We start from the raw sequence: 115,343 nt of genomic DNA, 5'->3' as shown, positions 1-115,343 counted from the left end.
CGCTCGCCATGCACAGCCGCGAGTTCGACTCGATGTTGGACGTCCGGACGAACCCCTTCGCCAGCTTGTTCGCCAGATACTGGGCCTCCAGCGTCATCTGCCCGGAGACGTAGAAGGCGAGCGCGTCGGGGCCGTGCTCGTCCAGGACGCCGCGCAGCCGCTCCGCGACCTGCTCGATCGCGGCGTCCACGGCGCACGGGTCGGGCTCGCCGCCCCGGTCGGCGCGGGTCAGCGCGGTCGTGAGGCGGCCCGGCGCGGCGAGCATGTCCGCGCTGGTCGCGCCCTTGGTGCAGAGGCGGCCGAAGTTCGCGGGGTGGTCGCGGTCGCCGGTCGCCTTGATCACCGTGCGGCGGCCCGTCGCGGGGTCGACGGCGACGTCCAGCACCATGCCGCAGCCGACCCCGCAGTACGAGCAGACGGTCTTCACCGACGTGACGGCCGACACGGCGTCTCCCCCCAACGGACGAACCGGGCACGCGAACCGTTACGGACGGTAGAAAGCCGCTGTTACGCGAATGTGACCCCTGAGCCGGGTGCCCTGTTACATCCCCCCAACCGCCGACCTGGGCGGTTGTGAGATCCCGCCGTCGGGACGGCCCGCGCTGGCCGGTTGCGGCCGGACGGCGGTCAGATTCCGGTTCCGGACGGGCGAGCGGAGACCGGCGTCCAGGCCATAGAGGTTGGCCGGATTCATCACCGATCGGGGGGTTCCGGGGGAGAGTCCAGCATGACACCGCCTACCTACCGGTACAGGCGATCGGCCCTGGTGTGACTGCATTCACCCGCAGGTCCGTACACTGGTCACCTGGGGTCACGGCGGCCGACGGCCCGGGCGGGCGACGCCCCGCCGGGCGAGGGTCCCCCTCTCGTCCCGCGACCGCGGCGCGCCGCGTCCCCTGGTCTTTCACGTACGCGGTGGGACGTACGTCACACTATGTATGCAGGTGTTGGAGGAGGAGAAGCGTGACCGACCGCGACGTGGACGTCCTGAGCCGAGCCCCGCTGTTCGAGGCGCTCGACGAGCAGGGCGCCAAGGCGCTGCGCGCGAACGTGACCGAGGTCAGGCTCGCCCGCGGTCAGACCCTCTTCAACGAGGGCGAAACCGGCGACCGGCTCTATGTGGTGCTCGAAGGCAAGATCAAGCTCACCCGCACGGCGCCGGACGGCCGGGAGAACCTGCTGAGCGTCCTCGGCCCGAGCGAGATGTTCGGCGAGCTGTCCCTGTTCGATCCCCGGCCGCGCACGGCCAGCGCGATCGCCGTCACCGAGTGCCGCCTCGCCGGCCTCGGCCACGACGACCTGCGCCCCTGGCTGACCGGCCACCCCGAGGTCGCGGTGCAGTTGCTGCGCGCCCTCGCCCAGCGGCTCCGCAAGACCAACGACGTCATGGCCGACCTCGTCTTCACCGACGTGCCCGGCCGGGTCGCCAAGGCCCTGCTGGACCTCGCCGAGCGGTTCGGCCAGCCGTCGGAGGCGGGGCTGCACGTCCACCACGACCTCACCCAGGAGGAACTGGCGCAGCTCGTCGGCGCGTCCCGGGAGACCGTGAACAAGGCCCTCGCCGACTTCGCGCAGCGCAACTGGCTGCGGATCGAGGCGCGCGCCGTCGTCATCCTCGACATCGAGCGGCTCCGCAAGCGGTCCCGCTGACGGGCCGGGAGCCGCGCGGGGCGGCTCCCGGGAACGGTCAATCGCGTTCGGCCAGGTAGTCGAGCTGCGCTTGGACCGTCCATTCGGCGACCGGCCACAGCTTGCGGTCGATGTCGCCGTAGACGTGCGCGACGACCTCTTGCGCGGTCGTCGCGCCCGCCGCGACCGCCTTCTCCACCTGCGCCAGGCGTTCCTTGCGGTGCCGGATGTAGTAGTCGAGCGTCTTCACCGGGTCGCCGAGCAGCGGCCCGTGGCCGGGCAGGAGCGTTCCGATCTCCTCGGTCCCGACGAGGTCCCGCAGCCGGTCCAGCGTGCGCAGGTAGTCGCCGAGGCTGCCGTCCAGCACCGGCGTGCCCCGGCCGAGGACGGTGTCGCCGGTCAGCAGCGCGCGGTCGGCGGGCAGCCAGAACGCGACCGAGTCGTCGGTGTGGCCGGGGACGGCCACCACCCGCAGCTCCAGCCCGCCCGTGGTGATCACGTCGCCGTCCGCCAGGCCCTCGCCGCCGTGCCGGTGCGCGGGGTCGACGGCCCGGACGGCCGCCCCGGTCAGCTTCGCGAACTCCCCGGCGCCCTCGGAGTGGTCCGGGTGGCGGTGCGTGATCAGGATCGCGCCGACGCGTTTGCCCTGTTCTTTCACGGTGTCGGCGATCCGGCGCAGGTGGACGCCGTCGTTCGGGCCGGGGTCCACGACGACGACCTCGGCGGCGCCGGGCTCGGCGATGATCCAGGTGTTGGTGCCGTCCAGCGTCATCATGGAGGGGTTGGGGGCGAGGAGGCAGGTCGCCCGCTCGGTGCCCGTCCCGTCGATCTCCCTCATTTCACCCATCCTGCCCGACGCGGCGTCCGGCGCGCGGAAGGGGTTCCAGCCGATCCGCTCCAGGTGCCGGAACGCCGATGTGCCCGCGAGCAGCAGCGCCGCCTCGTGGAGCAGGGGGCGGCGGCGTCTCACGCGTCCGGCGCGCCGGGCAGGACGAGATACGGATCACCGTCGATGATCTCGGCGCGCGGCTCGTACGGGACGACCGTGCGGGACGCGGCGAGCACGTCCGCGACCGTCCGGAACTCCGCCAGCTCGGCCAGCGTCGCGAGGGTCGGCGGCAGCATCGGCCACTCGCCGGCCATGGCGCGCTCGGCGGCCTCGTCCGGCCGCGCCCACACCGCGTGGTCGGACTCGGTGGACACGTCCCGCGCCCGCTGCCCGGCCGGCATCGCCGCGACGAAGAACCGCGTGTCGTAGCGCTTCGGCTCGACGGCCGGGGTGATCCAGTGGCCCCACGGGCGCAGCAGGTCCGACCGCAGGACGAGCCCGCGCCGCGCGAGCAGGCCCGCCAGCGACAGGGACCGGTCCAGCAACGCCTGCCGGTCCTGCTCCCAGTCCGCGCCGTGGGTGTCGTCCACGACCGTGTCGGGGGCCGGGCCGGCGAGCAGGACGAGCGATTCCTCGAACGTCTCGCGCACCGCCGCGCAGACCAGCTCCCGCGCCAGGCCGTCGTCCGCGCGGAACGCCGCGCCCCAGTGCGCCGGGGGCGGCCCGGCCCAGGCGAGGTCGGCGTCGCCGTCGCGCGGGTCCACCGAGCCGCCGGGGAACACGTACGCGCCGGGCGCGAACGCCATCGATGACACGCGGCGCAGCAGGAACACCTGCAACCCGTGCCGGTCGTGGTCGCGCAGGACGGCGACCGTCGCGGCGTCCCGGGGCACGGCGGGCGGCACGCGCCCGGACAGGACGTCCTCGACGCGTCCGCGCATCTCCGCCGGCAGCCGCACCCCGCGCACCGCTCCACCCCCTCGTTCGGATCGGCTCATTCGGGCATACCGAACGCGGTTCTGTCAAGCGTCCGGCAGCAGCTCCGCGATCACCTCGACCTCGACCGGCGCGTCCTTCGGCAGCACGCCCACGCCCACCGCGCTGCGCGCGTGGACGCCCCGCTCGCCGAGCACCGCGCCGAACAGCTCGCTCGCGCCGTTGACGACCTGCGGCTGCCCGGTGAAGCCCGGCGCGCTCGCCACGAACCCGACGACCTTGACGATCCGGATCCGGTCCAGCCCGCCCGCCTCCGCGCGCAGCGCCGCGAGCGCGTTCAGCGCGCACACCCTGGCCTGCTCGTAGGCGTCCTCGGGCGTCACCTCGGCGCCGACCTTGCCCGTGACCGGCAGCTCGCCCTTGACCACCGGCAACTGCCCGGACGTGTAGAGCAGCGAGCCCGTCCTGACCGCCGGGACATAGGCCGCAAGCGGCGCCGCGACCTCGGGCAGCGCCAGCCCCAGCTCCGCCAGCCGCTCCTCGGCCGTGCTCACGACGCCAGCTCGCGCTTGAGGTAGGCGACGAGGTTCTCCGGGTTCGGCCCGGGCACGACGGTCACCAGCTCCCAGCCGTCCTGGCCCCAGTTGTCGAGGATCTGCTTCGTCGCGTGCACCAGCAGCGGCACGGTCGCGTACTCCCACTTCTTCATGCGGGCAAGCCTAGAGGCCGCCCGTCACGCGAGTGCCCGCCCCCGGGCGGGCCGGGTCGCGCGCTTTCAGTCGCCGTCCGCGGGCTTGGGCTCGTCCAGGCCGATGACGGGCGGGACGTCCTCGGGCGATCCGAGGCCGGCCGTGGACTCGGCGGCCTTCGCCAGCTCCCGCTCCGCCTTCGCCAGCCGCGCGGCGAGGTCGGGACGGTTCTCGGCCTCGCTCTTGGCGACCCCGTCGGGCGCGAACCGGTCGAAGAAGCGCAGGATCTCCACCGGCAGCGGCATGACCAGCGTGCTGTTCTTCTCCGCCGCCACGTCCACGACGGTCTGGAGCAGGCGCAGCTGGAGCGACGCCGGGTCCTGCGACATGATCTCGGCCGCCGCCGCGAGGCGCTTGGACGCCTGGAACTCGCCGTCCGCCGCGATGATCCGCGCCCGCCGTTCCCGCTCGGCCTCGGCCTGCCGCGCCATCGACCGCTTCATGCCCTCGGGCAGCGACACGTCCTTGATCTCGACGCGCTCGATGAGGACGCCCCACGGGTCGCGGGTGATCTCGTCCATGATCCGCCGCAGCCGGGCGTTGATCTTCTCGCGCTCGCCGAGCAGCTCCTGCATGTCCGTCTGCCCGATGACCGACCGCAGCGACGTCTGGCCGATCTGCGCGACCGCGAACCCGTAGTTCTGGACGTTCACGATCGCCTTGATCGGATCGACCACCCGGAAGTACACGACCGCGTCGACCCGGACGCTCACGTTGTCCTGCGTGATCCCCTCCTGGCCGGGGACGTTCATCGTCACGGTCTGCTGGTTGACCTTCTGCATCCGCTCGACGACGGGCACGATCGCCGTCAGCCCGGGCGTCCGCACCGCGCCGGGCCGCAACCCGCCCGCGCGTTGCACCTGACCGAAACGGAACACGATTCCGTGTTCGTACTGCTGCACGACGCGGATCGACGAGCCCGCGACGAACAACCCCACAATGACCACCGCGATCAATACGACCAAGATCACCGTCATGGCGTCCACATCCCTTCTCCGGACGCCGGACGCCCGGTCCGCAGGGTTATGTACCCACGATCGGGGGCACGTGCGCCTTGACCCGGGACGGCGGTTTCGGCCACCGTGTCAGGAATCACTTGCTTGGTCGGTGCTTGGTCGGAAGGCCGTCCGGAGTCATCGGAGAACAGGCGATATGGTCGATCGAGTGAGCGCGAGAGACACCGACTGGGACGGCGTGCGCCTCCACGTCGTCACCGGCAAGGGCGGCACGGGCAAGACGACGGTCGCCGCCGCGCTGGCGCTGGCGCTGGCCGCCGGGGGCAAGAAGGTCCTCCTGGTCGAGGTCGAGGGCCGCCAGGGCATCGCCCAGCTCTTCGACTGCCCGCCGCTCCCCTACGAGGAGCGCCGCGTCGCGTCCGGCCGGGACGGCGGGGACGTCCACGCGCTCGCCATCGACACCGAAGAGGCGCTGCTCGAATACCTGGAGATGTTCTACAGCCTCAAGCGGGCCGGGAAGGCGATGACCCGGCTCGGCATCGTGGACTTCGTGACCACGATCGCGCCCGGGCTGCGGGACGTCATCCTGACCGGCAAGACCAGCGAGTCCGTCCGCCGTCGCACCAAGAGCGGCGCGTTCCTGTACGACGCCGTCGTGATGGACGCGCCCCCGACCGGACGCATCACCAAGTTCCTCAACGTCAACGACGAGGTGTCGGGGCTGGCGAAGGTCGGGCCGATCCGCAACCACGCCGACACCGTGATGAAGGTCGTGCGGAGCCCGGAGACGGCCGTCCACTTCGTCACGCTGCTGGAGGAGATGCCCGTCCAGGAGACGATGGACGGCATCGCCGAGCTGACCGCCGTCGGCCTGCCCGTCGGCGGCGTGTTCGTGAACATGGAGCACGAGCCGCTGCTGCCGCCCGAGGTCCGCGCGGACGCGGCGGCCGGCCGGCTGGACCTGGAGGACGTCGAGCGCGGGCTCAAGGCCGCCGGGATCGAGGACGACGCCGACCGCATCGCCGCCGTCCTCGCCGCCGAGGCCGCCGAGCACGCCCGCCGCACCGCGCTGCAGGCCCGCGAGAAGGAACGGCTGGAGACCCTCGACCGTCCGCGCTACACGCTGCCGCTGCTCGGCGACGGCATGGACCTCGCCGGGCTGCACGTGCTGGCGACCGCGCTGCGCGACCAGGGCGCGGCCTGACCGGAGGAGACAGCCCCGTGACGACTCGGCCGCTCGACGTGGACGCGCTGCTGGACGACCCGCGCACCAAGATCATCGTGTGCTGCGGCTCCGGCGGCGTCGGCAAGACCACGACCGCCGCCGCGCTCGGCGTGCGCGCCGCCGAACGGGGCCGCGACGTCGTCGTCCTCACCGTCGACCCCGCGCGCCGCCTCGCCCAGTCGATGGGGCTGTCGGAGCTGGACAACAGCCCGCGCCGCATCGACGTCGAGGGCGACGGCGAGCTGCACGCGATGATGCTCGACATGAAGCGCACCTTCGACGAGATCGTCGAGGCGCACGCCGACCCCGACCGGGCCCGCCAGATCCTCGCCAATCCCTTCTACCAGTCGCTGTCGTCCAGCCTGTCGGGGACGCAGGAGTACATGGCGATGGAGAAGCTCGGCCAGCTCCACCGCTCCGGCGCCTGGGACCTCATCGTCGTGGACACGCCGCCGTCGCGGAACGCCCTGGACTTCCTCGACGCCCCCGAGCGCATGGGCCGCTTCCTGGACGGCCGGTTCATGAAGATCCTCGCCGCGCCCGCCAAGACCGGCGGACGGTTCGGCGTGAAGGTCATCAGCGCCGGGTTCGGCATGTTCACCGGCGCGATCAACAAGGTGCTCGGCGTGCAGCTCCTGCGGGACGTCCAGACGTTCGTCGCCGCGTTCGACACGATGTTCGGCGGGTTCCGCGAGCGCGCGGAGAAGACGTTCCGGCTGCTCCAGACGCCGGGGACCGCGTTCCTCGTCGTCGCGGCGCCCGAGCCGGACGCGCTGCGCGAGGCGTCCTACTTCGTGGACCGGCTGGCACGGGAGCGGATGCCGCTGGCCGGGGTCGTGGTCAACCGGGTGCACGAGGCGGAGGACGTCCTGTCGGCCGCGCGCGCCCAGGCCGCCGCCGAGACGCTGGAGCACCGGGGCGAGCACGCGGTGACGGCGGCGCTGCTGCGGCTGCACACCGGGCGGATGCAGCTCGCGGCCCGGGAGGCGCGGCTGCGGGACGGGTTCGCGACGACGCATCCGGCCGTTCCGGTGACGGCGGTGGCGGCGCAGGCCGAGGACGTCCACGATCTGGCGGGATTGCGCCGGGTGGGCGCCGACTTGGCCGGGCCTTCGCCGGCCGCGTGACCGTCCGGCCATTTACCAATCGGTAACAACACATTTCACGCGATGTTCGTTTCGTTCCACCGCGATGATCTTGTGAATGGCCGGAGAACCCGGTAACACGCCCGTTACGCGTCCGGGAACGGATTCGGCCGCGGCACCGTCGTCCGGGACGACGACACCGCGGCCGTATCAACACTGCACACGACGGCCCCGCCGACCGGGCGTCACCGCCCGAGGACCGCCGCGACCGCCGCTAACTCGCGACCAGCTCCGCCTCCTCGGCGTCCACCGATCGCTCGTACTCCTCCTTGGCGGTCTCCAGCAGCTCGCGCCACGAACGCACATCCGGACGCCGCCGCAGCAGAGCTCGACGCTCACGCTCGGTCATCCCACCCCAGACACCGAATTCGATCCGGTTGTCGAGAGCGTCGGCGAGGCACTCCGTCCGCACGGGGCAGCCGCGGCAGATGAGCTTGGCTCGGTTCTGCGCGGCGCCCTGCACGAACAGGGCGTCCGGGTCCGCGTTACGGCAGGCGGCGCGTGCGGTCCAATCCGTGATCCACATCTTGGCCCCACTCCCCTAGGGTCTCAGTCGATTTGCGCTCCCTGGCCGGACGGGCGCGGACGTCAGGCCGCCAAACGAAAGCCGTGGGGAAGAACTTACGGAAGCGGGGGGCGATTCAACAGTCCCCGATGGACCCATTCTCGATATAGCCCACCAGGGCCATACCGCCGGAACGGACTAGTCACCCGCCGCGGACAGGGCGCCCGGAGTCGCCCTTGACCCTCTACTGGAATGATCTTCAATAAAGGTCTTCGCAGGCCGAATCCCGTGCGCCCCCGCCGGGCCGCCCGGTATGCACTGGTCGTCCCGCGTACCCTAGGGTCCGTGAACGAGGCGAACCACGATCGGGCGAACCCCTTCTCCACGCTGTTCAGGCTGCTCGGCGCGGCGGTGGTCGCGGGCGTCCTGGTCGCGTTCGTCGCGCTGCCCGGCGTCGGCGGCGCGGGTCTCACGGCCCGCAACGCCGCCACCGACTTCCAGGGCATGGACAGCCGGCTGCGCTCCAAGCCGCCGTCGGAGAAGACGGTCGTGTACGACGCCAACGGCAAGCAGATCGCCACGTTCTTCGACCGCTACCGCGAATCGGTCAAACTGGACAAGGTCGCGCCCATCATGCGGACGGCCATCGTCGACATCGAGGACTCCCGCTTCTACACGCACGGCGCCCTCGACATCAAGGGCACGATCCGCGCGCTCGCGTCCAACGTCGAGACCGAGCAGACGCAGGGCGGCTCCACCCTCACCCAGCAGTACGTGAAGAACATCCTCGTGGACGGCGCCAAGACCAAGGAGGAGTACCAGGAGGTCACCGCGCCGACCGTCGGGCGCAAGATCCGCGAGCTGCGGTTCGCGCTCGACCTCGAGGAGCACATGACGAAGGACGAGATCCTTCAGGGCTACCTCAACATCGCGTACTTCGGGTCCGGCGCGTACGGCGTGCAGGCCGCGGCGAAGCGCTACTTCAGCAAGCCCGCGTCCAAGCTGAGCCTGGAGGAGGCCGCGCTCCTCGCCGGCATCACCCAGAACCCGACCGCCTACGACCCGATCCTGCATCCGGCCGAGGCGCGCAAGCGGCGCGACATCGTCCTGTACCGGATGGCGCAGCTCGGGCACATCAGCCAGGAGCAGGCGCGGACGTCGGCCGCCAGGCCGATCGAGCTGAACCGCACCGACCCGGTCGGCGGGTGCGAGAGCAGCGATGTGCCGTACTTCTGCGAGTACGTGAAGTACGACATGCTCAACATCCTGTCGGACGGCAAGTACTGGTCCCTGACGCCCAAGCAGCAGCAGAACGTCGTGAACAAACTGAACCGGGGCGGCTACCGCATCCGGACGACGCTGGACCCGAAGGCGCAGAAGGCCGCCGACCAGGCCCTGCGCAACACCGTGTCGCCGACGAGCCAGAAGGTCGGCGCGGAGGCGATGGTCGAGCCGGGCACCGGGAAGCTGCGCGCGATCGGCCTCAGCAAGCGCTTCGGCTCGGGCACCGGCCGGACGTCCATCAACCTCGCCGCCGACCGTCAGCACGGCGGCGGCGTGGGGATCTCGGCCGGATCGACGTTCAAGGTGTTCACGCTGGCCACCGCGCTGGAGGAGGGCCTGCCCGTCACGACGTCCTTCACCTCCGGCAGTTCCACCACGGTTTCGGGCATGACCAACTGCAAGGGCGGCCCCACGCAGAGCTGGAGCCCCAGTAACTCCGACCCCGCCGAAGCCGGGTCCTACAACCTCAAGACCGGCACCTGGCACTCGGTGAACACCTTCTACGCCCAGTTGGAGAAGAAGGTCGGGCTCTGCGACGCCATCAAGATGGCCAAGAAGTTCGGTATGAAGAAGGCGACCGGTGCGCCGCTGGACGAGTTCCCGTCCCAGGTGCTCGGCACCAACGAGATCGACATGGTGCACCTCGCCGCCGCCTACGCAGGCTTCGCCGCGCGCGGACGGTACTGCGCGCCGATCTCGATCACGTCGGTCACCGACCCGAACGGCAAGAAGATCTCCGTCCCCGGCTCCAACTGCAGCCAGGTCATCGACGAGCCGCTGGCCGACGAGGTCAACTCCATCCTCCAGGGCGTCCTGACCAAGGGCACCGCGCGCGGGCGCAGCATCGGCCGTCCCGCCGCCGGCAAGACCGGCACCTGTGAAGAGCACATGTGCGCCGTGTTCGCCGGTTTCACCCCGAACCTCGCCGCCGCGACCGCCTACTGGGACCCGCGCGGCCCGAACCGCTACAAGGTCTACGGCGTCTTCGGCGCCGACCAGCCCGCCGCGATCTGGCAGCAGAGCATGGAGCGCGCGCTCTCTGGCCGCCCGGCCCCCGGCTTCTCCCGCCCGGTCGGCGACTTCGGCGACACCGCGACCGTCCCGGACGTCCGCGGCATGACCGTCGCCGACGCCATCGCGCGGCTGAAGGCGGAGCAGTTCTCGGTGAGCGTCGCGTCCGGCGCCGTCGAGTCCGACGAGGAGAAGGGCCGCGTCGCGTCCACCTCACCCGACGGCGGCAGCGAGGCCCCGATCGGCAGCTCGGTCATCATCTACGTGAGCAAGGGCAAGCCGGACCAGCCCGGGAACGGCGACAGCCCCCCGCCGTCCCCGAACCTCACGCCCGACTTCCCGCTCCCGGGCCGCCACGGCCACTGACCGGCTAGGCGGTGAGCTGGCGCTTCACCTCGGCGGCGACGCGTCCGCCCTCGGCGCGGCCGGCGACCTTCGGGTTGACGACCTTCATGACCTGGCCGATGCCGCGCGGGCCGGACGCGCCCGTCTCGGCGATCGCGTCGGCGACCAGCGCGGTCAGCTCGGTGTCGTCGAGCTGCGCCGGGAGGTAGGCGTCCAGGACGCCGCCCTCGTCGCGCTCGGCCTGCGCCTGCTCGGCGCGGCCCGCGTCCGCGAACGCCGTCGCGGCCTCGCGCCGCTTCTTCGCCTCGCGCGCCAGCACCTTGACGACGTCGTCGTCGGACAGCTCGCGCGCCCGCTTCCCCGCGACCTCCTCGTTCTTCACCGCGGTCAGGGCCATGCGCAGCGTGCGGGTGCGCAGTTCGTCCCGGGCCTTCATCGCGGCGGACAGGTCGGTCTCCAGCCTCGCCTTCAGGTCGCTCATGACCACATCATGCCCTTCCGGCGCGTCCCACTCATCACGATTACCGTGGGTCCCTCGCGTCTGGAACGATGGGACGATCGGGAAGGAGAACCGTGCGAAAGCTGTACGCCGTGCCCCTGGGACTCGCCGCCGCCGGCGCCGCCACCTTCGGGTACGCCTCGGTCATCGAGCGCAACTGGTTCCGGCTGCGCCGGGTCGAGGTGCCGGTGCTGCCGCCCGGTCGTCCGGCGATCAAGGTGCTGCACCTCTCCGACGCGCACCTCACGCCCGGCCGGACGCGCCTGATCCACTGGGTGCGCTCCCTGGACGCCCTCGAACCCGACCTCGTCGTCAACACCGGCGACTCGCTCGCCCACCGCGACGCGATCGGCCCGTTCCTGGACGCCCTCGGCCCCCTCCTGGACCGTCCGGGCGTCTTCGTCTACGGCTCCAACGACCTGTACGCGCCGGTGTTCAAGAACCCGCTGCGCTACGTGTGGCGGACGAGCCGCTCCGACTACGCCAAGCGCTCCCGCGAACCGTCGCTGCCCTACCGCGAGCTGGGCTCGTCGCTGCAGGCCGCGGGCTGGCTGGACCTCAACAACCGGATCGGCCGCCTGAAGGTGGGCGGCCTGGACGTCGAGTTCGGCGGCGTGGACGACACCCACATCGGCCGGGGCCGCTACGACCGCATCGCCGGCCCGGTCGACCCGCAGGCCGACGTCCACTTCGGCGTGATGCACTCGCCCGAACCGTCCGTCATGGACCGTTTCGTCGCCGACGGCTACGACCTGCTCCTCGCGGGCCACACCCACGGCGGCCAGGTCTGCGTCCCCTTCTACGGCGCCCTGGCGACGAACTGCGGCCTGGACCGCCCGCGCGTGAAGGGCCTGCACAAACATCGCGGCGCCTGGCTCCACGTCTCCGCCGGCCTCGGCACGTCCCCCAAGGCCCCCATGCGCTTCTGCTGCCCGCCCGAGGCCACGCTGCTGACCCTCGTCCCCCGCTGACGGAAGAATCAGGGACGCATCACCCCTGCGGATCCGCTAGAGTAGGCGAGGCGCCGGGAGAACGTACGACTCCCGGGCAGCCACCAACCGGGGTGTAGCGCAGCTTGGCAGCGCGCTTCGTTCGGGACGAAGAGGCCGTGGGTTCAAATCCCGCCACCCCGACCCAAAGAAGCAGATCAGAGGCCGGTTCTCCACGCAGGAGACCGGCCTTAAGATCGTTTTACCCTCATTCGACCCCCGTCCTGGACGTGACGACGCGGCATCCAGGGTCACAGACCGTCACCAATCGGCAACAACTCTGCTACCTTCGACACGCCGTGACTGTGTGTGACAACGCTGGCGGTGATGTGGAAAGTGGGGAACCGCCTGCGGGCAGCGCGGGGCAGGCTTCATTGCCGCTCGGCGACGCCGGCCACCGGCCGCAATTCGTTGCGGGCCAAGGGCTGTCGTGATCGGCCCGGCCGTTGTAGAGCGGTGGTGACTTCTCACCACTGAGCGAAACGCTCACGATCTGTACGTTGCGATGCTCGGTCCACATACCGCTGCTTATTACCCCGTATGTGGTGCTGGACCGGGCTTAATAGCGCGGAAATGCTTGTTATCGGCACCTTCTTGGTCGGGTGCTCACGTGTCGAGCAATTCGGGGGCGACGATCTCCTCGACCGTCCAGCGGCGTGCCGACAGGCCCTGCTCGTGGTGGTAGCGCAGGAAGGTCTCCAGCGCCGTCCGGTTCGCGGACGTCCCGTAGGGCCACCAGTCCTCGCCGAACAGCCGGTCGTTCTTCTCGATCAGGGCGTTGACCCAGGGCAGCATGACGGGTGTCTGGTAGAGGCGGCGGAACTTCCGGTAGCGCTCGGCGCCGGATTCCTTGGCGGCGCAGAAGGCGGTGTAGATCGCGCGTGCGAGTCCGGGGCGGCTCTCCAGCAGTTCCCTTCTGGCGATGACGGTGTGCATGATCGGGAAGTTCCCGGTCCGGCGGTAGTAGTCCCGCTCGACGGGTTCGTAGTCGGTGAACAGCCTGGTGATGTTGGGGGAGCCGTTCAGGAAGGGTTGCGGGACGTTGGCGGTGAACAGCGCGTCGATCTCGCCGTCGTCGAGCATCGCGGACAGCGTCCTGCCCTCGGGTGCGGTGGTGATGTCGAGGTCGTCGGGGTGGGGGTGGCCGGTGAAGGTGAACGGCGGTGCGGGGTGCTCCAGCCCGCCGATCACCCAACGGTTGCGTTCGGGACGGAAACCGTATTCGTCGGCGAGGATGCCCTTGGCCCAGACACCGGAATCCTGGCCGTAGATCCCGAATTCGCCGATCGTCTTGCCGACGAGATCGGCGGGCTCGGTGATTCCGCTGCCGGTGTTGACGAACACGCACGAGTGGCGGAAGACCCGGGCCGGGAAGACGGGAATGGCGACGAACGGCATGCCCTGGTCGAGTGCGCGGAGCAGGAAGGTCATGCCGAACTCGGACACGTCCACGTCGTCGCCGCACGTCATCCGCTCGAAGATCTCGGGCAGGGTCGCGGCGGTCGACATCGTGGTGCCGCCGACGCCGTCCACCGTCACCGATCCGTCGAACAGGGCTTCGGTCGTGTCGTACCGGAAGGTTCCGATACGCAGGTTCAGATCTTTCATGCGTCGCCTCCATTGCTCGGTGGCTCGATTCTCGGAACCGAGGGGTCTGGGCGGCCAACGCTCTTTCAGTTCGATCGATACCGGCTCGGTATGGTGACGTGGTGGACTTGCGTAAACTGCGGTATTTCGTCGCGGTCGCCGAGGAGCGGCACATCGGCAGGGCCGCCGCCCGGCTGCACATCACGCAGCCGCCGCTGAGCCGGGCCATCCACCGGCTGGAGGCCGACCTCGGCGCAGCCCTGTTCCACCGAATCCCCAGCGGGGTCGAGCTGACCGAGGCCGGCGCGATCCTCTACGCCGACGCCCGGTCGCTGCTGGAGCAGGCCGACCGGACCGAGGCACGCGTCCGCGCCGCCGTCGGCCCCGCCACGCTGACCGTCGGGTCGCTGGCCGACACCGCCGAACTGGTGGCCGGCCGGATCGCCGCGGCCTTCCGGCGGCTCCGGCCGGACGTGTCCGTACACGTCCATGAAAGTGATCTGACCGATCCGAGCGCCGGGCTGCGCGCGGGGCTGGTCGACGTCGCGCTGACCCGGTTGCCGTTCCAGGACGCCGGCCTGCGCAACCACGTCCTGCATGCCGAACCGGTCGGGCTCGTCGTCCGCGACGACGACCCGCTCGCCGCCCGGCCCGCGGTGCAGCTCGCCGATCTGCCCGATCGGCGATGGGTGCAATTGCCGACCGGTACCGACCCGGTGTGGCGCGCGTACTGGACCGGCGCACCGGACGGCGACGGCCACGGCGCTCCGATGCGCACCGTCCAGGAGTGCCTGCAGGCCGTGCTGTGGAGCGGCATGTCCGCCCTCGCCCCGCTCGACCAGGTGGTACCCGCCGGACTGGTCATCGTCCCCGTCACCGACCGGCCCCCGAGCAGGCTGGTCGTGGCCTGGCCGGCGGCCGGCTCCTCCCCGCTGGTCCGCTCGTTCGTGCGCATCGCGGCCGAGACCTACCGCCGTGCGGGCACGCGAGGGGACTGAGCGCCGGGAGGCGGTCAGCGCACGCGGCGGTCGGGCAGGACGAGCCCTTGAGAAGTGCGACGCCCGCGCCGCTGGTGACCGTCCCGGTGGCGGCCTCGATGGCGTTGATCAGGTTGGCGAGGAGTTTGCCGTACTTCCAGCGCATGACATCAGGCACGACGGGTGCGAGCAGCTTGGTCTTTCCATGTCTGCCGCGATGTTCCGGGCCGTCTCGTCGACGCCCGCCGGGTAGCGGCCGATGTGCAGGATGCCCGTGTAGGGGGCGCCGGCCGCGGATACGACGCCGGGCTCCACTTACGTCGAAGGGAGCCAGACGCACATCCCGTAGGCGTGGCGGACGCGGCGCAGGGCCATGCGTTCGCTCTCGACGCCGTTCTGCGCACAGATCAGCGGGAGTCGTTCGGCCGCTGTGCCGCCGCCGCCACCGGGCGCGGGCTCCAGGCATCGAGCGCCGCCTCGCCGTCGTGCGTCTTGACGGAGAGGAACAGCACGTCGTCCGTCCGCAACTCACCCAGTTCGCCGGGGTGCTGGATGACGGGGAGCCGGTGGGTGCGGGTCCCATCGGGTGTTGTCACGCGCAGGCCGTGCTCGCGCAGCGCCTCGTAGTGGGCGCCGCGCGCGACGAGCACCACGTCGTGCTCCACCTCGGCGAGCCGCCCGCCCACGGTGCCGCCGATCGCGCCTGCTCCGATGATGATGTGGCGCATGGGATCGAGCCTTTCAGCCGCAGCCGCGCGAGGTCGCCCCGGACCGCCGTCCTGTCCGCCCTCGGCCCGGCGCACTGAGGATGGACGATGCGCTCCCGCAGCCCGGGTGCACGCACGGACCGCTGTGCTGTCAAAAGCGGATGGTCAGCTCCAGTGTGTCGGCACTCGCTCCTCCTCCACAGTTCGGCGAACCGGCGACGAAGTAGGCGCGGCCGTCCACCTCCGCCGCACCGAATCCGTGACGACTGCCCGGCAGCGCTTCGGCGGTACTCCACCGCTCAGTACCAGGGTCATAAACAGTGACGTCGTCGAACGTCTCGGTGCTGCTGCCCGGCCTGCATTCGCCACCCGCGTAGACGATGCGTCCGTCCAGGACGACCGCTGCGCCGGCGGACCGGGCGGCCGGCAGCGGGGCGGCCTGGGTCCAGCGCCGGCTGCGGACGTCGTACACGTCATGGCGGTCGAGGTTGTCGTCAACGTCCTCAACCCGGCCGCCGACGACGTGGACACGGTCACCCAGAACCGCGACGCCCGCATGGTCCCTGCTCTCAACCGGCAGGGGCTCGGCCGTGAGGTAGCCGTTGTGCCGGGGGTCGAAGACGTGATGCGTGCGTACGGTGCCGAACCCGAGCGAGACGGGCGATCCTTCCGGAGTGACGACACGGTGAGAATCCCGCCCTCCGAGCAGATGCAGCCGCCCGCGGACGGCGGCCACCCCGATCGACCCGAGAGCCACCGGCATGTCCGGGAGGCGCTCCCACGCGTCGCCGTACGGGTCGTAGACGTAGGCATCCGGTTGCGGGTCGAGGTGGACGGCGTTGGTGAACCCGCCGAAGGCGTACAGCCGTTCGCCCAGCGCGGCCACGCCGACGTGGGTGAGCGGCCTGGGCAGAGGGGCACAGCTCGACCACCGGTCCTGGCGGCGGTCGTAACTCTGCACTACCGTCGACGCCCAGGTGGGAGCTTCGTCGCCCTGCTGCACCGTGCCGCCCACGACGTAGAGCCGCCCCCCGATCGCGGCCACCCCGACCTCGGCGCGCTTGACCGGCAGCGGACTCCGCGCGCGCCACAGTGCCCGGACGGTGTGCCGCGCCGAGGGCGACGGGACCTCCGCCGAAGCCGACCGGGGCAGGACGGATGCGCCCGCCGCCGCCAGCCCACCCGAGACCAGGCCTTTCACGACGTTGCGCCGTTGCCGGTCGAACTCCATGGCCACATACCTTTCCTTCGTGTGCCGAACGCGGCGTCCACAGTTCTGGGTCGCCTGCTCGGCCGCCAACGCTGGAGACAGCGGACTTGCCGTCCAGGTCACATGCCGGGCGAACGGCCGGTGGACGATGCCCTCGATCTCATTGCACTGGCCGCCGCTCGTCCAAGACCTCTTGGGCCGTCCCGATACCCGTCAGGTATCCACCCACCGCACGACCGGCCAGACCGAAGTTCCCGAGTTCGTCACCGTGAGCGCGAACACCGGGCCACGGATCGAAGACGCTGCTGGAGGGGATCGAGACTGCCGTCAGGAAGGCCGTGGAGGACGGAAGAGGCGATCGGCACCGGACTGTGACAGGGACGCCGAACCGGCCGAGACGGACCGACGACCGTGGGGTACCGGCCTCGGTGTTTTGCCTGGTCAGGCTGTGCGGAGGATACGAGACTCGACCTCGTGAGGGGTTGCCCCAACACGCTTTCCAATTCTGAGGGTCGTGGTTCGCCGACGTCCGCCCTAGCCCCTGACGTGGGGAAGCGTGATCCGCTGGACGTTCGCGAACGGCTCCGGACGACCACGAATGAGACGGGGAACCTCGGATGATCCGGCTTCGACCCGCCGGACGCACGATCTCTGTGCCCGCTCCTGTGGCCGGGGCGGCAGTCACTGTGAGTAGCAGGTCCGCGGTGGACACGGGGGCCAACTATCTCGACTATGGGAACCGGAAGGCCCTGGGTGCGGCGCACGACCCCGGTGCTGTTGTCGTGCCTGCCGTTAAGATCACCGACGCGCTCGGCCGGTATGCGGTGGTGACGTTCACCTACGGCACGAACATCGGCCCGCACCAGACGGCCCGGCACCTGCGCGGCGCGCTGTCGGCGCACGAGATCTCCGCACCGGGCCGCAAGCACATCACCGCCACCTCCCTGGTGAAGGTGTCCGGCGAGATCGTCGACAAGTACATGTGCCTGGACGTCGCCCACATTTGGGGCGACGGCTTCAAGGTCCGCGCTGACGGCTCCCAGATCGACACCTCCTCGCGGAGACCTCGGTGCGGTACGGCGGCTACGGCGGCATCGTGTACCGGCACGTCGCCGACTCCTACATCGCCCTGTTCACCAGGTTCATCCCGCGCGAGGTGTGGGAGGCGGTCCACCTGTTCGAAGGGCTGCTGGACCACAAGGCCACCACGATCACCGGCGAGGTCGTCCACACCGACACCCAGGCCGAGTCGCTGCCGGCCTTCGGCCTGGCCGCCATGCCGAAGAACCGACCGACGGTGTGGCCTGAGCGCCGTCATCGACAGCGTCAGCGCATCGGCAGCGGCGAGAGCCCGCGCTCTTTCGTGATGGGGACCCAATGTGTGTTATCGATGGAAACCGAATCACGTTGACAGTGGAAATATCGTTGATAACATAGTGTTAGTTCCATTGGAAACAAGATGGGGGGCGTCATGTCCGATCGCTTGCGGATCATCGGGGTTGAGGAAACGGTCGTCGTGCCGGCGGTGTACGAGGCATATCAGCGAGCGGGGTCGCCGCAGGTCCCGGCGCGCGGTTTCGGGGACGGGCCGGTCGCCGAGAACCTGCGCGAGGTGGGTGAGCAGCGGCTGGCCCACATGGACGACCAGGGCATCGACGTCGCCGTCCTGTCCTTGTCCTCCCCGGGGGTGCAGGACCTGCCCGAGGCTGATGCCATCGCGGTGGCCCGGGACGCCAACGACCAGCTCGCGGCGATCGTCGCCGGCCGTCCCGACCGGTTCCAGGCCTTCGCCGCGATCCCGACCCAGTCGCCGGCCGCGGCCGCGGCCGAGCTGGAGCGCGCCGTGTGCGAGCTGGGCTTCCCGGGGGCGATGCTGTACGGGCGGACGGGTGCGAAGCCGGCCGACCACCCGGACAACGACGAGCTGTACGCGACCGCCGAACGGCTGGCCGTGCCGCTGCACTTCCACCCGCAGACGCCGGTCCAGCCGGTCATCGACGCCTACTATTCCGACCTTCCCGAGCCCATGGGGCCCGTGCTGGCCGGAGCCGGGCTCGGCTGGTACTACGACCTCGGCGTCCAGTACCTGCGCATGATCTTCTCCGGTGTCTTCGATCGGTTCCCCGACCTGCAGGTCATCGCCGGGCACTGGGGGGAGGTGGTGTTGTTCTACCTCGACCACACCGGCTTCTTCGGCGAGGCGGGCGGGCTCCGGCAACCGTTGGCGGACTACTTCACGCAGAACTTCTGGGTCGCGGGCAGCGGCACCAACAGCCCTCGCTACCTGCGCTGGACCGCGGAGGTGATGAGCACCGACCGGATGCTGTACTCCACCGACTACCCCTTCACCTACGGGTTCCGCCCCGGCGGCTTCCCCTACGTCGACACCAGCAACGGCGAAGCCCGCTCCTTCCTGGAGAACTCACCGTTCACCGAGGAGCAGAAAGCCGACATCGGACACCGCAACTGGGAGCGCCTCACCGCTCGCGCCAAGCGCCCGACCGGCTGAACACGCGCCGCACGACCCCCCGCCCGGGCGATTCTCCCGCCCGGGCGGTTCTGCTCCATCTGGGGCCGCTGCCGCTGCGCGGCTACGCCTTGATGGTGACGCTCGGGGTCGTGGCGGGGGTGCGGCTGACCGGCCGCCGGTGGGCGGCGCACGGAGGCGCCCCGAAGGCCGTCGTCGATATCGCGTTCTGGGTCGTCCCCTTCGGGATCGCGGGCGCCCGGATCTGTCACGTCGCCACCAGCAGCGGCCTCTGCTTCGGTCCCGGACGCGACAGCCTGCACGCCCTGCCTGTGCGGGATGGCGGGATCGGCATCTGGGGAGCCGTCGTCGGCGGCGCGCTCGGCGCCTGGATCGGCTGCCGCCGCCACGGCATCGCCTTTCCTCCTTCGCCGACGCGGCGGCGCCCGGGATCGCGCTCGGCCAGGCCATCGGCCGGTAGGGAAACTGGTTCAACCAGGAGCTCTTCGGCGCCCCGACCACGCTCCCGTGGGCACTCCAGATCGATCCCAGCCGCCCCGGCACGATCCCCGGACAGTCGACCTACCACCCGGTGTTCCTTTATGAGTCACTGTGATGCCTGATCGTGGCCGGCGTGGTCCTGTGGGCCGACCGCCGCTACCACCTCGACCGAGGTCGCGCCTCGCCCTATACGCCGCCGCCTACACCGCGGGCCGCTTCTGTACCGAATACATCCGCGTCGACGAGGCCCCCCATGTCCTCGGCCTGCGGCTGAACGACTCGACCTCGCTCGTGGTCTTCCTCATCGCGGGAGGGAACACGCCCCCAGTCCTCTCGCCGTCGCGACCGCCGCCCGTGAGCCCTCGGCCGAGCCCCCCGCCCGCGAACACTCGCGTCCGGAGCCGCGCACCGGAGGGGCCTGAAACCGCCCGGGTCCCGTTCCGCGTTTCGGCCCTGACCCCCTGCCATAGTCGGCGACAACCGGCCCTGTGAAAGCATTAACCATTCTTTGTTATCATCGTTAACATGGAGAATGATCGCTCCGCTGGTGAGCGGAACCGGGATCGGATCATCGCCGCGGCGGCACGGCTGCTTCAGCAGGGCGGCCGCGAGGCGGTGTCCACCCGGGCGGTCAGCGCCGCGGCCGGCGTTCAGGCCCCGGCCATCTACCGGATCTTCGGCGACAAGCAGGGGCTTCTCGACGCGGTGGCCGCCCACGGCTTCGCCCGGCATCTGGAGAGCAAGGAAGGGCTGCGTCCCAGCGGCGATCCGGTCGAGGACCTGCGGGCCGGATGGTCGCTGAACATCGCGTTCGCCCTGGACAACCCGGCACTGTACAGCCTCATGTACGGCGAGCCCCGGCCCGGCGCCACGCCTCCGGCGGCCGCGGCCGCCCTCGCTTTCCTCACGTCCTTCATCCACCGCATCGCCGAGGCGGGCCGGTTGCATGTGAGTGAGGAACACGCCGCACGGCTTGTCCACGCCGTCGGCACCGGCGCGGCGTTCTCGTTGATGTCCATGCCCGAACACCAGCGCGACCTCACCGTGTCGGACATGGCCCGCGACGCCGTCATCGCAGCGATCACCACCGACGCACCGGCTCCCGCGACGCCGGGACCGCAGGGAGCCGCGATCGCGCTCAGCGCGGCCCTTCCGAAGGCCACCGTGCTGACCGCAGGTGAACGCGCCCTCCTGGACGAATGGCTCGACCGCATCGTCCGGGCCGGATAAGGGCTGTTGTGACCCGGCGCCTGCTCGTCAGTCCGGCGGCTGGAGGCCGGAGGGCTTCTTGGTGTGCCTGAGCTGTACTTCCTGGTCGTCGAAGTAGGACTGGATGTAGCTCAGGGACGAGTCGTCGATCTTGTTGGCGTCGCGCAGATCGATGACGGTACAGCGCCTGCTGCATCAAGACGCGGGACGGACTCGACGTGGACTCGATAACGTTCGGCGAGTGAATGACTACCGTATGCGTTCGGAGGTCGGCGTGTGAGCGATGCGGTCGAGCAGGCGGCGAACAGGCTGTTGAAGGGCATCGTGTCGGACGAGTTGCTCGGCCCGTATGTCCGTTTGTTGCAGCACGGCGGCTGTTCCCCGGAGGAGGCGGCTGATCTGCTCGGCGGCGTTGGGCAGGTGGAGGCTTTGAGAGGTGCCGGCATGGCCCACGTGCAGCCGCCCTCGTCCGGTCTCGCGGAAGCCGGGCCGCTCGGTCGTCTGGTCCGCGTCCTCAGCGACCGGTGGAGATCGGGGATATTTCGTGTGCGTTGATCGGCGCGGCCAGCCGGCACTGGCTGACCCTTGAGAACTTCGTCATGGAGCGGCCGTTGGATGAGTTGGCGGCGATGCCGCCGCCTCCCTCGTTTCGCGGCCAGGTCCGCTCAAGGTCGATCTACCAAGCGTCGTGCATGGAAGTTCCGGTCGGCGCGAAGATCATGGAGATCCACGCGCAGGCGGGGGATGAGGCTCGCATCCTCCCCAAGATCGGCATGAAGATGAAGCTGGCCGATGAGGCGATCGCCTTGCTCCCCCTCACTCCGACTGGGCTGTCGGGTGCTCTGCTGATCCGGTCGTCGGTCGTGGTCGGTGCGCTGCGCGAGTATTTCGAGTTGCTGTGGGAGCGCGCGATTCCCGTGTGGGCCGCGTCGAAGCAGGTGCCGCTGACCCCCGTCCAAACCCAGATCCTCGGCCTGCTCGCGCAAGGGGCGAGTGACGAGAACATCGCACGCCGGGTCGGTTTGGGAGTGACGACCGTCAGGCGGCATATCGGCGCCATACGCGACGAGCTGGGTGCAGAGACGCGCTTCGCCGCAGGGGTTGCGGCTGTTCGGCGCGGCTGGCTCGACTGATTCTGGAAGGCCGGACTGTGACCGAGTATGTGGATTTCGTCCCTCGGGAGAGCTTCCAACCGGTCCTGGCGCTGTCGCCGGACGGGGAGACGGTGGCCTATTCCAGCAACGCCGACGGCTCCTTCGATCTGTGGGTCGTGCCGGTCGACGGCGGGCCTCCGCGCCGTCTGACGGATCTCGGCGATCGGGCGGTACGGGAGATCGCATGGGCACCGGACGGCAAGTCCCTGGCCTTCAGCGCCGACCGTGAGGGCGACGAGCAGTACCGCATTTACCGCATCGGCCTCGATGACGAAGTCCCGACAGAGATCAGTTCTGGTCCGGACTGCCAGCGGGTGCTGGCCGCCGCGCCGTTCGACGCGCTCGGCCGGTACCTGGTCTATGCGGCCAACGATCGCGACAAGACCGCACAGGACGTCCTGGTCCGTGACCTCGTGGACGGCAGTGAACGCCGTATCGTCCCGCCTGCCGGGGTGGTGTTCGAGCCGGCGAGTATCTCGCCCGATGGCCGGTGGCTGCTCGTCAGCGGACGCCGATCCAACAGCGATGTCGCCGCTCATCTGGTCGATCTCACCGACTCCGGCTCCACGCCCGGCTCGGCGCCCGTTTGCGTGACCGCCCAGTACGGGCAGCGATTCTTCGGTCCCGGTCCCTGGCTGCCGGACTCCTCTGGCTTCTATCTGATCACCGATCTGTGGAGCGATTTCAAGGCCGCCGGCCTGTACTCGTTGCGTGACCGCACGGTGGCGCCGGTGGCCGTGCACGATCGGGACGTCGAATTCGTCACGACCGCAGGAGACGTGCTGTTGTGGTCGGTCAACGAGGACGGATGCTCGGTGCTCCATGCGCGGCGGAACGGAACGGATTCGAACCTTCCGCCACTTCCTGCCGGTGTCGTGACCGCGGCCGAATTGACGCCCGATGGCCGGCGGGCCGTCGTCCAGGTCGACGCCGCGACCCGTCCGGCCGAGATCGCCGTGCCGGAGTTGGATGGGGCGTTGCGGTATCTCACCGACTCCCGTCCCGCGGCGCTGCATGTCGTCGAACCCGTCGCGCCCGCCTCGGTCTTCTATCCCAGTGCGGACGGGCGCCAGGTGCACGCATGGTTCTACCGGCCGCTATCCCCGGGTCCGTGGCCGGTGCTGTTGTCGATCCACGGCGGACCCGAAGCGCAGGAACGGCCTTGCTACTCCTACGCGGGGCTCTACCAATACCTCCTTCACCAGGGCATCGCCGTCTTCGCGCCCAACATCGCCGGGTCCACCGGGTACGGGCTCACTCATCAAAAGCTGATCTACCGGGACTGGGGCGGCGTCGACCTGGCCGACCTCGACCACGCGGTCCGTCATCTACGGTCCACCACGGACGTGGATGCCGAGCGGATCGCTGTGATGGGCGGCTCGTACGGGGGGTTCGCGGCGCTCTCGTGCCTTTCCCGGTTGCCGCATGAGTTCGCGGCCGGGGTCTCGATCTGCGGACCGACCAACCTGGTGACCCTCGCGCGAGCCTGTCCGCCGACCTGGAGAACGTTCGTCGACAACGTCCTCGGAAACCCGGAGGCCGACGCTGAAAAACTCGCCCAACGCTCACCCCTGAATTACGCAGAAGCGATCACTGCTCCTTTGTACGTCATCCAGGGCGCTCTCGATCCCCGTGTGCCGCAGGACGAGGCCGAGCAGCTCGTCACGCGTCTTCGTGACAGCGGCGTCGACGTTCGCTATGACCTCTACCCGGACGAAGGTCACGGCTTCAGCGACCGCGCCAACAAGATACGAGCCTATGGCGAAATAGCCGACTTCATCAGTTCGCATGTTCGTTGCTAGGTGCGCCGCCCGCTGATCGAATGATTGTTGGGGCCATTTTCTATGTCTCTTCCGTGGCTGGGTCTCACGTGGCCGGGGTTTGCCCCTTTGCTCGCCTCTCGCGTTATCTCCAGTGCGAGCACTGGGTTCGGTCAACTGGCCCTCACCTGGGACGTCATGGGTTTGGGGTATGGCCCCCGCAAGCTGGCACTCGTCCTTGCGTGCAATACCTGCCCCGCCTTGCTAATTCTTCTCGGTGGTGTGGTCGGCGATCGATTCCCAAGGCATCGCGTTCTCCTGGCGGCTGAAACGCTCGCGGCTCTGGTCTGGACGTGTATTGGTGCTGTGACCCTCTCCGCGTCGGGTCACTTTGCTTACTGTGTGCCCTGGCTGCATGCGGCGGCCGTTGCTGGAACGGCGGCCACCGAACTCGGCCCTGCCTGGGCGGCCGCTGACCGAGGAATCTTGTGCGGAGCGAGCGCTTCGTTGCTCAGCCGACTCGCCACATCACGACCGAGGCGCGCCGACTCCAATCCGTTGCAAGACATGCGCGAGGGATGGCATGAGTTCAGGACACACCCCTGACTCTGAGGCATGACCTCGCAGCGCACGGCCGTGACAGGCGCCCTGGTCTGTTACACGAAGATCGCGGGAGCTCTCTACACGGCGTATGGTCATGGAGATCATCAGCGGTGCGACCCCCTCGGTGCCATCGTGGGCTCGCCGATCGGAGCGCGATGGCGACCATCTCGAACTCTGCTGACGGCAGCGCTGCTGCCGGCGTTCGTCGCAGCTCCTATGTTGCTGATGGGAAGCGGGGCTCCGTGGCTTGCGATCGCCGCTGCGGCGCTTCTCCCAGGGGTTCTGCAGGCGGTGTATTACGTGCTCTGGACGACGATTCTGCAGAAGAACCTTGCGCCGGAAGTCCTCGTGCGCGTCAATAGCTGGAACATGGTGGCTGGATATGCGCTGAACCACGCGCTGAGTTGGCGGGCGCAAGTACGGAGCGCTGAGGCTGGTGCCGGATGTGACGATGTTGCCATCGAAGTTTAAGTGTCTCGTCCTCGATGAGCTGGTGACATCTCGCGTTATAACTTTTTGGGCATGGGGTCGGTCAACACAGAACGATGCGTTCCGATAGGCCGTTGATCACGCCTTCATCCTGAAGCTTCCGGAGGTCTCCGTTGAATGCGCGCGCGATGTCGGGACCGCGGCGGGTCCAGCCGAAAAAGCGGGCAGTGTGTGCGGTCAATTCATTTTCAGCCATGCCCGGGGATTCGCGGATGAACTCAAGAAGTGCGAGCTGCCGTTCCACTGCCGGTACCTCGGCAATTTTGCGATGAACGTTATCGCCGGGCTCCCGGGGAACGACCCGACGTCCTCGCAATGTGACGGTCTCACCGTTCTGCTCGACCTTGGTGTCTTTTTTCAGCAGGCTGCCGAGTGCTGCATCAAGATTGGAGCGAATCCGCGAGCCGAGCCGGTCGACGCCCCAGACCGTTGCCGTCCTCCGATACAGAACGTCGCGTTGAATTGGTGCCTCGACTTCGAGGACCTCGCGGAAGATTTGCTGGAGCAGGGCGCGTGATTCAGGCACGTGTATCTCGTAGTAACAGAAGTGCCCGTCGAGACGCGCCCGCCGGTAGCGCGCCGCCCAATCACGCCCCTGCTGAGCGTCGATGGATTCCATGGTGAACCGGGGCGGTGCCGACTGCGGCGGTTCGGCAACGACCACGATCGAATCTTGCTCGCCGCCAGGTTCGGCTTCCTCCGGCGTCAGCGCGATGGCCTCCTCGACGGCTTCGCGTAGCCGAATCTCCGCTTCAGGACGGTTGCGGTACCAGTCGGTGCCCCAGATGCGATGAAGCCTCCAGCCAAGACCGTGAAGCACCTCCTCGCGCAGGCGGTCGCGATCCCTAGCGGCCTTGGACGAGTGATACATGGCGCCGTCGCACTCGATGCCCAAGGCGAACCGGCCCGGCATGGCCGGGTGGCGCACCGCCATGTCAATCCTGTAGCCGCCTACGCCGACCTGCGGCTGAACGTCATACCCCCAGTCCGTCAGGACATCGAGCACGGACTCCTCGAACGGACTCTCAGGGGCCGCATCATCGGCGAGCGGCCTGTGCTCAAGAACGGCGGGGCCGTGTTCGGCGTAGTCGAGGTACTTCTTGAAGTGGTCGCGACTTTTGTTGGTGCTCTCGCGGATATCGGCGCCGGAGATGGACGAGATCACTTCGACGCGGTGACGGGCGCGCGTCACGGCGACGTTGAGTCGCCGCCAGCCGTTTTCCCGGTTCAGCGGACCGAATGCCATGGTGAGCCGTCCGTCGGGCCCGGGCCCATACCCGACGGAGATGATGACGACGTCGCGCTCATCGCCTTGGACGGTCTCCAAGTTCTTGACGAAAAATCCATTGAGCCGGTCTTCGGCGAAGAACCGTTCGACTTCGGGATGATCGGCACGGACCCGTTCCACGGCGTCCTCGATGGCGTGCGCCTGCGCGTCCGACATCGCCACCACACCGAGGCTCAGGTTGGGGCGCGTCCGGTAGTGGTGCAGGACGCGTTCGGCGACGGCGTCCGCCTCGATCGGGTTCTTGCGGCTGCGGCCGCGTTCGTAGACACCCTGCACCTTGGTGAAGGTGACCCCCACGTCGTTGCCGGACTCGAACGCACCGGGGAAGGTCACCAGGCCGTTGCCGTAGAATCGGCGGTTGCTGAAGGCGATGAGTGTTTCGTGGCGGCTGCGGTAGTGCCAGGTCAGCGGCAGGCTGCGAATGAGACCGCTTCCCTTGCACATGTCGAGGAGCGAATCGAAAGAGTCGGGGATGTCCTCGTCGTACTCATCATCGTCCGAGTCGTCGGTCTGGGCGAAGAAGTCGGTCGGCGGCAGCTGCTTCTGGTCACCCGCCACGATGAGCGACGCACCGCGGTAGACGCAATTGATGGCATCCTGCGGAAGCACCTGTGACGCCTCGTCGAAGATGACGACGTCAAAGCGATACCCGGGCGGCAGGAACTGGCTGACCGTCAACGGGCTCATCATAAAGCAGGGCTTCACCAGCGGAACGATGGCCGAGGTCTTGTCGAGCAGTGTCCGCACGGGCATGTGCCGGCTCTTCTTCTCAGCCTCTCGCTGGATGACTGCTGCCTGCCCGAGGTTCGGCCGGGGCCGGCGCGCGTTGCACGCGTCGATCACCTGAGCGTGAGCGTTGTCGACGAGAATCCGGTCCAGATCGCGGAACAGCTCGACGAGTTTGTCGCGCTCGATCGCCCGGACGGGGGTGAGTCGCGTGTCGGTGGCCATTACCTGTTCGGTCCAGGCTTCGAGGACGGCCCGCTCGGCGGCCTGTGGAAACAGTGTCCCGTCCAGCTCTTTCTCGGCGGCGCGGCTGATCAGCCCCTCGAGCCCGTACCCGCGCAAGGTCTCTTCGGCGTCGCGGAAGGAACGCCACTCGTCCGGGCCGGATCGATCCGCGGTGAGTCGTCCGGTGAGCTCATCGAAAGCGGCGGTGGCGCCGGTGAGGTGTGTGTGCAGGTCTGCGTGCCGGGCGATATCGAAAAGTTGGATGAAGTCGGTGACGGCGGCCCGGAAGCCGGTCCACGCCGTGCGCAGTTCCTCGTCGGGACGGGCCGCGAGAAGTGCGCGGGCGGCCCGCTCGGGCATGGGCTCATCCGACGACCGGACGCCGGCGACCCATTCGAGCGCGCTGGTGAGGGCGGACGTGTCCGTTTCCAGCCCGGAGTAGATCGTGCCGATCAGCTGCTTGTCGTCCATCTCCTGGGTGAGAAAGGCTTTCCGGCCGGCGCGAACTTCCTCGATGTGTTCGATTACGCGGCGCGCCTCCTCAAGGGTGAGCGGCGCCGTGGCCGCAAGCACGGGTTGCACGGCGGCGACGAGATCCGCGGCGTCGGCCAGCGGGCGAAGATGAGTCTCGTACCATGCGGCGGCGTCGGTCAGGGTTCCGTGCGCCAGCCGCGGCCGTCCACCCGGCCGGGGGCTGGGAACGAGCGTCCGCCGCCACTGGTCGAGCCGCTCGCGGATCTGGTCGGCGGCGGCGCAGATCTCGGTGTCGGGCCGACCGTCCGCCCCGACCTGGTCGGCGAGGGCGGTCGGCACGCGCAGCATGCCGGTGAGGCGGCAGATCTCATCTGCGTTGTCCAGCAGCCCGCGGACGAGCTGGAAGTCGGTGCGTTCGCCCTGCCAGTAACGTCCGAGCAGCCGACTGCTCCGGGCGGACGCGTCACGCAGCGCTATCGAGGCCTCGTACCAGGCCATTGCCTGCGGCAATCGTGCGGAAACCTCCTTGCTCCACACACCGGCGACGGTCATTCCAGCAAGGAGACGCCTGTCGCTGCGGTGGGAGCCGGACAATCTGGCGATTCCATGGGTCTCGCCGAACCGGCGGACGATGGCCGGGAACTCCGCAAAGCTGAGGATTCTCTCGGTGAACACCTGGTCGGCTGCGGCCCTGGCCTGTTTGAGGGCCATGACGTGGTGTTCGAGTTCGGCGGCGGCGCGCGCCGCGGCGATCCTGCCGTCATGGGTCAGCCACGCCGCCTCGGGGCGGGCCTGCTCCCGTGCGAAATCGGCCAGCCTGCACAGACCGAGTGCCTGCTCGACGGTTTCGGGTACGGACATGCCGTAGATGGCGGCGATGTCCGCCAGGGGAGCCTGGACGCCACGCAGCAGCAGCGCCATCTCATGGAAGTGAACGGCGAGGCCGCGAAGCTGCTGCTCTGTGAGGGCGGGCAGGTCGAGTCCCTCGACCGGCAGTTCAGCGAGCGAGTTCTCGGCGGCGGTCGGCGTGGCCGAGAGCCCGGCGGGCAGATCGTCCCACCCGGCACCGACCTCGTCGGCCGCGGCGCCGATCGCGGCCCGGAGGTCGCCGACGCACTCGATGAACTCGATGACCTCAGCCCGCAGCACCGTGAAATCGGGCACGGTGAGCCAGGCCACCGGGACTTCGGGACGGTCGGCCGTGGAGTCGAGCAGGGCCAGTAGTCGCTCGGTGGCATCGAAATCCGTCAGGCCAAGCGGCATGGCGAGGTCGGCGTGCGCACCAAGGCGGCGCTGGAGTGAGTCGGCGCGTTCCAGCAGCAGCTGAAGGCGCTGCTGCGGCTGCCCGCTTCTTTTGAGATCCCGCCAGGCGAAGTCGTGACCCTCGACTACGGGGCGCCACGAGTCGCCCAGCCTCTCGGCGGCGTCGCGGATGTCCCGTAGCCCGTCGGCGGTCAGGTCGTCCGGCAACGCGGTCGGCAGAGGCGGGACATCGGTCAGCGCGCTCAGCCGTCCGATCACATCATGGAGGGTGAGGCCGAGTGGTGGCCGTGTCTCGTTCATCGCCGCCGCGTACGCCGATAGCTCCTGTCGCGTGCGCACGAGGCGTCGCCGGTCCTCGTCCGTCCCGGCGCGGACGGGTTTTGGACGCTGCGAGAGCGCCTCTCCCAGCGTCTTCGCGACCTCCTTGCGGCTGGCGTGGTGGCTATGCAGCGCCAGCACGAACGGCCCGAGCCCCACCTTGTCCAGGCGGTTGCGGACCACGTCCAACGCGGCGGCCTTCTCGCTGACGAACAGGATGCTGCGGCCATTGTGCATAAGAGCCGCGATCATGTTGGCGATGGTCTGACTCTTGCCGGTACCGGGTGGGCCGTCCATGATGAACGAGCGCCCATCCAGGGCGGCGGCGACGCACTGGCGCTGTGACGAGTCGGCGTCCAGGACGAGTGGCGTCAGCTCAGGGGGTCGGGCCTCGTCGATCTTGTCGATGTCGACGGGGTCGAAAAACAGGGCGTCGTCGGGCAGCTGTGCGGATTCCCCGAGCCCGATGGCCTGCACGATGGGATGGGCCAAGATCTGATCTTCGTGGTCGAGCAGATCTCGGTACATCGCTTCTTTGTAGGACCGAAACGTCGCTAGCACGACGTCTTCGTTGACCTCCCAATCTGGATGGCCGGCGACGGAGGTCCGGACGGCGGAGAGCGCACCGGAAAGATCTTTCATGCTGTCGGGGTCGGGCCAGTCGATGCCGAGCTGCTCCATCTTGACGGCCAGCGCGGGGTTGGGAAAGACGTCCTCGCTCTGCTCGGTGATCAGCCTGAACAGGTCGGGGCCGAGGCGGTCGAGTCGCACCGGGACGAGCAGGAGCGGAGCCAGGTTGAAGTTCTCCGCGCCTGCTTCGCGCCACTTGAGAAAAGCGACGCCGAGCTGGAGTGTCCACAGGCCGGTGTCGTTGAACACCTGGTTGGAGTCCCGGTAGAGCTTGCGAAGTGCCGCGTCGAGCGACGCCTTGGCGGTCTTCTGCGTGACGATGCCGCTTTCGTCCGCAGGCGTGGTCGGCCTCTCGTCGCCGTCGTTCTCGTTGTCCTCGTCGCCCTCGGGCAACTCTGCGAACCGAAGACCGGAGTCGAGATCGACGAGCAGCGGGCCGGCCTGCGGGGACCGGATGTCCAGGGTGGCCGTGCGGGTGGGCCGAAAGTTCAGCAGCCGGTTCCGGCCGGTGAGATCGATCAAGTCGTCGCGCCACTTGCCCAGTACGTTCCGTAGCAGGGCGCGCGATTGCTCGTCCATCACTGAGCCCTCCATCAACCATCCCCCTCCGGCAGGACCGCACAAAGAGGTCTCAGCCAGCAGCCGGAAGGATTCTGACACGTTGATCCGTACGCCGACGGGCCGGTTGCGGACAGCAAGGCAGGTATGCCCGATGAGGTGTCTAGTGTCCTGCGCCTGGAACCCGTTGTGTGAATCTAAGCTGGTTCGATGGCGAGGACAGGGCGGCCGACACGCCGTGTTCGATGACGTGGCTGAGCGGGTCCCCAGACTTCTGATGCGGCGGCGATCTCCGACCATGCTCGCGCTGTGACGCTGATGTCGAGCAGCTGCGAGCCGTTGCAATTCGAGGTCTTTCAACGGCGGTCTCTCAAGGCGGAAGCTTGCGACGGCCGTTGAATTCCCGATGGCCGCCAGCCCGCCGCCGTCGCTGATCGGCTGACTCTCGTTTCATCGCCGGCTCCTTGGCGCGGTGATGCGAACTTTCATTGGTGCCGCAACAGAGCCGCCACGGGACAGTCGAGTCCATGCGGTTTACGGGCGACCGGCCCTGAGAGGTTCAGAGGGGCGGCAGGGTCCGTCGCGGCACACGGTCGGTGCGCCGCCGGTTCCGGCCGGGACCACGAGGGCCGCTCGGCGGTTACTTCAGGAGCCACTCACCGGTCTGGGGGCCGAAGCCGCTGTCCAGGCTGAACTGGAACTTGCTGAGCCTGGCCTTCTTGAGGACGGAGAACACCAGGTAACCCTTGCGGCTGCTGCCGGGCGCCAGCTTGACGGAGGTGCCGATCGAGGTGCCGAGGGAGATGTCGTTCAGGTCCTCGTCGTACTGCTGGTCCTCGGTGTCGATGAGCTGGGCGCCGTTGCCGGGGGAGTCGTCGTAGGTGACGGAGCCCACGTTCTTCAGCCGGATCTGGACGGCGGCGAACCGCTTTCCGGGCTCGGGGGTGCTGAACTCGTCCTTGGGCCTGGCCGATGGGACGACCTTCACCACGGTCACCTCGAGCTTGAGGCCGCTCTCGTTGCCGGCAAGCGTGATGGTGTCGCCGACCGTGGCTCGCGCGCCCTGCGCCTTTGCCGGCTTTCCGTCCCCCTTCGAGGCGGCAGGGTTGTTGTCGGACTTGCTGGTCACATCGGTGCCTGCACATGCCGTGAGGGCGAATGACAGCAGGGCCGGCAGGACGAGCAGGGACTTCTTCATTTCGGCTCCTTGAATGAGGACTGTGCCCGGGGTGTGCCGTCGGCGAGCGGACTGGCCCACCGCGGCGACCCACAACGTAACCAGCCGCCGTAAATTAGACGGACGAAGCGACTGATAAGCCGGGTTATCGCACTGAAGCATTCTTAGCGTTGATCAGACGGCGTAGCGTCTGGGCTCGTTGCGGCTCCGAGGTCCCGCGAATCCTCCGGAGTCGCACATCCGCTTCCGAGCCACTGCCGGGTCGTCGAGAACCGCGCCGACCGTCTTCCCCGAGGTCCACCATGAACCTTCTTGTTTGTGTCGTCCTTTGTTCGTTGTCGGGCGCCCTCTTCGGCGCCCTCGGTTACGTGCTCGCACGGAGCCGGTACGCCGCGGAAAGGAGCAGGCTGTCGGCCGATCTGCAGGTCGTCCGGGTTGAACGCGACCAGGCGCGGACACAGGCCGATGAGCTGCGCTCAGAACGGGACCGGGCCCGCAGCCGAGCCGAAAAGGCGGACGCGGCCTGGGCGGACCTGTCCGCGCGGTACAACGAACGGGCAGAACAGGCGGCGCGACTCGGCCGCGACCTGGAGACGACGCGGGAAAAGCTGCAGGCGGCGGAGAAGGAGAACGCGCTCCTGAAAGAGTCGGTGCAGGAAAGCGTGCAGCAGACCCGTTCCCTTGAGGAGCGGCTGCAGCAGAGCCGGCGGGCAGAGGCAAAGCTCCAGGGGGACGTCGACCGGCAGGAGCAGATTCTGGCCGGGATCAAGCAGGACCTGGCCGTCGCCCGGAAGGAGTGCGAAGGACTGCGTGGGCAGCAGGCGGAGGTCGAGGCGGCCCGCAAGGCGCTGGACACGCTGCGCGACGACACCGCCCGGCAGCAGACCAAGCAGTTCGAGGCGTTCGTGACGAAGATGCTGGAGTCCTCGCAGGACCGGCTGATCGCCGTCGCGGACGACCGGCTGGGGTCGGTCGACCGCGCGATCACCGAGCGGCTGGCGGACATGGCCCAGCGGCTGAGCACCTTCGACTCCAAGCGGAGCGACAACGAGAGCCGACTCAGCGAGCAGCTCAGGGTGCTGGCGGACGCGAGCGTCCAGAGCAGCACGCAGGCCCGGGCGCTGGCGGACGCGCTGCGCAAGCCACAGGTTCGGGGCAACTGGGGCGAGCTACATCTCAGGCGCGCGGTCGAACTGGCGAACATGAAGGAGCACTGCGACTTCGAGCTGCAGAAGCACATCGACGGTGACGAGAGGTCGTTGCGTCCCGACATGGTGGTGCATCTGGCCGGCGGCAAGCGGGTCGTCGTGGACGGGAAGGTTTCCCTGGCCGCGTTCCTGGACGCGCTTGAGGCCACCGACGACGCCGACCGGGAGCGCCACATGGCCCGCCACGCGCGGCACGTGCGCAAGCACATCGACACGCTGGCGGCCAAGGAGTACTACCGGAACGTCGCCGGCAGCCCGGAGTTCGTGGTCATGTACCTGCCGAGCGAGGCGCTGCTGCAGGCCGCGCTCGACACCGACCCCCGCCTGGTGGAGCACGCGGCGAAGAAGCGGATCGTCATCGCGACGCCCACGGTGCTGATCGCGATGCTCCGCACGGTGGCGATCGCGTGGACGCAGGCGGCGCTGCAGGAGAACCTCCGTCAGGTGCATGATCTGGGTCGCGAACTGCACAAGCGGCTCGCGACGATGGCGACCTACTTCAAGCGGCTCGGCAGCTCTCTGGACGGCTCGATGAAGGCCTACAACGAGGCGGTCGCCTCGCTCGAAGGCCGCGTGATGGTGACGGCACGGAAGTTCAAAGAGTTGAAGGTCGTCGATGAGGACCTTCACCAGATGGCCGAGGTGAACGGTTCCGCTCGGCCTCTGAAGGCTCCGGAACTGCTGGAGGCGGCGTCGGCCGAGCCTGTCGTCCGGGCGGTGGAGTCCGCGGAACATGAATCCGATGTCAAATCAGAGAGTGCTTGATAATCCTCCTTATCGGTCAATCTAGTAGCCGGAGTTGGCCTGTTGTCCTACTGTCGATCGCACGCGGGAGAGAGGAGGTGCTGGCCGTGAAGGTGGCTCGTGACGAGGCGCTCTTGATGTCCATGACGGAGATCGCCGAGCTGGCGGACGTGAAACGGCCAGTCGTCAGCACGTGGCGCCGCCGCTACCCCGACTTCCCGCAGCCGGCGACCGAAGAACGCGGCCAGCAGCTCTTCGACGCCGCACACATCATCGACTGGCTGGTCGAGACCGGGCGGGCCCGGCGGAGCGAGATCGAAGGGGACCTGCGGGTCCACACGCTCGCCCGGCTCGGCGCCCGGTTGCCGTCCAGCACGCTGATCCCCGCGCTGACCGCGCTGATCTGCCTGCGACACCTGTCCGATGACGAGCCGCTCGACGACGAGTCGCCGGGCTTGATGGCACGCCTGCGGGAGCGGGCGGACGAGGCCGACCCGGACGACGACCTGCTGGCGTCGGAGATCCGCGGACTGCGCGTGTCCTGGCTGCCGGCCGCGGTGGACGAGCTGGTCGAGGCCGCCTGGAGCACCCGCGGCGCGTTCGAACGGATCTTGCAGGTGCGCGATCGGCTCGGCGCCACCGACATGTCATCCGGCCGGCTGGACTCGGGGCTTGAGTCCCTGGTCGCAGGCCTGGCCGATGCCCGCGCCCACGCCGACAGCGACGGCGAAGTGCGGCTCGTCGACCCGTACGCCGGAGTCGGTGACCTGGTGATCGCGGTCGCGGGCACGCTCCGCGACGACCAGGCCCTGCACGTCACCGCCTGCTGCGCCGACCCGCCGACGGCGCGGCTGACGCGGCGGCGCCTGGCCGTCCGCGACGTTCCCGAGATCGAGTTCGACGTCCGCACCGACCCGGACGGATGCCTGGACGAGGCCACGGTCGTCGTCACACAACTGCCTTACCGTCCGGCCGAGGGGCGCTCCGCCGCGCTGTCACTGAACGCGCTGAACGACTTGCTGCTGCCGCTACCTCATGGCGCGACCGCGATCGTGGTCGCGCCCGCCGACACCACGGCCGCGCTCGACCCGACCAGCGACGCCGGCGTCCTGCGCGGAGAGCTGCTGGCGTCCGGTTCGGTGAAGGCCGTCATCCGGCTGCCCGGCGGGCTCATTCCCTACCGCCCCGGATACGAGGTCGCACTGTGGGTGCTCACTGCCGACTACGCGGTCGGGGAACGCGGCAAGGTGCTGCTGGCCGACGTGTCCGACCGCACCCTCACTCCCGGACTGGTCGACGCTCTCGTCACCGATGTGCTGGCCTGGCGCGACGAGCAGTTCGATCCCGACGCCCATTCCCGCGTCCACACCGTCGCGACTCCCGTCCGCGCGCTGATCGCCTCGCCGCGTCCCCTGGTTCCCCGCTACCTGCCGTCCCAGGACGACCTGCGCTGGGACGTGCCCGAACGCGTTGCCCGCACGCTGGAGCTGGAACGCGTGGTGTGGGAGGCCCGTCCGGACGCGCCCCGCCTGAACAGCGACCTGTCAGCCGTCCCGAGGCCGCGCCCGCCGCGTACCGCGACCATCGCTGAACTGTCCGGCAGTGGCCATCCGAAGAACCTGTCGCTGCGGAAGGGCACCCGCCTGCCGGCCGGCCTGATCCTCCCCGCTTCCAGCACCGTGAACGCGACGAACTCCTATCCCGTCTTCGGCCCTGCGGAAGTTCTCGGTGAGAGCGAACCGGGCAGCCGCCGCGTGGACCGCATCGAGTTCGAGACATCCTGCCCCGGCGCGCGGCACAGTAAGCCCGGTGACGTCATCATCACCACCGCGCCGCGTCCGGCCGCCGCCGTCGACCGCGACGGCCACTCGGTGGTGGAGTTCCCGGCCCGCATCCTGCGCATCGAAGAGGAAGGCGGCAAGCACTTCACCCCGCGCGTGCTGGCCGCTCTGCTGGACCGCGCCGGACGAGCCGACGGAGCCGTCCGACCGGCACAACGCCTGGAGGAGCTGGCCCTGCCGCTGCTGTCCCCGGCCGAGCTGAATCGGCTGGACCGGCTGCTGGCCGACCTGGACGACCGCCGCGACCGCGCCCGCCGCGAGATCGCCGCCCTGGACGAGCTGCGCCGCATCGCCGCCACCGGCCTCGCCGACGGAACCCTGACCCTCGCCGACCCCATCGTCTGACGCGACAACCCGAACAGAGGAGACAGATGCCGCCCCGCAAGAAGACCCCCGCCGAACAAGGCGAACTGCCCGGCGTGTCCACGATGGCGGAGCTGAAAGCGATCCTGTGGAAGTCCGCGGACAAGCTCCGTGGCTCCATGGACGCCGCCCAGTACAAGGACTTCGTCCTCGGCCTGGTCTTCCTGAAGTACGTCTCGGACGCCTTCGCCGAACGTCGCGCCCAGATCCGGGACGAGCTCATCGCCGACGGCGTGCCGGACTCGCGGCACGAATCCTTCCTGGACGACAAGGACGAGTACGAGCGCGAAGGCGTCTTCTGGGTCCCCGAGGGCGCGCGCTGGCCCGACCTCGCGGCGCAGGCGAAGTCCGGCGCGATCGGCGAGCTGATCGATGCCGCGATGGACGCGGTCATGAAGACCAACCGGTCCCTGGCCGGCGTCCTGCCCCGCATCTACAACCAGATCAACGTCGACCAGCGCCGACTCAGCGAACTCGTCGACCTGCTCAGCGACGCCCGCTTCACCGGACATGACGGCAAGTCCGCCCGCGACGTGCTCGGCGAGGTCTACGAATACTTCCTGGAGAAGTTCGCGCGCGCCGAGGGCAAGCGCGGCGGCGAGTTCTACACGCCCGCCAGCGTCGTCAGGGTCCTGGTGGAAATCCTTGAGCCCTATAAGGGACGGGTGTACGACCCGTGCTGCGGCTCGGGCGGCATGTTCGTCCAGGCGGAGAAGTTCGTCCTTAGCCACCGGGGCCGCCGCGACGACATCGCCGTCTACGGCCAGGAGGCCAACGAGCGCACCTGGCGACTGGCCAAGATGAACCTGGCCATCCACGGCATCGGCGGTGACCTGTCCACCAAATGGGCCGACACTTTCTACGAGGACCGTCACCCCGACCTCAAGGCCGACTACGTCCTGGCCAACCCGCCGTTCAACATGTCGGACTGGTACCGCCGGACCGACGACCCCCGCTGGCGCTTCGGCACCCCACCCGCCGGCAACGCCAACTTCGCCTGGATCCAGCACATCATCTCCAAGCTCGGCACTCGCGCGAGCGCCGGCGTCGTCATGGCCAACGGCTCGATGTCCTCCAAGCAGTCCGGTGAGGGCGACATCCGCAAAGCCCTTGTTGAGAACGACCTCGTCGCCTGCATGGTCGCCCTGCCCCCGCAGCTGTTCCGCACCACGCAGATCCCGGCCTGCCTGTGGTTCTTCACCAAGGACAAGTCCGCCCGCGCCGGCCACACCGACCGCCAGGGCCAGACGCTATTCATCGACGCCCGCAACATGGGCACGCTGCTCGACCGCACCGAACGCGTCCTGACCGACGACGACCTCACGAAAATCGCCAACGCCTACCACGCCTGGCGCGGCACCCCCAGCGCCCGCGAGGCGGGCCTGACGTACGAGGACGAGCTCGGCTTCAGCTACTCGGCCACCACCGACGAGATCCGGGCCGCCGACCACATCCTGACGCCTGGCCGCTACGTCGGCGCCCCCGAGGCCGAAGAGGACGACGAGCCCATCGCCGACAAGATCGACCGCCTCACCAAGGAACTCTTTACCCACTTCGAAGAGTCCGCTCGCCTCGAACAGGCCATCCGCAAGCAACTGGAGAACCTCGATGTCTGAGTGGCGAAACGTTACACTAAAGGATGTCATAACAATTAAGCATGGCTTCGCTTTTAAGGGGGAATTTTTCTCCGAAACCATGCCTGGCCCAATTCTAGTCACCCCTGGTAATTTTGCCATCGGTGGGGGCTTCAAGGGAAATCGAAAAAAATATTTCACGGGCGACGTCCCTGGTGAATACGTGTTGTCTGCAGGTGACTTGGTTGTCACAATGACCGATTTGAGTAAGGCTGGCGATACACTCGGGTATTCGGCAATGATTCCGAGTGATGCAACATACCTGCACAATCAAAGAATAGGCCTTGTTCAAATCGATAATCCATCGATATTGGATAAAAGTTTCCTTAATTACATGCTGAGGACCCCTTCTTACCGGAGCTACATACTGGCCACATCAAGTGGGAGCACGGTGCGTCACACTAGTCCGTCGCGCATCTGCGAGTACAGTACGAGGATTCCAGAACTGTGTGTGCAAAAGGCTATTGCCAACGTTCTCGGGGCGCTCGACGACAAGATCGTCGTCAACGACCGCATTGCCGCGACTTATGAAGAAATAGTGTGCCTTCGGTTCGCCGACCTTGCGATTGATGTCGATCCTTCCCCAGGCGAGGAAATCACGGCCTCCGACTTGATCGCGTTCAATCCGCGTTACCGCACAACCAGCAGAGACGATGCCGTCTACGTGGATATGGCGGCTCTATCCACACGGACTGCGCGCGTCATCCAGTGGGCCAGGCGACCCTCTAAGTCGGGAACTCGATTCTCGAATGGCGATACCGTGATGGCGCGCATCACCCCGTGCCTGGAGAACGGTAAAACCGCATACATTGATTTTCTTGAGCCGAACGAAATCGGTATCGGCTCAACCGAATTCATCGTAATGCGCGCGCGCGACGATATCCCGTCTCACGTGTCCTACTGCCTGGCGCGCAGTCCCCGATTCCGTGAACACGCCATCCGGAACATGGTCGGTTCATCCGGACGTCAACGAGTAGCGGCGGCCTCGCTCATGGAGTTTCCACTCAGTCGACCTCGGCAGCCTGAGTTGGCGAAATTTGGAGAGTTCACCTCGAAGTCCTTCGAGCACATGAAGTCTTTGGATGCAGAAACGCAGAGACTCATGCAGTTGCGGGATGTGTTGTTGCCGAAGCTCATGTCGGGCCAGATCAGGGTCAGGGACGCGGAGAAGGTCGTGGAGGAGGCCGTATGAGCGGCTACAGCGAGGCCGACTTCGAGCATGACGTACTGGACGCGCTCGGCGAGCTCGGTTGGGAGTACCGGGACGGCAAGCAGATCGCCGTGGGTTCGGGTGAGCGGGAGTCCTGGGACGAGCTGATCATCCCGGGACGGTTGCGGGACGCGATCGTCCGGATCAACCCGGGACTGCCCGCTTCCTCCGTGGACGAGGCCGCCGCGCTGGTGCTGTCGCCGCAGTCGCAGGACGTCAAGGCGGAGAACCGCCGGATCCACGAGTATCTGACCGATGGCATCCGCGGCATCAGCTACGTCGACGAATATGGCGCGGAACAGCATCCGACCGTCCACCTGATCGACCGGAGTGACCCGTACCGCAACGACTTCGTGGCCGCCAACCAGGTGATGGTGGTCAAGGGGGAGGAGCGGCGCCGCTTCGACGTGGTGCTTTACGTGAACGGGCTCCCGGTCGCGATCTTCGAGTTGAAGAAGATGAGTGACGAGCGTGGCACGCCCGAGGCCGCGCACGCCCAGCTCATGGCCTACGTCGGCGACATGTGGGAGGCGTTCCGCTGCAATGTGGTGTGCCTGGTGTCGGACGGAGTGACGACCAAGTACGGCACCGCGTTCACCCCCTACAACCACTTCGCGCCGTGGAATGTCGACGAGGTGGGCGAGCCGGTGGAGCAGCCCGCGGCCGAGTGGGAGAACAGCGAGTTGAATCTCACGCTGCATGGGCTGTTCGACCAGCGGAAATTCGTGGAGCTGCTGACGGGCTACGTCGCGTTCGCTCAGTCGGACGACGGGTTGCAGAAGCGGATCGCCAAGCCGCATCAGTATCTCGCGGTGTCCAAGGCGGTCGGCAAGACGATTGAGGCCGTGCGCAGCAACGGCAAGGCCGGCGTCGTCTGGCACACCCAGGGGTCCGGCAAGTCTTTCGAGATGGAACTGTACTCCAACCAGGTGCTCAAGCATCCGGCGCTCGGCAACCCCACCATCGTGGTCATCACCGACCGCAACGACCTGGACGACCAGCTTTTCGATGGCTTCAATGCCAGCGAGCTGCTCCCGGAGAAGCCTGTCCGTGTCGACAGCCGGCATGACCTGCGAACGGAGTTGTTCAACCGGCGCACCGGCGGCATCTACTTCACGACCTTGCAGAAGTTCAGCAAGACGGCCGAGGAGAAGGACGCCGGGCGGCCGCATCCGCTTCTCTCGGACCGCCGCAACATCATCGTGATCGTCGACGAGGCGCACCGCAGCCACTACGACAGTCTCGACGGCTACGCCCGCCACCTGCGCGATGCGCTTCCCTACGCCACCATGATCGCCTTTACCGGCACGCCGATCTCCGAGATTGACCGCAATACCCAGGACGTGTTCGGCGACTACATCGACATCTACGACCTCACCCGTGCCGTCAAGGACGGCGCCACGGTACCCGTCTACTACGAGAACCGGCTGATCCAGCTCGAACTGCCCAAGGGCGTCGATCCTGAGGAGCTGGACGAGGAAGCCGATAAGGCCACGGAGGGCTTGGACGACACCGAGCGCAAGCGGGTCGAACGCGCCACCGCCACGCTCAACGCCGTCTACGGCGCACCCGCCCGGCTGGACAAGCTGGCCGCGAACATCGTCGAGCACTGGGAGACGCGGTCGGAAGCGATGCGGCCGTTCATCGACGCACCCGGCAAGGCGATGATCGTGTGCAGCACGCGGGAGATCTGCGCCGATCTGTACGAGCGAATTATCGCCATAAAGCCGGACTGGCACGCCGATGACGTCAACGCCGGCAAGATCAAGGTCGTCTACAGTTCGTCCACGAGCGACCCCGACAAGCTCCGCAAGCACCGGCTGCGTCCCCGCGAGCAGAAGACCGTCCAGCGGCGTATGAAGGACGCCGGCGACGAGCTCGAGCTGATCATCGTCAAGGACATGCTGCTGACCGGCTTCGACGCGCCGCCGCTGCACACCCTCTACCTAGACCGCTCGATGCGCGGTGCGCAGCTCATGCAGACGCTGGCGCGTGTGAACCGCACGTTCCGCAACAAGCAGGACGGTCTGATGGTCGGCTATGCGCCGCTCCACGAGAACCTGATCGCCGCACTGGCCGAGTACACCACCGACGACCAGCACACCAAGCCGATGGGCCGCGACCTGGACGAGGCGATCACCAAGGTCCGCGATCTGCTCGACGGCATCGGCGAACTACTCAGAGATCACCCCTGGCGCCAGAACCTCCAAGCTGGGACGCGGACCGCCTACCGCGACGCCGTCCGCGGAACCGCCGACTACATCTGGAACCCTCAGCATCCGCTCAACCGGCCCGACGCGTCCGACGCCGACAAGGAGACGCTCAAGGAAAAGTTCTTGCGCTGCGCCGGACGCCTCGCACGCCTCTACGCCCTGTGCGCGACCAGCGGCGACCTGAACGACGTCCGCGATGACATCGCGTTCTTCCGGGACGTGCGCGTGGTCGTCGTCAAGCTCGACGCCGCCCGCCGCCAGGCGGAGGGACGCCCCATCCCCGCCGAGGTCGAGCTGTATCTCAAGCAGCTCACCGCGAGCGCGATCGAGGCCGGCGACGTCATCGACCTTTTCAAGGAAGCCGGCCTGGACCAGCCGGACCTGTCCCGCCTGGACGAGAACTACATCAAGAAGATGCAGGCCGCCAAGCACCCCGCCATCGCGATCGAGGCGCTGCGTCGGCTCGTCCAGCAGGAGATGCGCAAAGTCACCAAACACAACGTTGTGCGTCGGCAGAGCTTCTCCGACCGCCTCCTGGAGCTCATGCGCAAGTACACCAACCAGAACCTCACCGCGGCCGAGATCATCGCCGAACTCGTCGCGATGGCCAAGGAGGTCGCGGCCGACGCCGACCGAGGCCGGCAGTTCAACCCGGCACTCAGCAACGACGAGCTAGCCTTCTACGACGCCGTCGCCGCCAAGGACACCGTCCGCGCCCTGATGGGCGACGATCAGCTCGCCGCCATCGCCCGCGACCTGGTCAAGGCCGTCCGCCGCAACCTGTCCACCGACTGGACCGCCCGCGACGACGTCCAAGCCAAACTCCGCTCCATCATCAAGCGCCTCCTAGCCAAGCACGGATACCCGCCCGAAGAGCAGCCCGACGCCATCCAGAAGGTCATCGAACAACTTGAAACCTTCGCCGACGAGTGGTCCCCGGCTGTTGAGCGCTGACAGATACTGGCCGTGCTACTTTGGTTGGGTCTAGTGGTATCTGTTCACAATCCCGTAGCTGCGACGTCGAACAAACGGCCAAAAGAAACACTATAGGATTCGCGGTACTATGACGACATCTCAATTGGCGGGTCGGCGGTAGCCTGCCGTTCGTGGAGATGGTCGAACGGTTGGTGCCTGAGGAGTTGTGGGAGCTGTTCCAGCAGGTGGTGCCGCCGGCGCCGAGGCGGCCGCAGGGTGGCGGCCGGCGTCGGTACGGGGACCGGGAGGTGCTGGCCGCGATCATCTTTGTGGCCACCACCGGCTGCACCTGGCAGCAGGTGCCGCCGGTGTTCGGCCCGTCCGGTCCCACCGCGCACCGCCGCTTCACCGAGTGGACCAGGGCTCGGGTGTGGGTCAAGCTGCACCGCCTGGTGCTGGACGAGGTGGGCGCGCGCGGGGGGCTGGACTGGTCGCGGTGCGCGATCGACTCGGTCAGCGTCCGGGCGAGCAAAGGGGGGCGCTGACGGGTCCGAATCCTGTCGACCGCGGCAAACACGGGTCGAAGATCCACTTGCTGGTCGATCGGGCCGGTCTGCCGCTGTCTGTCGGGATCTCGGCCGCCAACACCCACGACAAGCTCGCCCTGCAGCCGCTGGTGCGGGGCCTCGCGCCGGTCCGCTCGCGGCGCAGGCCGCGTCGGCGCCGCCCGGGCAAGCTGCACGCCGACAAGGGCTATGACTACGCTGACCTGCGCCGCTGGTTACACAGCCGGGGCATCACCCCGCGCATCGCGCACCGTGGCATCGAGCGTTCCAATCGGCTGGGCCGGCATCGCTGGGTGGTGGAGCGGACTGTGTCGTGGTTGAACGGCTTCCGCCGCCTGCACCGCCGCTACGAACGCAGACCCGAGCACTTCCTGGCCTTCGTCGGCATCGCCGCCGCCCTCATCTGCCACCGCCGACTCACCAAATGAGATGTCGTCCTAGCCTCGACATGGACCTTGCCCACCTACGGCGTAGCTGCTCCGAAAGGCGTACGCCTTACCGGCGCACACCCGCCTCGGCCGGGTGCGCGGTCCGCCGGACCCCAGCCGGGAGCTCCTTTCGAAACCGGGCCGAGCGTGACCGCGCGTCCTCTCCATGTGCGGCGTTGCCGAATCGGTGTGATGCGCTGGATGACGACAACGCCCAGGCGGCGTTCGGCGAATTCGTTCAGATGTGGGACCACCGGGACGACCGCGGGACGCCGTGCGCCGGTGCTGCGCCGCCCCGACGAGGTGGGGCTGGCCTATGAGGACGTCTTCTTTTCCTCGGTGGACGGCGTGCCGCTGGAGGGCTGGTTCATTCCGGCCGATTCGGACAAGCTCGTCGTCCACAACCACTTCCTGCCGAGCAACCGCTACGGCTACCCCGGCCATCTGCCGGAGTTCGCCGGGCTCGGCGGCTTCAAAGTCAGCTTCCTGCCCGAGTACCGGGCCCTGCACGACGCCGGCTACAACGTCCTGGCCTACGACCTGCGCAACTACGGCATGAGCGGGCAGGGCAACGGCGGGATCACCGGCATCGGGCTGCTGGAGTACCGCGATGTCATCGGCTCGCTGCGCTACGCCGCCGCGCGGCCCGACACCCGGAAGATGCGGAAGGTCCTGCTGTCGGTGTGCCTGGGCGCGGACTCCACGGCCGTGGCCTGGTCCAACACCCCGAGGAGTTCACCGAGATCCAGGCGATGGTCATGCTGCAGCCGGTCTCGGCGCGTCCGGTGATCGAGGAGTTCGTCAAAGGCATCGGTATGGCCGACGGCGGGTTCGAGAAGTTCGACAAGGCCGTGCATGAGCAGACCGGCTTCCACCTGGACGAACAGTCCCCGATCGAGCACGTCAAGGCGATCACCGTCCCGACGCTCGTCGCGCAGGTCCCCGACGACACCATGTCCCGCCCCGAGGACGTCCAGTCGATCTACGACGCCCTCACCGTCGACGACAAGGACCTGCACTGGATTCGCGGCACCGAACAGTGCGTCCGCGGCTACAACTACTTCGGCGAGCACCCCGACATCCCGACCAACTGGTTCGACAAGCACCTTAAGTGACGCAGAAACCACAGAGGGCGGCAGAGCGGCCGCGGCCGTAAGAAGACGCGGCCAAAACCAGCAGAGGGAGTCCGCCCTCCAGAGCACCATCGGGAGTACATCGCCATGCCGAACGTGCTGGTGCTGGGCGCAGGAGGACGGATCGCACGATGGGCAACCCATATGCTCGCCGACAACCACGCGATCTGTGTTCGTGCGCGATTCGGACCGCCTCACCGACGCGCCCGCCTCAGCCCGGGTCGTCGCAGGCGACGTGCTGGACCGCGACCGCTGGTCAGCGGTGGTTGTTGTACAGCCACGAAATACAGCAACCGCACCAGAGCGGGACGTACATGCAGAGACCGTGAGAGAGGCTACCGGGCACGTTGACCTGGGAGGCGGGCGTATCGGGGCGTGCGGCCTAGATTTCGGGACGAAGAGGCCGTGGGTTCAAATCCCGCCACCCCGAAACAGAGACCTTGAGCAGGTCGGAAATTCATTCCAGGCCCGTTTCCTCATTGAGGGAACGGGCCTGAATTCGTCTGTGCGGACGCCCCGGTTCTTCGTTCCGGTCGCGAACCACCGGTCGCCCTTTCCCGAAACGCGCCGCCTCCGGTCCGGTGTCGGGGCGGGGCGTGGTTGGATGCGGGGATGGGAGGCGAGGTGGTCTGCGTCCGGGAGGACGCGGCGGTGCCTGCGCGATTTCACGCGGCGGTCCAGCTGGCCTGCGCGGAGGCGGATCAAGGACGCGCCATCGACGGCTTGCGGGACGGGTGGCGGGGGCCCGGCCGGCTCGTGATCGTGACCGCCGCGCGGACCCGGTACGCCGACGCCGTGCTCGCCTGGCCCGGACCCGCCCGCGAACTCGGTCCCGGACGCGTCGGCCCGTGCGCGGCGACGCTGGCCGACACCGTCCGCGCCGTGCTGGCCGCGCTCGGCACGGGAGCGGCGCGCGGCGACGGCGAGCGCGAGGTGCCGCTCGCGATCTGGCGCACCCCCGCGTTCCGGCGGTGGCACGCCGTGCAGCGACGGGCGGGCAACCGGCTCGTCGGCGCGCGCCCCGTCTGGTCCTTCCACGCCCGGTCGGACGCGCTGTTCTTCTGGGCACTGCACGTGACGGTCCACATTGCGTCCGAGGCGCGGACGAAGGACAACGAGATCGTGCTGTCCCGTCCCGACACGTCCCACGTCCTGCTCTACCGCAGGGGCGCGTCCCTGGGGGACACCGAAGTGGTCCTGGTGCGCGAGTTCCGCTCGCCGGGGTCGGCGCCCGACGGCTTCGTCCACGAACTCCCCGGCGGCTCCGGCGAGCATCGCGGGCAGCGCGCGACCGCGCTCGCCGAGGTGCGGGAGGAGACGGGCTTCGGGCTGCGCGCCGACCGGCTGCGCGAGCACGGCCACCGGCCCGTCGCCGCGACGCTCTCGGCGCACCACGCGCATCTGCACTCGGCCGAACTGACCGACGACGAGATGGACTGGTTCCGCCGGCAGTCGCGACCGCGCGGCGTGGCCGCCGACTCGGAGCTGACCTGGCCCGAGGTGCGCACCGTGGACGAGATCGTCGCGCAGCGCCTCGTCGACTGGCCCACCCTCGGCATGATCTTCCAGGTGCTGCACGACGTCCGCTGACCGCATCCGGCGACCCGGGGTACCGGTACGTCCCACGATGGTACGTTCCGCGCACAGAGCCCTCGCCGACGAGGAGAGCCGCAGTGAGCGCCCCACCGCGCGACGCGATCTTCATCAGCTTCCGGAGCGCCGACCCGGGCTCGTACGCGGCCGTCTACCTCGACGAGGTCCTCGTCCGGATGTTCGGTCCGGACCGCGTCTTCCGGTCGAGCCGCTCCATCGAGCCGGGCGCGGACTTCCGCCGGGTGCTGGAAGAAGGGCTCGCGCGGGCGTGCGTCGTGCTCGTCGTCATCGGCAAGGGCTGGGCGCAGGCCGCGGGGTCCGCCGGGGAGCCGATGCTGTGGCGGCCGGACGACTGGGTGCGCCGCGAGATCGGCGAGTCTCTGCGCGCGGGCATCCACGTGGTGCCCGTCCTGCTGACCGACGCGAAGCTGCCCTCCGCCGCCGAGCTGCCCCCCGACCTCGCGGACCTGGCGAGCCGGCAGTCCGTCCATCTGCGCCATCGCCACATCGTCAACGACACCCGGCATCTGCTGGACCGTCTGGGGGCCGTCGCGCCCGCCCTGGCCGCCCGGCATCTGGCGCCGGACCCGGGGCCGTCCGACGTCGCCGCGTCGATGCCGAGCGCGCTCCTGCGACCGGAGAACGAGGTCGTGCCGTTCGCCGGACGCGGCGGCGAGCTCGCGGAGCTGACGCGGTGGCGCGACGGCCCCCGCGCGCTGTCGGTCGCGCTGGTCACGGGCCCCGCCGGGCAGGGCAAGTCCCGGCTGGCGCGCGAGTTCGCGGCGCGCAGCGCGCGGGACGGCTGGGTGGCCGGGTCCCTGTCGGGCCAGGTCCCGGTGGCGGAGGTCGCGCGACTCGGCGAGTCCGGGCTCAAGCTGCTGGCCGTCGTCGACTACGCCGAAGGGGAGATCGCCCGGATCCACGAGATCGTCTCGGTGCTGCTGGCCCGCCGGGGCGCGCCCGCGCCCGCGCGGCTGCTGCTGCTCGCCCGGACGGCCGGCACCTGGCTGGACGAGCTGCTGCTGTTCCCCGGCGACGAGGGCGCCGCCGTTCTGGACGCCCGGACGCACCTCTCCCTGGACGGCCTCACGCACGACACCGCCGCCGAGTTCCGCCGCGCGGCGGCCATCTTCGCCGCCCGGCTCGGCCTGCCCGCGCCGGACGAGGCCGCCGTCGGACGGCGTTTCGCGCGGCCGGACTTCGCGACGTCCGCCCGTCCGCTGGACGTCCACGCGGCGGCCCTGGCGTTCGTCCTGGAGGATCACGGCGCGGGGGGCGCCGAGCGCGACCCGGTGATCCGGCTCCTGCACCATGAACGCCTCTACTGGCGGCGCGCGGCCGGGACGTTCAGCCTCCCCGACCCCTACCCGGACCGGCTGGCCGCGACGGTGGCCGCCGCGACCCTGTTCGGCGGCGACCGGGCCGACGACCTGCGCCGGGTCGTCGCGGCGCTGCCGACCTTCCACGACGAGCCCCGGCACGTCGTGGACCGCTATCTGCGCTGGACCGCCGAGCTGTTCCCGCCCGGCCCGGACGCGGTGGAGTCCGCCCCGTCCGCGCTGCGTCCCGACCGGCTCGGCGAGGAGCACGTCGCGCGCACCCTGCGCCGGCAGCCGGACCTGCTCGCGGCCTGCCTGCCGGTGCTGTGGACGCCGCAGGTCGAGCGGGCGCTGACCGTCCTCGGGCGGGCCGCGCCCCGGCACGAGGAGATCGGCGGGCACCTGCGCGCCGTGCTGCGGGCGGACCTGACGCGGTACGGGTCGCTCGCGCTGGCGGTCGCGCTGCGGCTGGAGTCGCCGGGCCCGCTGGCCGACGCGCTGGCCGCGGAGGTCGACGCCCTGGGGGACGCCGCGCTGGCCCGGTGGCTCGCGGCCGGGGTGCCCGCCCACCTGCCCGTCTTCGCGCACCTGCACGCGACCGTCGCCCGGATGGCGCTGGACGCGCCCGGCGGCGACGCCCTGATCCGCGCCCGGCTGCGGCGCGGCAACGCGGCCCGCGAAGCCGTGCGCGGACGGTACGCCGCGGCGCTGGCCGAGGCGATCGAGGCGGTGCGGGCGCTGCGGACGCTCGCCGGGGCGGGCCCCGAGCACTGGGCCGAACTCGCGCTCGCGCTGGCGATCCTCGCGGACTGCCTCGACGGGACGGGGCATCCGGCGGAGGCGCTGCAAGCGGTCCGCGAGGCGGTCCACCTCCAGATGGCGGTGGTGGGGCCGCAGATCCTCGTCCCCGCCGACCCGCGCGACGCGCCCGCCGACCCGCCCGCCGGCGGCGCGGCGGCGGCCGTGGCGGAGGCCGGACGCGGCGTCGGCGGGCGGAGCGGCCGGCACGAGCGGACGCTCGTCGTGTACCTGCGGCTGCTGGTCCCCCGGGCGCTCGCGGCCGGGGACGCGGCCGAGGCGGACGCGGCGCGCGTGCGCATCGTCCAGCTCCTGACGATCCAGCGGCTGCGGGCCGCCGACCGGGCGCACGCGCGCGACCTCGCGGCGGGCGGGGACGCGGCCGACGAGATCCGGTCGAACGTCGAGTCGTCCTTCGCCGACTTCCCCGACGAGCCGGGACCGGAGACGACCGTGACGGAGCTGGCCGACGCGGCCCGGCACCTGGGGGTCCGCGCGTACGTGCTGGACGACGTCCCGGTGGACGGGGCCGGCGGCCGGGCGTCCGTCGTCGTGATCGAGACGGTCGTCACCGGCCCGTGGGCGGTCTACCGCGACGCGGACGGCTGGGTGGTCGGCCTCCCCCGGACCGGCGACGACGGCGAGGTCGTCGGGGTCGCCGGGGTGATCGCCGTCCTCGGCCCGGTCGACACCGCGCCGGGCGAACTGCTCCGCAAGCTCCTTTTCCCGACGTGACAGGGCCCGGCCTCCCCCGCGGAGACCGGGCCCGGACGATCTTTAGAACCACTCGCGGATCTGGTCGAGGATGTCGGGCAGGTTGTCCTTCGCCCAGCCCCACAGGTGCGGCATCGTCTCCTTGATGAAGTGCTGGAGGGCGTGCATCCCGAGGTGGGCGAGCCGCTCGCTGTCGAAGTAGTTCTGCAGGCCGCGGATCAGGTCGTCGAACACCTTTTGTCTCCCTAGTGTTTCGGTGCGTTGAGGATTTTCGCGAGCCGCTGGGTGGCCCGGAAGATCGGCTTGTTCCGGGTCTCCAGCGGGAGGAAGTCCAGATGGCTGAAGTTCTTGAGTCCGGCGTAGATCCAGCGCCGGTCCTCGGGGCAGGCGTCGAGAATCGCCTTGAAGAGGTGTTCCATCCGGTAACCGCGCCGCGACGAGTAGCCGATGACGACGGGGTCCCGGCCGAGGACGGCGGCCAGGTGCGCCGCCCGGTCCGCCTCGATCTCCTTGATGTTGTCCTCCTGCGCGCGGGACGGGACGTTGTAGGCCGGCCGCCAGTCCATCGGCTCCACGAGGTCGAGCTGGTTGACGCCGAAGACCATCCGGTCGTGGAACTCGCGCAGTTGCTCCAGGTACATCTGGTCGAGCGCGATGGCCCGGTTGCGCGCCGCGGTCACCCACAGGACGACGTCGCAGGCGGGCAGGTTCTTGCGGTACAGGTCCAGGTACGCCCCGTCGAGCGCGACGTCCTCGCCGAGGCCGGGCGCGTCCACGACGCGGAGCCGCACGTGCGGCCGGTCGTCGCCCGGGTCCGCGCCGGTGTCGCCGTCGGCGTTGAACCGGACCGACAGCGCGACGTCCTCGAACTCCTTGGTCTGCGCGACGGTGTCGCTCGTCGCCAGATCGGTCCGGAACAGCGTGTTGATCGTGGACGACTTTCCGGTGCCGGAAACGCCGATGACGCCGATTCTCGGTGGACGGTTCTCCACCTCCTCGCGCAGCGCGGCGAGGATCTCGGCGCGCGGATCCTGCTGTTCACTCACTGTTGCCACCGTTCGTTCGCCTGTCTTGCGTTACTGGGAACGGTAAGCAGAGAATGGCGTCGGCAATAGATTTCCACTGTTGCCACAACCAGCTGGCAACGCGGGACGTCCGATGGTCGTGCACACCGATTTCGGAACTGAACTCCGCCGCCGCAGGAAGGCGGCCGGGCTTTCCCTGAGCGCCCTCGCCGATCTCGTCACCTATGACAAGAGTTCCCTCAGCCGGGTCGAGTCGGGGGCGCGGCTGCCGAGCAGGCAGCTCGCGGCGGCGTGCGACGCGGAACTCGGCGCGGGGGGAGAACTGCTGCGGCTCGCCGGGGAGCGGGCGCGGCGGGACAGCGGGAGCAGTCCGGGGCCCGCGCGGGTCCACGGTTCCGTGCCGCCGCCCGACGACGTCGTGGCCACCTTCGCGTCGGTCTTCGGGCAGCTGCGCCGGATCGGCCAGCAGGTGCCGCCGCCGGTGGTGCTCGGCCAGGCCGCCGAGCAGGTCAGGGCGCTGCGGTCGCTCGTCGTCCCGGACGCGCCGGAGTCGGCGCCGGTCCTGCTGCTGGCCGCGCGCACCGCGGAGTTCACGGGCTGGATGGCGCAGGAGGCGGGGGACGTGCCGCTCGCCCGGCGGTGGACGGCCGAGGCGGTGCGGCTCGCGGCGCTGGCGGGCGACGAGAGCATGGCGGCGCACGCCCACGTCCGCCGCGCCGGGCTCGCGCTGTACCAGCGGGAAGGGCTCCAGGTGGTCGCGCTGGCCCGGCGGGCGCAAGCCACGGCGCCCGTGGGTTCCCGCGTCCACGCGCAGGCCGCGCAGCGGGAGGCGCAGGGGCACGCGCTGCTCGGCGACGCGTACGCGGTGGAGCGGCTCCTCGACGGGCCGGCCGTGACTCCGGCGGCCTCGTCCGGGCCCTTCTCCGGCGGGCTCGCGCTCGGCTCGACGACCGTGCCGGACATGGACGACGCCGTCGCGGGCTGGTGTTTTCACGACCTCGGGCAGCACGCGCGGGCGGTGGACGCGCTCACGCCGGTCGTCGCAGGTCTGCCGCCGTGGGCGGCGCGGGCGAAGGGGCGGTTCGGCGCGCGGCTGGCACGGGCGCAGCTCGGCGCGGGGGACCTCGACGCGGCCTGCGCGACCGGGCTCCTCGTCCTGTCGGCCGCCGGGCCGGTCGCGTCGGCGACGATCGCCGCCGAGCTGCGGCAGCTGCTGGCGGAGCTGGGGGCGTGGCGGCGCCGCCATCCGCCGGCGGGCGAGCTGAACGCGGCGCTGGGCGACCTCCTCGGTTGATATTTAGTCTTCGCGGAGATAATCTGTGCGAAGTCAATCTGAGGAGCGGGACATGTGGGAGTACGAGCACGCGGTGGAGACCTCGGCGGCGGCCGGCGAGGTCTGGCGGTGGTGGGCCGACGTGACGTCGTGGTCCACGTGGAACGCGGGCGTCGTGGACGCCGTGATCGACGGGGACTTCGCCGCGGGGACGGCGTTCACCATGACCGGGCCGGACGGGGACGCGATCCGGATGACGCTGGCCGAGGTCGCGCCCGGGGAACGGTTCGTGGACGTGATGGACGGCGGCGACTTCACCGTCCGGACCGAGCACCGGCTGGAACCGCTCGACGGCGGCCGGACGCGCGTCGTGTACCGGACCGAGATCTCCGGGCCCGCCGCCGGCCACGTCGGGCCCGAGCTGGGGCCCGCCATCACCGCCGACTTTCCCGATGTGCTCGACGCGTTGGTGCGGCGAGCCGAGAAGGGCTGAGCGTGGCCAGTGATCCGGAGGGCAGTCCGGGGTTCTTGTTGTGGCATGTCACGTTGCGGTGGCAGCGGGACATCGCACGGGCGCTCGCGCCGTTCGACCTGACGCATGTTCAGTTCGTTCTGCTCGCCACGGCCTGGTGGATGAATTCGCACGGGGAGGATCCCAACCAGCTTTCGCTGGCTCGCAAGGCCGGGACGGACGTCAAGATGACGTCGCAGGTCTTGCGCAAGCTTGAGGACAAGGGGTTCTTGCGGCGCGAGGTCGATCCGGCTGACACGCGCGCCAAATTGCTTCGCGTCACCGACGCGGGGGCGGAGTTGGCGCAGCGGACGATCGCGGTCGTGGACGAGGTCGACCGTGCCTTTTTCGCCGCCTCACCCGAGGCCGCCGGGCTGCTCCGGGTGCTCGCGCGACGCGACGAGTAGGGGGCGCCGGGGACCGGCGGTCAGGACGGGACGGTCCAGCGTTGGGCCGGGGACGTGTTGCAGTCGTAGATCTGGAGTTGCGTGCCGTTCGTCGTGACGCTGTTCGGGATGTCCAGGCAGCGGCCGGACAGGGGGTTCTGCAGCGCTTTCGTTGTGGCGTTGTAGGTCCATTGCTGCGCGCCGCTGTTGTTGCAGTCGTAGAGCTGGACCTTCGTCCCGTTGGCCGTGCCGCTCGAAGTGACGTCCAGGCATTTGCCGAAAGCGGTGACCGTGCCGTTCGTGTGGCGGGTCCAGGTCTGGGCCGGGGAGTTGTTGCAGTCCCAGAGCTGGACGGGTGTTCCGTTGGCCGTGTTGCTCTGGTTCACGTCGACGCATTTGCCCTGGAAGTCGGAGGCCAGAGCGCCGGTCGGGCCGCCCAGCAGGGACGAGACGGCGGCTTTCAGGTCCGGGAGCGGGCCGATGCGGTTCGGGTCGGACGCCGGTTGCGGCGTGCCCGTCGCGATCAGGAGCTGGCGGACGGACGAGGGCGTCAGATAGCTGCCGGTCGCCTGTTTCGCTATTCCCTGGAGCGACGCCACGGCGCCGGCGACGATCGGGCTCGCGGCGGACGCGCCGTTGAAATCGTCCCGGTAGAGCGCGTTCGGATTGGTCTCGTCGGGAGTGAGGTCCTGGTAGCCGGGCGTCCCGATCGTCGCGACGCACGTCCCGTAGCCCTGCACGTTCACGCGCGATCCGTGGACGGCGCCCCAGCCGGAGAAGACCTCGGCCGTCCGGGCGGCGGGGCGCGACGAGCCGTTGCAGTTCACGCCGCCGGTGCTCGGCGGTTCGCCGGCGCCGACGACGATGCCGCCCGAGTCTCCGCGCGACATCAGTGCGACGGCGTGCGGGTCGGTGCTGCTGTCCAGGTCGTTGCCGGTGTTCCCGGTGGGTTCTATGACCGTCACGCCCGCCGCGCTGGCCTGCAGAATCAGGTTGTACCAGTAGGCGTCGACCTCCAGCGGGTAGTCGTGGCCGTCCAGGTAGGCGACGGCCTCCAGGAGGATCACGTCGCCACTGTGGGCGGCGGATACGGCCGCCGCCACCCCGTCCAGGGCGACCAGGGACAGTTTCAGCGGCGCGTTCGGTGCGACGCCGGACATTCCGACGCCGTTGTCGTCCTGGGCGCCCACGATCCCGATCACCGGTGTGCCGTGCGCGCCGGGACGGCACTGGCCGCCGCCGAGCGGGGTGAGCAGCGTGACCGGACGGTTCGCCAGGTCCTCGTGGCAGGCGTTCCACACGTTGAGCAGCGTCCGGGGCGCGACGGGCGTGGTGCTGGACGTCGTCGTGCCCGTCCCGAGCTGCCCGGACGCGTTGTCGCCCCACGTCTTCGGCGACCGCACCGGGAACACGGCGGCCACGTGCTGGTAGCCCGCCGCCACGGTCGCCACGGACGTCGCCGCCTGCACGGGCGTGGCCGCGTCGGCGGTGGAGCCGGTGCCGAGCTGCCCGGACGAGTTGTCGCCCCAGGTCCACAGGGTGGCGCCGGACTTGACGGCCGTGCTGAAGAACGTCCCCGCCGACACGGCCGCCACGCCGCTCAGCCCGGAGACCGCGACGGGCGTGGCGCTGTTGCCGGACGACCCGCTGCCGAGCTGCCCGGAGGCGTTCAGCCCCCACGCTTTGACCGTCTTGTCCGCCAGCAGCGCCAGTGTGTGGAACCCGCCCGCGCTCACCTGCGTGGCGTTACCGATCCCGCCGACCACGACGGGCGTCGTACTGTCGGTGGTCGTACCGTTTCCGAGTTCGCCGTTGTCGTTGTGCCCCCAGGAACGGACGGTCCCGTCCGCCAAGAGGGCGGTCGAAAAGCCATAGCCCGCAGAGACGGCGCCCATCCCCGAGGCCACGGTGCTGATCCCGCTCACCGCGACCGGAGTCGTACTGTCGGCCGTCGTACCGTTGCCGAGCTGACCGCCGGTGCCCGCACCCCACGCCATGACGCGCCCGTCGGACAGCGCGGCGAGGACGTGGCCGTCCCGGCTCGCGCTGACGCCCGTGACGCCGCTCAGCCCCGTGACCTGCACCGGAACGCTGCTGGACGTCCTGTTCCCCGTCCCGAGCTGCCCGGACGCGTTGTCGCCCCACGCCCACACGGTGCCGTCGGTCTTGAGCGCGACCGAGTACCCGTCTCCGGCGGAGACGGCCTTGACGTCCGTCAGCCCCTTCACCGGCGCCATCACCGGACGGGACGTCGTCGTTCCATCGCCGAGCTGTCCGTGGGAGTTGTCACCCCACGCCCACACACCAGGGTGCGTTTCATAGGTGACCATCAGCGTGTGGGTATCGGACGCCGCCAGGGAGCCCAACGTGTTCTGCGGGGACGGCGCGTAATCACCGCCGCCCTCCACATCGAACACCGTGACACCATCGCCCTTGCCTCCGGGGAGCGTCTGGGCGTAGGCCGCATTGACGCCGTCCACGGCGGGCGTCCGGTACTTCTGGTAGCTCTCGCGCGGGTCGGACGGCGTCCGGGTCAGCGGGACGGCCTGCGCGATCTCCACCGCCGGCAGCCCGTTCAGCGCGTCCAGCAGCGGCTCGATGCCCTTCGGCACGGTGATGAGGAACCACGTCGTCAGGTCGGGCAGGGCGCGTCCGGTCTTCTTCTCCAGCCGCAGCCGTTCGGCGGTGACGCCGGGCGACGTCGTGCGCGGCGCGATCGCGGCGCCCGGGTAGCGGGCCAGCAGGCGCGCGAGGTCGGCGGCGTCGCGCCCGGCGGGCCGGCCGTTCCGGACGCGGACGTCCCGCCCGTCGCGGAACTTCACCGAGATCTGGGTGGTCGAGTAGCCCTTCGGGAGCGGCCCGTGGGTGCCGGGCGCGCCCTTCTCGCGGCTGAAGTCGTGGGCCGGGCGCGGCGCCGCCAGCGCGTCCGTTCCCGTCCCGAGCCCGACGACCACGGCGGCCGCGATTGCGACGAAGCGCCTTAACCCAGACATGTCACCGTCCCCACGCGTGAAGCCCGGGTCTCGACGCTACGAGCGGGACGCTTCATGATCTACGCACTCAGCGCAGGAGAACCGTCCGTCCGACGCGCACTCGGCGCGCGCCGGGCGGACGGCGAGGTGTCAGCGGCGGAAGGTGTAGATGGTCGTGTTCGCGTCGCACGGGGACGGCGGGACGACCTCGACGCGCAGCAGGCCCGTCGCGGGGTCGTAGTCGTTCCCCTCCGTCTCGAACTCGCCGCGGCAGGCGCTGACCAGCGGGAGTTGGCCGAGCGAGGTGACGCGGGCCGTGACGTCGCGTCCCCGCAGCGGGCGGCTCAGCTTGATCTGCAGGAGTTGCTTGGTGGTCGGGAACAGATCGGTGCCCGTGTCGTCGGTCGCGCACAGCAGGGTGACGGGATTGACGAAGTCGCAGCCCTGGACGTCGCGGACGGGGCGGTCCAGCGTGATCCGCCCGGCTAGCGGGAGCGTTCCACCCGTGCGCGGCGTCGAGCGGTTGAGGATCGGCGTCGGCAGCACCAGCAGCCGGTTCATCGTGCCCCACTCGCCGCTGACCAGCCACTGACCGTCCGGCGAGACGGCGGCGTAGGAGTTGTTCATCAGCTCGCCGGGCGCCAGCGGGTGGACGTACCGGTAGTGCTCGCCGCGCGGCGTCGTGACGTAGAACATCTTCGCGGCGGGGTCGGCGGCGGTCCACTGGTAGGCGTCGAAGACGTAGCCCCGGGTGGAGTCGGGGTCGCCGACGTGGCCCCAGCCGGCAGTCCGCAGCGCGTCGGGCACGGTGCCGTTCCCGGCGAAGCGCAGCTCCTTGCCCACTGTCGTGAGGCCCTGGTTGGCGAGCGAAGACGGCTGCTCCACGCTGCCGGTGAGTTTCCAGGCGCCGAGGCGGAAGGTGTCGGCGGACGCCGTCCCGGCCAGCGCCGCGACGAGCGCGACCGCGGCGGTCAGGCAGCGGGCGATACGTGAGGTGATCATGGCGCGCAACACTGGCAGCCGCGCATGGCCCGATGGTGAACCTTCTTCTGACATCGGGTGAGTTTCGATGAATGATCACCCTTCGTACGCCCTGCCGTCGTTTCCCTCGCCTACGGTCTCGCTCGCACACGATTGTCATCGAGGAGGGCACGTGGGACACCACCACGAACACGACCACGCCGAGCCGTACGCCGACGCGACGGTGCCGGACGCCGAGCTGCCACCGGGCGAGCTGGCGCGCCGCCGCTTCCTCCAGCGGCTCGGTCTGGTGGGCGCGGCGGCGGCCGGGAGCGGCCTGCTGGCGGGACCGGCCGCCGCCGCGCCGAAGCCCTCGCCGCCCGGCCCGGACCCCCGCGCGCTGCACTGGCTCGCCGGGGACCACCACGTCCACACGCAGTACAGCTACGACGCGATGCACACGGTCGCCCAGCAGGTCGCGGCCGGACGGCGGCACGGGCTGGACTGGATGGTGATCACCGACCACGGGCACGTCGCGCACGAGAAGTTCGCGGTGGAGACGACGTACGCCGACGTCCTCAAGGCCCGGGCCGCCAACCCGTCGATGCTGCTCTGGCAGGGGCTGGAGTGGAACGTGCCCTCCGGGGAGCACGCGACGGTGTTCTTCGACGCGACCAAGAACGAGATCGCCGCGCTGCACGCCTTCGAGAAGCTGTTCGACGGCAACGTCAACGGGACCAATCACACGTCCGACGCCAACGAGGCGACCGCGCTGGCCGCCCTGCGTTGGATGTCCGGGCAGATCGACCGGGGCGCCATCGACTCGGCGCTGATGATCGCCAACCACCCCGGCCGCAACGGCCGCTACACGCCGCACGAGTTCCGCAACTACCGCGACACCGCGCCGCACATCGCGGTCGGCATGGAGGGCTCCCCCGGCGCCCAGAACGACGGCGGGCACCGGGGCGGCTACGGCAACGCGCCGGGCGGCGACTCCTGGACCGGCTGGCCGTCGGAGTCGTACCGGACGTTCGGCGGTTTCGACTGGATGACCGCCAAGCTCGGCGGGCTCTGGGACGCGCTGCTGGCCGAGGGCAAGGGCTGGTGGATCACCAGCAACTCCGACATCCACCAGGCGAACGGCAGCCGGCTCGTTCGCCCCGACACTCCTGGGGACTGGTACGACACCCACGGCGGTTATCCGGACCCGGTGGATTCGGGCACGCCGCAGGAGCACGCCGACTTCTGGCCGGGCGAGTTCAGCCGGACGGTCGTTGGCACGGCCTCGCGCAGCTTCCGGGGCGTCATGGACGCGATCCGCGGCGGTCGCGTCTGGGTGGGGATGGGCGGGTTGGTCTCCGCGCTGGACGTCCGCGTCCACGGCGGCGGACGGCCCGCCACCCTCGGCGGACGGGTCCGGGTCCGGCGCGGCGACGACGTCACCGTCCAGATCACCGCGCATCTCGCCACGGCGCCCAACACGACCGGCCGGATCCCCCGGCTGGCGCGGCTCGACCTGATCCGCGGCGCCGTCACCGGACCCGCCGCCGACCGGGACGGGTTCACCAACCCGGACGTTTCGGTCGTCGAGTCCTTTACCCCTCGCGGCCGGGGCCCGGTGCTGCACGTCGAGCACCGGTTCCGCAATGTGCGCGACCCGTTCTACGTGCGGCTGCGGGGGACGGACGGCCACCGATCGAACGGGCTGGAACCGATGATGGACGTCCAGGGCGCCGCCGCCCCGTGGGACGACCTGTGGTTCTACGCCAACCCGATCTTTGTGGACGTCGTGTGACCGTCCTCGGTGTGAACGCGGGCGGGCGCGATCGGTCGGCGCTCGAACAGATGGTGCTCGACGTGGTGCCGGACCCGGTGCTGTTCTGCACGCATCCGGGACGCGGACAGCACGCGGCGTCGGTGGAACTCGGGCCGCAGGACGTCGAGCCGATCGTCGCGGCGTTCGTCGCGCGGGGCGCGGCGGTGGCGCTGGAGGACCGGATCGTCGGTCCGGACGAGCACCGTCCCGGCGCCGTGGCCGCCCGCGCCGCGCACCGGCGGGAGGGCCGAGCCGTGCGGTTCCCCGGCCAGGGCCTGCTGCGCGGCACTCTTACGGTCGAGGACGCTCTGGCGACCGGCGCCGTCGACCGCGTCGAGCCGCTCGGCGGGCCGTTGGCGCCCGGCACGCCGCTCGTCACGCACGATTTCGTCCGGCCCGTGTACCGCGCGGGAGCGCTGGTCCTGGAGGTGACGCCCGCGACGACCGGGGTGATCCCGTTCGAGCTGGAGCACCAGGACATCTGCGGCCACTGAGTTGAGCGGTCGCTCAACCATCACATTGAGCGACCGCTCAAACGGGCTGCGACGTGGCGGTTTACCGCACAGCACGTCCAAAAACCGCCACATTCAGGACGAACCACCAGCACGCCCGCCGCGTCAGACCCGGACATGACCTCCGTCACCTGGCGCACGCGCTTCGAGCAGGCCGCCCTCCACCGTCCGAGCGACCCCGACTGGACGCGCGGCGCGCGCCTGCCGAGGGCCGTCGTGCGCAGCGTCCAGCGGTTCCAGCTCGGCGAGAGCAGCGACGGCGCGGGCCTCGTCCGCAAGGCCGAGCGGACGGGCGACGCCGACTACGCCGTGGCGGTGAAGCTGTTCGTGGCCGAGGAGCGCGACCACGCCCGGCTGCTCGCGGAACTCCTGCACGCGGCCGGCGCCCCCACGATCGACGCCCACTGGACCGACACCGTGTTCGTCCGGATGCGCCGCCTCGTCGGCCTGCGCGTCGAGCTGCTGGTGCTGATGGTCGCGGAGGTCGTCGCGCTGCGCTACTACCGGGCGATGCGCGACGGGTCCACCGACCCGCTGGCCGCCGAGGTGGGCCGCCGCATCCTCGCCGACGAACAACGGCACGTCCCGTTCCACGTGGCGCAACTGCGCGGCCTGCCCGCCCCCGTCCGCTGGGCGTGGCGCGGCGCCGTGGCGGCGGCGACCGTGGTGGTGGCCCTCGACCACGGCCCGGCCCTGCGCGCCTGGGGCGTAGCGCGCCGCGCCTTCATCCGCGACACCCTCGCCGAAGCCCACCTCCCGTGAGCAGGGGTGCGGGTCAGAGGACGGAGGGGTTGGCGGTCGTGCCCTCGGTGCAGAGGAGGACGACCGTTCCGGTGTGGTGGGGAGACAGGGACGGACGGCGGGCGGGAGTCAGGGCGGCGCGGGTGCCGGCCAGGGACGCCGCGCCGCAGGGGCCCGCGGGGACGCCGTGGGCGGCCAGGTCGCGGGCGGCTTGGACGGTCTCGGGGTCGGCCACGGACACCGCGGCGTCCAGGCCGTCGCGCAGGTAGGGCCAGGCCAGGGTGGAGATCGTCGCGCAGTTGAGGCCCTGCATGATCGTCCGGCCGGGGGCGAGGGTCGTGGGGGCGCCGGCGCGCAGGCTCGCCAGGGCGCATGCCGCCGAGGTGGGTTCGACGGCGAGGATCGACGGGGCGGGGGCCGGGCGGCTTCGGTAGTGCATCACGGCGGCCTGCGCGAGCGATCCGACGCCGACCGGGACGGCCACCAGGCCCGCCGGCGCGGCGCCGAGCGCCGCCAGTTGCGCGTCGATCTCGGTGAACAGCGTCGCGTAGCCCTCCACGATCCAGGACGGGACGCGTTCGTACCCGGGCCAGGCGGTGTCCTGGACGAGCAGCGCGTCCGGGTCGGCGGCGGCCTCGGCGGCGCGCCGGACGGCCGTGTCGTAGATCCCGTCGACCAGCACGACCTCGGCGCCCTCGTCGCGGATCGCGGCGACCGAGGCGGGGTGGACGCCGTCCGGGACGAAGATCGTCGCGGCGAGCCCGCGCAGCCGCGCCATCGCCGCCACGGCGCGGCCGTGGTTGCCGTCGGTGGCCGCGACCAGCCGCTTCTCCCCGCGATGCGCCCGGTGCACGCCCCAGGACGCGCCCAGCATCTTGAACGCGGGCAGCCCGAGCCGCTCCGACTCGTCCTTCACGAACAGCCGCCGCACGCCCAGCTCGGCGGCCAGCGCGGGCAGCTCGACCAGCCGCGTCGGCGCGTAGCCGGGCAGGGTGGCGTGGAAGGACGTGACGTCGGGGGGCGGCGCGCACGTCCAGTCCCGGGCGGCGGGCCGGGCGAACCAGTCGGCGGGCACGGTCAGTGCTTCTTCTTGTGGGACTTGTGGGACGAGCCGTGCTCCCACTCATAGCCCCGGACGTGATTCTTGCAATACCGATCGGCCACCTTCGTGTCGGTCGCGTCGTGTTCGCACCAGCGGTGGCTGCTGGAGCACGCGGACAGACCGAGCCCGGCGGCCAGGACGATCAAGGGGACGAGGGCGCGCATCACGATGCCTCCGGCAGGGGACGGGAACGTCACCCGAGCGTATCCCGGCCATCACGCACGGATCGGGACGAGCCGCCCCGGAACTATGCTGACGGGCGTGACCGACGACGTGCCCGAACCCCCGTCCGAGTACCGGCTCGGCGAGCTGGCCGAGGCGGCGGGCGTGCCGGTGCGGACGCTGCGCTACTACCAGGAGCGCAAGCTGCTGCCGCCGCCGCGGCGGGTCGGCCGGATCGGCCTGTACTCGGCGGAGCACCTGGCGCGGCTGCGGATGATCGCGAGCCTGCTGGAGCGCGGCCACACGCTGGAGGGCATCCGGGAGCTGCTGGCGGCGTGGGAGGAGGGCCGCGACATCGCGACCGTCCTCGGCGTGGAGAAGGCCGTGACGGCGCCGTGGTCCACCGAGACGCCGGTGACGATGCCGCTCGCCGAGCTGGTCGCGCTGTTCCCCGGCGAGGCGGACACGGGCGCGATCGAGCGGGCCGTCGAGCTGGGCCTGCTGCGGATCGACGGCGACCGCGTCACGCACTGGAGCCGCCGCCAGCTCGACGCGACGGTGACGCTGGTGCGCGCGGGCGTGCCGCTGGCGAAGGTGCTGGAGGTCAGCCTCCACCTCCAGCGGGCGATGGACGACCTCGCCGCGCGGTTCGTCGGCCTGATCACCGGCCATGTCGTCGGGACGTTCGACGCGGACGGCCTGGACGAGACCCTGGCGCGCCTGCGGCCGGGCGCCCAGGTGTCGGTGGAGGCCGGGTTCGCCCGGGCGATGGACCGGCAGGTGCGGACGGCGATCGAGCGGGTGCTGGCGGATCTCGCCGAGTCCCGGGAATGATCTTGGCCGGGCGCTGACCCCGGGATCGTTACCGTAGGGGGATGCGCTTTTTCCGCGTTTCGGCCGCCGTGTGCGTCTTCCTCGCGTTCCTTCCGGCTCCGGCGGCGCGGGCGGACGGCCCGTGCGCGTCGGCGGCGCAGCCCCGGCTGGCGGCGTCGCTCGGCCGCCAGGTCGCGGCTGCCCTGCACGGCCGCGCCGGGACGGCGTCCGTCGCGATCCTGGACCGCGAGCACGACGTCGTGTGCAGCGTGCGCGGCGACCGGCGGTACGACTCGGCGAGCGTCGTGAAGGTGACGATCCTCGGCGCGCTGATGCGCACCGCGCTGGACCAGCATCGGGGCCTGACGACCCGGGAGAAGACCCTCGCCCGCCGGATGATCACGCGGTCCGACAACGACGCGGCGTCCGCGCTGTGGCGACAGATCGGGCGGACGCGGATGAACCGGTTCCTCGTCCGGGCCGGGATGCGGCACACGAAGCTCGGCCCCACGCACTTCTGGGGCCTCACGCAGATCACGGCGAACGACGAGCTGCGGTTGTTGCGCGTCCTCACGTCGCACGGGACGGTCCTCAGCGACAAGGCCCGCCGTTACATCCTCGACCTCATGCACCAGGTGATCCCGCAACAACGCTGGGGCGTGCCCACCGGACGTCCGGCGGGCGTCGTCTGGCATGTGAAGAACGGCTGGCTGCCCCGGCACGATCGGTACTGGCGCGTTCACAGCATCGGGTCCTTCAGCGGGCGCCACCGCGACTACCTCATCGTCGTGCTCACGCAGGACACCCCGACGATGCGATACGGCGTGGCAACGATCGAGCGCGTCGCACGCGCCGTCCACCGGACACTGAACCCCGCCGATCGGTCCGCGTTCCCGTCCGACGCACCGCAGGTGAGGGAGGAATCGGACGGATCGGTCCCGCCCTGGGCCTGACCCCATACTGGGACGCATGGTCGACGACACGCGCTGGAAGGCGCGCTTCCGGGCCGCCCGGGTGAGCCTCCCCCGCTGGGCGCGGGACGCGCCGCACCGCTGCCTGTACCGATCCAACGTGACCGGTACGTGGGAGCTGTACGCGTGGGATCGCGGCACCGACACGCGCCGCCAGGTCACCGACCGTCCGCACGGCACCGAGTACGGGCTGCTGACGCCCGAGGGCGACGCGATCTGGTGGTTCGCCGACACCGACGGCGACGAGCTCGGCGTCTGGATGCGCGAGCCGTTCGGCGGCGGGACGGCCGTCCCGGCGGTTCCCGAGCTGCCCGCGGCGTATCCGTCCGGGCTGGCGCTGGGCGCGGACGGGGTCGCGCTGGTCGGGAGCACGGGCGAAAGTTCGGGAACGGTACATCTGTGCCGTCCCGGCGCGCCGCCCGTCGCGCTGTACGAGCACGCCGAGGACTCCTACGCCGCCGCGCTGTCCCGCGACGCCCGCCTGATCGCGATCGGGCACAGCGAGCACGGCGACAGCCGCCACATGGCGCTGCGCGTGCTGCGCCCGGACGGCACAACCGTCGCCGAGCTGTGGGACGGCCCCGGCAAGGGCGTCTGGGGCCTGGCGTTCGCGCCCGACGACGCCCGCCTGCTCGTGACCCACGAGCGCCACGGCCGCGAGGAGCCGCTCGTCTGGGACCCGCTGACCGGCGCCGAGGACGAGATCGCGCTCGGCCTGCCCGGCGAGACCGACGCGAGCTGGTACCCCGACGGGTCCGCGCTGCTGATCGCCCACTCCTTCGAGGCGCGCGTCGAGTTGTACCGGTACGTCCTCGCCGACCGGTCGCTGACCAGGATCGAGACGCCGCGCGGCGTGATCGGCGCGGCGGCGGCCCGTCCGGACGGGACGGTCGAGTACTCCTGGTCGTCGGCCGCCGCGCCGCCGGTCGTCCGGTCGACGTCCGGCGCGGTGGTGCTCGTCCCGCCCGGCGATCCCGCGCCCGCGTCGGTGCCGGTGGAGGACGTGTGGGTCGAAGGGCCTGGCGGACGCGTCCACGCCCTGGTCAGCCGCCCGGTGAACGCGTCCGCGCCGCACGCGACGGTGTTCGAGGTGCACGGCGGCCCGACGGCGCAGGACGAGGACGCGTTCGCCCCGTCCGCCGCCGCCTGGGTGGACCACGGGTTCGCGGTCGTCCGCGTCAACTACCGGGGGTCGACGGGGTACGGGTCGGCGTGGCGGGACGCGATCGAGGGCCGCGTCGGGCTGACCGAGCTGGAGGACGTCCAGGCCGTGAGGGACTGGGCCGTGGAATCAGGGCTCGCCGATCCATCCAAGCTGGTCGTTACCGGCGGCTCCTGGGGCGGGTACCTGGCGCTGCTCGCGGTGGGCGTGCATCCCGGCGCGTGGTCGGTGGCCATCGCGTCCGTACCGATCGCGGACTACGTCGCCGCCTACGAGGACGAGACCGAGCCGCTGCGCGCGTTCGACCGCTCCCTGTTCGGCGGCTCGCCGGACGAGGTCCCCGAGCGGTACCGCGAGTCGTCCCCGATCACCTATGTGGACCGGGTGACGGCCCCGGTGCTGGTCATGGCCGGGGAGAACGACCCGCGCTGCCCGATCCGGCAGGTCGAGAACTACCTGGCGCGGCTCGGCGACCTCGGTCTCCCGCACGACGTGTACCGCTTCGACGCGGGCCACGGCTCGCTGGTCGTCGAGGAGCACATCAAGCAGATGGAGGCCGAGATCACCTTCGCGCGCAAGCATCTCGGGCTGGCGTGAGTCAGCGCAGCTCGGCCGGAACGGCGTCCAGCGCCTCCTGGATCGCGGCGACGAGCCGGCGCGCGGACTCGGCGCTCAGCTCGACGGCCACGCGCCGCGCCGGGTCCGCCGACTGGTCGCTCAGGTCGATGTTGAGCGTGTGCTCAAACTGCGCGTGGACCGGGTGGTCGAAGTAGACGGTCGCGTCGGCGACGTGGAACCAGGCGCCGCCCGGCCCCTTGGCGCTGCCGTCGATCGCGGCCCGCACGGTCGTGTAGGTGCACATGGTCAGGCCCCCAGACGGGTCGCGAAGAAGGCGGCGATCTTCTCCCAGCCGTCGTTGGCGGCGGCCACGTTGTAGGACGGCCGGTCCACGGCGAAGAACGCGTGCCCGGCGCCGTCGTAGCTGTGGAACTCGAAGTCCTTGCCGTGCTCGGTGAGGACGCGGGCCAGCTCGTCCACCTCGGTCTGCGCGGGGAACTTGTCCTCCTTGCCGAACAGGCCGAGCAGCGGGGCGCGCAGCGCGGGAAGCCGGTCCCCGATCCCCGACACCTTGATCGGGAAGCCGTCCGGCGGGGTCGCGAGGACGAACGCGCCGTAGCAGTCGACGGCCGCGTCCACGTCGAGTTCGCAGGCGACGAGGACGGCCTGCCGCCCGCCCGAGCAGTGGCCGATCACGCCGGCCTTCCCGTTGGACGTCGGCAGCGCGCGCAGGTGCGCCAGGGCCCCGGCGACGTCGCCGAGCAGCCGCTCGTCGGGCACGCCGCCGTTGGCCCGGCCGACCGCCGCCGCGTCGTCGGGGGCCGCGCCGGGCGCCTCGCGGAAGAAGAGATTCGGGCAGATGGCGTCATAGCCGAGCTCGGCGAAGCGCCGCACCATCTCCTTGGTGGCGCGGTCGTAGCCCGGCAGGTGGTGGATCACCACGACGCCGCCGCGCGGGCCGTCGCCGTCGGGACGGGCGAGGTAGGCCTCGATCTCGTCCCCGCCGTGGCCGGTGAGGCGCACGGTCGTCGCACTCAGGGAATCGCTCATGCCCCCAGCTATATCACAGGCAAGACTGATAAGTTTCAACTGTGAAAAGTGATCCGGAGATCCTCGCCACCGACCTGCGCGCCTGCCTCGGCCCCCTGCTCCGCCGCCTCCGCCAGACGAAGGTGGACGACGAGCTGACGCCGTCGCAGACCGCCGTCCTGGTCCGGCTCGACCGCGAGGGGCCCGCGACGTCCAGCGCGCTCGCCGCCGCCGAGGGCGTCCGGCCGCAGTCGATGGGCGCGATCGTCGCGGCGCTCACCGAACGCGGGCTCGTCGTCCGCGCGCCCGATCCGGCGGACGGACGGCGCGTCGTCCTCTCCCTGTCCGACACCGGTCGCGAGGGGCTGCGCGGCGTCCGGCGGGAGCGGTCGCGGCGGCTCACGGCCGCGCTGCGCGACGAGCTGACCGACGACGAGCGCGCGCTGCTCGCCGCCGCCGTCCCCCTGCTCGAACGCGTCAGCCGACGCGTCTAGTCGCGGACCTCGCGGATGATGTCGACGAGCTGGCGCGTGACGGACTTGAAGCCCGGCAGCCGCGACATCGACACCATGCGGTCGACCAGCGGGACCGTCCGCTCCACCAGCAGGTACGTCTTGCGGCAGCCCGGCGAGGAGTCGTGCACCCAGTACAGGACGATGCCCATCGAGTAGATCCACAGCAGCTCGGGCAGCTCCTGCCGGAACCCGTCGTCGATCTTGAGGCTGGAGCCGTCCACGACCTCGCGGTACAGCGCGACGGCCGCCGCCCGCGACGGGCCCGCCTCGGCGCTGAACGGGTTGAGCGGGCTCGTCGGCTCGGCGGCGAACTTGAAGAACTTCCCGGCGAACGCGTGGTAGGGGACCATCGTGTCGACGCGGGCGCGCAGCACGCCGAGCAGCCGGGGCGCGAAGTCGCGCTCCTTGGCCAGGACCTCCCGGCAGGCGCGCGCGTGCTCCTCCTGGAGTTCGTCGTAGTACGCCTGGATCAGTTCCTCTTTGGACGCGAAGTAGTAGTAGGCGTTGCCGACCGAGACGCCCGCCTCCTTGGCGATGACGCGCATCGTCGTCGCCTCGTAGCCGCGCTCGCGGAACAGCCGCAGGGCGGTGGCGACGATGAGCGCGCGCGTCTGCTCGGACTTGGCGGCCTTCTCGTCCACGGTGTCAGCCTAGACGGGGAGGGTCATGCGGAAGACCGTCGCGCCGGGCTCGCTGGTGAACGCGACCGCGCCGCCGTGCGCGGCGGCCACGCCGTGGACGATCGACAGGCCGAGGCCCGCGCCGCCCGCGCGCCGCGAGCGGGACGGGTCCGCCCGGACGAACCGGTCGAAGATCTCGTCGTGCAGGGCGTCCGGTATGCCCGGGCCGTCGTCGGCGACCTCCACGGTGACGTGGTCGTCCGCCGTCATCAGCCGGACGGTCACCTTCGTGCCCGGCGGCGTGTGGACGCGGGCGTTGGCCAGCAGGTTCGCGACGGCCTGGTGCAGCCGGTGCTCGTCGCCGGTGATCTCGACGGGCTCGCCGGGGAGTTCGAGCGTCCACACGTGGTCGGGGGCGGCGGCGCGGGCGTCGCTCGTCGCGTCCAGGACGAGCCGGGTGAGGTCGACGGTCTCGGCGACGAGGGGGCGGCCCGCGTCCAGCCTGGCCAGGAGCAGCAGGTCCTCGACGAGGTCGCCCATCCGGGTGGCCTCGGCCTGGATGCGGCGCAGCGCGTGCCGGACGTCGGCGTCCTCGCGCAGCGCCAGCTCGGCGTGGCCCCGGATCGCGGCGACGGGCGTGCGCAGCTCGTGGCTGGCGTCGGCGGCGAACGCGCGCAGCCGCTCCTGCGACTGCTGGCGCCGGACGAGCGACGTCTCGATGTGGCCCAGCATCCGGTTGAACGCGCTGCTCAGCCGGGCGACCTCGGTGCCCGAGCCGGTCGCCGGGACGCGGTGCCCGAGGTCCACCTCGCCGCCCGACAGCGGCAGTTCGGCGACGCTTCCGGCGAGCGCCGTCACCCTGCTCAGCGGACGCAGCGCGACCCGCACCCACGCCGCCGCCGCGCCGCCCGCCGCGAGCAACGCCAGCCCGAACACGACGCCCTCGATCACCAGCAGGCGGGTGACGGCGCTGTCCACCGGCTCCATCGGCAGGCCGGTGATGAGCAGATCGCCGTCGTCGCCCTTCACGGACAGCAGCCGGTAGTCCCCCAGGCTCGACAGATCGGCCGTTCTCGGATGGTTCGGGCGCAGGGACGTCAGCGTCCGGCGGTCCTCCGCGCTCAGCGGGAGGCCGACGGTGGCGCGGCCCCGGACGATCCACTCGCCGGTGATCGCGCCGTTCACGATGCGGGCGCAGAACGTGCCGTCCGACTGGCCCCGGCTGTCGGGACGGTTGTCGGCGTCGGCCGGCCACTCGTGCTCCAGGCTCGCCGCGAACCGTCCGCGCTGGTCGACGAGCTGCTGGTCGAGGCGGCCGACGAGGAACCGGCGCATCTCGACGGCCGTCGCCGCGCCGACCGCGACGCAGCTCAGCGCCAGCAGCAGCACCAGCCCGGCCGTCAGCCGCACCCACAGCGACCTCATCCGGCCCCCGGCCGCAGCACGTACCCGACGCCGCGCACGGTCTGGATCATCGGCGGACGGTCCCGGTCGATCTTCTTGCGCAGGTAGCTGATGTACAGCTCCACGACATGGGCCTCGCCACCGAAGTCGTAGTTCCAGACGTGCCCGAGGATCTGCGCCTTGCTGAGCACGTGGCGCGCGTTGCGCATGAGGTAGCGCAGCAGCTCGAACTCGGTCGGGGTGAGGTCGATGAGGTCGCCGGCGCGGGTGACCTCGCGGGCGGACTCGTCCATCTCCAGGTCGCCGACGGTCAGCAGGCCCGGACGGGCTCTGCGGCGGGCGATCCCGGCGCGGCGGACGAGGCCGTTCAGCCGCGCCAGCACCTCGTCCAGGCTGAACGGCTTGGTCACGTAGTCGTCGCCGCCCGCCGTGATGCCCGCGACGCGGTCCTCGACGGTGTCCCGCGCGGTGAGGAACAGGACGCAGATCTCGGGGGCGCGGGCGCGCAGGTCGCGCAGCACGGCGAATCCGTCCGTGTCGGGCAGCATGACGTCGAGGATCACGGCGTCGGGCCTGACGTCACGGGCGGCGGCGAGCGCGGCCGTCCCGTCGGCGGCCTCGGCGACCGCCCAGCCCTCCGCGCGCAGCACCCGGACGAGGACGTCACGGATGTCCGGTTCGTCGTCCACGACGAGGACGCGGACGGGCGTGCCGTCCGCGCGCCGGGGGCCGTTGCCCGTCATGGTCGCTCCAGAAGATCCCACCTCTGAATATTCGCTGAGAAACCGGCGGGATCACCCCATCTCAGAGGAAACACAGAAGTTGGTGGCCCAGGGTGGCGATAACCCATCCAGGGAGGCACGCTCCGTGACGACCACCACCTCTACCCTGCCCCGCAGCGCGCCGGGTCGAACGCGGCGCCGGGTCCGGCTGCCGTTCTCCGTCCCGGCGGCGCTCGTCCTGCTCGGCGCCGTCGCCGTGCTCGCGCTGTGGTGGCGGACGACGCCGTCCGTCGACGGCGGCCTCGCGGGCTGGACCACCGAGGCCGGCCGGATCACCGGGCTCCTCGCCGGGTACGGCTGCGCGGTGCTGGTCGGGCTGATGGCGCGCGTCCCGGCGCTGGAACGCGGCGTCGGCGCGGACCGGATCGCCCGCTGGCACGCTCTGGGCGGGCGGTACACCGTCAGCCTGGTCTGCGCGCACGCCCTGCTGATCATCCTCGGCTACGGGATGACGGCGCACACCGACCCGGTGCACGAGACCGCGACGGTCGTGTTCGACTACCCCGAGATGCTCAAGGGGACTGTGGGCTTCCTGCTCCTGCTCGCGGCCGGTCTCACGTCGGCGCGGGCGGCGCGGCGGCGGCTGCCCTACGAGCTGTGGCACCTGATCCACCTCGGCTTCTACCTGGCCTTGTTCCTGGCGTTCTCGCACCAGCTCGCGAACGGGGCGAGCTTCGCCGCGTCGCCGCTCGCCCGGACGTTCTGGTACGCGCTCTACCTCTCGGCGGCGGCGCTCGTGCTGTGGTTCCGCGTTCTGACGCCCGTCCGTCACGCGCTGCGGCACCGGCTGCGGGTCGCGGACGTGACGTGGGAGGCGCCGGGCGTCCTGTCGGTCACCGTCGCGGGCCGCGACCTGGACCGGCTGGGCGCCGAGCCCGGCCAGTTCTTCCGCTGGCGCTTCGCCGCGCGGGGCCTGTGGTGGGCGGCGAACCCGTACTCGCTCTCCGCGCCGCCCCGGTCCGACCGGCTGCGGATCACCGTCAAGGCCGCCGGCGGGCACAGCGCGGCCCTCGCCCGGCTGCGCCCGGGGACGCGCGTCTTCGCCGAAGGCCCGTCCGGCGCCCTGACGGCGTCCCGTCGCCGCTCCCTCCCGTCGGCGAGCCGCCACGGACGCCCGGCGCCCGCCGGGCGCGGGGGCACGTTGCTGCTGGCGGGCGGCGTCGGGATCACGCCGCTGCGGGCGCTGTTCGAGACGCTGCCCGGGGACGTCGTCCTGCTGTACACCGCGCGTCGCCCGGAGGACCTGGCGCTGCGCGGGGAACTGGACGCGATCGCGGCGGCGCGCGGCGCCCGCGTCCTGTACTTCGTGGACGAGCCCGCCGCGCACCGCCTGACGCTCACCGGCCGGGAACTGCGCCGGTTCGTCCCGGACGTCGCCGACCGCGACGTCTACCTGTGCGGCCCGCCCGGAATGGCCGCCGCCGCGCGCACCGCGCTGCGCGACGCAGGGGTGCCGCGCGGACGCGTCCACCACGAATCGTTCGAGTTCTGAGCCCGGGGGATCTTGTGCGCCGCATTCTCGCGTCCACCGGCGGCACCGTCGCCGGGATAGCGCTGCTCATCGCGTTGAAGCCGACCCACACGGCGCCGCCCGCACGCGCCGCCGCGCCCGAGCCGTCCGGAAGCACGACGTCGGCCGGGAAGACCACCGGCGGGACGTTCACCGGGAAGGTGGTCCACACGCGGTACGGGCCCGTCCAGGTGAAGATCACCGTGCGGAACGGGCGGCTGGCGAAGGTGAAGGTGCTCCAGGTGCCGTCCACCCGGGGCCCCGAGCCCGAGATCGCGCGCGTCGCGGTGCCGCAGCTCAACAAGGCCGCCGTGGCCGCCGGGACCGCCCGGATCGACACGATCTCGGGCGCGACCTACACCAGCGAGGGCTACCGCGAGTCCCTCCAGAGCGCACTGGACAAGGCCGGTGTCTGACGCGCTGCGGCACGTGGAGCACGTGATGGGAACGGTGTTCTCGTTCGACGTCCGGACACCGCCGACCCCCCGGATCCGCGCCGCCCTGACCAACGCCGTCGCCTGGCTGCACCACGTGGACGCCGTGTTCTCCCCCTACCGTCCGGACAGCCAGATCAGCCACCTGCGCGACAGAACCCTCACCCTCGACAAGTGCGACCCGGACGTCCAGGACATCCTGAAGTTCTGCGCCGAACTGTCCGCCGAGACCGGCGGCCGATTCACCGCGTCCCCCGGCGGACGCCTGGACCCGAGCGGCGCGGTCAAGGGCTGGGCGATCGAGCGCGCGTCCGACCTGCTGTTCGCGGCAGGCGCCGTAGACCACTGCGTGAACGGCGGCGGCGACGTCCAGACCCGCGGCGAACCCGAACCCGGCGAGCCCTGGCGGATCGGCGTGGCCGACCCCCGCGACCGAACGCGCATCGCCGCCGTCATCGAGGGCCGCGACATCGCCGTGGCCACGTCCGGCACCGCCGAGCGCGGCCCGCACATCCTCGACCCCGCGACGGGACGGCCCGCGACCGCGCTGCTCTCCCTCACGCTCGCGGGCCGCCGCCTCACCCGGACCGACGCCCTCGCCACCGCCGCGTTCGCGATGGGCGACGAGGCCCGCACATGGCTCGCCGCCCGTCCCGACCTGCACGCCTACACCGTCACCGCCGCCGGCGACGTCCACGCCACCCCCGCCTTCACGACGCACAACGGCGTCCCCTGGCTACACCTCTGACCCACCCGCCCAAACGCGCCGCACCTGAACTGACCTTCTGTGAAGATGTCGCAGGTGGGATGGGACGCACTGGAGCAGTGGGGCGATGCCGTCGTTCGCGGCGAACGGCTCACCGGCGGAGTCGGCGTCAACCAGGTGTGGAGCGTGCGTGTCGACGGGCGCCTGGCGGTCGGTCGTCTCGGCCGGCGCGGCGACGCTGATCTCGCGTGGGAGACCGGCCTGTTGCGGCACCTGCACCGTGAAGGGATGTCGGTGCCGGTGCCGATCCCGACCACCGACGGCCGGTACTTCGCCGACGGCCTGGTGGTGATGACCTACGTGGACGGCACGCCGCCCGAGACCCGAGCCGACTGGCGTCGCGTCGCCGACACCCTGCGCCGGCTCCATCGGCTGACGCACGGCTGGCCGCAACGCCCGGGCTGGCGCTCGTCGACCGACCTTCTGCACGCCGAGACCGGGACGAGGGTCGACCTCGGCGTGATGCCGTCCGAGGGCGTGGTTCGCTGCCGGGCGGCGTGGGCGCGCCTGGCCGGTCGCAGGACGTGCGTCGTCCACGGCGACCCCAACCCGGGCAACATCCGCATGACCGCGGCGGGCGTCGCGTTGATCGACTGGGACGAGTCGCACGTCGACGTCCCCGACCTCGACCTGGCACTGCCGCACAACGCGGCCGGTCTCGACGACGACGCCTACGACATCGCCGTGCAAGCGCGGGCCGCATGGGAAGCCGCTGTCTGCTGGGACCCCAGCGGGACCGACCAGTTCGCGGTCAAGCGGCTCGCCCAAGTGCGAGCGGTCTGAGCAGGCTCGATCGCGATCTGTCCACGCGCGGACTCGCCACACGGGAGGACGCGCGGCCCACGCGGAGACGCGGTAGGGGCGGGTTGGCGCGGTGGGCGTGGCGTTGACGCGGCAGGGCGCGTCCTGCTCGGTGTGCGGGGAGACGGCGCGGCCCCGCCGTCCGCGCTGGGCCGGGGTTCGGCGCGCGGACGGCGGGGGCGCGAGGGTCAGCGGCCGGTGCCGCCGTAGACGACCGCCTCGACCTGTTCGGCGTCCAGGTCGAAGGCGCGGTGCGCGGCGGCTACCGCCGTGTCGATGTCGTCCTGGGCCACCACGACCGAGATGCGGATCTCCGAGGTGGAGATCATCTCGATGTTGACGCCCGCGTCGGCGATGGCGGCGAAGAACGTCGCGGTGACGCCCGGGTGGGAGCGCATCCCGGCGCCGATCAGGGACACCTTGCCGATCCGGTCGTCGTAGCGCAGCGACTCGAACCCGATGCGCTCCTTCAGCTTGTTCAGCGCGGCGAGGGCGCTCTGCCCGTCGCTGGCCGGGAGCGTGAAGGAGATGTCGGTGCGTCCGGTGGACGCGGCCGACACGTTCTGCACGATCATGTCGATGTTGATCTCGGCCTCGGACAGCACCGTGAAGATCGTGGCGGCCTCGCCGACCTTGTCGGGCACCCCCACCACGGTGATCTTGGCTTCGCTCCGGTCGTGCGCGACGCCGGAGATGATCGCCTGCTCCATCTCGTGCCCCTCGATGTCACTGCTGTCGACGACCCACGTGCCCTCCTTCTGGGAGAACGAGGACCGCACATGGATCGGGATGTTGTAGCGCCGCGCGTACTCGACGCACCGCAGGTGGAGGATCTTCGCGCCGGACGCCGCCATCTCCAGCATCTCCTCGTAGGAGATCCGCGGGATGCGGCGGGCCGCGCCGACGATGCGCGGGTCGGCGGTGAAGACGCCGTCCACGTCGGTGTAGATCTCGCAGCAGTCCGCCTCCAGCGCGGCGGCCAGCGCGACGGCCGTGGTGTCCGAACCGCCCCGGCCGAGCGTCGTGATGTCCTTGGTGCCCTGCGAGACGCCCTGGAACCCCGCGACGATGCAGATCGAGCCCTCGTCCAGGGCGGCGCGGATCCGGCCCGGCGTCACGTCGATGATCTTGGCTTTGCCGTGGGCGCCGTCGGTGATCACGCCGGCCTGGGAGCCGGTGAAGGAACGGGCCTCGTGGCCCAGGTTGGCGATGGCCATCGCGAGCAGCGCCATCGAGATGCGCTCGCCCGCGGTGAGCAGCATGTCCAGCTCACGGGCGGGCGGCAGGGGGCTGACCTGCTCGGCCATGTCGATGAGATCATCCGTCGTGTCGCCCATCGCGGACACCACGACGACGACGTCGTTGCCCGCCTTCTTCGTCGCGACGATGCGCTGGGCGACCCGCTTGACGCACTCGGCGTCGGCGACGGAGGAGCCACCGTACTTCTGCACGATAAGAGCCACGAGTGGGCGCTCCTCGGATCGGGGTCTGGCGTAACGCCACGAGTCTACCGATGCCGCCGTCGACGGTTACGAGCAGGTAACTCCCCAGATGGCGGACACCGTCAGCGCACGGCCACGTCCAGGCGCGCCCCGGCGATCACCGCGTGGAGCGCACGCAGCGCCGCCCCCGCGTGGTTGCCCCAGTGGTTGAAGTACGAGTACTGCCACCACCACAGCGCCTCCAGCGGACGGTCCTGCTCGTAGTGGCGCAGGCCGTGGACGAGGTCGCTCGCGACGTCCACGAGATCGTCCGACAGCCGGTACGCGGTCGGCTCGGTGTCCTTGTACGGGTCGAAGACCTCGACGTACTCGTCCACCGACGCGAGCCGCTCGCCGAGGCCCTGCCGGACGATGTCGAGATCGGGGTCGGGGCCGACCTCGGGCTCCCAGTTGTCGGGCAGGATGACGTCCGCCGTCGCGCCGAGCTGCGCGCCCGCCAGGATGACCTGCGACACCTCCAGCAGGAGCAGCGGGATCGTGTGGACGCCGCCGTCGCCGCGCGCCACCGCCTCCAGCCCGTTCAGGTAGTTCCGGACATGGGTCGCGACCCTTTCGGCCAGGGCGTCCCAGGTGGCGGTGTCAGACATCGAGCAGCCTCCGTCCTTCAAAAGCGCGTCCCAGCGTGACCTCGTCGGCGTACTCCAGGTCGCCGCCCACCGGCAGCCCGCTCGCGAGGCGGGTCACCGTGAGTCCCATCGGTTTCACGAGCCGGGCGAGGTACGTCGCGGTCGCCTCGCCCTCCAGGTTCGGGTCGGTCGCGAGGATCAGCTCGGTGACGGTCCCGTCGGCGAGCCGCTGCATCAGCTCGCGGATGCGCAGGTCGTCCGGGCCGACGCCCTCGATCGGGGAGATCGCGCCGCCGAGCACGTGGTACCGGCCGCGGAACTCGCGCGTCTTCTCGATCGCGACGACGTCCTTGGACTCCTCGACCACGCAGATCACGGCCGGGTCGCGGCGGACGTCCCGGCAGATGCGGCACTCCTCCTCTTCCGCGACGTTCCCGCACGTCCGGCAGAACCGGACCTTGTCCTTGACCTCCTTGAGCGCCCGGCCGAGCCGCTCCACGTCGGCCGGATCGGCGGCGAGGAGGTGGAAGGCGATCCGCTGCGCGCTCTTGGGGCCGACGCCGGGCAGCCGGCCCAGCTCGTCGATGAGGTTCTGGACGACCCCTTCGTACAACGGTCTCTCCTTCTGGTCAGGCGCCGGGCAGGCCGGGAAGTCCGGGCATGCCGCCGCCGAGGCCGGACGCCAGCGGACCCATCTTCTCGGCCGCCAGCTCCTCCGCACCGCGCCTTGCGTCCCGGATCGCGGCGACGACGAGGTCGGCGATCGTCTCGGCGGTGTCGGCCGGGTCGTCGGCGTCGATCGTCTTCGGGTCGATGGTCAGGGCCGTCAGCTCGCCCTGCCCGTTCACCGTCGCGGCCACCAGGCCGCCGCCCGCGGTGCCCGTGACCTCGGCCTCCGCCAGCTCCTGCTGCGCGGCGACGAGCTGCTCCTGCATGCGCTGCGCCTGCTGGAACAGCTCCTGCATGTTGAAACCACCGGGTTCCACGGGGTGCGCTCCGTTCCGTCTCGCCCGCCGGGCGTCAGCACTCCCGACGACCGCGCCCGACCGTCGGACGCTGTCTTCCACGAGCCTAAGGCTTTACACCAACATCCGATACGCACCTGTTCCCCCGGGTGCCCGAGCGCACCGTCACGCCTCGGGAGCCGCCTCCTGCGACCCGGCGCCGAACCAATAACGCGGGTCGATGGGAGCCCGGGTGACCGGGACGGTGAACCCGAGTGCGGTGAGCCGCGCCGCGATCTCCGAGACCGGGCGCCGCAACTGGACCGCAACGCTGATGAGGCTCTCAATGGAAACCGTTTCGCCATCGACCAGCCACAGCACGCTGCCGTCGGCATCACGGCTCAACAACACAGCAGCATCGTCCGACGGAATTGTGTCGGGAAGACCAGCCGAACCCGGCACCTCAAAACCCCACCCCACCAACCGCTCCACAACCTGCGGAACACGCCACCGAAGCCGCACCGCCAACCGCACCACATGCCCGACAGAAACCGGGACCCCATCGACCAGCCACGGCGGCCCGCCGTTGGCATCACGGCTCAACAACACGGCGTCGTCCTCCAACGGCACTGTGTCGGGAAGACCAGCCGAACCCGGCACCTCAAAACCCCACCGCGCCAACCCTTCCACAACCTGCGGAACACGCCACCGAAGCCGCACCGCCAACCGCACCACATGCCCGACAGAAACCGGGACCCCATCGACCAGCCACGGCGGCCTGCCGTCGGCATCACGGCTCAACAACACGGCGTCGTCCTCCAACGGCACTGTGTCGGGAAGACCAGCCGAACCCGGCACCTCAAAACCCCACCGCGCCAACCGCTCCACAACCTGCGGAACACGCCACCGAAGCCGCAACCCCACCTGCACCACATGACTAATCGGAATCGGCTCCCCACCGGCCAACCACGGCGCCCTGCCATCGGCATCACGGCTCAACAACACGGCAGCATCGTCCTCCGACGGAATTGTGTCGGGAAGACCAGCCGAACCCGGCACCTCAAAACCCCACCCCACCAACCGCTCCACAACCTGCGGAACACGCCACCGAAGCCGCAACCCCACCTGCACCACATGACTAATCGGAATCGGCTCCCCATCGACCAACCACGGCGGCCTGCCGTCGGCATCACGGCTCAACAACACGGCGTCGTCCTCCAACGGCACTGTGTCAGGAAGACCAGCCGAACCCGGCACCTCAAAACCCCACCCCACCAACCGCTCCACAACCCGAGAGACGGAAATATTCAACCTTGCCGCAGCTCCAATAATGTGAGTTCGAGTGATCGAACCAGAAGCATATCCAGCCAAAATAAACGCATCAGACGGAAGCGAGATATCCTTAAAGTGCACAAGCGGGCTCGGCCTTTTTTCCAGGAGATCAACAAAAACGGCCCTACGCCAGGCCCCCACTCGACCAGCAGCACGCCCAAATCCCCAAAGATCCGACCTGTAAGCCCCTTCCCCCATCCAAGGAAAATAGTTGTCGAGAATGTCCGAAGGGAAACAACCGAAGATGGAAATCGGAATAGCGATACCACCTATACGCCAACAATGATTCGTATTGGCGGCAAGCCGCAGCACGATACTATCGGCGAGAAACGGCCTATCGGCTGCCAGTCGACTCAGCCAAAGATAGCTGCCGACGGCATATCTTCCGTTCGGTTCGCTCACTTCTAGCGGCTCACGCTCATCGCGCGACGGCATCGCCACAATGCGATCGACAGCGCTGGAAAGCAAGTTCTTGACCGCCGGTTCGTCGTAATCGAGCATGTTGCGGCGGTCCACAGAAAGTGTCGGGGCGATCGGACCCCGCAAATTGACGACGGCGCCGTAAATGTTACGTCCCGCCCAGAGCCCATCGGCCAATACAGCGCCTGGTCCACCGCACCACCAGACTTGATCAGAGCTGTCTCCTACGACGTCGTCTACAGTCCGTCTCGCTCCCACTCTCAACGGATCTTCAGCTCCGATCGGAGCCCGTGGGCTCAACTCACCAGGCACCCAGACTTCCTTCTCGGTCCCGGAATCAGCAGTCGTATTGAACTCGGCCACCCAGAGCAGTCGCCGCAGCACATCGACCGTCGAGGGCGGAACGATGGACCGGTTCAGGTAGAGCCGCACCCTCGTGAAAGGTGCTACTCCGGGGCCGATCCTGTTGATATGGAAGATCGTTCCTGGACCGGAGATGGTGACTTCAAGGATCTCTCCCGGCTCACCTTTCCGACCCATACGGCATGTCGTGACGACGATCTCGTCGGCCAGCATGAAGTAACTGAGGACGCCAATTCCGAAGCGACTGTTGGGAAACAGCTCGATAGGCTCGTCAAGGGCTTCCCATTCCGCACGCTCCTGAAGGAATTCCGGAAGATCAGTGAAGCGTGCACCGGCCCGACTGAACACGTCTTTCAGTCCATGCACGTCCAGCCCAATGCCATTGTCCTCACATTCGATGAACGGTCCGTAGTCATCCGATCCCTGGGAAAATTCGATCCGACCGTTATAGGGAGCCAGATCGTGTCCCTTCCGGCGTAGGTACTCACTGCGCGCCCACCGGTAACGACATGCGTCCAGCGCGTTCTGATAAAGCTCTCTGATCGCGAGCGTACGGTCGTGGTAAAGCTGCTCTCCCATGAGCAGCTCGCGCACCTTCTCGTCGTCCAGGCGGAAGCGAAGCCCCGGCGAGTCGTAGGCGGGTCTCCCGTCGCCGGTGTCGGCGGGTCCGATATTGTCCGCGCCGACCGTGTCCGGGAGTCTGCCGAGAACCGCTAGGTCGGTTCTGGTGTCGGCGGCAGAGTGGATCACCTTGAGGACCCCGGCTACTATTCCGACGTGATCGGCCAACGCCACGGCCACCGCCTGGTGATGACATCGTGCGTTCAGCACCCGGTTGCGATGCCACGGAACCCAGGAGGAGTCGGCCACCGTTTCCCTGACCGTGCGGGCATCGAGCCCGTTGCGCCGGGTGCCGATGTGGCCGACCAGCGTCTCACCCAGATCCGCCGGGTCGATCGCCATTTTGCGGGCGAGCACAAGAAGGTGGCCGAGCAACTGCTCGCGGACGTGCTTCTCCCAGCCGGTGCTGGCGCGCAGCGTGACGCGACGCCGAAAGGATTTGAAAGCGCCTTCGGCTTCGGCCAGCCGTTCGGGACCGAGGTCCATCGCCTGTGTGAGGACGGCGAGCCTGAGCCGCTCGAACACTTCGCGGACCAGACGGTCGGCGTCGGAGTAGCCGGCCCCGATGCGCGCGGCTCCCACCAACTCGGTGAGCGTCGTCTCGACATGGTGCGGGTGGAGCTGCATGTCGTGCCGCGTCATCCGTTGGAGCAACCACCAGTTGAGGGCCGACCTCGCCGTGTCATCGATCAGCGTTTCCGTACGACGATACTGCCTTGAAAAATAGTCGCGGCAGAATTGCGCGAATATTTGGACCGCGTCGTCCTCCGTTTCGGCCAGCCATGTGCTCGGAGGTGGCGAAAGGACGTTCCGGGCGAGATGAATTGCGTGCACTGTCGCATGGAGGAAGGGCGTTACGGTGAGCAGCGCCGCCTCTGCCGACGACAGCGTGAAGTCCGCGCCCAGTTGGTCGATCAGAAAGTTCAAACGTTCGGCGGTACGGGGCGCCAGCATCGGATCGCACCAGGGGCTGTCCTCGAACTTCGCACGCGCGGCACTGTGCGATCGCGACAGTTCCCCGGCGAAGGACGCCGCCGCCGCGCGCAACTCGTCGGCTCCGAGGCCGTTCTCGTCCGCGACCATGCGCCAGACCGGGTTATCGCGTACGCCCGTTACCCACGGGTCCTCATCAGCCGGGTTCCTGGCACGCAGACCGGTGGCCTTGCGCGCGGCGGGATGGGCGCGGTTGCGCGCCAGGACGATCCGGCCGCCCTGGCCCCGGGTGCCGAACTGCGGTTCGGGGGTGGCCGGCCGGAGCGCCAGTCTTTTCTTGAGTTCCCCGTGCAGGGTGCCGGTGTCGAGAAATTCTGGGCCGCCGTCGATCCCCTCGGACATGATGTTGATCAGTTCTCCGGTGAAAACGGTGAACTCATCGTCCGGTGGGGCGAGGGCCGGCTGCGTCTCCGCCGATGCGGTGAGAACACACGCACCGTGGAACTCGGCCTTCTCGGCCACCTGCTCCTGAAGCTTCTTCGGGGGCTGGTCCGCACCCATCTGCCCGCGAAAGGCGGCACCGCTGAAACAGCAGTCGAGGATGACGACCGTCCGCAGGGAGCCGCTGCGGTTGCTGACGATTCGTCCGCTCAGGTGCGCGTAGGCAAGACATTGGTCCGGCTCGTCGACGCCCGGAAGCGCGAGGTAGAGGTCGTCGCCCGGGCCGACGAGCATTCCGTGGCCCGCGTAGTACACGAGCAGGGTGTCCGTCGCGTCGCGAGCCGCCCGTTTCACCTCGTCGAGGACGGTCCGCTCGTCTTCGGGCTGGGAGAGCTCGACGCAGTGCTCGGGGGAGAGTCCCCAGACGGTTCCGTCCGTGAGCAGGCGCTGCAGCCGACTGGTGTTGCGTGCCACGCTGGGAAGGTCCCCGGCCCACGTCCCGAGGTCCTGGCAACCGCTGTGCGTGCCGATGAGAACCGCGCGAGACGCGGCGGGATCCGGAAGACTCATGGCTGTGGACGAGACCCGGCGTCCTCGGTGAGCGCCCGCACGATGCGGGCGACCTCTTCGTGATCGCTTCCCTTGACGCGTACTGCCGTGCCGCCGACTTCCAACCACACTTCGGCGTCGGTCTCGCCGGGCTTGCGGCGGCGCGCATCCCACCAGGTCAGCACCGAAAAGGCGAGCGAAGTCAGGGCGATCTCGTTGGCGATGACGGCCTGGACGAGTTCGGCCCCCATTTCACCGGGTCCGCCGGCCGCCGGGGTGATCTCGGCTTCCCCGGAGACGGGGTCCGCCAGCAGCCAATTCAAAAGCGTTCTGCCGGTGGCCGCGCCCTCGACTCGGATCAATACCCGCATGTCGCCCCTCCGCGACTTCCAGCCCTCGGTCCGTCAAGGCCAGCCTGCCCGACCTAGAACTCGCCCGTCTGGTGATGGACGGAAATGGCCGACATCGGCATCTCGTGCCGTAAGGCGCAGCCGTGGCCGTCGCGCACGATCACCTCGTCAGCGGGGATGGGACATCGGCGGACGGGAGAGCGTCAGGGACGCAGGCAGCATTTCCGCGCGTCCCGTCGGAGCGCCACCGCCCGTGGAATGCGGGTCAGACGTCGTCCAGTTCGCGGATGACCTGGCCGCCGAGTTCGCGCTGGATGAGGGCCATGCTGTCGGTGTAGGTCTCGGCGCCGTCGGCGTCCAGGTCGCCGTCGAAGTCGACCTCGTCGGTGTCGTCCACCGGGGTCGGGCCCGGCGGTGGCGGCGGGTCGTCCGGCGGCGGGGGCGGGGTGGGCTCGCGGCGGACGGGTGCCTTGGTCTCCGGCTGTGGCGGCGGGCTCGGCGGGGCCGGGGGTTGCGCGGGCCTGGGCGCGTCCACGGGCGGGGCCGCCTGGGGGACGGACGGTGTGGTCGGTGGTGCGGGCGCCGGTGCGGGAGGTGGTGTGGGCGCGGCGAAGCCCGTCGGCGGTCCGGGGGGCGGGCCCTGGCGAGACGGGGGCGTTCCGCCGCCGCCGTTGAGGACGGTGTCGATGCGCCAGTCGACCTTCAAGCGCTCTTTGAGCACGTCGCGGACGATGGCGTCCCGGCCGCCGTTGGTGAAGTTCGTCCGCTTGCCCTCGGCGTCGAAGGCCAGGGTGAGCAGGTTGCGTTCGAGGGAGAACGGCTCGACGCCCGACATGATCATCATCCAGGCGACACGGCTCTTGCGCTTGACCGCCTCGACGATCTCCGGCCACAGGCGCTGCACCATGACGATGTCCGCGCCGCCGGTCTGCGCCGGGGCGCCTTGGGCCGCGCTCGGCTGGCCCGCCGCGTAGTTGCTCTGATCTGCCGGGGCGGCTTGGTATCCACTGTGCGTCGACTGTCCCGGCCGTCCGTCCGACGGGCCGTTGGGCTGGTTCGCCGGGCTGCTCGGCTGGGTCGTGGGGGCGCTTTCCTGGGCGGGAGGGGGCTGATCTGGGTGCGAAACGTTCGCGGGCGGCGGCGCGGACGACGGGCCCGGGGCCGCCGGACCGCGCCCGGCGGAGCCCTGCGCGGACGTCCCGGACGGAGCGGGTGGCGCGTCCGGCGCCTGTGGCCGCTGAGCCTCAGGCCGTCCGGCTTCCGGAGGCGCGGACCGCTGCGGCGCTCCGTCCGTCGACGGCACCCCGGCCCCGCCGACCTGCCCGGCCCCGGCGAACCCGCCGGACTGCCCCAGCCGCTCCAACCGGTCCAGCCGCGCGTACAGCGAAGCCTCGTCCTGATAGGCCGCAGGCAGCAGGATCCGCGCGGAGATCAGCTCCAGCAGCAGCCGAGGGGACGTGGCCCCCCGCATCTCCGTCAGCCCGGTGTGCAGCAGATCGGCGGCCCGCGCGAGATCCCCGGGCCCCATGGACGATGCCTGCGCCCGTATGCGCTCCATCTCGTCCGCCGGCCCGGTCAGCAGCCCCGACCCCACGGCGTCCGGGACGTTCGCCAGAATCACCAGGTCGCGGAACCGCTCCAGCAGATCGGCCGCGAACCGCCGCGGGTCCTGCCCGCTCTCGATCACCCGGTCGATCGCGGCGAACACCGCCCCGCCGTCCCGACGGGCGAACGCCCCGACGACGTCGTCCAGCAGTGACGCGTCCGTGTACCCGAGCAGCGAGACGGCCCGCGCGTAGGTGATCCCATGCTCGTCCGACCCGGCGAGGAGCTGGTCGAGGATCGACAGCGTGTCCCGCGCGGACCCGGCCCCGGCCCGGACGGCCAGCGGCAGCGCCGCCTCCTCGTACGGGACGTTCTCCGCGTCCAGGATCTCCACGACGAGCTGCGTCAGCACCCCGGGCGGAATCAACCGGAACGGGTAGTGATGGGTGCGCGACCGGATCGTCCCGATGACCTTCTCGGGCTCGGTCGTCGCGAAGACGAACTTGAGGTGCGGCGGCGGTTCCTCGACGAGCTTCAGCAGCGCGTTGAAGCCCTCCCGGGTGACCATGTGCGCCTCGTCGATGATGTACACCTTGAAGCGCGCGGACACCGGCGCGAAGAACGCGCGTTCCCGCAGGTCACGGGCGTCGTCCACACCACCGTGGGACGCGGCGTCGATCTCGATGACGTCGATGTGCCCGGTCCCCGTCGGCCCGAGCGCGACACACGAGTCACAGACGCCGCACGGCTCGGGCGTGGGCCCCTTCTCGCAGTTCAGCGAGCGGGCGAGGATCCGGGCGCTGGACGTCTTGCCGCAGCCGCGCGGCCCGCTGAACAGGTACGCGTGGTTGATCCGCCCGTTGCGCAACGCCTGCTGCAACGGTTCGGCGACATGTTCCTGCCCCTTGAGCTCGGCGAACGTCGCCGGTCGGTACTTGCGGTACAGAGCCAAACTCATCGGGGTGGTCCGCCCTCCTCGGGAGCAGAGCGTTCGGCGGGGATGCGCGCGCCCCGCAAGCAAAGGGACCCCCCGCACACCCGCCAGAGCCCGCTTATCCTTGCTGCCTTCCGGCCCTGGGGAGGTTCACAGGATGACGCCGCGCGAGGGGTCTGACCCGAGTCTATGCCATCCCCGGCCCCCTCTTCACACCATCCGCATAAGCTGCACCCCATGCCGACGATCCTGCACATCGCCGAGCGCGAGCACTGGGACGCGGCCCGCGCGGCGGACGCCCCCTACACCCGCTCCACCCGCGGCCGGACGCTGGACGACGAGGGCTTCGTCCACTGCTCGTCCGACGAGGCGCAGGCGTCCGCCGTCCTGTCCCGCTTCTACGCGGACGTCCCGCCCGGCGACCTGATCCTGCTGGTCATCGACGTCTCGTCCCTGGACGCCCCCGTCCGCCACGAGCCCGCGGACGGCGAGCTCTTCCCCCACGTCTACGGCCCGATCCCCCTCCACGCCGTAATCGAGGTCCGCCCAGTCCCCGCGACCCGGTAAGCTCGCACGCGGAGGATTCGCCTAGTGGCCTAGGGCGCACGCTTGGAAAGCGTGTTGGGTGCAAGCCCTCACGAGTTCGAATCTCGTATCCTCCGCACAGCCTGACCAGGCAAAACACGAGGCCGGTACCCCAGCGGGTACCGGCCTTCGTCGTGGGTCCGTCTCAGTTTCCGTCTCAGTTGCGAGTTCCGGCCAGTTCGCCCGTCCCCGTCACAACCTCCTGCCGGTCGCTTCCTTCGTCCTCCATGGCCTTCCTGATGGCCGTCTCGATCTCTCCGAGCATCGTGATCATCTCTGCGATCCGTGACAGAGCGAGTTCGCCGCCCGTGTCCAGGAGCTCGACCATCTGCCGGAAGTGATCTTCGAGCGGCTGCCAGCCGGAGGCTTCCACTCCGGGGTTCCCCCAGAGAAGATCTCCGACTCTCCGTGCGACGGAAAGGCGAATCGCGTCGATCACGTGCTGGTACCGCTTGGCGTTCGCGGTGCTCGACCACCCCATGATCGACATGGTCGTACGCTCGCTGACTTCGAGAATCAGCAGGACCGTCGCGGCGGTGTGCCGTGCGTCGTGCAGGCGCCCTTCCCGCAGACCCGCTTCTTCGAGAAGATCCTTCCATTCGTGGTGATCAGTGTTTGTGTTGAGGATGGAGCCGTCGGGCTTCGCGAAGACCCATCCGCCCTCCTGCCACTTGTCGCCAGCGGCCACCCGCTCAGCGTCCTGTGCCTCTTTATGGCGGCGGAGAAGCGCGACGACAAATGGGGGCAGGCCGATCCTTCGGCGCCCGGCCTTCGACTTGACAACGGCCGTAAGAGGATTGGTCCGGATTTTCTGCGGACAGTATCCTGGCTTGCGACCACAAACATCCCCACAACCATGTGCATATTTGGGACGGATCGCCTGGCGCCGGATGCGAAGGATGCCCTTATCCAGATCGAAGTCGTCCCACTTGAGGCCCAGGGCCTCGCCTTGGCGCAAGCCCAGGGCGAGAGCAAGGACCCAGCGGGCACTATTCCGCCGAAGAGCCGCAACCTCCAAGAGATCTTTGATCTCGTCGACGTCGTAGGGCTCGATCTCCTCTTCCTCGATCACCGGGGCTTTCGCGTCCTTGGCCACGTTCCTGGTGACGAGCTGGCGTCGATGGGCCTCGCCCAAGGCGACCCGGATGGTTCGATGTACATGGTGGGCCGTCGCCGGCTTCAGCCCGCTTGTTTGCATCTTGGCGTAGAGCCGCTCAAGGTGCGTGAAGGTGAGCTTGTCCAGCCAGTGTTGGCCGATGCCCGGGATGAGGTGGTGGACCACGTCCACCCGGTAGCCGTCATGCGTCGACTGGCGGATCGTCGGCACGACGGCCACCTCGTTGATCCAGTACGTCAGCCAGGCTTCCACTTTCATGCGCCCGCCGGCCTTGGGGGCGTTGCCCTCGTCGCGAAGCTTCTCCAGCCGCTTGATCTCCGCGATGACTTCGTTCTTGTCCCACCGCTCAATGTGCCTGCGGTCGGGCTTGCCGTCGTCCCTGACCCCCATCGAGACTCGGCCGTGCCATTTGCCGTCCTTGCTCTGGTAGAGAGTGGAACGACCGTTGAGGTTGCGCTTCGCCTTTGCCATGTCTGCCCGCTCAGGCCGCCGAACTGCGGCGACGGACGACGGAGGAGAGAAACGCGTCAACGGCCTCGACAGGAATCAGCCGACGCCGACCGATCTGGACGGAGTCAAGCTCTCCTTCTCTGATCAGCTCGTAGATGGTCGTACGCCCGATGCGCAGACGACCGGCGGCTTCTTCGACGGTGTAGAGCTTGTTGGCCTCGGGAGCGATCCCAGGGGCCTCGTCGTGGCGCTCGGTGACCTGCGCGGGCTGCTCGGCCTCGGTGATGACATTGAAGGTCCGGAGAATCTCCACGACCTCCTCCAGAGTGAACTGCTGACCTGGCCGCGCGTCGCCCAGCGGAGCGATCTTCTTTCGCCGCGCCATGCTCAACCCACCTCCGGGCCGGCGCTGGTGCAGGATCCGCACAGCCGGTAGGCCATGAGGACGGGGCCGTGTGCGGCGCATCCGGGGTGTAGTTGCGGTGCGGTGTTGCCGCAGCGGTCGCATCGGGCGTCGGGGTCTTCGGGTGGTTTGATCAGGTCGGTGCAGGCGGGGCAGACGAGTTGGTGGGTGGCCCATGCGGCGGTGTGCGCGGCCATCGGGGAGCGGCCGATGTGCGGGCATGGGCTGCCTTTGCCCGAGAGCAGGTTGAGGGCGAACTCGTCGAACTTGGCTTTGAGCCAGGCGGCGTCGGACTGGCCGACGGCCGAGCCGGTCTGCTGGGCGTGGCGGGTCATGTAGCGACGCACGTCGGAGACCGCCGCCTGGAACTGGTCGTCATAGGCAGACTTGGCGATGTTCACGGGGAGGTCCCTTCGGAGGGGTTGAGCGGGATCGGGGACGGCGCCAGCGGCGTGCTGTCCCCGTCGATGCCGTGGTTGATCAGGGCCGAGGACGGCGGGGATGGCCGGGGCTCGGTCTGGTCGGTGGCGTAGTAGTGGCCCTTACCGTCGGTGTGGAGCTGGTTGTCGGTGGCCATCCGCGTGACGGTCTTTTTGGCCAGTTCGTAGGCGACTCCGGTGGCGTCGCTGATCTGTCGGGGGCCTTGGCCGGGTTGGTGCCGGAGGTGGGCGAGGATCGTCAGGCGGGTGTCGGGCAGGGCCAGTTCTCCGGCCGGCTGGTCGAGCAGCCGCCAGGCTCGGTGAGCGGGGTCGAAGGACAGGGCGTGCTCGGACTCGTCCACGTCCCGTCCGGTGATCAGCAGGACGCCGTCCGCTCGGCCGCGGGTCCGCCGCAGGACGGTGATCGCGTCCGCGGCGCCGGCGATCCCGTTCGTCCCGGACACGTCCGCCAGGAAGTCGTCGGACTCGGCCTTGCGGGTGTGGTGGACGAGCAGGACGGCGACGCCGTACCGGTCGGCGACGGCCTTGATCTCCCCGACCGATCGGTAGTCGGCGTCGTAGGACGACATCCCGGCTGGCCGGGGTCCGCGGACCTTGGCGAACACGTCGATCACGACCAGGCGCGCGTCGGGATGGGCGTCCAGCCATCCGGCGATCTGGTCCGCACCGCCCTGGTCGAGCGGCGGGCACTCGATCACGCAGGTCAGACCACGCGGCGCCGGGCCACCGGCAAGGACCGTCCGCAGCCGGGATTGCAGACGGCGGCCAGTGCCCTCCAGCGCCAGGTAGAGCGCTGGGCCGGGCTGAAGGTCGATTTTGCCCAGCGCCTTGCCGCCCGAGGCCACCGACACGGCAAGGTCCAGGGCAAGCCAGGACTTGCCGACCTTGGGAAGCCCGGCAAGGACGGTCACGCCCTCGGACAGAAGTCCCGGGACGGCCCAGCGCGGCGGCTCGAACGTCACCGACAGCAGATCGGCCGCGTTCCAGGAGACGGCCCGGTCCGTCTCACCCCACGCGGACTCCTCCGGCGGGACCGTCCGTCCGTCCGCATCAACTAGAGATCCGTCCGGCTCGGTGCGGTCAGCAGACAGATCGGACGCAGAACGGAACGTTCCAGGATCACTGGCCGGGCGGCGTTTCACGCTTGGCCGTCCGCCCGCCTCTGCGATCCTCCGGGACGGTCCGCGCTCGTCGCGGCCTGTCGAGACCGAGCGGGTTCGACGTCTTGCAAGTACGCCGGCGGCGGCGTTCACAGCTGCCTCATGCACCGAGCAGTTCCTTGTCGTCAGAGCATGTGCAGGTGAGGGCGTTGGACTGGGACGTGTTCAGCGCCCGGCCGTCCCGGACGATGCGGCAGGGGACGGACGCGTGGGCCTGCCGTTCTCGGCAGCTCTCGGGAGAAGCCGGAAGTCGCGGGTGGATCTCCGGGGTGGTGGTGCGCTCCGGTCCGTGTTGGACGGCGTTGTCGCAGACGGGCCGTCCCTGGACTGCGGCGTGGCGGACGCGGACGAGGAGCGAGACGAGGGTTCGGGTGACGTCTTCGTCCAGCTGGACGAACCAGTCGATCATCGACTGGTCGAAGGCGCCCAGCTCGACCCCATCGAGGGCGGCGAGCAGGACGGTCCGCCGGACTGCGGGCGGATGGGGACGGCTGGACGGACGAACCTCCAACGGCTCGTGCCACCCCGCGTATTCGGCAGAGGTGATCGGCAGGGGGCTGCTTTGCATGATCGGCGTATCGAACAAGGGAAGTCCTTCCGGATTCGGGCAGAGGGGTGTTCGACATAAAGAAGGGGGAACCGAGGGAAGAAGGTGACAGGTGTTCTTCCGGGAGATCCCGGGCGAACGGCTGCGCCGACTAGCCGGGGGCTGCTTGGCGTTTGAGTTCGGCGAGCAGTACGCCGACGCGCTCGTTGCTGACGCTCTCTCCCGCCGTTCGGAGCGCCGCCGCCAGAGTGTCCCTGGTCAGCTCGACGCCCTCCTCCGCCAGAGCCGCGGCGGCCGTCCGCCCCGCCGGCAGCAGCGCGGACAGCTCGGCCCCGGGACCAGAGCGTGACCGTCGGCTTGGTCTCGGAGACTCTTCTGCCTGCCCGGTTCCGCAGAGCGTCCCTGGCGCGGCGGCGTCGGTGCAGAGCGTTCCCGGGGCGAGTTCACCGAGCCGGTAGAGGACGCGGGCTCGCCGTGGCGCCTTCCACCTCCAGGCGATGGCACCAAAGGTGTCTTGGAGATCGGTGCGCGCCAGGATCCGGTCGCGTTCGTGACGCAAAGCTTCGGTGTAGGAGCGGATCTCCCAAAGGTTCATCCGCCGCCAGAGCTTCCACGTCGACCATGGCGCAAGGCCCCAGCGTGCGGCCCTGATCGTGTCCATGGCCTCGCCGCGCTCCAGCTTGGCGCGGTTGCGGATGATGCGGGCTCCGACCTCCACGGCAACCGCCCACAAGCTGGGCAAGATGGCGTGGGCGACCATGCCCACCGTGGTCGTCTCGGCCGCCACGTTGAGATAGATCGTCCCCGCAACCAGCGACCAGGGGATTAGGCGGAGCCATCCGACGCGCACGTCGAGCCGGGCAAGGACCAAGTCGAGCCCGGTGAACGTGAAGATCCCCAGGTCAACGGCGATCGGGAGCGTGTAGGCAAGGTTGCCGAACGACGGCTCGGCAACCTTGGCAACAGCAGCAAAGCTGTTCACAAACCCCAGAAGGGCAAGGGTCGTCACCAGCATCCCGACCAGGAACACGGCCGCGCGTTCGGCCTGGGACAAAGGACGGTGACGTCCGTCGCCCGAGATCTTGAGACGCCGATGGCCAGCCCCCACCGGCTGAACCCCCACAGCGCGCTCAACGGGTGACTCCACCCCGTTGACCTCACTGGATGTAGCGGGCATCGAGAAACTCCAATCCAGGATGCGGTGCGTACGGGGCACTGCGGGCACCCGGACGCGCTTGCGGCGCCCTCGCCAGAAAAATACAAGTTGAACTTGTATTTTGTCCAGTGGGCATCCAAAGAAGGGATCTCCTCACCGGATCGTGACGGAGCGCCTCAGCGCCTCACGCTCAGGTACCGGACCCCGGCACGATGTTCGTCGGCTTGGGCGCACGGCCCGGCCGACCCGGATGCGGACGGGATCGGTGCCAGGCGATGATCCGCGCCGGCCTCCACACCGGCGTGCGGCCGATCATCTTGTCCGGCTCGGGCATCTGGCCGCGGCTCCGGTAGCCGTTCACGGTGCCGACCTTGACGCCGATGTGGGCGGCGATATCCGGGATCGTCCACCACTCGTCGGAAGCGCTGGGACCAGGGGGCCTCTGCTCCACCTCTCCAGAACCGCTACGGCCGACGTCCGGTTGCTCCACGGCTCTACGAGTCCTCTCCGGCGATCGGCGTTCGGCTCACGATAGCCGCGCGACACGGCGCAGCTCCAGCCACGTGCCCGTCTCCTGCGACGCCCGAGTCCCGCCGACCTTGCCCAAGGTTGCTTCCCCGGCCGCTACGGGATTTGCGGCCACCTTGCCCACTGCCACTCGGAAACGAGCTCGATGCTTGCCCGAAGTTGCCCTGCGAAGGCCCCCGAATTCTTGACTCTTTCGTGATCTAGGGGCCGGTCAACAGGCAGGAGATCAGGCAAGACCAATTTTTCATCGTGGTGCTCACCGACGAAAGGAACATGGTGGACACCACTTCTGAATTCTTCCCGGCCGCACGTCGCGGAGAACCATTCGAATTCGGCGTTTTCGCCGACCTCAGCCTTGAATGGAACAACCTCCGGAACAGCGACACGGCGAACCGCACGGTCGCAGGCTGGGCTGCGGTCGAACCCGCTCTGTCCGGGCTCACCACCCTCGCGCTGATCGAGGCGGCCAAGTACAGCTCGATCGACAAGGTCGATGCGATCTTCGGCGCCTTGGTCCACCGCGCGACCGAGCGCGGGCCGCAGGGCGAACTCGCCGCGAGGATCTTGTTGCAGCTGATGCTTCCCCGCGCGGCCAAGCTCGCCGGACGATTCCGTGACGTCTATCCCGACGCGCCCGAGCGCGCCCAGCTCGCGGTCTCCTGCATGTGGACGGCGATCCGCGAGCATCCCGCGCGGATCACCCATCACATCCCGCCGTACATCGGCTGGCAGGCGCACGCGCTCATGAAGGCCGAAGCACTCGCCATGACCCAGGACATCCCAATGGGCACCCTGAGCGGCACGCCCGAGAGGGACGAAACCTGCGGCGAAGATTTCTCCAGGGATCCCCACCCCAGCGAAGAGGTCGCACGGATTCTGGAGTGGGCGGTCACTCGGAACGTGATCAGTGCCGCCGATGCCGAACTTCTGGCCACCCGGTACGGGTCGGAAGGCCACGAGACCAAGGGCTCGTGGAAGTCGGTCGGCGCTCCCCCCGACCAAGAGCTCTCACCGACCGCGATGCGCCAGCGATGCTCACGGGCCACACGCCGCCTCGCCGCAGCCGTCTCGGAATACCTCAACGAAGCCGCATGACCTCGAATACAAGACCGCTGGTCACAATCTGTCCTCGCCCGCCCTTCGTCCAGGTGTTCACGCATTCCGCACCTGAAACCGGAGGCTCGCTTGGGACCACTTTCCCAGCAACACAGATCAACACGTTCAGTGCCGCATACTCCTCGCCTCTCACCCACCGCCGTCCTCATCAGCCGGAGCGTGAGCGGTGAGTGAGATCTGGGGAGGCGGCGAAACCGACCGGGTCAAGGACCAGCTCGGCCACAAGATCCAGACGGGGATCTCGATTACCGCCGAGCTCGTGACCGCCTGGCAGCAGCACGCCGCCAGCCGCTGGCAGCAGCTGCAATACCAGGCGCAGCAGATGGACCGGGCAGCCGCCGACCGGCTCAGGGCGCAGCACCTGGCCGATGAGCCGATCATGCGGCAGGTCTGGTCCGCCCGCTGGTGGGACCGGGCCGATGAGAACGAGATCGCCGAGGTGTGGGAGGTCGCCGCCAGCTGGGCGCACGGTGATGATCCCGCCGGCGGTCGCGCGGTCGGGCGCATGCGGTCGGAGATCAGCAAGCGTTACGGCGTCGATGTGGATCCCGTGACGACCCGGGGGCCGCAGATCGTCGAGCGCCTGGCCGTCGCGACCGCTCCCACCGAAGCGGCCACGACCGAACTCCGGAAGCGCCGCGAGGCCGCGCAGGCACGCGGCGAGGACCCGGTTCTCGTGGCCAAGGCCGAACTGGTGCGCCGCGAGCTCACCGAGTCGTGGTGGAAGAGCGCCCAGGACGACGAGGTCATCGCGGTCCTGGAGCAGATGGAGGAGTGGTCGGACGGCCAGGTCAAACGCGACCTCCAAGACTGGTTCCGGCAGGTCGGCCGCGACGTTCTGGGCACCGAAAAGTTCGACGTCCTGGTCGGCAGGGCCGACGAGCCGCCTGCGGTGGAGCCGGACGCTGAGTCACCGGTGCCCGCCGTCGAGAACGAAGAGCTGATCGCGCGCCAGGACGAGGCCAACGCCAAAGACCTTGAGGCCACGGGCGACGAAGAACTGCGCGAGCAGGTCACCGCCGCCGCCCGCTCTTCCAAGGGCATCCCGCCGACCGCCCGTCTCAACGCCGGCTCCCGCCGGCGGGGCCTCGGATCCAAGAAACCCCGTCGAAGCCGTGTCCTGCGGCGTTCGGCCGACACGGAGGTCACTCGATGATCAGTCCCGCGATGGTCGGCACTGGACACGAAGATGCTGGTCACAGTGAAGTAGTCCGGCGAGAGCCCGGAACGCCGAGTGGAAATGGGATCACCGATGAACGTGTACGGGCAGCAGGCGCAGGGCTACTGGAAGCGCTGGCTTCCCGAGCGGTACGCGGCCCTGCCCGATCCCGTCGGCTACTTCGCCGAGCTGGGGGAACAGGTTCAGCGCCGCGTCGGGGATCTGTGGGACGGCCTGGTGATCGCGGATCGGGCACCCGAGCGGGAGAGTCACGCCGACCGGGTGGGTCGGCTCGCCGCGTTGAAGCGGCAGGCGGAGGAGATCGTGCTGGCAGAGCTGGTGTTCCTGCCGCCCGAGCCCGGCGCGGAGCCGATCGAGGAATCCGGGTTGGAGCCCGACGACTCGTTCTCCGAGCGGCTGGCGGACTTCGACGCGCGGCAGCAGTGGCGCAGCCAGACCAGCGATGCGCTGCTGGACGACCGGCTGACGCTCGACGATCTCACCGACGCCGAACTGCGGGACATCGTGGACTACCTGTCGCCGGAGTTCCTGCTGGCCTTCGGCACCTCCGTGGAGGAGCTGCGTGCCCGGGGCCGCTTGATCTGATCTCGGGCGCTCGCCCCTGGAGCAATGCCTTCTCCGGCGGTGCGGCTTGAATAGCCGGTTCCGTCCGGGCGGCCAAGACGACCTGGCACCGTCCGGCCCGAAGATCCGAATCCGCGCCAACATCGCCACGATCGAGACGGTCCGCGCACTCCAGGCTGAGGGTCGTCCCGCCACGGCGGACGAGCAGGCGGTGCTGGCGAGGTGGAGCTCGTGGGGCGCCGTCCCGAACATCTTCGACGAGGACGCAGCCGACCTCGCCCCGGAGCGGGCGAAGCTGCGCGACCTGCTCACCGACGACGAGTGGTACGCCGCCGTCGCGACGACCCGCAGCGCGCACTACACCGACGCGTCCCTGGTCCAGCCGATCTGGGAAGCCCTGCGCAAGCTCGGGTTCGAGCGCGGCCGGGTCTTGGAGCCCGGATGCGGCAGCGGGAACTTCATCGGCTTCGCACCCGAAGGCGCGAACGTCACGGGGATCGAGCTCGATCCGCTGACGGCAAAGGTCGCCGCCGCCCTGTACCCCGACGCCACTGTGCGGTCGGAGTCGTTCGTGGATACCCGACTGCCCGAGGGCTATTTCGACCTGGTGGTCGGGAACGTTCCCTTCGACGAGATCAGCCCCACGGACCCGATCCACAACCCGCTGGGCCTTTCGCTGCACAACTACTTCATCACCAAGTCCCTCAACCTCGTCCGGCCGGGCGGCCTGGTGGCGGTCCTGACGTCGCGCTACACCTTGGACGCCAAGGGCCGGCCCAACCGGGCGCGTGCCGAGATCGCCGCCATGGCCGATCTGGTCGGCGCGGTCCGGCTGCCCGAGGGCGCGCACCAGCGCGCGGCCGGCACCGACGTGGTGACGGATCTGCTGCTTCTGCGGCGTCGCGAGCCCGGACGCGAACCGGGCGGAGCCGACTTCGCCGAGCTATCGTCCGTGGACGCCCGAGGCGGTCCCTACGCGGTCGTGAACTCCTACTTCGCGCGCAACCCCCGCATGGTCCTCGGCGAGCACGCCATCACCAGCGGGCCGTTCGGATCCCGCCAGACCGTCGAACCCACCGCGGGAACTGACCTCCCGGCCGCGCTGACCGACGCCCTGGACCTCATCGTCGCCGAGGCCAACCAGCACGGCCTGCGGATGTCGGGCGTCAACGACCGGCAGCGCGCCGAGGTCGACGGCAAGGCCGAACGGATGCGGGAGGCCCGCGCACGGTTCGGGTCCGACATGGCCCGGTTCGAGGGCACGATCCTCGACAACGGTGACGGGACCTTCTCCGCTCTCCACGGCGGTGAGATCGTCGCGCACCCGTGCCCGAGCACGCAGGTCGCCGAGCTGCGCGCGTTGATCGGGCTCCGCGACGCCTACGTCGCGCTGATCGAAACCGAGACCGCGGCGACCGAGCACGGACACGGCGAAGACCAGCTCGACAGCCTTCGCGCGACGCTCAACCAGCGGTACGACGCCTACACCACCCGCTTCGGGCTGCTCAACCGGGTGACGGTGAACAAGTCCGGGCACAAGAGCCGCCCCGGACAAGGCGGCTTCAAGCACGATCCCTACGCCGCTGGCGTCTACGCCTTGGAGGACTTCGACTTCGAGACCGGCGTCGGGCGCAAAGCCTCGATCTTCACCGAGCGCGGCATAAGTCCCCGCATCGCGCCGACCTCAGCGGACACCCCGGAAGATGCCATCGCGATCTGCCTGGGCGAGCACGGCGAAGTCCGCCTGGAGACGATCGCCCGGCTACTCGGCTCGGCGGACCTGGAGCAGACGCGCCGGGCGCTTGGGGAACTGGTCTATGACGAGCCGGGCACGAGCCGGCTCGTGCCCGCCGCCGAGTACCTGTCGGGTGACGTGCGCGGCAAGCTCGCCGAGGCCGAAGTGGCGGTTCTGTCCGACCAGGACGGCCGCAAGTATCAGGCGAACGTCGCCGCACTGCGAGAGGTCCTGCCCGAAGACAGGACGCCGGGCGAGATCGACGTCCGCTTCGGCGCGCCCTGGATCAGCCCCAAGCACTACGAAGAGTTTCTCCAGGAGATCCTCAACACCCCGAGAGTCACCGTCACACGGTCGGTCGCCTCGAACTGGAAGATCGAAGCTCCACCCGGAGTCAGGGATAGCAAAGCCGCCACCGAGGTCTATGGGACCGGGTACCGGGATGCGATCAATATCGCGCAGCGCATGCTGCGCGGCTCGGCGCTCCTGGTTTCACCTGGCACCGGCGAGCCGGGCGAGACCCCGCAGATGAAGCGCGCTCGCCGCCGGGCGGCGGCCCGCGCGACCGAAGAGGTGCAGACCAAAGCCGACGAACTTAACCGGCAGTTCGTCGACTGGCTATGGCGTGACGGCTCCCGCACCGTCGAGTTGCTGCGGGTCTACAACAAGCGGTTCAACTCCCATGTCGTGCGGGAGTACGACGGGAGCTACCTTCGGCTGCCGGGCCTGTCGGACCGGTACACGCTGCGTCCTCACCAGCTGGCCGCCGTCGCCAGGGCTCTCACCGAGCCGGGCGCCGTCTTCGACCACGAGGTCGGATTCGGCAAGACCCTGGAACTGATCGTCACCGCGATGGAAATGCGGCGGCTCGGGATCGCACGCAAACCGTGCATCGTCGTACCGAACCAGGTCCTCGCCCAGTTCCGCGCCGACTTCCTCAAGGCGTACCCCAACGCCCGCGTCCTGGCCGGCGCGGAGGAGGACTTCAAGACGCCGGAGCTGCGCAAGCGGTTCGTGTCCCGGATCGCCAACGGCGACTGGGACGCGGTGATTCTCTCCGAATCAGTGTTCGAGCGCATCCCCATGAGCGCGCGCGGCCAGGAGCGCTACATCCGCGACCAGACCCAGGACGTGCGCGAAGCCATCGGGCGGGCGGCGGCCGACGGCGCCAACAGGCGCTTCATCAAGCAGATGCAGGGCGAGCTGGACCGGCTCACCGAGCGCCTGAAGAAGGCCATGGTCAAGGCCAGTGACTCGGGCATCGCGTGGGAACAGACCGGCATCGACGGGATCCTCAAGGACGAGTTCCACCGCAATTCCAACCTCTACACCCCGACGCACAACCAGGAACTACGGCTCAACGCGTCCTCGCGGGCCTCGGACCTGGAGATGAAGCACCACCACACCCGCCGCGTCTACAGCCCGAGGGCTTTGGTCGGCGCGTCCGGCACGCCGGTGCCCAACTCGATGGTGCAGTCCTACGTCGCCCTGCGCCTCTACCGGCCCGACTTGCTGGAACACCAGGGCGTGAAGGACTTCGACTCCTTCCGCGGCCAGTACATGCGCAGCGAGACCGCCGTGGAGGTGTCGGTCACCGGCACCGTCCGCGTCAAAGAGCGGATCTCCAGCTTCGACAACAGGCATGACTTCGCCCGGCTCTGGCAGACCATGGCCGACGTCAAGACCAGCGACGACATCAAGCTGGACGTCCCTCCGCTGATCGGCGGCGGCCCCGAAACCGTCATCGTCCCGGCGAGTGACGCCGACCGCGCCTTTATGGCCTCGCTGGACGCCCGGATGGATCAGATCCAGCTCGGCGAGGTCGAGCCCGATGAGGACAATCCGCTCCTGGTCACCAACCACGGACGGATGTACGCCCTCGATCCCCGCATGATGGACCTTCCCTTCGGGCCGCCCGGCACCAACAAGACCGAGCTCGCCGCTGACCGGATCCACGGGATCTACCAGGAGCACCAGAACGCCGTCTACAAGGACCTGGTCACGGGTGAACCGCTCCCTGTCCCCGGCGCCCTCCAGCTCGTCTTCGCCGACCTCGGCACCCCGTCGCCGGAGGCGCGCAGAGACGGCAAGTTCATCGTCTACGAAGCGCTGCGCGACGAGCTCGTGGAGCGGGGGATCCCGCGCGAGCGGATCCGGTTCATCCAGGACTGCAAGACCAGCCGCGAAAAGGAAGAGCTCTTCAAGGACTGCCGGTCCGGCAAGGTCTCGGTGATCATGGGCTCCACCGACAGCCTCGGCACCGGCGTCAACATCCAGTACTTCGCGGTCGCGACCCACCACCTGGACGGCCACTGGAAGCCGGCGGGCATCGGCCAGCGCAACGGGCGCGTCCCCCGCCAGGGCAACCAGAACACCGAGGGCGTGCGCGAGCTCCGCTACATCAAGGAGTACTCGGTCGACGCCTACATGTGGCAGACCGTCCAGCGCAAACTCCGCTCGCTCCTCCAGCTCCGGACCGGACGCGACGTCGGTGAGGACGTCGAGACCGACCTGGAGAAGGACTACCTCACGGCCAACGAGCTCAAGGCCATCGCCAGCGGCAACCCGCTCCTGATGGAGAAGACCGCCGTCGACGAGAAGGTCCGCAAGCTCGAAGCCTCCCAGACGAGCTGGCAGCGCACCCGCGCGCACCTGTCGCACGTCGTCAGCACCGCCGATGCCAACCTCGCCGCAGCACGCCGCAAGGTCGAAGCCGTCGAGACCGCCATCGCGCAGCGCATCGACACCAAGGGCGACGCCTTCCGCATGCGGATGCGCAACGGCAACACGGCCACAACCCGCAACGACGCCGCAGAAGCCCTCCGCCGCCAGCTCGCGGAACTGCGATCACAGACCCGAAACCGCAGAGAGACCGCCAGCCCCATCACCACGATGGGAGTTCTCGGCGGTCTCACGGTGACCGCCGTGCTCGACCTCCGACAGGACACGGCCGCCTTCACCATCGCCGATCTCCCGGACAGCAAGGTCTTCATCGGAGACCTGCTCGACCTGCTCCGCGCCGAGAAGCCGCCGCACGGCCTCATCCAGCGGCTGGAGAATCAGCTCGCCCGCCTGAACGAGATCCACGCGGCCGTGTCCGAGCAGGTGGACCGGCTCATCATCGACGTCGAGCGCGCCAAGGACGGACTGGAGAAGCCGTTCGATCAGGCAGCGGAGCTGTCCCAGGCCCGCGCTGAGCAAGGCCGTCTCCAAGCAGCGATCGACAACGAGGCCGGCGCCGGCACCGAGACGTATGTTCCGGACGAATCCGCTGACGTCGATCCGACGGACAGCGCCTTCGCCGACGCGCTCGCGATGACGAGAACGACCCAAGCCGACCACGTGACCGCCGGAACGAACGACGACGCTTCCGACCTGATCCGCAGCACCATCGGCGACGCCTCACCGAACGTCGGCGCCCCGGCGATGCCGCCACCGGCCGCCGAGCCGACCGGCGCGGACGAGAACGACCGTCAAGGGGAAACGGCCGCCTCAACCACCCCGGCGCAAACCACCACGGAGCCCTCAGGTCCCGCGCCCGCGCGGGACGTGCCGTCCACGTCGCCGGAGGTCGAGTTGCCCACCGGATCGCCCTACCGCAACATGCGTGCGCTCAAGCAGCAGATGCGGACGGTCGTCCAGGTGGGCAATGCCCTCGGCAGGGTGCCCGCCTGGAAAACGGCCATGGCCTCGCCCCCGGACCGCCATCGCCGCGAGAAAAGTCTCGACCGGGCGCATCAGCGGATCAAGAACATGGTCGCGACGCTGGAGGCGTCGGCGGCGGCCGGCGACGAACTCTGCGAAGCGGCCACCGACCTGGTCGGTCAAGCCCAGCTCATCAGGGACGCGCCCAGCACGCACGGCCCGGTCCTGGCGATGGTCACCGAGCTGGCCAGGGTGTCCTCCCACTTCGCTGCCGACCTTCAGGCGACGCGGAACACGCCACGCGTGTGGGCCTCAATCTTCCCCGGCGCCGCGCCTGAGTCGACAGCTCGCACGGCGAACGCTTCGGAACCTGCGCAAGCTCCGGCCTCCCCCGGTCAGGGCACCACCGAAGAGGCCGATGTCAGCGCTCTGGAAAGCCCGTCCGGCTCGACGCAGGACGCCCCCGAGTCGTCCAACGCCCCTTCCGCCGACCAGCAGCGTCCCATGACCGAAATGGAGGAGTCCGTGGCCTCGCCGGTCGAACCGTCCCTGGTGATCGAGCACCATCACAGCGGCACCCTGGTCAAGGGCACCGAACGCGGCGATCGTGCCCTGATCGACCTGCTCAAGGGTCACGGGTTCCGGTGGTCCGGGAACATCGAAGCGTGGTACCTGCGGCGCGGAACCTCCTACGACCGGCGCGATCGTGTCGTCCGTGAGCTGTCCGGCGACCTGGAGCGCGCGGGACGAGCGTTCCGGCTGGACGCCGCCGCGCCGCCGAGCGCGAGCCCGACCGTCGAGATCTCCCCGACCGTCCCTTACAACAACCACATCGGGGTGTACGCCGACGTCTCGTCAGTCGTCTCCAGCTACGTCCGATTCGCCAAGACCCCGGCCGGGAAGCGACTGCTTGGCGCGACCGGTGATGCGCGTCGTCCCGATGCGGAAGAACTCCGGATCGCCAGCATGGAGGCTCCGGGGGCTTCCAGGCTGAAGGGACTCCCGATCGACGCGGTGGCCGCGAGGCACGTGCGGCTGGCGAAGGCGGCGCGCACGCTGGCCGACAACCTGGAGGCCGAGCGGTACCGCGCTCCGGCCATGCGTGAGCACCTGTCCGCGCTCGCGCAGGCCGCCGAGACGCTGGCCGGTCGGCTTCTCGCCACGGCACGTGACGACCGGTGGGAAAGCCTCTTCCACGAGGGATCGCGTGCTGCGATGCAAGGGGCTTCCGCTGAGCAGTCGGCCGCAGCCAAGCCGACCTCGCAGCCCGCACCGGACACCCCGACCGAAATCGGCGACGGCCCCGCCGCCGCCACCTCGAAGTCCGCTCCGGCGGCGCGTGAGCAGGACCCGGCTGCGGCGACGGATCCCGATTGGCAGGAAAAGGCCCAGCAGCGGTGGGTCCAGCTGTTGAGCTACTCCATCAGGGGAGATCTGCGCGGCCTTCGCGGCGCTCACCAGGCCGATCAGCAGCGATTCCGTATGGTCTGGGACGAGTCGTGGCGGACGGCGGCCACCCTCGAATCGCTCGGCGAGATGTGGGTCGTGTCCGCGAGCTGGGCCATGGGCGACGAACCCGGCGCTCAGCGCGCCGCGCGCCGCATCCAGCAGGAGATCCAGGACCGGTTCGGTCGCCGGCTCGACGTCCAGGTGCGCGACTCCCGGCTGGCCGAAGACCTCGCGGCACCGCTGACCGGAGGCGTGGCGGCCCCGGCAGGGGTCTGGAGCCAGAAGATCAAAATCCGTGACGACCTGGTGCGGCCCCAGGTGACGGGCACCGAGTTCCAGGGCGATCCTCCCCAGATCCGCGAAGCCCTCAAAGCCAACCGATTCAGGTGGCAGAAGGGTGCGGGAGGCGCCGAGGGCCACTGGGAGTACGGCGGGGCACCGGCGAACCGGGCCAAGGCTGTGGCCGCGCTGCGCGCGGTGCTGGCCGAACTCGACGAGCTCGCGGCGTCCGAAACCGCCAAGGGCAAGTTCCCTCCGACCCTGCAGCAAAAGGCGATCATCGACCACATCGTCAGCGGCAAGGAACTGCGGGTCCTCGCCCTCGCCGGAACGGGCAAGACGAGCACGATGGTCGCCGTCGCCGAGGCCCTGCCCGGCAAGAAGATCACCTACATCGCCTTCAACCGGACGATCGCCGACGAAGCCCGCGGCAAGTTCCGCAAGGGCGTCACCGTCGTCACGTCCCACGGCCTGGCCTTCCGCGGACTCCGCGCCGAGGGGACCTACACCGACAAGCTCCAGCACGTCCGCAAGGGAGCATCGTCGGACGCCGACGTGGCCAGGATCCTCGGCATCCAGGAGCTGAAGGTCGGTGGCGGCAACCCTGACGATCCTCTGATCACCTACTCGCCCAGGGAACTCGCTCGATGGGCGATGAGCACGGTCAAAGCCTTCCGGGAGAGCGCGGCGACGGCCATCGGGCCCGAGCACCTGCCCAAGGGACTGCTCGACCGGGCGCCCGTCGGCCAGCGGGTTCTCAGCTACGCCCAAGCGGCCTGGGCCGACATCACCAACCCGGGCAATGCCGCGCTTCTCGTCCCCAAGCGCGACGGTGACCGTCCGGCCGCGATCAGGTTCGGCGACGACGATTACCTGAAGATCTACGCGCTGAGCCGCCCGAAGATCGACGCGGACCTGATCATTTTCGATGAGGCCCAGGACATCAACCCCATCACCGCGGCCTTGGTCCAGAGCCAGAGCGCCCAAACGGTCGTCGTCGGCGACTCCCACCAGTCGATCTACGGTTTCCGAGGCGCGGTCGACGCCATCAGCACCTGGCCGGCCCCCGCCCTCCCGATCACCAAGTCGTGGCGGTTCGGACCCGCCGTCGCCGAACTCGGCAACATGTTCCTCCGGCACCTGAACGCCGACCTGGTCCTGGAAGGCAATCCCGACCTCGACTCCCGGATCGTCAACGAGCACAACCGGCCCCGCACCGACGCCGTCCTGTGTCGGACGAACTTCGGCGCGATCAACGCCATCGACGCCGGACTCTCGGCGGGACGCCGCGTCGCCCTCGCCGGCGGCGGCAACGAACTCATCGACGTCGCCAAGGCCGCCCAGACCTTGAAAGAGGGCGGCCGGACCAGGCACCCGGACTTCGAGCAGTTCGAGACCTGGCAGGACGTCCTCGACCACGTCGAACAGCACCCCGAGGACAAGGGCCTGGCCACGTTCGTCGCCCTCATCGAACGCAAGTCGCCCGAAGGGCTCCTGCGTCTCCTCGGAGAGCTGATCCCCGAAGACGCACAAGATGCTGCCGGCGACACGAAGCTCGTCGTGTCCACCGCCCATAAGGCCAAGGGGCGCGAATGGCCCAACGTCGTGATCGCCGACGACTTCCGCGGCCCCCAGACCGTGACCGACGAGGACGGCAACGAGACCACGGTCCTGCCCGAACCGGAAGAGCTCCGGCTGTCGTACGTGACCGTCACCCGCGCGCAAAACTCGCTCGACCTGGGCAGCCTGGCCTGGATCAAAGACCATCCCGCCCAACCTCAGCAGCCCGAGCCGCACGTCGGGACGGCCGCCGACATCGACGCCGTTGTCGAGCAGGCGGAGCACGATTCGCCCGAGGACGAGCCCGAACCGGTGGTCACCACTGAGGCCCCGGCAACCACCGAGACGGTTCCGGCCGAGGTCACGCCCGATGCCGAAAAGAGCTTCGAGTATCCCGAACTCGTCATCGAGCACCACGCCGACGCGACGATCATCCATCGGGTCTACGAGGACGCCCAGCTCCACACCTGGCTCGGGAACCAGGGATTCTCTCCGCTGCCGGACGACCCCACCTGCTGGGACATGCCCTCGCGGTACACGATCGGTACCCGAGGAAGAAGGCTCGGCGTTCTCCTGCGCCTGCTCACCAACAACGGACGCCCGGCGTCCACGATCGACCACCCTTACGAACCGCCATCGAGCGATCCCGAAACGACGCCAGCGAAGCCTGCCGACCTCCCGGAAGCGGAGTACGGCCGATCTTCGAAGCCTTACCAGCCGGTGTTCCAGATCCACCCCTTCACTCACCCGAGCGAGATTCCCGCGGGCTTCACGTCCGGCGCGCTGACGGTCACCTCCGATCAGCTGTTCACAGTCCTCCTGCGTCTGAAGGGAACCGTCAAGTACACCCCCGGCAGGGCCGTTGCGCGCTGGGGGCTGGGCGACGCCGCTTTCGCGGCTGTGGCCCTCACCGCGCAGGAAGCCCGCCAGGCCGAAATCTCTTCTGAGCCGGAGATCCCCGGCGAACGTGGCGACTACCTGGATGAGAGCACGATCGCGGCCGTCCAGTACCTGACGGCGCGAGCACTGGACGACGCGAGCCTGCTGTTCGCGGCATCGCAAACGACGCTTCCCGATTTCACCTACCGCGTGGTGGGACGTTGGCTGCTACGCCAGACGCAACTCGATCCCTCGCTGCCCGAGGTGTTCAAGAACCACTTCAGCACGAGGATGAAAGACCAACTCGACATCATGGAGTTGGTGGGATTCCGCGTCCATGAGACGGCGCGGCTGGCCGAAGCGCCCATCCCAGCCGCCGACCAGGAGCCGATGACCGCGGTCGAGCAGGCCGAAGACGAGGTCATGCGTCGGCTCTCCGAAGCAGGCATCGACTTCACCGCGAGACACCACGCGAAGAACGGTCCCTCCCTCACCGTCCGGCACGACGGCGGAATCTTCCTGCTCACCCCAGCCGAAGCTGCGAGCCGCTTCCTCGGCGCCACGCCCGCGCCCGATGGCGAACCGGACGCCTTGTTCTCGCTGAGCCCGACGCCCGAGACGCCGGCGGAGGCTCCGCTCCTCTCCGTCACTCCGCTGCGGACGGCGGACATCGCGCGAGCGCTGAGGCTCATGGAGCCTCGACTTCACAGGCGCCTCGCGGCGAACGCGCTCGGGACGAACGAGCAGGTCGAGCGGTCATCGGGCACCACCGCCAGCGGCGGACTGTCGGTGAGCAGGGACCCCAAAGGCGTGGAAATCAGGATCCACGAAAGGCCCGAAACACGATCGGGGAGACTGACGTGGAAGAAGGTCGCGGCCTGGCTGCGGCCCGGGGTCGATCCCGACACCTATCGCCTCCTTGAAGCCGCGGCCCTCGGAGAGAGTCGCTTCTACCGGGAAACCGGCTTCGCCGTGATCGGCGAGCGTGAACTCAGTCGGGCCGCAGAACGGGAACTCATGGCGATCGGCGCCACCGTACGCGACTCGATGATCTCGGCGGCGGCTTCGTTCCACGAGACCGGACGGGCCGTGAGCAAGGTTCAGCCCACCGAGTTGGCCGTCCTCGCACAGCGCGTATCCGACCTCGTGTCCGTGCTGCCCCCTCAGGACGAACGGATCCTTCCCAAGCCCGCGACGGATCTCGTGGCCGGAGACGTGATCTTGCTGCCCCGGACCGAGCGTCTTCTCATCGTGACCGGAGTCGAAGTCCGTGACGGGGCGGTCGAAGTATCCGGCCACCACCACGACGCCGTGCGCCAGACCGTGCATGTCCACCATTACGAGCCCGGTAGCGACGCCCCAGTACTCACGCTGCCCGGCTCGCTGAAGGAACTCATCCAATCCGAGCAGAGCGTAGGCACCCCGCAGGACAAAATCCCCGGAAACACCGCACCGAAGCGTCAGACCGAGTCCATCGAAGCTCAGGAGCTTCCAACCCCAGCCGCTCCGCCTGAGCAGGATTCGGAGGAGGCCGAAACCGTCTCCGGTCCGTCGCCCGAGCCGCTGCGGCCCGAAGACATCGCCCGCGGTCTCGCCGAACTCTCGATCGGGGACGTCGTGCTGTTGTGCGCCATGGCCAGCCGAACGAAGGCGTCCTCGCGGATCAACCGTGGCGGCAGCCTGCGCGGCAACCTCCAGGTGGACTGGGATCGCAAAGGGCTGACGATCGAGGTCTACGGCCGTCCCGCCCACCGCGAAGGAAAGCTGACCTGGAAGCAGGCCGCCGACTGGCTCCGGCCTGGACTTCATCCCGAGCGTTTCCAGTTGCTTCGGGACGCCTACACCGCCGACAGGCGCTTCGTCATCGCGGCAGGGTTCGACGTTCTCGGACAGGAAGACTTGAGGAAGCAGGCCGAGCAGGAACTCTTCGGGATCGCGCAGAAGACCAAAAGCGCTGTGCTAGCGGAAGCCCGCGCCTTCCACGAGACCGGCCGTGTTCCCGATGACGAGATCGTCAGGGACGAGGTCGCCGAACCTGAACAGCGGATCCGGGACCTGGTGTCGGTGCTGCCTCCAGTCGGCGAGCACCTTCTCCGCAAGCCGGTCGCGGAGCTCACCGCCGGGGACGTCGTCGAACTCCCCAACTGGCAGGGCCGCCCGCTCATCGTGACCGATGTCGAACGCCTGGACGGCGTCGCCCGGGTCTCCGGTTACTACCCGGCTGATCGTGTTCCCGAGCTCCGCACCTACGACTACCCCGAGGAAGGCAACGCGGCCCTGTTCGTCCTGCCGGGCTCACTCAAGCAGGTCATGGGCGTCGAGCCTACTCAGGCTTCCGAGCCCGAGGAACTCTTCGAGGAAGATCGGCAACGACAGTATCTGGACGACTACCAGAATTCGCTTCCACCTCGGAACGCCGAGGCGGAAGCCGCGTATTCAAAGTGGGCGGCAATGGACGCCGAAGCGGAAGCCGATGAAGCCCAGCAGGACTCCAACGACGGCACCGACGCCGATGCCCCCCTTGAGGAAATCGACACACCGCCTGCCGGCGAACAACCAGCCGCCGATGCAGCCTTCGGCGACCTGGCCACCGTGCTGAACGAGATATCCGAAGACGCCGCGCTGGAACGCGACCCCGACCCCGAACCTGTCTCGGGCAATGCTCCTCCGGCCGTCGAAGCCAGCTGGGAAGCCTTGAACGAGGTCTATTGGTGGAACGACGGGTCCCAGCCCACACACGGGACGTACTTCGACAGCCCGCCTCCAGCGGACATCACCGACGGCAGCACCGAGCAGCCCACCGAGCCGTCCGAGCAGGCGGAGCGCGAAGCCCAGCCCGCACCCGACGGCCTGGACGAACTCGCCCCCGAAATGGAAGAAGTGGCCAAGCTGGAAAGCTGGTACCGCGACACACCCCAATGGCAGCACATCCGCCAGGTGTGGAAGGCCACCCAAACGTTCTTCAACGCGGTCAAGGACGCGGCCAAGGGCTACTGGAAGCAGGTCCGCGCAGACGCGCGCAGCCGAGGTTGCCTCTCCATAGTGGCGGCAAGAGCAGCGCGCAGCATCGCCGGGGCCGCCGGCAGTCTCGCGCGTCTCCTGGAGTGGGCGGGACAACGCGATTCCCGCCCGTGGCGTGCGACGCGGAGGCTCCACCGGTCTTCCGCGGACTTCGCCGACCAGCTGATGGGCTACCTCCCCGCAGGACGCACCCTGCGCAGCCTCCAAAGCGTTCACACGGCGCTGTCCGAACTACGGGAACGTTCCATCGCTCCGCTAGCGTTCCTTGGGTTTCCGGGCCGCGAGCTCAACAAGGTGGACCAGGCGATCACGGATCTCAACGGGACTTCGCTCGGCGCCCTTGGAGACCACCCTGCACTGCACACGATCAACACCCTGTGGACAAAGACCCGGCATACCGCCAACGTCCTATCGAACAGCGGCAAGACCCTGCTGGCGGACGCGCAGGTGCTCGGCCATGCCACGGCCGTGTGGGTCCGCGTTTGCGAGATCGTCTCCGACGGCGCAAGCGGGATGCTCAAGCGCACGGACCCCGGTGAGCGAGACACCCTGCGCTGGAACGCCTTGCGGGTCCTGCGCCACGCGGCAGAGCAGTACATCGCTCAAGCCCGCGGCGAGCTGCCCTTCGGCACACGAGTTCCGCTGGGAACATTCGACCCGCCCGCACCGACCGTTTCACCCAAGATCGCGCCCGACCCGAACGACGTCAAGGTCGCCGGTGCCGTGGATGCCGATCTTTCCGAGGCTCGGATGGCGGTCGGGTTTTTGGCCCAGATGGACGCCCGGCAGCTCCTCCAGACAAAAGGGGCCGGCGCGTCCGATGTAGTCCGTCCCCTGGCGCAGACCGTAGAAGCGGTCGAGCAGGTGGACCGGTGAGCGCGGCGTCCGCCAAGAGCTCGCGCGACGTACTCCTGCGCATCCACCGCGATGCGCAGGAGTACCTGCGCAACCAGTTCGCCATCAGCTGGGGCCCTCGCTACCTCGCCAGCCGAGGCTTCACCGAGGTGATCACCCAGACCTGGGCGATCGGCTACGCGCCGGGCAATGGCACCGCCCTCTTCAACCACCTGTGCGCGAAGGGCCACACGGTCGAGCAGCTTCAGGACGCCGGCCTCGTCGTCATCACCCGGACGGGTCGCCCGATCGACCGGTTCCGGGACCGCATCACAGCACCGGTCCTGGATGAGGACGGCCATATCGTCGCCTTCATCGGACGCGCTTCTCCGGCTGCGCCACCGAGCACCCCTAAGTACCTCAACAGCCCTAACTCCGACCTGTACCGGAAGCACGAGATCCTCTTCGGCCTCGCGCAAGCCGAGAGCCGTCTCGCCGTCGGCGCTCAGCCCGTCCTGGTCGAAGGCCTCTGGGACGCCATCGCCGTCAGCACCGACTACCGTTTCGCGGGCCTCGCGCCCTGCGGTACCGCCCTCACCGCACACCACGTCGACGCCCTGGCCCGCCGCGCACCAGTCCGGGATCTCGGCGTCATCGCCGCCTTCGACTCCGACCCGGCCGGCCACCGGGCGATGCTGAGCGCCTACGAGAAGCTGACCTCGGTCACCGATCACACATATGCGGTCCGTCTCCCGCCCGGACGCGACCCCGCCGACCTGCTCCAGATCGGCGGGCCGGACTACGTCGCCAACGCGCTGGACGGGCTCTCGCATTTGGCGGATTTCGTGGTCGACGCCGTCTTGGACCAAGCCGCTACAGCGCCGGACGGCTACCGGCCGCTCGACCACGCCGAGGGACGCCTGCATGCTCTCCGCGCCAGCACAGCCGTCCTGATCGGAAAACCGGCAGCCGACGTCCACCGCCAGATCCGCCGCATCGCCGAACGTCTCGGCGAAACCGTGCCCACGGTCATGGCGGCCTATGTGGATAACCCCCGACGCGAAATCGACCTTGCGTCCACCGGCCTACCAACCTCTCGCCAGGCGCTTCTTCGCTCGTTCGACAGGACCGCCGCGACCGACGACCGGCGCGCCCTATCAGCACGCCCTCGATCGCCGGACCTGGCCCCCAGCCGCTGACCAAGTCCGTTCTGCCTTGGCGTGGAGCCAATGGCCCAGACCTCTTTTGAACGGACGCGGTTTGGGCCTGCGCATGCCCGCGAGCACGAACACGCTTGTTGAACTCGACGCTCCGCATCTGTCACGAGTTGCGCTCTCTATCTCTTCGTCCAGTGATCTCAACCCGACTGTCTCAGGCAGCGGGTCCGAACTCACTGGCGAGGGACCTTGCTTCTTTCTCGAATTGCAGGAGCGCTCAACATTGTTGCGCTCGCGCCCGACCCGTTCAAGCCGAACACCGACGACGTCCCGAGCGAGGTCGTCGCGATGTACAACAAGCTGCTTGGGTTTGTGACCTGGACCGTCACGGGTCTGTGCGTCGCCGGAATCATGATCGTCGCCGGCCGGATGGCCGTTGCGCACCGCCGCGGAGAAGGCGGCGAACACGCCACTGGGCTCGCCTGGGTTGGCGGAGCCTGCCTCCTTGTCGGAACCGCCACGCCGATTATCACGGCGATTATGAAGAAGTAGGCGGCCTCCGATGCTCAACGCAACTCTCGTTGCGGCCGACGGGTTCGGGCCCAATGGAGAACCGCCTCAGCAGATGCAAGAGGACCTGCAAAAGGTCCTTGGACTCGGGCTCTGGACTGCGACCGGGACATGCATTCTGTCGCTCCTGCTCGTCGCCGGCCATATGGCCATTACTCATCGGCGTGGCGAAGGGGGCGAGCACGTCCAGGGACTGAAGTGGGTCGCCGCGGGCTGCCTGCTCGCGGGTAGCGCGTCCTTGATCGCCAAGGCGGTGGTCTTCTGATGAGGACGCGCGCGAGCAGCACCGCACGCCGCCCCGGCCTCTTCGCATCGGCCACGCTCGCCGGAATCGGCGCAGTCGGCATCGCCCTCATCATGATGCGGCTCGCAGGCGACGGAGGCGCGGCTGCTTCCGCCCCGCCGATCGCCGCGTCGCCGAGAACGTCCGTCACCAGCGAGCCGAGCGGCGCCTGCCGGCCCACCGATACCGGGCAGGAGGTGTTGCAGGCTCCGCCGTCGGGCGTCACGTGGCAGCTGTTCGGCGGCGTGGCCCTGCCGTACTCCGCGACGGCCGGGCCGCTGGTGGTCGAGGGATCGGGTGTGGCCCGCTGCTTCGCGCGCTCGCCGCTCGGCGCGCTGATCGCGACAGACCAGCTGAGCGCGCGGTATCTGCTGAGCCCCGACTGGCGGACGATCGTCCGCACCCAGGTCGTGGCGGGTCCGGGCCGCGACGCCTACACGGCTTGGCGGTCCGGCCAGCGGGTCAACGCCTTCGACACCGGATACGCCCAGGTCGCGGGCTTCAGGTTCATCACCTACACCCCGCAGTGCGCCGTGATCGAGAAGGTCATGCGCGCCGGGGACGGCAGCCTTGGCGTCTTCGACCTCACGGTGCAGTGGGAGGACGGCGACTGGCGGCTCCAGCTCCAGCCCGACGGGGTCGCCAACCCGCCGGGACATGACGTCGAGTCGCTCGACGGCTACGTCCCCTGGAGCGGGATATGAGCCCGCTCGCGGTTCCGCTTGTCGTGGCCAGCCTGGCGCTGGGCCCGAGCGGACCAGCAACGACACCGACACCGTCCGCCGTCCAGACGACGACAGCGCCGACGGCGACGCCGAGCACAGCGCCGAGCGCGCCGTCGGCTCAACCGAGCAAGGCGACACCGACCAAGCCCGCGGCCTGCGTCGGCAAGGCCAAGGACATGGCCCTGTGCAAGAACTCCAAGACCGACGACGGCGGTGGCGGGGGCAGCTGGTTCAGCATCTCGGGATGGGCGAAGAAGGCATTCGGGGCCATCGCCAAGTCGTTCGGCGACGCGGCGATCGACACGGTCAAGTGGACGACCAGCTGGTGGATCGCGGTCGATTCGCCCCAGCTGTCGGCTTCCCCGGACAGCCCGGTCGGGTTCCTGCGCACGCACACCCGCTGGCTCACGGGGTTCGGCGTCGTCCTCGGGCTCCTGCTCGCGGCGGGGCGGACGGCCTGGGAACGGCGAGGTGAGCCGCTGCGTGACGCGCTCGCGGGCCTCATCAGGCTCGTGGTGGTCTCCGGCTGCTCGGTGGTCGTCGCCAACCTCGTGATCGAGGCGGGGGACGCCTACTCGACGGCCGTGTGGAACGCGGGAGCCGATGGAACCGATCTGAGCGGCGCGGGCGCCGCCCTGTTCGGCGCTGGAGCGGCCCAAGCGCTGACCAATCCGGCGGTGATGATCGTGCTGGGCCTGCTGGTGCTGCTGTCCTCGCTCGTGCAGTTCGCGATGCTCATGCTCCGTTCGATCATGCTCGTCGTCCTGGTCGGCCTGCTGCCGGTCGCGGCGTCGGCGTCGGTGACGCCCGAGGGCCATGCCTGGCTGCGGCGGATGCTCGGCTGGTTCGTGGCCTTCGGGCTCTTCCAGCCGGTCGCGGCCACCCTGTATGCCGTCTCGTTCATGTGGATGAAGAGCGGCAACGGGCTGGAGCCGCTTCAGGGATTCATCCTCATCATCGGCACGGTGATGGCGCTCCCCGCGCTCATGCGGTTCGTCGCGCCAGCGGTCGCAGCGGCGTCGGGCGGAGGCGGCGGCGGTGTCGCAGCCCTCGCGGGAGCAGCTGCGCTCGGAGCGCGGGCGCTCCCCGCGCTCGGCCGGGGAGCAGGAGATCAGGGCGGGCCGACCGGCGCGCGGCAGGCCCCCGGCGTCAAGGACGCGGGCGACCAGACCGGAGATCAGCCGCCGCCCAAGCAGCCCAAGGGCGGCGACCAGCAGCCCGGCGATCAAGAACCCGAGCAGCCTCCGGCAACGCCCCCGCAGGGTCTCGGCCAGACGAACACGGCGCCTGGCGCGGCGGTCGGCCACCCCGCCATCGCCGCCGCCGGGCTGGTCGCCGAGGGCGCCCGGTTCGGCAAGCAGGCCATCCAGGGCGCAGTGGACAACGCAACCGAGGGAGGAGAAGTCGCCAGTGGCGCCAAGCAATGAGGTCCGCACGTACGGGAACTGGCGGAAACCCGGCTCCCCCGGAATCGGCAAGCTCGGGACGGTCGGAACGGCTCTCCTCTTCGTCGGCCTGGTCGTCGTTGCCTTCGCCATGCTGATGTCCCTCGTCGCGGGGCTGGTCACAGCGGTGGTGGTCGGCTTGGCCCTGGCGCCGATGCTCGTCCAGGACCGCAACGGCCGGACCGCTCTTCAGTTCCTCGTCGCCCGGCTCGCGTGGCTGCGCGGCCGAACGGCCGGCTGGAACCTCTACCGAGCCGGGCCGCTGACGGCTCGTGACCGGGGAACGTGCCGCCTGCCCGGACTGCTGGCCCCCACCCGCCTGGTGGAGGCCCAAGACGCCTACGGCCGCGACTTCGCGATGATCGTCATGCCGTCCACCGGCCATTACAGCGTCGTGTTCGAATGCGGAGCCGACGGCGCGATGCTCGTGGACAGCGAGCAGGTCGACACGTGGGTCGCGTACTGGGGCCAATGGCTGTCGTCGCTGGCGTTCGAGCCCGGCCTGATTGCGGCGAGCGTCACGATCGAAGCCGCTCCCGACCTCGGCCACCGGCTGGCCAGGGAGGTAGGCGACAACGTCGATCCGCGAGCACCCCAGCTCGCCCGGCGAGCGCTCGCGGAGATCGTCCGCACGTATCCGGCCGGGTCCGCGACCGTCTCGACCCGCATCACCGTGACCTACTCGGCGTCCGCGCGGCCGGGCGCACGGCGGCGAAGCGCGGACGAGATGGCCCGCGAGATCAGTACCCGCCTACCGGGGCTCACCAGCGGCCTGGCCATGACCGGCGCCGGAAGCGCTCGCCCGATGACCGCCGACCAGCTCGTCCGCGCGGTGAAGGTGGCGTTCGACGAAGACGCCCAGCTCGCCCTGGACGGCCTGCCCGACGCCGAACTGGGCTGGGAGGACGCTGGCCCGAGCGCCGCCCAGGAGTTCTGGGACCGCTACACCCACGATTCCGGCATCTCGATCACCTGGGGAATGTACGAAGCTCCGCGCAGCGAGGTCGTCTCGAACGTCCTGACCGGCCTGGTCTCTCCCCACGAGGACATCGTCCGCAAGCGCGTGTCGATCCTCTACCGCCCCCACGATCCTGGTTCGTCGGCCCGCCTCGTCGAGAAGGATCGGCGCGACGCCCGATTCAAGATCGCGGGCAGCAACGTCGCCGCCCGCGACTCGGTCGCCGTAGCAGCAGCCGACCAGGCAGCCAGGGAAGAGGCGCGGGGAGCCGGTCTCACACGCTTCGCGCTTCTCGTCACCGCGACCGTCCGCAGTGTGGACGCCCTGCCGTCCGCCGTCGCCGCGATCGACGCCCTGGCGGCCCCGGCCCGCATCCGCCTGCGCCGGATGTACGGCAGCCAGTCCGCGGCGTTCGCCGCGTGCCTTCCCCTCGGCGTCGTCCTTCCCCACCACGTGCAAGTACCGAGCATCATCCGGGAGTCCGCGTGACAGCGAATACCACTCGCCCCGGCCCTCGGGGATTCGGCGGGCGCGGCGGCGGCCGGGCCTCCTTCGTCGAAGCCCCGCCCGAATGGCGCGCGACGACGGTCCAGGCGTGCGGCTTGTGGCCGTTCGGAGCCGGCAGCGGAACGCCGATGATCGGCGTTCCCGTCGGACGAGAACTCCGGACCGGCGCGACCCTGTGCTGCGATCCCATCAGCTGGTTCGAGCGAGCGAACCTGATCCACAACCCGTCGATGCTCGTGCTGGGCGAGCCCGGCCTCGGAAAGTCCACTTTGATCCGCCGGATGGTGGTCGGGCTCACCGGCTACGGCGTCGTGCCCCTCGTCCTGGGCGATCTGAAGCCTGATTACCGCGACCTGATCTCGGCGCTGGGCGGGCAGATCGTCAAACTGGGTCGGGGGCTCGGCGCCCTCAATGTCCTGGACCCGGGCGAGAGCGCTTCCGCCGCGGCCCGGCTCACCGGCAGCGCCCGCCGCAAACTCCAGGCGGAAGCCCACGGTCGGCGACTCAACATGGTCACAGCGCTCGTCACCGTCCTGCGGGGCCGGCCCGTCCTCGACACCGAACGGACCATCCTCCACGCAGCGCTCCGGGTCCTGGACGAGCGCCACCCCGGCGTCCCGACCCTGCCCGACCTGATCACGGTGCTGGACGAAGGTCCGGATCCCGTACGAGCCGTCACCCTCGCGCGCGGCGACGAGGAGCGGTACCGAGCTGCCGTCGACCCTCTACACGCGTCCCTGCTCGGACTGCTGGACGGGCCCATGGGCCAGGCGTTCTCCAGGCCGACCACGACGCCCATCCGGTTGGACCAGCCCGGCGGCGTGTGCATCGACATCAGTGGAATCGACGACGCCGACGCCGAGCTCCAAGCGGCCGTGCTCTTGGCCTGCTGGAGCGACGGATTCGGGTCGGTCGAAGCGGCGCACGCGCTGGCCGACGCCGGGCTCGCCGAACGACGCCACTTCTTCGTGATCTTGGACGAGCTGTGGCGCGTGCTCCGCGCGGGACGCGGACTCGTCGATCGGGTGGACGCGCTGACGAGGCTGAACAGGCAGCGCGGGCTGGCCCAGGCCATGATCACACACACGATGGCGGACCTGCTGGCCCTGCCGGATCCGTCGGACGCCCTGAAGGCGAAAGGATTCGCCGAGAGAGCGGGAATGATCATCTGCGGCGGCCTCCCGCAGACGGAGATGGGCCCGCTCACCGAGATCGTCCGCATGTCCCGTGCCGAGCAGCGGATGATCGTGGACTCCTCCACGCCTCCGAGCTGGAACCCCGGCTCCGGCCGTGACGGTGCCCCGCCCGGCAGAGGCAAGTTCCTCTGCAAGGTGGGCGGAAGGCCGGGGATTCCCTTCCGCGTCGAGCTGACTGACGCCGAGGTCTCGCTGAGCGACACCAACAAGAAATGGGCCAACTCCACCAGCGCCGCGCCAGCGCCGGAGCGCCGATGAGCGCTCCCCGCCGTCGAAGCGGTCCGCCCGACCTGGCCCCCTACCTGGCGTTCGCGGCCGTCGGCCTGCTCACGTTCGCCTCGCTCGTCGTCTGGATCGCCTGCGCCGCCGCCCAGGCGATCGGCCACAAGGCTCGGCCGCCCGCGAACTTCGCTGGGTACTTCGTTGAGATCATCACCGGCCAGCGTGCGTGGCCGGGGCCGATCGCAACGCAGGTCCTCGTCGTCGAAATCCTGGCCGTGGTCGCGGTGGCCGTCCTCAGCCGCAATGCCGTCTTCGGTCTGCGGAAGGGACGGACCCGCGTCGATGTGGCCGCTCGCCATCTCGCGAAGAAGAAGGACCTCGTCCACCTGTCGACCAAGGGAGCCAGTGCGACCGCCGCCCGGCTCGGCGCCAAGACCAGCGCGCCAGGCGTCCTGGTCGGAGAAGTCATCGGCACGGGCAAGCCGCTCTGGGGTCCGTGGGAGGACCTGCACGTCGACATCTGGGGTACCCGGGCCGGAAAGACCACCAGCCGGGCGATCCCCGCCATCATCCCCGCTCCCGGCGCGGTCCTCGTGACCAGCAACAAGCGCGACATCGTGGACGCCACCCGCTTGCCCAGGGAGAAGGCCGGCCCCGTGTGGGTGTTCGACCCCCAGGACGTCGCCAACGAGGATCCGGACTGGTGGTGGAACCCGCTGAGCTACGTGGTCGACGTCGACCACGCCGCCCGGCTCGCGACCGTCTTCAGCGCCTACTCGCGCGACCCGCAAGCCAAAAGCGACGCCTACTTCGACACCGAAGGCGAACTTCTGCTCGCGTTCCTGCTCCTCGCCGCAGCCGAAGGCGGGCTCCCGATCACCCAGGTCTACCGGTGGCTCTCCGACCCGACCGACGACCAAGCCGTCGGCATCCTGCGTGCCGCAGGGCACGAACTGCCCGCCGAGCACGTCCAGGGCGTCGTGAACTATCCGGACAAACAGCGAGGAGGCGTCTTCGCGACCGCCCGGAAGTCCGTCGGCTGCCTCATCAACCCCGCCGTCACCCGCTGGGTCACACCCGGCGCGGGGCGGGAGTTCAGCCCGGAGAAGTTCGTCCGCAGCTCAGGCACGCTCTACAGCCTGAGCCGCGAAGGCCAGGGAACCGCCGGCCCCCTCGTCACGGCCCTGACGATCGCGGTGATTGAAGCCGCTGAAGCCAAGGCCACCGCATCACCCGGCGGCCGACTGGCGGTCCCTCTCGTCGGTGTGCTCGACGAAGCCGCGAACGTGTGCCGGTGGAAGTCGCTGCCCGACCTCTACTCGCACTACGGATCACGCGGGATCGTGCTCCTGACCATCCTCCAGAGCTGGGCACAGGGCGTCGAAGTCTGGGGCGAGCACGGAATGGCGAAACTCTGGTCCAGCGCCAACATCCGCGTCTACGGCGGCGGCGCCGCCGACCCCAGGTTCCTATCCGATCTGACTCAGCTCATCGGCGACTACGAACCGATCAGCTACTCCACCACCGTCCAGACCGGACGCGGCCACCACAGCCACTCCGTCTCCTCATCCACCCGCCCCGAAAAGATCCTCGACGTCGCGGACCTCTTCAGCCTCCCGCGCGGGCGCGCCATCGTCCTCCCCTCCGGCGCACCCCCGGTCCTCATCAAGACCCTCCCGTGGCAGTCCAGCCCCTACGCCCCCACCGTCCGCGAATCCCTCGCCAAGTACGCCCCAGAGGGGAACGAATGAACGAACCCAACCCCGCCGACCCCGCACGCGAAGGCGCCGACTCCGAACCAGAAAAGCGAGTCCTCCAGTTCGCCACACCGGAAGAGTGGTTCACCCAGTACTTCGCGCCCCACATCCGCCGAAAGCTCGGCGGCTCCTACACCTGGTGCGCGGAATGGTGGCGCCACGCCGAGGCCATCTCGCGGATCTACGCCCTATGGATGGCCTGGGAACACCTACGCGGAGAAGGACCCCTCGGCCCCTCCACCTGGTGGCTACACCACGCCGATCCCCATCTGTCCGTCCTCATGTCGCGGGACAACGGCCCGTTCGCCGGCTGCCGCCCCGACCGCCACAACCCGCCCGAGCCCCTGCCGTTCAAGATCGCTCCCTCAGCAGTCTGGAGATCGTCAGCATTCCAAGACCCCCGGTGATACTTACGACGTCGAACGCCTCACGATCACAAGTTGCGAACACGCAGGTCACCCGTAGCGGCGCGGTATTGCGTACGTGTTGAGTCGGGACAGCACTGCCCTGCCATGCCGCGGAAACTAGCCCTTCTGCGATTCGCCGGGAGCTGGTCAATATGGGCAAATCCCGAACACCTGTCTAACTCAGCAATGTGTTGAGTCGGGTGAAGAGTTGGGTCGCACGATCGATTGTGGCATCGCTGATGGGTAGCCGAGCAAAGATCTCATGCTGCTGGCGGAGAAGTGCGGCGGCGGGTTTGAAGTGGTCGAGTTTGCCGCCGGCGATGTTGTGCTTGCGGAAGTATGCTTCGACCTGCCGAACGACGCGCGGGTCTTTGGTGTTCAGGTCGCTCGCGGTGATCGCATTGTTTAGCTGCTTGGCGTAGGCACGGTTGACTAGATCGAGATAGAAGTCTCGTTCGAAGAGGTCCTCGATGTCAGCGTCAGCAGTACCGGTGAACTCGCTGACCTCGATGAGACCGTTGGCAGCGAGCTGATCGTTGTCGCGCAGATGCTTGATGGCCCCGACGTCCTTCGTGCTGGAGTCAACGAGAACGGCGACGTCAAGCTTGTTGGCGCCCAGCAGAGTGACGAAGGTGGACAACTTGCCCGAGCCGCCGATCGGCGTTTTGACCCAGCGGGGGTCCAGTCCTTCCAGACCCCTGGCTTCGACCTGGTCGGACAGGACGTCGAGGTAGATCAGGTCGCTGGGACCTTCGAGGAGCAGGGTGTGCTCACCGACGAACAGGGTCTGGGTCATTTCGATGCCCATGGAGGTCAGCAGCGGGAAGACAGTGTCGCTGTCAGCCTTGAAGATCTCCGAGGAGACCTTGGTGCCGACCTTGTCGTGGTCGACGACGGTGCGGACGCGTTCCAAATGATCGGGTGCGACCATGAACGGCGAATGGGTCGTATAAAGAACTTGGTGTTTGGGAGCCAGACGCTCGTCAATCAGTCGCAGTAGGTCATTTTGCGCACGTCCGTGCAGGGACAGACCCGGCTCGTCCAGCAGCAGGATCAGATCGTTGGTGGCTGCTTCTTCCAGGTCGTTGAAGTAGGCAAGGAAGGAGAAGAACCAGACGAAACCGCGGGAGCGTTCGTCAAATGGGACGGAGGCACGGTGCCGCTGGTTATAAACTCGAATTTGAAGGATGGGACCTTCGTCAAACGGAGCGACGGCACCTTGCTCGACTGGCAGGACATTAAGCTTGACTTCAAGCTGATCGTTCTGTGTCCAGTAGTCGAATACCTCGTCAGAGATCACGTTTCCGGAGTTCTCCAATTCCCGGATCAGGTGTTCATGCTGATCGGTGTCGTGGAAATCCTCCGGCTCGACGCCTGCCATGGACAGCAGGCTAAGCAGCGCTTGTTCACCTCGGTTGAGTTCTCCGGAATCGCGCTTGCGGATCAGGACGGGAATCGAGATCTTACCTGGCATAGTGTCGTAGTCATCGAAATAGACAAACTTCGGCATCTTCGGGAAAGCATAGGTGTCGATCAGGTAGAGCGAAACGCTCTCGCCCCGCCAGTTGCGGATGCGCTCGGCGAGTTGCTGCGCCGACGAAGGCGGCTCCTCCATGCCATCTAGGGCCTCAAGCAGCCCGCTAACGGTAATCGCAGCGTTGACCTCTTGGGCGGCTGCGCTGGGAAGGTCGAGATTGGAGCGCAGGTGCTCGACGATCTTCTTCTCGTCGTAAGAGTGCTCGATTGTCCTGGCATTCTTGCGGTAGCCGAGCGTAACGGTAATCTGCGGTGCGCGGAGTGCGCCAGCACCAAGATCTTTCTCAATATCGGCGATTTCCTCGTCACTGTAGCGGAACGTCGCCACTACCACTGGAATTCTTTGGCCAGCGGGGAATGCTTTTCGCCTGCGGGTCAATCGGGCCGGAAAGTCAAGCACCTCGTCAAACTTGGCCGAAGACTCGACTGGATTAAGGCGGTAGAGCGCCTGCAGCACGGTGGTCTTCCCGGACTCGTTTTTCCCGACCAGGCAAGTGACGTCT

General features: G+C 69.3%; 89 protein-coding genes, 2 tRNA genes, 1 other RNA gene and 3 pseudogenes (2 of these 95 only partly in view). 55 read left to right on the top strand and 40 right to left on the bottom strand.

The features are described 5' to 3' along the window. Positions 1–445, bottom strand: partial view of a bifunctional nitrate reductase/sulfite reductase flavoprotein subunit alpha gene (locus GQ466_RS16975; RefSeq protein WP_337193503.1) — the 5' portion only. It extends 3,623 nt beyond the left edge of the window; 445 of the gene's 4,068 nt are visible here — the first part of the coding sequence; it begins with the start codon at positions 443–445; its stop codon lies off the left edge, out of view. A 518-nt stretch (positions 446–963) separates the two neighbouring features. Here GQ466_RS16975 and GQ466_RS16970 point away from each other — a divergent pair. Further along, positions 964–1,650, top strand: coding sequence for a Crp/Fnr family transcriptional regulator (locus tag GQ466_RS16970; protein WP_019633543.1), 687 nt, complete (start codon positions 964–966; stop codon positions 1,648–1,650). Between the two features lie 37 nt (positions 1,651–1,687). On the opposite strand, the gene GQ466_RS16965 is transcribed toward GQ466_RS16970, so the two are convergent. From GQ466_RS16965 to GQ466_RS16945, 5 genes are all read right to left on the bottom strand, one after another. Further along, entirely contained in the window at positions 1,688–2,599 is a 912-nt protein-coding gene (locus tag GQ466_RS16965) for an MBL fold metallo-hydrolase (RefSeq protein ID WP_337193502.1), read from the bottom strand. After that, positions 2,596–3,399 (bottom strand): NUDIX hydrolase, encoded by an 804-nt coding sequence (locus GQ466_RS16960; RefSeq protein ID WP_161103959.1) that lies wholly within the window; start codon positions 3,397–3,399, stop codon positions 2,596–2,598. Before GQ466_RS16960 ends, GQ466_RS16965 begins: the two co-directional genes overlap by 4 nt. An 81-nt stretch (positions 3,400–3,480) precedes the next feature. Further along, a complete protein-coding gene (locus tag GQ466_RS16955; RefSeq protein ID WP_161103772.1) occupies positions 3,481–3,948 on the bottom strand; it encodes an Atu1372/SO_1960 family protein in 468 nt (155 codons plus the stop codon). Continuing rightward, positions 3,945–4,103, bottom strand: coding sequence for a Sp36 family protein (locus tag GQ466_RS16950; protein ID WP_161103771.1), 159 nt, complete (start codon positions 4,101–4,103; stop codon positions 3,945–3,947). The genes GQ466_RS16955 and GQ466_RS16950 overlap by 4 nt, the downstream gene beginning before the upstream one ends. A 66-nt stretch (positions 4,104–4,169) precedes the next feature. Further along, a complete protein-coding gene (locus GQ466_RS16945) occupies positions 4,170–5,120 on the bottom strand; it encodes a slipin family protein (protein ID WP_161103770.1) in 951 nt (316 codons plus the stop codon). Positions 5,121–5,307: 187 nt separating this feature from the next. On the opposite strand from GQ466_RS16945, the gene bagA reads away from it, so the two are divergent. Next, positions 5,308–6,303, top strand: coding sequence for an ATPase BagA (gene bagA / locus GQ466_RS16940; RefSeq protein ID WP_161103769.1), 996 nt, complete (start codon positions 5,308–5,310; stop codon positions 6,301–6,303). 17 nt (positions 6,304–6,320) lie between these two features. Then, on the top strand, positions 6,321–7,451 hold the full coding sequence (gene bagB, locus GQ466_RS16935; protein WP_161103768.1) for an ATPase BagB: 1,131 nt from the start codon (positions 6,321–6,323) through the stop codon (positions 7,449–7,451). Positions 7,452–7,683: 232 nt separating this feature from the next. On the opposite strand, the gene GQ466_RS16930 is transcribed toward bagB, so the two are convergent. Beyond that, a complete protein-coding gene (locus tag GQ466_RS16930) occupies positions 7,684–7,995 on the bottom strand; it encodes a WhiB family transcriptional regulator (RefSeq protein WP_103561108.1) in 312 nt (103 codons plus the stop codon). Positions 7,996–8,319: 324 nt separating this feature from the next. On the opposite strand from GQ466_RS16930, the gene GQ466_RS16925 reads away from it, so the two are divergent. After that, entirely contained in the window at positions 8,320–10,635 is a 2,316-nt protein-coding gene (locus GQ466_RS16925; RefSeq protein WP_161103767.1) for a transglycosylase domain-containing protein, read from the top strand. Between the two features lie 4 nt (positions 10,636–10,639). On the opposite strand, the gene GQ466_RS16920 is transcribed toward GQ466_RS16925, so the two are convergent. After that, positions 10,640–11,095 carry a GatB/YqeY domain-containing protein gene (locus GQ466_RS16920; protein WP_161103766.1) on the bottom strand — a complete coding sequence of 152 codons (456 nt, stop codon included), beginning with the start codon at positions 11,093–11,095 and terminating at the stop codon, positions 10,640–10,642. A gap of 68 nt (positions 11,096–11,163) precedes the next feature. Between GQ466_RS16920 and GQ466_RS16915 the strand changes: the two genes are divergently transcribed. Then, positions 11,164–12,084 (top strand): metallophosphoesterase, encoded by a 921-nt coding sequence (locus GQ466_RS16915; protein ID WP_103561112.1) that lies wholly within the window; start codon positions 11,164–11,166, stop codon positions 12,082–12,084. 88 nt (positions 12,085–12,172) lie between these two features. Further along, a tRNA-Pro gene (locus GQ466_RS16910) sits at positions 12,173–12,246 on the top strand. A 462-nt stretch (positions 12,247–12,708) separates the two neighbouring features. Here the strand turns inward: GQ466_RS16910 and GQ466_RS16905 are convergent. Next, a complete protein-coding gene (locus GQ466_RS16905; RefSeq protein ID WP_202420479.1) occupies positions 12,709–13,710 on the bottom strand; it encodes a substrate-binding domain-containing protein in 1,002 nt (333 codons plus the stop codon). A 101-nt stretch (positions 13,711–13,811) separates the two neighbouring features. On the opposite strand from GQ466_RS16905, the gene GQ466_RS16900 reads away from it, so the two are divergent. Continuing rightward, positions 13,812–14,687, top strand: a complete 876-nt coding sequence (locus GQ466_RS16900) for a LysR substrate-binding domain-containing protein (protein ID WP_161103765.1) — start codon at positions 13,812–13,814, stop codon at positions 14,685–14,687. Between the two features lie 386 nt (positions 14,688–15,073). Here GQ466_RS16900 and GQ466_RS30775 read toward each other — a convergent pair whose 3' ends face one another. Both GQ466_RS30775 and GQ466_RS16890 read right to left on the bottom strand, forming a co-directional pair. Next, the gene (locus GQ466_RS30775; protein ID WP_202420478.1) at positions 15,074–15,394 is read right to left on the bottom strand and encodes a ketopantoate reductase family protein; all 321 of its coding nucleotides are present in this window, start codon (positions 15,392–15,394) and stop codon (positions 15,074–15,076) included. Between the two features lie 130 nt (positions 15,395–15,524). After that, positions 15,525–16,604, bottom strand: a complete 1,080-nt coding sequence (locus GQ466_RS16890) for a Kelch repeat-containing protein (RefSeq protein ID WP_202420477.1) — start codon at positions 16,602–16,604, stop codon at positions 15,525–15,527. A 596-nt stretch (positions 16,605–17,200) separates the two neighbouring features. Here GQ466_RS16890 and GQ466_RS33155 point away from each other — a divergent pair. From GQ466_RS33155 to GQ466_RS16840, 9 genes and pseudogenes are all read left to right on the top strand, one after another. Next, a pseudogene (locus GQ466_RS33155) lies at positions 17,201–17,994 on the top strand (Tn3 family transposase). Between the two features lie 60 nt (positions 17,995–18,054). Next, on the top strand, positions 18,055–19,092 hold the full coding sequence (locus GQ466_RS16875) for an amidohydrolase family protein (protein WP_161103763.1): 1,038 nt from the start codon (positions 18,055–18,057) through the stop codon (positions 19,090–19,092). A gap of 92 nt (positions 19,093–19,184) precedes the next feature. Beyond that, a pseudogene (locus GQ466_RS33150) lies at positions 19,185–19,412 on the top strand (prolipoprotein diacylglyceryl transferase family protein); the annotation flags it as partial. Between the two features lie 176 nt (positions 19,413–19,588). Beyond that, positions 19,589–19,666 (top strand): annotated as a pseudogene (locus GQ466_RS33145) (hypothetical protein); the annotation flags it as partial. Between the two features lie 410 nt (positions 19,667–20,076). After that, the gene (locus GQ466_RS16865; RefSeq protein WP_161103762.1) at positions 20,077–20,781 is read left to right on the top strand and encodes a TetR/AcrR family transcriptional regulator; all 705 of its coding nucleotides are present in this window, start codon (positions 20,077–20,079) and stop codon (positions 20,779–20,781) included. A gap of 255 nt (positions 20,782–21,036) precedes the next feature. Beyond that, on the top strand, positions 21,037–21,315 hold the full coding sequence (locus GQ466_RS16860; RefSeq protein WP_161103761.1) for a hypothetical protein: 279 nt from the start codon (positions 21,037–21,039) through the stop codon (positions 21,313–21,315). Beyond that, positions 21,285–21,893, top strand: a complete 609-nt coding sequence (locus GQ466_RS32825) for a LuxR C-terminal-related transcriptional regulator (RefSeq protein WP_161103760.1) — start codon at positions 21,285–21,287, stop codon at positions 21,891–21,893. The genes GQ466_RS16860 and GQ466_RS32825 overlap by 31 nt, the downstream gene beginning before the upstream one ends. A gap of 17 nt (positions 21,894–21,910) precedes the next feature. Further along, positions 21,911–23,716 (top strand): prolyl oligopeptidase family serine peptidase, encoded by a 1,806-nt coding sequence (locus GQ466_RS32820; RefSeq protein ID WP_161103759.1) that lies wholly within the window; start codon positions 21,911–21,913, stop codon positions 23,714–23,716. 573 nt (positions 23,717–24,289) lie between these two features. After that, positions 24,290–24,748 carry an MFS transporter gene (locus GQ466_RS16840; RefSeq protein WP_161103757.1) on the top strand — a complete coding sequence of 153 codons (459 nt, stop codon included), beginning with the start codon at positions 24,290–24,292 and terminating at the stop codon, positions 24,746–24,748. Positions 24,749–24,809: 61 nt separating this feature from the next. Here the strand turns inward: GQ466_RS16840 and GQ466_RS16835 are convergent, their stop codons facing one another. Together GQ466_RS16835 and GQ466_RS16830 are read right to left on the bottom strand one after the other, a co-directional pair. After that, entirely contained in the window at positions 24,810–30,269 is a 5,460-nt protein-coding gene (locus tag GQ466_RS16835; RefSeq protein WP_161103756.1) for a DUF3320 domain-containing protein, read from the bottom strand. Positions 30,270–30,888: 619 nt separating this feature from the next. Then, on the bottom strand, positions 30,889–31,446 hold the full coding sequence (locus tag GQ466_RS16830; protein WP_161103755.1) for a DUF4352 domain-containing protein: 558 nt from the start codon (positions 31,444–31,446) through the stop codon (positions 30,889–30,891). A gap of 281 nt (positions 31,447–31,727) precedes the next feature. Here GQ466_RS16830 and GQ466_RS16825 point away from each other — a divergent pair, with 281 nt between their 5' ends. The 10 genes from GQ466_RS16825 (at position 31,728) to GQ466_RS16785 (ending at position 48,125) form a co-directional block, all read left to right on the top strand. Beyond that, positions 31,728–33,398, top strand: a complete 1,671-nt coding sequence (locus GQ466_RS16825) for a DNA recombination protein RmuC (protein WP_161103754.1) — start codon at positions 31,728–31,730, stop codon at positions 33,396–33,398. A 116-nt stretch (positions 33,399–33,514) separates the two neighbouring features. Next, complete coding sequence (locus GQ466_RS16820) at positions 33,515–35,563, top strand: SAM-dependent DNA methyltransferase (protein WP_161103753.1); 2,049 nt, start codon at positions 33,515–33,517, stop codon at positions 35,561–35,563. Between the two features lie 26 nt (positions 35,564–35,589). Next, entirely contained in the window at positions 35,590–37,197 is a 1,608-nt protein-coding gene (locus tag GQ466_RS16815; RefSeq protein ID WP_161103752.1) for a type I restriction-modification system subunit M, read from the top strand. Next, positions 37,190–38,407 (top strand): restriction endonuclease subunit S, encoded by a 1,218-nt coding sequence (locus GQ466_RS16810; protein WP_161103751.1) that lies wholly within the window; start codon positions 37,190–37,192, stop codon positions 38,405–38,407. Before GQ466_RS16815 ends, GQ466_RS16810 begins: the two co-directional genes overlap by 8 nt. Further along, positions 38,404–41,592 (top strand): type I restriction endonuclease subunit R, encoded by a 3,189-nt coding sequence (locus tag GQ466_RS16805; protein WP_161103750.1) that lies wholly within the window; start codon positions 38,404–38,406, stop codon positions 41,590–41,592. The genes GQ466_RS16810 and GQ466_RS16805 overlap by 4 nt, the downstream gene beginning before the upstream one ends. Positions 41,593–41,750: 158 nt before the next feature. Next, positions 41,751–42,547, top strand: a protein-coding gene (locus GQ466_RS16800) for an IS5 family transposase (RefSeq protein WP_237418097.1) whose coding sequence is annotated in 2 segments (ribosomal slippage) — positions 41,751–42,093 and positions 42,093–42,547 — 798 coding nt in all. Because the reading frame shifts where the segments join, the coding sequence is not laid out codon by codon here. Between the two features lie 282 nt (positions 42,548–42,829). Then, positions 42,830–43,336 carry an alpha/beta hydrolase gene (locus tag GQ466_RS30755; RefSeq protein ID WP_202420475.1) on the top strand — a complete coding sequence of 169 codons (507 nt, stop codon included), beginning with the start codon at positions 42,830–42,832 and terminating at the stop codon, positions 43,334–43,336. Beyond that, positions 43,306–43,662 (top strand): alpha/beta hydrolase family protein, encoded by a 357-nt coding sequence (locus tag GQ466_RS30750; protein WP_202420474.1) that lies wholly within the window; start codon positions 43,306–43,308, stop codon positions 43,660–43,662. The genes GQ466_RS30755 and GQ466_RS30750 overlap by 31 nt, the downstream gene beginning before the upstream one ends. A gap of 780 nt (positions 43,663–44,442) precedes the next feature. Beyond that, positions 44,443–45,270, top strand: coding sequence for an NUDIX hydrolase (locus tag GQ466_RS16790; protein WP_161103749.1), 828 nt, complete (start codon positions 44,443–44,445; stop codon positions 45,268–45,270). Positions 45,271–45,353: 83 nt separating this feature from the next. After that, positions 45,354–48,125, top strand: coding sequence for a TIR domain-containing protein (locus GQ466_RS16785; protein WP_161103748.1), 2,772 nt, complete (start codon positions 45,354–45,356; stop codon positions 48,123–48,125). Between the two features lie 42 nt (positions 48,126–48,167). Here GQ466_RS16785 and GQ466_RS16780 read toward each other — a convergent pair whose 3' ends face one another. Together GQ466_RS16780 and GQ466_RS16775 are read right to left on the bottom strand one after the other, a co-directional pair. Next, positions 48,168–48,338 (bottom strand): hypothetical protein, encoded by a 171-nt coding sequence (locus tag GQ466_RS16780; protein ID WP_161103747.1) that lies wholly within the window; start codon positions 48,336–48,338, stop codon positions 48,168–48,170. Between the two features lie 11 nt (positions 48,339–48,349). Continuing rightward, positions 48,350–49,150, bottom strand: a complete 801-nt coding sequence (locus tag GQ466_RS16775; protein WP_161103746.1) for a GTPase — start codon at positions 49,148–49,150, stop codon at positions 48,350–48,352. Positions 49,151–49,229: 79 nt separating this feature from the next. Here GQ466_RS16775 and GQ466_RS16770 point away from each other — a divergent pair, with 79 nt between their 5' ends. From GQ466_RS16770 to GQ466_RS16760, 3 genes are read left to right on the top strand one after another with little or no spacing between them, the layout of a single operon-like run. Beyond that, a complete protein-coding gene (locus GQ466_RS16770) occupies positions 49,230–50,423 on the top strand; it encodes a helix-turn-helix domain-containing protein (RefSeq protein WP_161103745.1) in 1,194 nt (397 codons plus the stop codon). Positions 50,424–50,475: 52 nt separating this feature from the next. Beyond that, positions 50,476–50,895: an SRPBCC family protein gene (locus GQ466_RS16765; protein WP_161103744.1), complete on the top strand. Its 420-nt coding sequence runs from the start codon at positions 50,476–50,478 to the stop codon at positions 50,893–50,895. 2 nt (positions 50,896–50,897) lie between these two features. Further along, positions 50,898–51,320 (top strand): MarR family transcriptional regulator, encoded by a 423-nt coding sequence (locus tag GQ466_RS16760; protein ID WP_161103743.1) that lies wholly within the window; start codon positions 50,898–50,900, stop codon positions 51,318–51,320. A gap of 20 nt (positions 51,321–51,340) precedes the next feature. Here the strand turns inward: GQ466_RS16760 and GQ466_RS16755 are convergent, their stop codons facing one another. Beyond that, positions 51,341–54,292, bottom strand: coding sequence for a ricin-type beta-trefoil lectin domain protein (locus GQ466_RS16755; RefSeq protein ID WP_161103742.1), 2,952 nt, complete (start codon positions 54,290–54,292; stop codon positions 51,341–51,343). Positions 54,293–54,421: 129 nt separating this feature from the next. After that, complete coding sequence (locus GQ466_RS16750; RefSeq protein ID WP_161103741.1) at positions 54,422–55,273, bottom strand: hypothetical protein; 852 nt, start codon at positions 55,271–55,273, stop codon at positions 54,422–54,424. A 151-nt stretch (positions 55,274–55,424) separates the two neighbouring features. On the opposite strand from GQ466_RS16750, the gene GQ466_RS16745 reads away from it, so the two are divergent. From GQ466_RS16745 to GQ466_RS16735, 3 genes are all read left to right on the top strand, one after another. After that, positions 55,425–57,026 carry a PHP domain-containing protein gene (locus GQ466_RS16745; RefSeq protein WP_337193501.1) on the top strand — a complete coding sequence of 534 codons (1,602 nt, stop codon included), beginning with the start codon at positions 55,425–55,427 and terminating at the stop codon, positions 57,024–57,026. After that, the gene (locus GQ466_RS16740) at positions 57,023–57,541 is read left to right on the top strand and encodes a hypothetical protein (RefSeq protein WP_161103740.1); all 519 of its coding nucleotides are present in this window, start codon (positions 57,023–57,025) and stop codon (positions 57,539–57,541) included. Before GQ466_RS16745 ends, GQ466_RS16740 begins: the two co-directional genes overlap by 4 nt. A 135-nt stretch (positions 57,542–57,676) precedes the next feature. Further along, complete coding sequence (locus GQ466_RS16735; protein WP_161103739.1) at positions 57,677–58,321, top strand: ferritin-like domain-containing protein; 645 nt, start codon at positions 57,677–57,679, stop codon at positions 58,319–58,321. 13 nt (positions 58,322–58,334) lie between these two features. Here the strand turns inward: GQ466_RS16735 and GQ466_RS16730 are convergent, their stop codons facing one another. Together GQ466_RS16730 and GQ466_RS16725 are read right to left on the bottom strand one after the other, a co-directional pair. After that, the gene (locus GQ466_RS16730; protein ID WP_337193500.1) at positions 58,335–59,375 is read right to left on the bottom strand and encodes a pyridoxal-phosphate dependent enzyme; all 1,041 of its coding nucleotides are present in this window, start codon (positions 59,373–59,375) and stop codon (positions 58,335–58,337) included. A 2-nt stretch (positions 59,376–59,377) separates the two neighbouring features. Next, positions 59,378–59,599, bottom strand: coding sequence for a hypothetical protein (locus GQ466_RS16725; RefSeq protein WP_337193499.1), 222 nt, complete (start codon positions 59,597–59,599; stop codon positions 59,378–59,380). Between the two features lie 64 nt (positions 59,600–59,663). Here GQ466_RS16725 and GQ466_RS16720 point away from each other — a divergent pair, with 64 nt between their 5' ends. The 3 genes from GQ466_RS16720 to GQ466_RS16710 are packed head-to-tail and all read left to right on the top strand — an operon-like array spanning position 59,664 to position 63,107. Then, complete coding sequence (locus GQ466_RS16720; RefSeq protein WP_337193498.1) at positions 59,664–60,398, top strand: MerR family transcriptional regulator; 735 nt, start codon at positions 59,664–59,666, stop codon at positions 60,396–60,398. 41 nt (positions 60,399–60,439) lie between these two features. Further along, positions 60,440–61,330: a serine hydrolase gene (locus tag GQ466_RS16715; protein ID WP_161103737.1), complete on the top strand. Its 891-nt coding sequence runs from the start codon at positions 60,440–60,442 to the stop codon at positions 61,328–61,330. Between the two features lie 16 nt (positions 61,331–61,346). Then, positions 61,347–63,107, top strand: coding sequence for a S9 family peptidase (locus GQ466_RS16710; RefSeq protein WP_161103736.1), 1,761 nt, complete (start codon positions 61,347–61,349; stop codon positions 63,105–63,107). A gap of 1 nt (position 63,108) precedes the next feature. Here the strand turns inward: GQ466_RS16710 and GQ466_RS16705 are convergent, their stop codons facing one another. Together GQ466_RS16705 and GQ466_RS16700 are read right to left on the bottom strand one after the other, a co-directional pair. Further along, positions 63,109–63,372, bottom strand: coding sequence for a DUF6295 family protein (locus GQ466_RS16705; protein WP_202420472.1), 264 nt, complete (start codon positions 63,370–63,372; stop codon positions 63,109–63,111). A gap of 2 nt (positions 63,373–63,374) precedes the next feature. Next, a complete protein-coding gene (locus GQ466_RS16700) occupies positions 63,375–64,118 on the bottom strand; it encodes a dienelactone hydrolase family protein (RefSeq protein WP_161103735.1) in 744 nt (247 codons plus the stop codon). Positions 64,119–64,159: 41 nt separating this feature from the next. Here GQ466_RS16700 and GQ466_RS16695 point away from each other — a divergent pair, with 41 nt between their 5' ends. After that, positions 64,160–64,591, top strand: coding sequence for a MarR family transcriptional regulator (locus tag GQ466_RS16695; protein WP_161103734.1), 432 nt, complete (start codon positions 64,160–64,162; stop codon positions 64,589–64,591). Here GQ466_RS16695 and GQ466_RS32815 read toward each other — a convergent pair. Genes GQ466_RS32815 through GQ466_RS16680 form a run of 3 tightly spaced genes read right to left on the bottom strand, consistent with a single transcriptional unit; the run spans position 64,588 to position 67,379 of the window. Further along, entirely contained in the window at positions 64,588–65,253 is a 666-nt protein-coding gene (locus tag GQ466_RS32815; RefSeq protein ID WP_161103733.1) for a TetR family transcriptional regulator, read from the bottom strand. The two genes, GQ466_RS16695 and GQ466_RS32815, sit on opposite strands and share 4 nt — an antisense overlap. A gap of 9 nt (positions 65,254–65,262) precedes the next feature. Continuing rightward, positions 65,263–66,657 carry a sensor histidine kinase gene (locus GQ466_RS16685; protein ID WP_161103732.1) on the bottom strand — a complete coding sequence of 465 codons (1,395 nt, stop codon included), beginning with the start codon at positions 66,655–66,657 and terminating at the stop codon, positions 65,263–65,265. Beyond that, positions 66,654–67,379 (bottom strand): response regulator transcription factor, encoded by a 726-nt coding sequence (locus GQ466_RS16680; protein WP_161103731.1) that lies wholly within the window; start codon positions 67,377–67,379, stop codon positions 66,654–66,656. The genes GQ466_RS16685 and GQ466_RS16680 overlap by 4 nt, the downstream gene beginning before the upstream one ends. 124 nt (positions 67,380–67,503) lie before the next feature. Between GQ466_RS16680 and GQ466_RS16675 the strand changes: the two genes are divergently transcribed. The 4 genes from GQ466_RS16675 to GQ466_RS16660 are packed head-to-tail and all read left to right on the top strand — an operon-like array spanning position 67,504 to position 70,911. Further along, on the top strand, positions 67,504–68,910 hold the full coding sequence (locus GQ466_RS16675; RefSeq protein ID WP_337193497.1) for a ferredoxin reductase family protein: 1,407 nt from the start codon (positions 67,504–67,506) through the stop codon (positions 68,908–68,910). Between the two features lie 14 nt (positions 68,911–68,924). Continuing rightward, positions 68,925–69,344 carry an FMN-binding protein gene (locus tag GQ466_RS16670; protein WP_161103729.1) on the top strand — a complete coding sequence of 140 codons (420 nt, stop codon included), beginning with the start codon at positions 68,925–68,927 and terminating at the stop codon, positions 69,342–69,344. Next, on the top strand, positions 69,337–70,110 hold the full coding sequence (locus tag GQ466_RS16665; RefSeq protein WP_337193496.1) for an FAD:protein FMN transferase: 774 nt from the start codon (positions 69,337–69,339) through the stop codon (positions 70,108–70,110). The genes GQ466_RS16670 and GQ466_RS16665 overlap by 8 nt, the downstream gene beginning before the upstream one ends. A gap of 45 nt (positions 70,111–70,155) precedes the next feature. Then, positions 70,156–70,911 (top strand): phosphotransferase enzyme family protein, encoded by a 756-nt coding sequence (locus GQ466_RS16660; RefSeq protein WP_202420471.1) that lies wholly within the window; start codon positions 70,156–70,158, stop codon positions 70,909–70,911. Positions 70,912–71,117: 206 nt separating this feature from the next. Here GQ466_RS16660 and GQ466_RS16655 read toward each other — a convergent pair whose 3' ends face one another. From GQ466_RS16655 to ffs, 8 genes are all read right to left on the bottom strand, one after another. Continuing rightward, entirely contained in the window at positions 71,118–72,392 is a 1,275-nt protein-coding gene (locus GQ466_RS16655) for an aspartate kinase (RefSeq protein WP_161103728.1), read from the bottom strand. Positions 72,393–72,493: 101 nt separating this feature from the next. Further along, a complete protein-coding gene (locus GQ466_RS16650) occupies positions 72,494–73,018 on the bottom strand; it encodes a DUF5063 domain-containing protein (protein WP_161103727.1) in 525 nt (174 codons plus the stop codon). Beyond that, a complete protein-coding gene (gene recR / locus GQ466_RS16645) occupies positions 73,011–73,610 on the bottom strand; it encodes a recombination mediator RecR (RefSeq protein ID WP_161103726.1) in 600 nt (199 codons plus the stop codon). Before recR ends, GQ466_RS16650 begins: the two co-directional genes overlap by 8 nt. 16 nt (positions 73,611–73,626) lie before the next feature. Beyond that, positions 73,627–73,983 (bottom strand): YbaB/EbfC family nucleoid-associated protein, encoded by a 357-nt coding sequence (locus GQ466_RS16640; protein WP_337193495.1) that lies wholly within the window; start codon positions 73,981–73,983, stop codon positions 73,627–73,629. 144 nt (positions 73,984–74,127) lie between these two features. Continuing rightward, positions 74,128–78,621: a caspase, EACC1-associated type gene (locus GQ466_RS16635; protein ID WP_161103725.1), complete on the bottom strand. Its 4,494-nt coding sequence runs from the start codon at positions 78,619–78,621 to the stop codon at positions 74,128–74,130. After that, the gene (locus tag GQ466_RS16630; protein ID WP_161103724.1) at positions 78,618–78,971 is read right to left on the bottom strand and encodes an effector-associated constant component EACC1; all 354 of its coding nucleotides are present in this window, start codon (positions 78,969–78,971) and stop codon (positions 78,618–78,620) included. Before GQ466_RS16630 ends, GQ466_RS16635 begins: the two co-directional genes overlap by 4 nt. 244 nt (positions 78,972–79,215) lie before the next feature. Further along, a complete protein-coding gene (locus GQ466_RS16625) occupies positions 79,216–81,453 on the bottom strand; it encodes a DNA polymerase III subunit gamma and tau (RefSeq protein ID WP_161103723.1) in 2,238 nt (745 codons plus the stop codon). Positions 81,454–81,513: 60 nt separating this feature from the next. Continuing rightward, positions 81,514–81,609: signal recognition particle sRNA small type (gene ffs, locus GQ466_RS16620), an RNA gene on the bottom strand. Between the two features lie 57 nt (positions 81,610–81,666). Here ffs and GQ466_RS16615 point away from each other — a divergent pair. Next, positions 81,667–81,996: a DUF952 domain-containing protein gene (locus GQ466_RS16615; RefSeq protein WP_161103722.1), complete on the top strand. Its 330-nt coding sequence runs from the start codon at positions 81,667–81,669 to the stop codon at positions 81,994–81,996. A gap of 10 nt (positions 81,997–82,006) precedes the next feature. After that, positions 82,007–82,091, top strand: a tRNA-Ser gene (locus GQ466_RS16610). Between the two features lie 80 nt (positions 82,092–82,171). Here the strand turns inward: GQ466_RS16610 and GQ466_RS16605 are convergent. From GQ466_RS16605 to GQ466_RS16575, 7 genes are all read right to left on the bottom strand, one after another. Then, complete coding sequence (locus GQ466_RS16605) at positions 82,172–83,602, bottom strand: tyrosine-type recombinase/integrase (protein WP_161103721.1); 1,431 nt, start codon at positions 83,600–83,602, stop codon at positions 82,172–82,174. A 10-nt stretch (positions 83,603–83,612) separates the two neighbouring features. Further along, on the bottom strand, positions 83,613–83,966 hold the full coding sequence (locus GQ466_RS16600) for a helix-turn-helix domain-containing protein (RefSeq protein ID WP_161103720.1): 354 nt from the start codon (positions 83,964–83,966) through the stop codon (positions 83,613–83,615). Positions 83,967–83,968: 2 nt separating this feature from the next. Next, positions 83,969–84,385 carry a hypothetical protein gene (locus GQ466_RS16595; RefSeq protein ID WP_161103719.1) on the bottom strand — a complete coding sequence of 139 codons (417 nt, stop codon included), beginning with the start codon at positions 84,383–84,385 and terminating at the stop codon, positions 83,969–83,971. Next, positions 84,382–85,566, bottom strand: coding sequence for an AAA family ATPase (locus GQ466_RS16590; protein WP_202420470.1), 1,185 nt, complete (start codon positions 85,564–85,566; stop codon positions 84,382–84,384). Before GQ466_RS16590 ends, GQ466_RS16595 begins: the two co-directional genes overlap by 4 nt. Before the next feature lie 118 nt (positions 85,567–85,684). Further along, on the bottom strand, positions 85,685–86,152 hold the full coding sequence (locus tag GQ466_RS16585) for a hypothetical protein (protein WP_161103718.1): 468 nt from the start codon (positions 86,150–86,152) through the stop codon (positions 85,685–85,687). Positions 86,153–86,282: 130 nt separating this feature from the next. Continuing rightward, complete coding sequence (locus tag GQ466_RS16580; RefSeq protein WP_161103717.1) at positions 86,283–87,185, bottom strand: DUF2637 domain-containing protein; 903 nt, start codon at positions 87,183–87,185, stop codon at positions 86,283–86,285. A gap of 292 nt (positions 87,186–87,477) precedes the next feature. Further along, a complete protein-coding gene (locus GQ466_RS16575) occupies positions 87,478–87,777 on the bottom strand; it encodes a helix-turn-helix transcriptional regulator (protein WP_161103716.1) in 300 nt (99 codons plus the stop codon). A 287-nt stretch (positions 87,778–88,064) separates the two neighbouring features. On the opposite strand from GQ466_RS16575, the gene GQ466_RS16570 reads away from it, so the two are divergent. The 13 genes from GQ466_RS16570 (at position 88,065) to GQ466_RS16510 (ending at position 113,304) form a co-directional block, all read left to right on the top strand. Continuing rightward, complete coding sequence (locus GQ466_RS16570; RefSeq protein WP_161103715.1) at positions 88,065–88,910, top strand: hypothetical protein; 846 nt, start codon at positions 88,065–88,067, stop codon at positions 88,908–88,910. Positions 88,911–89,097: 187 nt separating this feature from the next. Next, positions 89,098–90,087: a hypothetical protein gene (locus tag GQ466_RS16565; protein WP_161103714.1), complete on the top strand. Its 990-nt coding sequence runs from the start codon at positions 89,098–89,100 to the stop codon at positions 90,085–90,087. 96 nt (positions 90,088–90,183) lie between these two features. Further along, complete coding sequence (locus tag GQ466_RS16560; RefSeq protein WP_161103713.1) at positions 90,184–90,696, top strand: hypothetical protein; 513 nt, start codon at positions 90,184–90,186, stop codon at positions 90,694–90,696. A gap of 46 nt (positions 90,697–90,742) precedes the next feature. After that, on the top strand, positions 90,743–104,119 hold the full coding sequence (locus GQ466_RS16555) for a UvrD-helicase domain-containing protein (protein WP_161103712.1): 13,377 nt from the start codon (positions 90,743–90,745) through the stop codon (positions 104,117–104,119). Next, the gene (locus tag GQ466_RS16550; RefSeq protein ID WP_161103711.1) at positions 104,116–105,276 is read left to right on the top strand and encodes a toprim domain-containing protein; all 1,161 of its coding nucleotides are present in this window, start codon (positions 104,116–104,118) and stop codon (positions 105,274–105,276) included. The genes GQ466_RS16555 and GQ466_RS16550 overlap by 4 nt, the downstream gene beginning before the upstream one ends. 207 nt (positions 105,277–105,483) lie before the next feature. Then, positions 105,484–105,786 (top strand): hypothetical protein, encoded by a 303-nt coding sequence (locus GQ466_RS16545; protein ID WP_161103710.1) that lies wholly within the window; start codon positions 105,484–105,486, stop codon positions 105,784–105,786. 73 nt (positions 105,787–105,859) lie between these two features. Next, the gene (locus GQ466_RS16540; RefSeq protein ID WP_161103709.1) at positions 105,860–106,069 is read left to right on the top strand and encodes a conjugal transfer protein TrbC; all 210 of its coding nucleotides are present in this window, start codon (positions 105,860–105,862) and stop codon (positions 106,067–106,069) included. Continuing rightward, complete coding sequence (locus GQ466_RS16535) at positions 106,069–106,791, top strand: DUF8175 domain-containg protein (protein ID WP_161103708.1); 723 nt, start codon at positions 106,069–106,071, stop codon at positions 106,789–106,791. Before GQ466_RS16540 ends, GQ466_RS16535 begins: the two co-directional genes overlap by 1 nt. Further along, positions 106,788–108,239, top strand: a complete 1,452-nt coding sequence (locus GQ466_RS16530) for a proline-rich domain-containing protein (protein ID WP_161103707.1) — start codon at positions 106,788–106,790, stop codon at positions 108,237–108,239. Before GQ466_RS16535 ends, GQ466_RS16530 begins: the two co-directional genes overlap by 4 nt. Further along, entirely contained in the window at positions 108,223–109,704 is a 1,482-nt protein-coding gene (locus tag GQ466_RS16525; protein WP_161103706.1) for an SCO6880 family protein, read from the top strand. The genes GQ466_RS16530 and GQ466_RS16525 overlap by 17 nt, the downstream gene beginning before the upstream one ends. A gap of 248 nt (positions 109,705–109,952) precedes the next feature. Next, positions 109,953–111,176 carry an ATP/GTP-binding protein gene (locus GQ466_RS16520; RefSeq protein ID WP_202420469.1) on the top strand — a complete coding sequence of 408 codons (1,224 nt, stop codon included), beginning with the start codon at positions 109,953–109,955 and terminating at the stop codon, positions 111,174–111,176. After that, positions 111,173–112,891 carry a type IV secretory system conjugative DNA transfer family protein gene (locus GQ466_RS16515; protein WP_161103705.1) on the top strand — a complete coding sequence of 573 codons (1,719 nt, stop codon included), beginning with the start codon at positions 111,173–111,175 and terminating at the stop codon, positions 112,889–112,891. Before GQ466_RS16520 ends, GQ466_RS16515 begins: the two co-directional genes overlap by 4 nt. Further along, positions 112,888–113,304 carry a DUF4913 domain-containing protein gene (locus GQ466_RS16510; RefSeq protein WP_161103704.1) on the top strand — a complete coding sequence of 139 codons (417 nt, stop codon included), beginning with the start codon at positions 112,888–112,890 and terminating at the stop codon, positions 113,302–113,304. The genes GQ466_RS16515 and GQ466_RS16510 overlap by 4 nt, the downstream gene beginning before the upstream one ends. 175 nt (positions 113,305–113,479) lie before the next feature. On the opposite strand, the gene GQ466_RS16505 is transcribed toward GQ466_RS16510, so the two are convergent. Next, a protein-coding gene (locus GQ466_RS16505) for an ATP-dependent nuclease (RefSeq protein ID WP_161103703.1) crosses the window boundary here: on the bottom strand, positions 113,480–115,343 show its 3' portion. It continues 71 nt past the right edge of the window; 1,864 of the gene's 1,935 nt are visible here — the last part of the coding sequence; the start codon falls outside the window, past its right edge; it ends in the stop codon at positions 113,480–113,482.

Origin of the sequence: Actinomadura rayongensis, assembly GCF_009831215.1 — a bacterium.
In the GTDB taxonomy this organism is placed as follows: Bacteria; Actinomycetota; Actinomycetes; order Streptosporangiales; family Streptosporangiaceae; genus Spirillospora; species Spirillospora rayongensis.
Note: the sequence above shows the minus strand (reverse complement) of the source record. Positions and strands in the feature narration are given on the sequence as shown.

What these genes read in the sequence shown, in the direction of transcription:
- GQ466_RS16635 (WP_161103725.1), bottom strand. Translation starts at nt 78,621, where the DNA reads ATGAGTCTTCCGGATCCCGCCGCGTCTCGCGCGGTTCTCATCGGCACG.
- GQ466_RS16605 (WP_161103721.1), bottom strand. Translation starts at nt 83,602, where the DNA reads ATGGCAAAGGCGAAGCGCAACCTCAACGGTCGTTCCACTCTCTACCAG.
- GQ466_RS16535 (WP_161103708.1), top strand. Translation starts at nt 106,069, where the DNA reads ATGAGGACGCGCGCGAGCAGCACCGCACGCCGCCCCGGCCTCTTCGCA.
- GQ466_RS16715 (WP_161103737.1), top strand. Translation starts at nt 60,440, where the DNA reads ATGCGCTTTTTCCGCGTTTCGGCCGCCGTGTGCGTCTTCCTCGCGTTC.
- GQ466_RS16520 (WP_202420469.1), top strand. Translation starts at nt 109,953, where the DNA reads ATGCTCGTGCTGGGCGAGCCCGGCCTCGGAAAGTCCACTTTGATCCGC.
- GQ466_RS16710 (WP_161103736.1), top strand. Translation starts at nt 61,347, where the DNA reads ATGGTCGACGACACGCGCTGGAAGGCGCGCTTCCGGGCCGCCCGGGTG.
- GQ466_RS16890 (WP_202420477.1), bottom strand. Translation starts at nt 16,604, where the DNA reads ATGGAGTTCGACCGGCAACGGCGCAACGTCGTGAAAGGCCTGGTCTCG.
- GQ466_RS16835 (WP_161103756.1), bottom strand. Translation starts at nt 30,269, where the DNA reads ATGGACGAGCAATCGCGCGCCCTGCTACGGAACGTACTGGGCAAGTGG.
- GQ466_RS16685 (WP_161103732.1), bottom strand. Translation starts at nt 66,657, where the DNA reads ATGAGGTCGCTGTGGGTGCGGCTGACGGCCGGGCTGGTGCTGCTGCTG.
- GQ466_RS16840 (WP_161103757.1), top strand. Translation starts at nt 24,290, where the DNA reads ATGACCTCGCAGCGCACGGCCGTGACAGGCGCCCTGGTCTGTTACACG.
- GQ466_RS16945 (WP_161103770.1), bottom strand. Translation starts at nt 5,120, where the DNA reads ATGACGGTGATCTTGGTCGTATTGATCGCGGTGGTCATTGTGGGGTTG.
- GQ466_RS16615 (WP_161103722.1), top strand. Translation starts at nt 81,667, where the DNA reads ATGCCGACGATCCTGCACATCGCCGAGCGCGAGCACTGGGACGCGGCC.
- GQ466_RS16805 (WP_161103750.1), top strand. Translation starts at nt 38,404, where the DNA reads ATGAGCGGCTACAGCGAGGCCGACTTCGAGCATGACGTACTGGACGCG.
- GQ466_RS16650 (WP_161103727.1), bottom strand. Translation starts at nt 73,018, where the DNA reads ATGTCTGACACCGCCACCTGGGACGCCCTGGCCGAAAGGGTCGCGACC.
- GQ466_RS16915 (WP_103561112.1), top strand. Translation starts at nt 11,164, where the DNA reads ATGGGACGATCGGGAAGGAGAACCGTGCGAAAGCTGTACGCCGTGCCC.
- GQ466_RS16905 (WP_202420479.1), bottom strand. Translation starts at nt 13,710, where the DNA reads ATGAAAGATCTGAACCTGCGTATCGGAACCTTCCGGTACGACACGACC.
- GQ466_RS16950 (WP_161103771.1), bottom strand. Translation starts at nt 4,103, where the DNA reads ATGAAGAAGTGGGAGTACGCGACCGTGCCGCTGCTGGTGCACGCGACG.
- GQ466_RS16830 (WP_161103755.1), bottom strand. Translation starts at nt 31,446, where the DNA reads ATGAAGAAGTCCCTGCTCGTCCTGCCGGCCCTGCTGTCATTCGCCCTC.
- GQ466_RS16750 (WP_161103741.1), bottom strand. Translation starts at nt 55,273, where the DNA reads ATGATCACCTCACGTATCGCCCGCTGCCTGACCGCCGCGGTCGCGCTC.
- GQ466_RS30750 (WP_202420474.1), top strand. Translation starts at nt 43,306, where the DNA reads ATGCTGCAGCCGGTCTCGGCGCGTCCGGTGATCGAGGAGTTCGTCAAA.
- GQ466_RS16810 (WP_161103751.1), top strand. Translation starts at nt 37,190, where the DNA reads ATGTCTGAGTGGCGAAACGTTACACTAAAGGATGTCATAACAATTAAG.
- GQ466_RS16540 (WP_161103709.1), top strand. Translation starts at nt 105,860, where the DNA reads ATGCAAGAGGACCTGCAAAAGGTCCTTGGACTCGGGCTCTGGACTGCG.
- GQ466_RS16825 (WP_161103754.1), top strand. Translation starts at nt 31,728, where the DNA reads ATGAACCTTCTTGTTTGTGTCGTCCTTTGTTCGTTGTCGGGCGCCCTC.
- GQ466_RS16930 (WP_103561108.1), bottom strand. Translation starts at nt 7,995, where the DNA reads ATGTGGATCACGGATTGGACCGCACGCGCCGCCTGCCGTAACGCGGAC.
- GQ466_RS30775 (WP_202420478.1), bottom strand. Translation starts at nt 15,394, where the DNA reads ATGCGCCACATCATCATCGGAGCAGGCGCGATCGGCGGCACCGTGGGC.
- GQ466_RS16510 (WP_161103704.1), top strand. Translation starts at nt 112,888, where the DNA reads ATGAACGAACCCAACCCCGCCGACCCCGCACGCGAAGGCGCCGACTCC.
- GQ466_RS16630 (WP_161103724.1), bottom strand. Translation starts at nt 78,971, where the DNA reads ATGCGGGTATTGATCCGAGTCGAGGGCGCGGCCACCGGCAGAACGCTT.
- GQ466_RS16820 (WP_161103753.1), top strand. Translation starts at nt 33,515, where the DNA reads ATGTCCATGACGGAGATCGCCGAGCTGGCGGACGTGAAACGGCCAGTC.
- GQ466_RS16920 (WP_161103766.1), bottom strand. Translation starts at nt 11,095, where the DNA reads ATGAGCGACCTGAAGGCGAGGCTGGAGACCGACCTGTCCGCCGCGATG.
- GQ466_RS16755 (WP_161103742.1), bottom strand. Translation starts at nt 54,292, where the DNA reads ATGTCTGGGTTAAGGCGCTTCGTCGCAATCGCGGCCGCCGTGGTCGTC.
- GQ466_RS16680 (WP_161103731.1), bottom strand. Translation starts at nt 67,379, where the DNA reads ATGACGGGCAACGGCCCCCGGCGCGCGGACGGCACGCCCGTCCGCGTC.
- GQ466_RS16660 (WP_202420471.1), top strand. Translation starts at nt 70,156, where the DNA reads ATGTCGCAGGTGGGATGGGACGCACTGGAGCAGTGGGGCGATGCCGTC.
- GQ466_RS16600 (WP_161103720.1), bottom strand. Translation starts at nt 83,966, where the DNA reads ATGGCGCGGCGAAAGAAGATCGCTCCGCTGGGCGACGCGCGGCCAGGT.
- GQ466_RS16815 (WP_161103752.1), top strand. Translation starts at nt 35,590, where the DNA reads ATGCCGCCCCGCAAGAAGACCCCCGCCGAACAAGGCGAACTGCCCGGC.
- GQ466_RS16625 (WP_161103723.1), bottom strand. Translation starts at nt 81,453, where the DNA reads ATGAGTTTGGCTCTGTACCGCAAGTACCGACCGGCGACGTTCGCCGAG.
- GQ466_RS16515 (WP_161103705.1), top strand. Translation starts at nt 111,173, where the DNA reads ATGAGCGCTCCCCGCCGTCGAAGCGGTCCGCCCGACCTGGCCCCCTAC.
- GQ466_RS16960 (WP_161103959.1), bottom strand. Translation starts at nt 3,399, where the DNA reads ATGCGCGGACGCGTCGAGGACGTCCTGTCCGGGCGCGTGCCGCCCGCC.
- GQ466_RS16735 (WP_161103739.1), top strand. Translation starts at nt 57,677, where the DNA reads ATGACCTCCGTCACCTGGCGCACGCGCTTCGAGCAGGCCGCCCTCCAC.
- GQ466_RS16585 (WP_161103718.1), bottom strand. Translation starts at nt 86,152, where the DNA reads ATGCAAAGCAGCCCCCTGCCGATCACCTCTGCCGAATACGCGGGGTGG.
- GQ466_RS16865 (WP_161103762.1), top strand. Translation starts at nt 20,077, where the DNA reads ATGGAGAATGATCGCTCCGCTGGTGAGCGGAACCGGGATCGGATCATC.
- GQ466_RS16560 (WP_161103713.1), top strand. Translation starts at nt 90,184, where the DNA reads ATGAACGTGTACGGGCAGCAGGCGCAGGGCTACTGGAAGCGCTGGCTT.
- GQ466_RS16705 (WP_202420472.1), bottom strand. Translation starts at nt 63,372, where the DNA reads ATGTGCACCTACACGACCGTGCGGGCCGCGATCGACGGCAGCGCCAAG.
- GQ466_RS16765 (WP_161103744.1), top strand. Translation starts at nt 50,476, where the DNA reads ATGTGGGAGTACGAGCACGCGGTGGAGACCTCGGCGGCGGCCGGCGAG.
- GQ466_RS16700 (WP_161103735.1), bottom strand. Translation starts at nt 64,118, where the DNA reads ATGAGCGATTCCCTGAGTGCGACGACCGTGCGCCTCACCGGCCACGGC.
- GQ466_RS16530 (WP_161103707.1), top strand. Translation starts at nt 106,788, where the DNA reads ATGAGCCCGCTCGCGGTTCCGCTTGTCGTGGCCAGCCTGGCGCTGGGC.
- GQ466_RS16875 (WP_161103763.1), top strand. Translation starts at nt 18,055, where the DNA reads ATGTCCGATCGCTTGCGGATCATCGGGGTTGAGGAAACGGTCGTCGTG.